This is a genomic window from Solibacillus sp. CAU 1738 (assembly GCF_039888725.1).
Lineage (GTDB): Bacteria > Bacillota > Bacilli > Bacillales_A > Planococcaceae > Metasolibacillus.
This window is the reverse complement of sequence record NZ_JBDQQN010000005.1, coordinates 1-115,343: the sequence shown is the minus strand read 5'-3', so window position 1 is coordinate 115,343 and position 115,343 is coordinate 1. Positions and strand designations below refer to the sequence as shown.

The 115,343-nt window shown below is 34.7% G+C and carries 116 protein-coding genes, 5 pseudogenes, 4 riboswitches and 1 other annotated feature (1 of these 126 running past the window's edge); of the genes and pseudogenes, 27 read left to right on the top strand and 94 right to left on the bottom strand.

All coding sequences use genetic code 11. The features are described from left to right. The 3 genes in view from AAFN87_RS15035 to AAFN87_RS15025 are tightly spaced (at most 52 nt apart) and all read right to left on the bottom strand, a layout consistent with a single transcriptional unit that may run on beyond the window. On the bottom strand, positions 1-274 hold the start of the coding sequence (locus AAFN87_RS15035; protein ID WP_347791883.1) for an ABC transporter permease. It extends 2,192 nt beyond the left edge of the window; only the first 274 of its 2,466 coding nucleotides appear in the window; its start codon is at positions 272-274; its stop codon lies off the left edge, out of view. After that, on the bottom strand, positions 274-999 hold the full coding sequence (locus tag AAFN87_RS15030) for an ABC transporter ATP-binding protein (protein ID WP_481886486.1): 726 nt from the start codon (positions 997-999) through the stop codon (positions 274-276). Before AAFN87_RS15030 ends, AAFN87_RS15035 begins: the two co-directional genes overlap by 1 nt. 52 nt (positions 1,000-1,051) lie before the next feature. Next, positions 1,052-1,591 carry a sigma-70 family RNA polymerase sigma factor gene (locus tag AAFN87_RS15025; protein ID WP_347792047.1) on the bottom strand — a complete coding sequence of 180 codons (540 nt, stop codon included), beginning with the start codon at positions 1,589-1,591 and terminating at the stop codon, positions 1,052-1,054. Positions 1,592-1,742: 151 nt separating this feature from the next. Between AAFN87_RS15025 and AAFN87_RS15020 the strand changes: the two genes are divergently transcribed. Beyond that, a complete protein-coding gene (locus tag AAFN87_RS15020) occupies positions 1,743-1,898 on the top strand; it encodes a hypothetical protein (protein WP_347791881.1) in 156 nt (51 codons plus the stop codon). A 269-nt stretch (positions 1,899-2,167) separates the two neighbouring features. Here the strand turns inward: AAFN87_RS15020 and AAFN87_RS15015 are convergent, their stop codons facing one another. From AAFN87_RS15015 to AAFN87_RS14940, 16 genes are all read right to left on the bottom strand, one after another. Then, positions 2,168-3,361 (bottom strand): hypothetical protein, encoded by a 1,194-nt coding sequence (locus AAFN87_RS15015; protein ID WP_347791880.1) that lies wholly within the window; start codon positions 3,359-3,361, stop codon positions 2,168-2,170. 272 nt (positions 3,362-3,633) lie between these two features. Continuing rightward, positions 3,634-4,617 carry a phosphotransferase enzyme family protein gene (locus AAFN87_RS15010; RefSeq protein ID WP_347791879.1) on the bottom strand — a complete coding sequence of 328 codons (984 nt, stop codon included), beginning with the start codon at positions 4,615-4,617 and terminating at the stop codon, positions 3,634-3,636. A 411-nt stretch (positions 4,618-5,028) separates the two neighbouring features. Next, the gene (locus AAFN87_RS15005; RefSeq protein ID WP_347791878.1) at positions 5,029-5,562 is read right to left on the bottom strand and encodes a DinB family protein; all 534 of its coding nucleotides are present in this window, start codon (positions 5,560-5,562) and stop codon (positions 5,029-5,031) included. A gap of 251 nt (positions 5,563-5,813) precedes the next feature. Further along, positions 5,814-6,479 (bottom strand): thiamine phosphate synthase, encoded by a 666-nt coding sequence (gene thiE / locus AAFN87_RS15000; RefSeq protein WP_481886482.1) that lies wholly within the window; start codon positions 6,477-6,479, stop codon positions 5,814-5,816. Then, positions 6,460-7,281 (bottom strand): bifunctional hydroxymethylpyrimidine kinase/phosphomethylpyrimidine kinase, encoded by an 822-nt coding sequence (thiD, locus tag AAFN87_RS14995; protein WP_347791877.1) that lies wholly within the window; start codon positions 7,279-7,281, stop codon positions 6,460-6,462. Before thiD ends, thiE begins: the two co-directional genes overlap by 20 nt. Beyond that, positions 7,278-8,030 (bottom strand): hydroxyethylthiazole kinase, encoded by a 753-nt coding sequence (gene thiM, locus AAFN87_RS14990; RefSeq protein ID WP_347791876.1) that lies wholly within the window; start codon positions 8,028-8,030, stop codon positions 7,278-7,280. Before thiM ends, thiD begins: the two co-directional genes overlap by 4 nt. A 170-nt stretch (positions 8,031-8,200) precedes the next feature. Beyond that, positions 8,201-8,300, bottom strand: a riboswitch (TPP riboswitch). A 70-nt stretch (positions 8,301-8,370) separates the two neighbouring features. Further along, positions 8,371-8,470, bottom strand: a riboswitch (TPP riboswitch). A gap of 501 nt (positions 8,471-8,971) precedes the next feature. Beyond that, positions 8,972-9,313 (bottom strand): GNAT family N-acetyltransferase, encoded by a 342-nt coding sequence (locus AAFN87_RS14985; RefSeq protein WP_347792045.1) that lies wholly within the window; start codon positions 9,311-9,313, stop codon positions 8,972-8,974. Between the two features lie 479 nt (positions 9,314-9,792). Continuing rightward, the gene (locus AAFN87_RS14980; protein WP_347791875.1) at positions 9,793-10,461 is read right to left on the bottom strand and encodes a DNA alkylation repair protein; all 669 of its coding nucleotides are present in this window, start codon (positions 10,459-10,461) and stop codon (positions 9,793-9,795) included. 222 nt (positions 10,462-10,683) lie between these two features. Beyond that, positions 10,684-11,301 carry an NUDIX hydrolase gene (locus tag AAFN87_RS14975; RefSeq protein ID WP_347791874.1) on the bottom strand — a complete coding sequence of 206 codons (618 nt, stop codon included), beginning with the start codon at positions 11,299-11,301 and terminating at the stop codon, positions 10,684-10,686. Next, positions 11,298-11,945, bottom strand: a complete 648-nt coding sequence (locus AAFN87_RS14970; RefSeq protein WP_347792044.1) for an HAD family hydrolase — start codon at positions 11,943-11,945, stop codon at positions 11,298-11,300. Before AAFN87_RS14970 ends, AAFN87_RS14975 begins: the two co-directional genes overlap by 4 nt. A 257-nt stretch (positions 11,946-12,202) precedes the next feature. Then, complete coding sequence (locus tag AAFN87_RS14965) at positions 12,203-13,063, bottom strand: hypothetical protein (RefSeq protein ID WP_347791873.1); 861 nt, start codon at positions 13,061-13,063, stop codon at positions 12,203-12,205. Between the two features lie 130 nt (positions 13,064-13,193). Continuing rightward, positions 13,194-13,715 carry a GNAT family N-acetyltransferase gene (locus tag AAFN87_RS14960; protein ID WP_347791872.1) on the bottom strand — a complete coding sequence of 174 codons (522 nt, stop codon included), beginning with the start codon at positions 13,713-13,715 and terminating at the stop codon, positions 13,194-13,196. 157 nt (positions 13,716-13,872) lie between these two features. Further along, complete coding sequence (locus AAFN87_RS14955; protein ID WP_347791871.1) at positions 13,873-14,685, bottom strand: alpha/beta hydrolase family protein; 813 nt, start codon at positions 14,683-14,685, stop codon at positions 13,873-13,875. 165 nt (positions 14,686-14,850) lie between these two features. Further along, positions 14,851-15,138, bottom strand: coding sequence for a hypothetical protein (locus tag AAFN87_RS14950; RefSeq protein WP_347791870.1), 288 nt, complete (start codon positions 15,136-15,138; stop codon positions 14,851-14,853). A 163-nt stretch (positions 15,139-15,301) separates the two neighbouring features. Beyond that, the gene (locus tag AAFN87_RS14945) at positions 15,302-15,574 is read right to left on the bottom strand and encodes a hypothetical protein (RefSeq protein WP_347791869.1); all 273 of its coding nucleotides are present in this window, start codon (positions 15,572-15,574) and stop codon (positions 15,302-15,304) included. 183 nt (positions 15,575-15,757) lie between these two features. Further along, the gene (locus AAFN87_RS14940) at positions 15,758-16,633 is read right to left on the bottom strand and encodes a CPBP family intramembrane glutamic endopeptidase (protein ID WP_347791868.1); all 876 of its coding nucleotides are present in this window, start codon (positions 16,631-16,633) and stop codon (positions 15,758-15,760) included. 156 nt (positions 16,634-16,789) lie between these two features. Between AAFN87_RS14940 and AAFN87_RS14935 the strand changes: the two are divergent. Beyond that, positions 16,790-17,279 (top strand): annotated as a pseudogene (locus tag AAFN87_RS14935) (tyrosine-type recombinase/integrase). A 148-nt stretch (positions 17,280-17,427) separates the two neighbouring features. Here the strand turns inward: AAFN87_RS14935 and AAFN87_RS14930 are convergent. The 3 genes from AAFN87_RS14930 to AAFN87_RS14920 all read right to left on the bottom strand — a co-directional run bounded on the left by AAFN87_RS14930 (position 17,428) and on the right by AAFN87_RS14920 (position 19,360). Then, positions 17,428-17,886, bottom strand: coding sequence for a DUF2262 domain-containing protein (locus tag AAFN87_RS14930; RefSeq protein WP_347791867.1), 459 nt, complete (start codon positions 17,884-17,886; stop codon positions 17,428-17,430). 112 nt (positions 17,887-17,998) lie between these two features. Continuing rightward, entirely contained in the window at positions 17,999-18,403 is a 405-nt protein-coding gene (locus tag AAFN87_RS14925) for an SMI1/KNR4 family protein (RefSeq protein WP_347791866.1), read from the bottom strand. 378 nt (positions 18,404-18,781) lie between these two features. Beyond that, positions 18,782-19,360: an NUDIX hydrolase gene (locus AAFN87_RS14920; protein WP_347792043.1), complete on the bottom strand. Its 579-nt coding sequence runs from the start codon at positions 19,358-19,360 to the stop codon at positions 18,782-18,784. Between the two features lie 299 nt (positions 19,361-19,659). Between AAFN87_RS14920 and AAFN87_RS14915 the strand changes: the two genes are divergently transcribed. Beyond that, on the top strand, positions 19,660-20,730 hold the full coding sequence (locus AAFN87_RS14915) for a nucleotide kinase (RefSeq protein ID WP_347791865.1): 1,071 nt from the start codon (positions 19,660-19,662) through the stop codon (positions 20,728-20,730). A gap of 152 nt (positions 20,731-20,882) precedes the next feature. After that, complete coding sequence (locus AAFN87_RS14910) at positions 20,883-21,455, top strand: YdcF family protein (protein ID WP_347791864.1); 573 nt, start codon at positions 20,883-20,885, stop codon at positions 21,453-21,455. Between the two features lie 33 nt (positions 21,456-21,488). Here AAFN87_RS14910 and AAFN87_RS14905 read toward each other — a convergent pair whose 3' ends face one another. The 9 genes from AAFN87_RS14905 to AAFN87_RS14865 all read right to left on the bottom strand — a co-directional run bounded on the left by AAFN87_RS14905 (position 21,489) and on the right by AAFN87_RS14865 (position 29,252). Continuing rightward, the gene (locus AAFN87_RS14905) at positions 21,489-22,025 is read right to left on the bottom strand and encodes an NADPH-dependent FMN reductase (protein ID WP_347791863.1); all 537 of its coding nucleotides are present in this window, start codon (positions 22,023-22,025) and stop codon (positions 21,489-21,491) included. A 311-nt stretch (positions 22,026-22,336) separates the two neighbouring features. Further along, positions 22,337-23,275, bottom strand: a complete 939-nt coding sequence (locus AAFN87_RS14900) for an ABC transporter permease subunit (RefSeq protein WP_347791862.1) — start codon at positions 23,273-23,275, stop codon at positions 22,337-22,339. Continuing rightward, positions 23,244-24,167, bottom strand: a complete 924-nt coding sequence (locus tag AAFN87_RS14895; RefSeq protein ID WP_347791861.1) for an ABC transporter ATP-binding protein — start codon at positions 24,165-24,167, stop codon at positions 23,244-23,246. Before AAFN87_RS14895 ends, AAFN87_RS14900 begins: the two co-directional genes overlap by 32 nt. Next, positions 24,168-24,869, bottom strand: a complete 702-nt coding sequence (locus AAFN87_RS14890; protein ID WP_347791860.1) for an ABC transporter ATP-binding protein — start codon at positions 24,867-24,869, stop codon at positions 24,168-24,170. A 5-nt stretch (positions 24,870-24,874) separates the two neighbouring features. Beyond that, positions 24,875-25,231, bottom strand: a complete 357-nt coding sequence (locus tag AAFN87_RS14885) for a GntR family transcriptional regulator (protein WP_347791859.1) — start codon at positions 25,229-25,231, stop codon at positions 24,875-24,877. Continuing rightward, on the bottom strand, positions 25,228-26,004 hold the full coding sequence (locus tag AAFN87_RS14880; RefSeq protein WP_347791858.1) for a hypothetical protein: 777 nt from the start codon (positions 26,002-26,004) through the stop codon (positions 25,228-25,230). The genes AAFN87_RS14885 and AAFN87_RS14880 overlap by 4 nt, the downstream gene beginning before the upstream one ends. A 483-nt stretch (positions 26,005-26,487) precedes the next feature. After that, positions 26,488-26,958, bottom strand: a complete 471-nt coding sequence (locus tag AAFN87_RS14875; RefSeq protein WP_347791857.1) for a dihydrofolate reductase — start codon at positions 26,956-26,958, stop codon at positions 26,488-26,490. Positions 26,959-27,094: 136 nt separating this feature from the next. Then, positions 27,095-27,598, bottom strand: a complete 504-nt coding sequence (locus AAFN87_RS14870) for a hypothetical protein (RefSeq protein ID WP_347791856.1) — start codon at positions 27,596-27,598, stop codon at positions 27,095-27,097. A 655-nt stretch (positions 27,599-28,253) separates the two neighbouring features. Then, entirely contained in the window at positions 28,254-29,252 is a 999-nt protein-coding gene (locus AAFN87_RS14865; protein WP_347791855.1) for a hypothetical protein, read from the bottom strand. 219 nt (positions 29,253-29,471) lie between these two features. Here AAFN87_RS14865 and AAFN87_RS14860 point away from each other — a divergent pair, with 219 nt between their 5' ends. Together AAFN87_RS14860 and AAFN87_RS14855 are read left to right on the top strand one after the other, a co-directional pair. Continuing rightward, on the top strand, positions 29,472-29,975 hold the full coding sequence (locus AAFN87_RS14860) for a sigma-70 family RNA polymerase sigma factor (RefSeq protein ID WP_347791854.1): 504 nt from the start codon (positions 29,472-29,474) through the stop codon (positions 29,973-29,975). Continuing rightward, the gene (locus AAFN87_RS14855; protein ID WP_347791853.1) at positions 29,962-30,861 is read left to right on the top strand and encodes a hypothetical protein; all 900 of its coding nucleotides are present in this window, start codon (positions 29,962-29,964) and stop codon (positions 30,859-30,861) included. Before AAFN87_RS14860 ends, AAFN87_RS14855 begins: the two co-directional genes overlap by 14 nt. Before the next feature lie 256 nt (positions 30,862-31,117). On the opposite strand, the gene AAFN87_RS14850 is transcribed toward AAFN87_RS14855, so the two are convergent. The 9 genes and pseudogenes from AAFN87_RS14850 to AAFN87_RS14810 form a co-directional block, all read right to left on the bottom strand. Further along, positions 31,118-32,110 carry an ABC transporter substrate-binding protein gene (locus AAFN87_RS14850; RefSeq protein WP_347791852.1) on the bottom strand — a complete coding sequence of 331 codons (993 nt, stop codon included), beginning with the start codon at positions 32,108-32,110 and terminating at the stop codon, positions 31,118-31,120. Between the two features lie 18 nt (positions 32,111-32,128). Further along, positions 32,129-32,893: an ABC transporter permease gene (locus tag AAFN87_RS14845; RefSeq protein WP_347791851.1), complete on the bottom strand. Its 765-nt coding sequence runs from the start codon at positions 32,891-32,893 to the stop codon at positions 32,129-32,131. Continuing rightward, entirely contained in the window at positions 32,880-33,611 is a 732-nt protein-coding gene (locus AAFN87_RS14840) for an ABC transporter ATP-binding protein (RefSeq protein ID WP_347791850.1), read from the bottom strand. Before AAFN87_RS14840 ends, AAFN87_RS14845 begins: the two co-directional genes overlap by 14 nt. Positions 33,612-33,633: 22 nt before the next feature. Further along, positions 33,634-34,308 carry a thiaminase II gene (gene tenA / locus AAFN87_RS14835; RefSeq protein ID WP_347791849.1) on the bottom strand — a complete coding sequence of 225 codons (675 nt, stop codon included), beginning with the start codon at positions 34,306-34,308 and terminating at the stop codon, positions 33,634-33,636. 317 nt (positions 34,309-34,625) lie between these two features. Then, positions 34,626-34,716: riboswitch (TPP riboswitch) on the bottom strand. Positions 34,717-34,846: 130 nt separating this feature from the next. Then, a riboswitch (TPP riboswitch) is annotated at positions 34,847-34,954 on the bottom strand. Between the two features lie 381 nt (positions 34,955-35,335). Then, on the bottom strand, positions 35,336-36,151 hold the full coding sequence (locus AAFN87_RS14830; RefSeq protein ID WP_347791848.1) for a lipid II flippase Amj family protein: 816 nt from the start codon (positions 36,149-36,151) through the stop codon (positions 35,336-35,338). 221 nt (positions 36,152-36,372) lie between these two features. Next, positions 36,373-37,314 carry a thymidylate synthase gene (locus AAFN87_RS14825; protein ID WP_347791847.1) on the bottom strand — a complete coding sequence of 314 codons (942 nt, stop codon included), beginning with the start codon at positions 37,312-37,314 and terminating at the stop codon, positions 36,373-36,375. Positions 37,315-37,456: 142 nt separating this feature from the next. Next, complete coding sequence (locus AAFN87_RS14820) at positions 37,457-38,629, bottom strand: GGDEF domain-containing protein (protein WP_347791846.1); 1,173 nt, start codon at positions 38,627-38,629, stop codon at positions 37,457-37,459. Between the two features lie 271 nt (positions 38,630-38,900). Continuing rightward, positions 38,901-39,224 (bottom strand): annotated as a pseudogene (locus tag AAFN87_RS14815) (STAS/SEC14 domain-containing protein); the annotation flags it as partial. A 182-nt stretch (positions 39,225-39,406) separates the two neighbouring features. Then, positions 39,407-39,790, bottom strand: a complete 384-nt coding sequence (locus AAFN87_RS14810) for a VOC family protein (RefSeq protein ID WP_347791845.1) — start codon at positions 39,788-39,790, stop codon at positions 39,407-39,409. A 354-nt stretch (positions 39,791-40,144) separates the two neighbouring features. Between AAFN87_RS14810 and AAFN87_RS14805 the strand changes: the two genes are divergently transcribed. Continuing rightward, positions 40,145-40,534: a spore coat protein gene (locus AAFN87_RS14805; protein ID WP_347791844.1), complete on the top strand. Its 390-nt coding sequence runs from the start codon at positions 40,145-40,147 to the stop codon at positions 40,532-40,534. A 430-nt stretch (positions 40,535-40,964) separates the two neighbouring features. On the opposite strand, the gene AAFN87_RS14800 is transcribed toward AAFN87_RS14805, so the two are convergent. Next, positions 40,965-41,258, bottom strand: coding sequence for a hypothetical protein (locus tag AAFN87_RS14800; RefSeq protein ID WP_347791843.1), 294 nt, complete (start codon positions 41,256-41,258; stop codon positions 40,965-40,967). A gap of 840 nt (positions 41,259-42,098) precedes the next feature. On the opposite strand from AAFN87_RS14800, the gene AAFN87_RS14795 reads away from it, so the two are divergent. The 3 genes from AAFN87_RS14795 to AAFN87_RS14785 all read left to right on the top strand — a co-directional run bounded on the left by AAFN87_RS14795 (position 42,099) and on the right by AAFN87_RS14785 (position 43,930). After that, positions 42,099-42,362: a Parvovirus coat protein VP1-like protein gene (locus AAFN87_RS14795; protein ID WP_347791842.1), complete on the top strand. Its 264-nt coding sequence runs from the start codon at positions 42,099-42,101 to the stop codon at positions 42,360-42,362. Between the two features lie 331 nt (positions 42,363-42,693). After that, positions 42,694-42,828 carry a hypothetical protein gene (locus tag AAFN87_RS14790; RefSeq protein WP_347791841.1) on the top strand — a complete coding sequence of 45 codons (135 nt, stop codon included), beginning with the start codon at positions 42,694-42,696 and terminating at the stop codon, positions 42,826-42,828. Positions 42,829-43,684: 856 nt separating this feature from the next. Continuing rightward, a complete protein-coding gene (locus AAFN87_RS14785; RefSeq protein WP_347791840.1) occupies positions 43,685-43,930 on the top strand; it encodes a hypothetical protein in 246 nt (81 codons plus the stop codon). A gap of 219 nt (positions 43,931-44,149) precedes the next feature. Here the strand turns inward: AAFN87_RS14785 and AAFN87_RS14780 are convergent, their stop codons facing one another. The 3 genes from AAFN87_RS14780 to AAFN87_RS14770 all read right to left on the bottom strand — a co-directional run bounded on the left by AAFN87_RS14780 (position 44,150) and on the right by AAFN87_RS14770 (position 46,608). Then, positions 44,150-44,737, bottom strand: coding sequence for a YpjP family protein (locus tag AAFN87_RS14780; protein ID WP_347791839.1), 588 nt, complete (start codon positions 44,735-44,737; stop codon positions 44,150-44,152). 666 nt (positions 44,738-45,403) lie between these two features. Further along, a complete protein-coding gene (locus AAFN87_RS14775) occupies positions 45,404-46,189 on the bottom strand; it encodes a class I SAM-dependent methyltransferase (RefSeq protein WP_347791838.1) in 786 nt (261 codons plus the stop codon). Next, a complete protein-coding gene (locus tag AAFN87_RS14770) occupies positions 46,177-46,608 on the bottom strand; it encodes a BrxA/BrxB family bacilliredoxin (RefSeq protein ID WP_347791837.1) in 432 nt (143 codons plus the stop codon). Before AAFN87_RS14770 ends, AAFN87_RS14775 begins: the two co-directional genes overlap by 13 nt. A gap of 408 nt (positions 46,609-47,016) precedes the next feature. Here AAFN87_RS14770 and AAFN87_RS14765 point away from each other — a divergent pair, with 408 nt between their 5' ends. The 4 genes from AAFN87_RS14765 to AAFN87_RS14750 all read left to right on the top strand — a co-directional run bounded on the left by AAFN87_RS14765 (position 47,017) and on the right by AAFN87_RS14750 (position 50,485). Next, entirely contained in the window at positions 47,017-47,478 is a 462-nt protein-coding gene (locus AAFN87_RS14765; protein WP_347791836.1) for a putative iron-sulfur cluster-binding metallochaperone, read from the top strand. 233 nt (positions 47,479-47,711) lie between these two features. After that, positions 47,712-48,512 carry a cupredoxin domain-containing protein gene (locus tag AAFN87_RS14760; protein ID WP_347791835.1) on the top strand — a complete coding sequence of 267 codons (801 nt, stop codon included), beginning with the start codon at positions 47,712-47,714 and terminating at the stop codon, positions 48,510-48,512. Positions 48,513-48,526: 14 nt separating this feature from the next. Beyond that, on the top strand, positions 48,527-50,014 hold the full coding sequence (locus AAFN87_RS14755) for a hypothetical protein (protein ID WP_347791834.1): 1,488 nt from the start codon (positions 48,527-48,529) through the stop codon (positions 50,012-50,014). 336 nt (positions 50,015-50,350) lie between these two features. Beyond that, positions 50,351-50,485: a YjcZ family sporulation protein gene (locus AAFN87_RS14750; protein WP_347791833.1), complete on the top strand. Its 135-nt coding sequence runs from the start codon at positions 50,351-50,353 to the stop codon at positions 50,483-50,485. Between the two features lie 101 nt (positions 50,486-50,586). On the opposite strand, the gene AAFN87_RS14745 is transcribed toward AAFN87_RS14750, so the two are convergent. Further along, complete coding sequence (locus AAFN87_RS14745) at positions 50,587-51,309, bottom strand: polysaccharide deacetylase family protein (protein WP_347791832.1); 723 nt, start codon at positions 51,307-51,309, stop codon at positions 50,587-50,589. 256 nt (positions 51,310-51,565) lie between these two features. Here AAFN87_RS14745 and AAFN87_RS14740 point away from each other — a divergent pair, with 256 nt between their 5' ends. Further along, complete coding sequence (locus tag AAFN87_RS14740) at positions 51,566-51,808, top strand: hypothetical protein (RefSeq protein ID WP_347791831.1); 243 nt, start codon at positions 51,566-51,568, stop codon at positions 51,806-51,808. Positions 51,809-51,904: 96 nt separating this feature from the next. On the opposite strand, the gene AAFN87_RS14735 is transcribed toward AAFN87_RS14740, so the two are convergent. The 4 genes from AAFN87_RS14735 to rpoB form a co-directional block, all read right to left on the bottom strand. Further along, the gene (locus tag AAFN87_RS14735) at positions 51,905-52,642 is read right to left on the bottom strand and encodes a hypothetical protein (protein WP_347791830.1); all 738 of its coding nucleotides are present in this window, start codon (positions 52,640-52,642) and stop codon (positions 51,905-51,907) included. Between the two features lie 429 nt (positions 52,643-53,071). Further along, positions 53,072-54,631, bottom strand: coding sequence for a DUF4179 domain-containing protein (locus tag AAFN87_RS14730; RefSeq protein WP_347791829.1), 1,560 nt, complete (start codon positions 54,629-54,631; stop codon positions 53,072-53,074). Beyond that, positions 54,609-55,175: an RNA polymerase sigma factor gene (locus tag AAFN87_RS14725; RefSeq protein ID WP_347791828.1), complete on the bottom strand. Its 567-nt coding sequence runs from the start codon at positions 55,173-55,175 to the stop codon at positions 54,609-54,611. The genes AAFN87_RS14730 and AAFN87_RS14725 overlap by 23 nt, the downstream gene beginning before the upstream one ends. Positions 55,176-55,310: 135 nt before the next feature. Then, positions 55,311-59,780: a DNA-directed RNA polymerase subunit beta gene (gene rpoB, locus AAFN87_RS14720; RefSeq protein ID WP_481886481.1), complete on the bottom strand. Its 4,470-nt coding sequence runs from the start codon at positions 59,778-59,780 to the stop codon at positions 55,311-55,313. Positions 59,781-59,965: 185 nt separating this feature from the next. Between rpoB and AAFN87_RS14715 the strand changes: the two genes are divergently transcribed. Both AAFN87_RS14715 and AAFN87_RS14710 read left to right on the top strand, forming a co-directional pair. Continuing rightward, complete coding sequence (locus AAFN87_RS14715) at positions 59,966-60,139, top strand: hypothetical protein (RefSeq protein WP_347791827.1); 174 nt, start codon at positions 59,966-59,968, stop codon at positions 60,137-60,139. Positions 60,140-60,209: 70 nt separating this feature from the next. Next, positions 60,210-61,379 carry an endonuclease Q family protein gene (locus AAFN87_RS14710; protein ID WP_347791826.1) on the top strand — a complete coding sequence of 390 codons (1,170 nt, stop codon included), beginning with the start codon at positions 60,210-60,212 and terminating at the stop codon, positions 61,377-61,379. Between the two features lie 24 nt (positions 61,380-61,403). Here AAFN87_RS14710 and AAFN87_RS14705 read toward each other — a convergent pair whose 3' ends face one another. From AAFN87_RS14705 to AAFN87_RS14695, 3 genes are all read right to left on the bottom strand, one after another. Continuing rightward, entirely contained in the window at positions 61,404-61,952 is a 549-nt protein-coding gene (locus AAFN87_RS14705) for a GNAT family N-acetyltransferase (RefSeq protein ID WP_347791825.1), read from the bottom strand. Positions 61,953-62,070: 118 nt separating this feature from the next. Next, positions 62,071-62,640 (bottom strand): histidine phosphatase family protein, encoded by a 570-nt coding sequence (locus tag AAFN87_RS14700; protein WP_347791824.1) that lies wholly within the window; start codon positions 62,638-62,640, stop codon positions 62,071-62,073. A 189-nt stretch (positions 62,641-62,829) separates the two neighbouring features. Continuing rightward, positions 62,830-63,318 carry an NUDIX hydrolase gene (locus tag AAFN87_RS14695; RefSeq protein WP_347791823.1) on the bottom strand — a complete coding sequence of 163 codons (489 nt, stop codon included), beginning with the start codon at positions 63,316-63,318 and terminating at the stop codon, positions 62,830-62,832. A gap of 265 nt (positions 63,319-63,583) precedes the next feature. Here AAFN87_RS14695 and AAFN87_RS14690 point away from each other — a divergent pair, with 265 nt between their 5' ends. Then, positions 63,584-63,778: a hypothetical protein gene (locus tag AAFN87_RS14690; RefSeq protein WP_347791822.1), complete on the top strand. Its 195-nt coding sequence runs from the start codon at positions 63,584-63,586 to the stop codon at positions 63,776-63,778. Positions 63,779-64,500: 722 nt separating this feature from the next. Here AAFN87_RS14690 and AAFN87_RS14685 read toward each other — a convergent pair. The 5 genes and pseudogenes from AAFN87_RS14685 to AAFN87_RS14665 form a co-directional block, all read right to left on the bottom strand. Further along, the gene (locus AAFN87_RS14685) at positions 64,501-65,034 is read right to left on the bottom strand and encodes a GNAT family N-acetyltransferase (RefSeq protein ID WP_347791821.1); all 534 of its coding nucleotides are present in this window, start codon (positions 65,032-65,034) and stop codon (positions 64,501-64,503) included. A gap of 21 nt (positions 65,035-65,055) precedes the next feature. Beyond that, positions 65,056-65,931 carry a hypothetical protein gene (locus AAFN87_RS14680; protein WP_347791820.1) on the bottom strand — a complete coding sequence of 292 codons (876 nt, stop codon included), beginning with the start codon at positions 65,929-65,931 and terminating at the stop codon, positions 65,056-65,058. Between the two features lie 636 nt (positions 65,932-66,567). Continuing rightward, a complete protein-coding gene (locus tag AAFN87_RS14675) occupies positions 66,568-66,678 on the bottom strand; it encodes a putative holin-like toxin (protein ID WP_347791819.1) in 111 nt (36 codons plus the stop codon). Between the two features lie 238 nt (positions 66,679-66,916). Continuing rightward, positions 66,917-67,615, bottom strand: coding sequence for a class I SAM-dependent methyltransferase (locus AAFN87_RS14670; protein ID WP_347791818.1), 699 nt, complete (start codon positions 67,613-67,615; stop codon positions 66,917-66,919). A 13-nt stretch (positions 67,616-67,628) separates the two neighbouring features. Then, a pseudogene (locus tag AAFN87_RS14665) lies at positions 67,629-67,979 on the bottom strand (N-acetyltransferase family protein); the annotation flags it as partial. 262 nt (positions 67,980-68,241) lie between these two features. Further along, positions 68,242-68,444, bottom strand: a binding site (T-box leader). A gap of 142 nt (positions 68,445-68,586) precedes the next feature. Between AAFN87_RS14665 and AAFN87_RS14660 the strand changes: the two are divergent. Beyond that, the gene (locus AAFN87_RS14660) at positions 68,587-68,784 is read left to right on the top strand and encodes a hypothetical protein (RefSeq protein WP_347791817.1); all 198 of its coding nucleotides are present in this window, start codon (positions 68,587-68,589) and stop codon (positions 68,782-68,784) included. A 128-nt stretch (positions 68,785-68,912) separates the two neighbouring features. Here AAFN87_RS14660 and AAFN87_RS14655 read toward each other — a convergent pair whose 3' ends face one another. Then, positions 68,913-69,083, bottom strand: a complete 171-nt coding sequence (locus AAFN87_RS14655) for a DUF2197 domain-containing protein (RefSeq protein ID WP_347791816.1) — start codon at positions 69,081-69,083, stop codon at positions 68,913-68,915. A gap of 11 nt (positions 69,084-69,094) precedes the next feature. Next, a complete protein-coding gene (locus AAFN87_RS14650; RefSeq protein WP_347791815.1) occupies positions 69,095-70,297 on the bottom strand; it encodes an MFS transporter in 1,203 nt (400 codons plus the stop codon). Positions 70,298-70,569: 272 nt separating this feature from the next. Between AAFN87_RS14650 and AAFN87_RS14645 the strand changes: the two are divergent. Further along, positions 70,570-71,403, top strand: a pseudogene (locus AAFN87_RS14645) (alpha/beta fold hydrolase). A gap of 49 nt (positions 71,404-71,452) precedes the next feature. Here the strand turns inward: AAFN87_RS14645 and AAFN87_RS14640 are convergent. Then, on the bottom strand, positions 71,453-72,334 hold the full coding sequence (locus AAFN87_RS14640; RefSeq protein WP_347791814.1) for a LysR family transcriptional regulator: 882 nt from the start codon (positions 72,332-72,334) through the stop codon (positions 71,453-71,455). A 121-nt stretch (positions 72,335-72,455) separates the two neighbouring features. On the opposite strand from AAFN87_RS14640, the gene AAFN87_RS14635 reads away from it, so the two are divergent. Further along, on the top strand, positions 72,456-73,472 hold the full coding sequence (locus AAFN87_RS14635) for a DUF2332 domain-containing protein (RefSeq protein WP_347791813.1): 1,017 nt from the start codon (positions 72,456-72,458) through the stop codon (positions 73,470-73,472). Positions 73,473-74,060: 588 nt separating this feature from the next. On the opposite strand, the gene AAFN87_RS14630 is transcribed toward AAFN87_RS14635, so the two are convergent. The 11 genes from AAFN87_RS14630 to AAFN87_RS14585 all read right to left on the bottom strand — a co-directional run bounded on the left by AAFN87_RS14630 (position 74,061) and on the right by AAFN87_RS14585 (position 82,885). After that, a complete protein-coding gene (locus AAFN87_RS14630) occupies positions 74,061-74,627 on the bottom strand; it encodes an NADPH-dependent FMN reductase (protein WP_347791812.1) in 567 nt (188 codons plus the stop codon). Between the two features lie 12 nt (positions 74,628-74,639). Continuing rightward, entirely contained in the window at positions 74,640-75,695 is a 1,056-nt protein-coding gene (locus tag AAFN87_RS14625) for an LLM class flavin-dependent oxidoreductase (protein WP_347791811.1), read from the bottom strand. A 14-nt stretch (positions 75,696-75,709) separates the two neighbouring features. Then, complete coding sequence (locus tag AAFN87_RS14620; RefSeq protein WP_347791810.1) at positions 75,710-76,651, bottom strand: ring-cleaving dioxygenase; 942 nt, start codon at positions 76,649-76,651, stop codon at positions 75,710-75,712. 51 nt (positions 76,652-76,702) lie between these two features. Continuing rightward, positions 76,703-77,146, bottom strand: a complete 444-nt coding sequence (locus AAFN87_RS14615; RefSeq protein WP_347791809.1) for a MarR family winged helix-turn-helix transcriptional regulator — start codon at positions 77,144-77,146, stop codon at positions 76,703-76,705. Between the two features lie 136 nt (positions 77,147-77,282). Next, entirely contained in the window at positions 77,283-77,819 is a 537-nt protein-coding gene (locus AAFN87_RS14610) for an NADPH-dependent FMN reductase (RefSeq protein ID WP_347791808.1), read from the bottom strand. Between the two features lie 108 nt (positions 77,820-77,927). Then, complete coding sequence (locus tag AAFN87_RS14605; protein WP_347791807.1) at positions 77,928-78,758, bottom strand: methyl-accepting chemotaxis protein; 831 nt, start codon at positions 78,756-78,758, stop codon at positions 77,928-77,930. 109 nt (positions 78,759-78,867) lie between these two features. Further along, positions 78,868-79,896: a VanW family protein gene (locus AAFN87_RS14600; protein ID WP_347791806.1), complete on the bottom strand. Its 1,029-nt coding sequence runs from the start codon at positions 79,894-79,896 to the stop codon at positions 78,868-78,870. A gap of 188 nt (positions 79,897-80,084) precedes the next feature. Further along, complete coding sequence (locus AAFN87_RS20065) at positions 80,085-80,186, bottom strand: SEC-C metal-binding domain-containing protein (protein WP_481886485.1); 102 nt, start codon at positions 80,184-80,186, stop codon at positions 80,085-80,087. Continuing rightward, entirely contained in the window at positions 80,143-81,444 is a 1,302-nt protein-coding gene (locus AAFN87_RS14595) for a plasmid pRiA4b ORF-3 family protein (protein WP_347791805.1), read from the bottom strand. Before AAFN87_RS14595 ends, AAFN87_RS20065 begins: the two co-directional genes overlap by 44 nt. Then, positions 81,441-82,109: a ribonuclease H family protein gene (locus AAFN87_RS14590; protein ID WP_347791804.1), complete on the bottom strand. Its 669-nt coding sequence runs from the start codon at positions 82,107-82,109 to the stop codon at positions 81,441-81,443. Before AAFN87_RS14590 ends, AAFN87_RS14595 begins: the two co-directional genes overlap by 4 nt. 95 nt (positions 82,110-82,204) lie before the next feature. Continuing rightward, positions 82,205-82,885, bottom strand: a complete 681-nt coding sequence (locus AAFN87_RS14585) for a polysaccharide deacetylase family protein (RefSeq protein ID WP_347792042.1) — start codon at positions 82,883-82,885, stop codon at positions 82,205-82,207. A 376-nt stretch (positions 82,886-83,261) separates the two neighbouring features. Here AAFN87_RS14585 and AAFN87_RS14580 point away from each other — a divergent pair, with 376 nt between their 5' ends. Both AAFN87_RS14580 and AAFN87_RS14575 read left to right on the top strand, forming a co-directional pair. Further along, positions 83,262-83,456 carry a YwbE family protein gene (locus tag AAFN87_RS14580; RefSeq protein WP_347791803.1) on the top strand — a complete coding sequence of 65 codons (195 nt, stop codon included), beginning with the start codon at positions 83,262-83,264 and terminating at the stop codon, positions 83,454-83,456. Positions 83,457-83,869: 413 nt separating this feature from the next. Continuing rightward, the gene (locus AAFN87_RS14575) at positions 83,870-84,205 is read left to right on the top strand and encodes a type II toxin-antitoxin system HicB family antitoxin (RefSeq protein WP_347791802.1); all 336 of its coding nucleotides are present in this window, start codon (positions 83,870-83,872) and stop codon (positions 84,203-84,205) included. Positions 84,206-84,463: 258 nt separating this feature from the next. Here the strand turns inward: AAFN87_RS14575 and AAFN87_RS14570 are convergent, their stop codons facing one another. The 3 genes from AAFN87_RS14570 to AAFN87_RS14560 all read right to left on the bottom strand — a co-directional run bounded on the left by AAFN87_RS14570 (position 84,464) and on the right by AAFN87_RS14560 (position 89,333). Next, positions 84,464-85,420, bottom strand: coding sequence for a GGDEF domain-containing protein (locus tag AAFN87_RS14570; RefSeq protein ID WP_347791801.1), 957 nt, complete (start codon positions 85,418-85,420; stop codon positions 84,464-84,466). A 413-nt stretch (positions 85,421-85,833) separates the two neighbouring features. Then, positions 85,834-88,023, bottom strand: a complete 2,190-nt coding sequence (gene helD, locus AAFN87_RS14565; protein ID WP_347791800.1) for an RNA polymerase recycling motor HelD — start codon at positions 88,021-88,023, stop codon at positions 85,834-85,836. A gap of 338 nt (positions 88,024-88,361) precedes the next feature. Further along, positions 88,362-89,333 carry a c-type cytochrome gene (locus tag AAFN87_RS14560; RefSeq protein ID WP_347791799.1) on the bottom strand — a complete coding sequence of 324 codons (972 nt, stop codon included), beginning with the start codon at positions 89,331-89,333 and terminating at the stop codon, positions 88,362-88,364. 247 nt (positions 89,334-89,580) lie between these two features. Here AAFN87_RS14560 and AAFN87_RS14555 point away from each other — a divergent pair, with 247 nt between their 5' ends. After that, the gene (locus tag AAFN87_RS14555) at positions 89,581-90,258 is read left to right on the top strand and encodes a response regulator transcription factor (RefSeq protein ID WP_347791798.1); all 678 of its coding nucleotides are present in this window, start codon (positions 89,581-89,583) and stop codon (positions 90,256-90,258) included. Between the two features lie 37 nt (positions 90,259-90,295). On the opposite strand, the gene AAFN87_RS14550 is transcribed toward AAFN87_RS14555, so the two are convergent. Together AAFN87_RS14550 and AAFN87_RS14545 are read right to left on the bottom strand one after the other, a co-directional pair. Next, the gene (locus tag AAFN87_RS14550; RefSeq protein ID WP_347791797.1) at positions 90,296-90,928 is read right to left on the bottom strand and encodes a LysE family translocator; all 633 of its coding nucleotides are present in this window, start codon (positions 90,926-90,928) and stop codon (positions 90,296-90,298) included. Between the two features lie 151 nt (positions 90,929-91,079). Next, positions 91,080-92,651: a Na/Pi cotransporter family protein gene (locus tag AAFN87_RS14545; RefSeq protein WP_347791796.1), complete on the bottom strand. Its 1,572-nt coding sequence runs from the start codon at positions 92,649-92,651 to the stop codon at positions 91,080-91,082. 360 nt (positions 92,652-93,011) lie between these two features. Here AAFN87_RS14545 and AAFN87_RS14540 point away from each other — a divergent pair, with 360 nt between their 5' ends. After that, complete coding sequence (locus AAFN87_RS14540) at positions 93,012-93,959, top strand: C40 family peptidase (RefSeq protein WP_347791795.1); 948 nt, start codon at positions 93,012-93,014, stop codon at positions 93,957-93,959. Between the two features lie 248 nt (positions 93,960-94,207). Here the strand turns inward: AAFN87_RS14540 and AAFN87_RS14535 are convergent, their stop codons facing one another. The 4 genes from AAFN87_RS14535 to AAFN87_RS14520 form a co-directional block, all read right to left on the bottom strand. Beyond that, complete coding sequence (locus AAFN87_RS14535) at positions 94,208-95,599, bottom strand: UDP-N-acetylmuramoyl-tripeptide--D-alanyl-D-alanine ligase (RefSeq protein WP_347791794.1); 1,392 nt, start codon at positions 95,597-95,599, stop codon at positions 94,208-94,210. A gap of 76 nt (positions 95,600-95,675) precedes the next feature. Continuing rightward, positions 95,676-96,962 carry a YheC/YheD family protein gene (locus AAFN87_RS14530; protein WP_347791793.1) on the bottom strand — a complete coding sequence of 429 codons (1,287 nt, stop codon included), beginning with the start codon at positions 96,960-96,962 and terminating at the stop codon, positions 95,676-95,678. Positions 96,963-97,033: 71 nt separating this feature from the next. Continuing rightward, positions 97,034-97,474 carry a hypothetical protein gene (locus AAFN87_RS14525; protein ID WP_347791792.1) on the bottom strand — a complete coding sequence of 147 codons (441 nt, stop codon included), beginning with the start codon at positions 97,472-97,474 and terminating at the stop codon, positions 97,034-97,036. Positions 97,475-97,606: 132 nt separating this feature from the next. Further along, a complete protein-coding gene (locus AAFN87_RS14520) occupies positions 97,607-98,989 on the bottom strand; it encodes a UDP-N-acetylmuramoyl-tripeptide--D-alanyl-D-alanine ligase (protein WP_347791791.1) in 1,383 nt (460 codons plus the stop codon). Between the two features lie 162 nt (positions 98,990-99,151). On the opposite strand from AAFN87_RS14520, the gene AAFN87_RS14515 reads away from it, so the two are divergent. After that, the gene (locus AAFN87_RS14515) at positions 99,152-100,360 is read left to right on the top strand and encodes an ATP-grasp domain-containing protein (protein ID WP_481886480.1); all 1,209 of its coding nucleotides are present in this window, start codon (positions 99,152-99,154) and stop codon (positions 100,358-100,360) included. Positions 100,361-100,888: 528 nt separating this feature from the next. On the opposite strand, the gene AAFN87_RS14510 is transcribed toward AAFN87_RS14515, so the two are convergent. From AAFN87_RS14510 to AAFN87_RS14480, 7 genes are all read right to left on the bottom strand, one after another. After that, positions 100,889-103,060, bottom strand: coding sequence for a YheC/YheD family protein (locus tag AAFN87_RS14510; protein ID WP_347791789.1), 2,172 nt, complete (start codon positions 103,058-103,060; stop codon positions 100,889-100,891). 145 nt (positions 103,061-103,205) lie between these two features. Next, positions 103,206-103,622, bottom strand: a complete 417-nt coding sequence (locus AAFN87_RS14505) for a hypothetical protein (protein WP_347791788.1) — start codon at positions 103,620-103,622, stop codon at positions 103,206-103,208. 111 nt (positions 103,623-103,733) lie between these two features. After that, a complete protein-coding gene (locus tag AAFN87_RS14500; protein WP_347791787.1) occupies positions 103,734-103,934 on the bottom strand; it encodes a thymidylate synthase in 201 nt (66 codons plus the stop codon). 13 nt (positions 103,935-103,947) lie between these two features. Further along, the gene (locus AAFN87_RS14495; RefSeq protein WP_347791786.1) at positions 103,948-104,478 is read right to left on the bottom strand and encodes a tubby C-terminal domain-like protein; all 531 of its coding nucleotides are present in this window, start codon (positions 104,476-104,478) and stop codon (positions 103,948-103,950) included. Positions 104,479-104,673: 195 nt separating this feature from the next. Further along, entirely contained in the window at positions 104,674-106,032 is a 1,359-nt protein-coding gene (locus AAFN87_RS14490; RefSeq protein WP_347791785.1) for an aspartate kinase, read from the bottom strand. 462 nt (positions 106,033-106,494) lie between these two features. Continuing rightward, entirely contained in the window at positions 106,495-107,229 is a 735-nt protein-coding gene (locus tag AAFN87_RS14485; protein WP_347791784.1) for an N-acetyltransferase, read from the bottom strand. Positions 107,230-107,455: 226 nt separating this feature from the next. Beyond that, the gene (locus AAFN87_RS14480) at positions 107,456-108,316 is read right to left on the bottom strand and encodes an alpha/beta fold hydrolase (RefSeq protein ID WP_347791783.1); all 861 of its coding nucleotides are present in this window, start codon (positions 108,314-108,316) and stop codon (positions 107,456-107,458) included. 319 nt (positions 108,317-108,635) lie between these two features. Here AAFN87_RS14480 and AAFN87_RS14475 point away from each other — a divergent pair, with 319 nt between their 5' ends. Continuing rightward, positions 108,636-109,061 (top strand): stage III sporulation protein AH, encoded by a 426-nt coding sequence (locus AAFN87_RS14475; protein ID WP_347792041.1) that lies wholly within the window; start codon positions 108,636-108,638, stop codon positions 109,059-109,061. Positions 109,062-109,745: 684 nt separating this feature from the next. On the opposite strand, the gene AAFN87_RS14470 is transcribed toward AAFN87_RS14475, so the two are convergent. From AAFN87_RS14470 to AAFN87_RS14440, 7 genes and pseudogenes are all read right to left on the bottom strand, one after another. Next, entirely contained in the window at positions 109,746-110,855 is a 1,110-nt protein-coding gene (locus AAFN87_RS14470) for a hypothetical protein (RefSeq protein ID WP_347791782.1), read from the bottom strand. A 13-nt stretch (positions 110,856-110,868) separates the two neighbouring features. Further along, positions 110,869-111,681, bottom strand: a complete 813-nt coding sequence (locus AAFN87_RS14465; protein ID WP_347791781.1) for a hypothetical protein — start codon at positions 111,679-111,681, stop codon at positions 110,869-110,871. Further along, entirely contained in the window at positions 111,678-112,376 is a 699-nt protein-coding gene (locus AAFN87_RS14460; protein ID WP_347791780.1) for an ATP-binding cassette domain-containing protein, read from the bottom strand. Before AAFN87_RS14460 ends, AAFN87_RS14465 begins: the two co-directional genes overlap by 4 nt. 395 nt (positions 112,377-112,771) lie before the next feature. Beyond that, positions 112,772-113,055: pseudogene (locus tag AAFN87_RS14455) on the bottom strand (arsenate reductase/protein-tyrosine-phosphatase family protein); the annotation flags it as partial. 12 nt (positions 113,056-113,067) lie between these two features. After that, positions 113,068-114,123, bottom strand: coding sequence for an ACR3 family arsenite efflux transporter (gene arsB, locus AAFN87_RS14450; protein WP_347791779.1), 1,056 nt, complete (start codon positions 114,121-114,123; stop codon positions 113,068-113,070). A gap of 2 nt (positions 114,124-114,125) precedes the next feature. Beyond that, positions 114,126-114,431 carry an ArsR/SmtB family transcription factor gene (locus tag AAFN87_RS14445; protein WP_481886484.1) on the bottom strand — a complete coding sequence of 102 codons (306 nt, stop codon included), beginning with the start codon at positions 114,429-114,431 and terminating at the stop codon, positions 114,126-114,128. 283 nt (positions 114,432-114,714) lie between these two features. Beyond that, entirely contained in the window at positions 114,715-115,131 is a 417-nt protein-coding gene (locus AAFN87_RS14440) for a hypothetical protein (protein WP_347791777.1), read from the bottom strand. Positions 115,132-115,343: the final 212 nt, after the last annotated feature.

Here is a 115,343-nt window from a genome sequence, read left to right as displayed (position 1 = left end):
TCGGTGAAACTCCTGTTACACCATCCATCGATGCCATCGCAGTAACTTGGTCGGCTGTCACCCATTTTTTTTGCTCGGGATTATAGCCAACGAACATTTCTGCATCTCCCAATAACGCCTGAATTTCCTCTTCCATTTGCGCCTTGGCATTCCAAATATACATCGACATCGTCATAATTAAGCAAACCGAAACGGCAATGATACTAATGCTTGTGACGATTTGAGTTGTAGCAGCACGAAATAATTTAAAGGCAATTGCTTTTAAGTTAAACATTAGTGCTCACCCCTTGATACAACCTTAAATTTAGCAAGAATCGCATCTAAATCATCTTCTGATTGTTCGTTTTGATAAGAATCCACAATCGCACCATCATGGAAAAAGAGTACACGATTGGCATAGGTTGCAACGTATGGATCATGTGTCACAAGTAAAATCGTTTGTCCCGCGCTTTGTATATCAACAAGTAATTGCAAAATATCGTCGGTAGTATTCACATCTAGGGCACCTGTTGGCTCATCTGCCAGTAAAATAGGAGGCTTCGTAATAATTGCCCGCGCAATCGCCACTCGCTGCTTTTGCCCACCTGATAGTTCATGTGGGCGATGCTTGCGCCAGTTGAAGATGCCCAACTGCTGCATCGTTTCCTCTACTCGTACTTTAATTTCTTTGCTCGGAATATCATTTAGAATAAGCGGTAATGCGATATTATCCTCGACATTTAAATCTTTTAATAAATGAAACGATTGGAATATAAAACCGATATTTTCTTTTCGGAAGTTAGATGATTTCGGCTCTTTATAAATATTATTTGCTTCTTTTCCAAATAAAAATATAGTTCCTTCAGTCGGTTCATCGATTGCGCTGATCATATTGAGGAGCGTACTTTTACCAGACCCGCTAGTCCCCATTATTGCGACCATTTCGCCTTGATAAATGGTACAATGAACATTTTTTAACGCATTAACTTTATGCTCTTTTTGTTGAAATATTTTCGACATCCCTTCAATACGCAACACTTCTGTTAATCTTGTTTGTGGTACCGGAATTTTTTCAATGACTTCCTTCAACGGATTGAACCCATTCATCGATATATGCCCCCTTTAATAATTGTCGTAAACGTTGAAGCCCTCTGCGAATATTTGTTTTCACTGTCCCTTCTGGTAAATCTAAAATGTACGCAATTTCTCGTACGGAATAGTCTTGATAAAACCTAAGGAGCAACGCTGTTTTATATTTTTCTTCTAATTGAGCTAATGCCTGCCAAAGATCAATACCTTCCTCTACATTGGCAGCATGCTCGTTAGCTGCATATAAATCAAAATCTTGCGGCTCGGTTAATTGCGTATGCATTTGTTTACTTATGTATGTTTTACTGCAGTTGATGACAATTCTCGTAATCCACGTACTGAAATACTTTCGTTCCTTTAATTTTGGCAATGCTTCGTAAGCACGAATAACCGATTGTTGGAAAATGTCAACCGCATCATCTTCGTTTTGAACGTATACATAAGCAATGCGATAAAGTTGGTTTTGTAATGGCTCGATCAAATCATAAAACGCTTGTTCATCACCTTGTTGCGCTTTTTCAATGATACTTTCTTGTAACAGAACGATACGCCTCGCCCCCTTTCACCTATTAGACTCAGTATTTATTCATTTCGATTCAAATATTTTTATTTTTTAGTATTTATTATGTAATAATTATATTATTGCATAAGTAGTAGATAATGGAGGTGCTTATATGGACAATAGTTATTATATTGGCTGGGGGACTTTGGCATTGATTAATGCTGGATTAGCTCAGGGGAAAAATCGAAGTGGTTTAAACTGGTTGCTTTTATCGCTTCTTTTAGGACCAATCGCTACTTTTATTTTGGTAATTGCGGAAAAGAAATAGTTTTCTATAAATAAACGCCAAAATGTCATAGAGTATATTTAAAGTTATTTAAAAAGTATTATCAAAATAAAAATGTTTATATTAAAGGAGGGCAATATATTGAATATCCAATATGTTGCCCTCGATTTTAATTAAATTAATAATTCATTAACCTATCATACTCTTAAAATGCCTCGGAACCCTGTACTACCAATACTTTGGAGCTTTTTTGTCTTTCATTTGGCTACTCTTTATCATTTGTACCTTTATGTCTATACAAAAAATCAAATTTAAACAGCTATGTGAATTGAAGTAGGATTTTTTGAAATAATAGTACCTTCAAATTCTCCAATTCCTTTAATTATAAATTGATTTCCAATATTTATAGGTGGTTCATTTAAAAATAGCTCTACCGATTGTACGTCTCTGAAATTATTTTCAAACGTAGTAAAGACAGGTATATCAATAAAAAATTCATTGTTAATTATGCTTATGCTTACAAAATTGTGATGTAATGCTGTCATATCTAATTGTGTAACATTCATTGGATCGAAGCCTACTATTTTAATTGCTCCTGAAATAGTTAGCTTTATACCCTCTGTATTATTAAAGTGATTAAATGCTCTTAATTTCTTTTTTTGAGCAATATTCATTATTTCAAAAACTTCTTCTGAATTATCAGAAATAATTAACTCTATAGGATTATAGTCGGAGTATATTTCTCTAAAAAAATGATACAAGTCTAAATTTGATTTTGTAAAATCCAATTTCCAGTCGTCAGAAATCTCATCTAATAATAAGCAAATAAATAAACCAGAATTATAACAACTACTTCTAATATTTGTTTGCGATGAATTATTATCAAGCAGCTGTTCTATATATTTGTTAATTAAATTTTCCTTACTAAGGCTAACATCTTTCAATGCTTGATATTCGACATAAAATGCAGGTCCCTCAATCGTTTCAATTAAATTTTCATATTCAACATATTCTAAAAATAGTTCCATTCTTTTTTCCCTAAATGTGATAAACTCGTTAATTTTAAGGCACTTCTCAATTAAATCTGTTGCTTTATACGCCTCAAAAAGTTTCTGTCTTTCTAGAATACGAAGTTGAATGTTATTAAAATCAATTGGATAACTAAATCCTAAAATTTCATTTGGAAAACGTCCTTCTTCAAATAAATATTGGAACACATGAAATGATTCATGAACAAGCAAAGAATATATATCTTCAAATGAATCATAGAGTGACGTATCTACAATAGCTGTTGGAATTCCTTCAAATAGTATACAAGTACAAGCTAAAAATTCGTCAGTTTTAACTAATTTGGTGTATGGTTCTTCTTTACATTTAGGATGATTAAATAAAAAGACATTTTTATCATCAAAAATAGCAAAAGCAACGGGTTTAAATTTATCCCAATAATCCTCTAAATGTTGAAATGGTGAGTCATTTATAATTCGATCTAAATAATTTTGCATAAAATTCTCCTTTCGTTATTAATATTAGGTAAAAACTTGAAATATCCTTCAAAACAGGCTGGAGGAATCTATCTTTTATAAAGTAAAGTTCGCAAAGCGAGATTTAAGAGTTAGGATTCTAAGTTTTTCGTAGAGAGTAAAGTTGAGTATAAAAGCTTACCTAATGTTGTAGGTGGATATGAGTAATTCAAAAAAGCTGCCCAAAAAAATCGCTAAATATTTCTTTGAACAGATTCTTTTTATTTATTCCACCTGAATTTGGACTCTACTAGTTACATTTCCATTCCGAAACAAGAAGAATCATTTTTCATAGCGTTTATCAATTTCCCTCTCAAACTGACTAACCATTCGGGTTCATTTTCCCATTTTTCTTCTGAAGATCTTAGTATTCGAACATAACCGTATAAATTAGCAAATCGTCGACAAGCAGGTAATAAAGACATCATATCATCTGTCAGGTCATACTCGGTACGATACCCGTCTATAAAACATTGTTTCTTTTGTTGAAACAATTCAGTTGATATACAATCTTGCAAGCTATCTAGTGCTTGTTCAATATCCATAACATACCAGTGATACATAGCATCATCAAAATCAATTACATTACAAGATTGAGTCTTTTCATCATAAAATACATTATCAAATTCAAAATCATAATGAATGAGTCCGAAATTGAATTTTGTAATAGGAATAGAGTTAAAATAATCTTTTAGTAATTGTATTTCATTTAAAGCCGATGTTTCATTTGGAAATTCAACTAAATTAGTATACATCCAATCTAACACGTCACTGTATGACCAACGCTTGTTTTTATTAGGGATGTACTCACTAGATAGCTTATGAAGTTTTCCTAATGCTTTTCCATAATTAAATATGATGGAATCACTTAAATCGGTATTGTTAAGCTGTACCCCACTTACACGTTTAAAAACAGCAGCATAGTATTCACCCCATGGCGTATTTGCTTCTACAAGTTCCTCTCTATTTTTTGAAAGAACTGTTTCTAAGACGCCATACTGTTTAGATTTTAAATATGAAATAAATTCAAGCTCTGCTAAAATATTTTCACGCTTCTTCTCTGATTTTGGTGAAAACCTTAAAAGTTGTGTCTTGCCTTCAGCTTGAAAAGGATAAATAGCATTTGAAGAAATTCGATAATATTTAAATAACTCCATAGATTCTTTATCAAATTCCCAGTTTTCCAATAGCATCTCTGCTAAATCTTCATTATCAAAAAGATATTTTAATTTCAACATAAACAGCCAACTCCTTATTTTGTAGTTCAAATAACTTTAAAATTAAATTGTGATACTTTCCCCTTTCTATTTATTTAGAAAATATCCATTGGATTTAAATTTTTAAACAACAAAAAACCACAGAATTATATTAAATAACCCTGTGGCTTAAGAAGCTTAATTCATAACAAAAAAGCCTGTGCTTTTATTTGCCCAAGCTCTAATCAAAGGTCAAATCAAACAGCTTTTAACTAATTTAATCCGTATGAGTGAGAGAGCAATAAATTTAAATCCAAGGTTATCTTCATGAAATTTGTCATTACGATGCTCACTCCCTTCCTTAATATTAAGAATATTATACCAATTATGTTTTTAAATTACAATAGTTTTCCGCAATGAGATTATCACAAAAAATGACTACTTAAAACTGAATTATTTCGTTGAGATATCTATTATATTCTTAATTAATCTAATTTGACCTCGGTGATTCAATTCATCCTCAAATACATGGAACCATTTGAAATAGTTATTCGCAGGTTTTCCTCCCCAAAATGGAGTCTGTTCCAACAACCATGAGTCCTGCAATGTTTGGAATTTCTCAATTGTCTTTTTTCTTGTTTGTTCCAATTGTTCCAGGTAGAATTCAACCGGATTCCCTTTAATTTGTTCCTGCGCTGTCTTTCCGAGATCTAGTCCCGGATTCAACATTTGTATATCCTCTTCTGTAAAATCACGGTTTTCAAATGTTGCAATTTGGTATGCTTTTTCAACAGCCACCATATGAGCGAGCAACATGCCGATAGAATACGCCTTATCGTTAATTAAAAAATCCAATTGGTTAACTGATAAATTCTTTACTTCTGCTAACGTCGTCTCTCTAGTATAATTCATCATAGATATTAGCTTGCTGAATTCCAAACTTAAACCTTCTTTTTTATCAATTAAAAATAAACTTTGATTCCCCATTATGATTTCCTCCTAAAAATAACACGGTTTTGGTATTTTCCTCTCTTTAACAGAGATTAGTTCCAATTTTATAATTATTTATCATTTATTACCAGTGAATATTTTTTCAAATTTCAAATTTCTGCTGACCTCTTAAATTTTTCATAAAGAGGTTTTGAAGGAACCAAGGGAATCAAATATTTGTTTAGCATAGCCGTAAAAAAAAACAAAAAAACCACAGGGTAATATAAAATAACCCTGTGGCTTAAGTGTTAATTCAAAATAGAAATGCTTCTAACTAGTCGCACATCATGATGTAATAATTGATTGACGGTATCCTTAATGCTTGCACTTCCGCAAATAGCAGAAATGACAGCTACCCCATCTGAACCGGCAGCTAATACGGGCTGCGCATTTTTTTCAGAAATACCACCAATCGCTACAATAGGAAATGTTGGATAGGCTTTTCTTGCTTGCTCCAAAAAAGTGACTCCTGCTGGACGCTTGGCATCTAATTTAGAAGACGTTTCATAAATTGGACCGATCCCAACGTAATCTGCTCCGCCAGCAATAGCGGCTTCCATTTCTTCCATCGTATGCACTGAAACTCCAACTATTTTATGTGGAAATAATGTACGAACTTCTGAGAGCCTGCTGTCATCTTGCCCAACATGGACTCCATCCGCATCAATTTCACGCGCTAGCTCTACATGATCATTCACAATAAAGGGCACATTGTACTGTCGACATAAGCTTTGACAGTTTTTAGCGAACTGTATAAGTTCATCACCTACTAATGCCCCTTCTCCTTTTTCTCGTAGCTGGAAAATAGTAATGCCCGCTTCCAATGCTTCCTTTAATATAAGTAGCGGGTCGCGGTTACAGTTAGGAGTACCCATTATAAAATATACAGCTAATTCATCCCTTTTCAGCAACATGTACATCACCTTTCACAAACTTCTTATAAGCAAAATGATTCGTTGGACCGTGGCCATTGCCAATGTTTAATGGATGTTCAATTGCCGCTTGGATAAATCGTTTTGCTTCAATGATTGCCTCTTGAATAACATAACCTTGTCCTAAAAAAGCAGTAAGTGCTGCAGAAAATGTACAACCGGTTCCATGTGTATGCTTCGTATGAATACGTGTACTACTTACTTGGAATGATGAGCCATCTCGGAAATACACATGATCAACTGCTTCCATCCCTTGCAAATGACCACCTTTCATCACCACACACTGTACGCCCAATTGTAAAATTCGCTGAGCAGCAGCCTGTACATCATCCTTCGTTGTGATGCTCATACCTGTTAAAACTTCTGCTTCTGGTATATTTGGCGTTAACACTGTTGCTAAAGGTAATAGTTTCGTTTTTAAAGCCTCAACCGATTCCTGCTGTAATAGATTTGCTCCACCTTTTGCAATCATGACAGGATCAACAATAAGTTGTATATCTTTATCTTGTAATGCTTCGGCAACAGCGGTAATAATATCCGCAGAAAATAACATACCTGTTTTAACAGCCTTCACTTGAAAATCTTCAAAAACCGTTGAAATTTGAGCTTCTACAAAATCCGCCGTCGCTGGAAATATGCCCGAAACTCCTAATGTATTTTGAGCAGTTAATGCTGTAATTGCTGTTGTGCCAAAAACCCCTAACTCCTGAAAGGTTTTTAAATCTGCTTGAATACCTGCTCCTCCACCACTATCGGAGCCTGCAATTGTCATGACAATATTCATATTTGCCCACCTCTTGCATATTGTTCTAAACCGTCGATTACTTTCATTTGGAATGACCCCATATACGCAGCTTCACAAGCATCTATTGCAATTTGTTTATATTGCTGCAAAATTTCCTTTAATAGTTGAAGATTATTTCCTTCTACTGCAAGTGCGGCACTACAAATAGCACTTAATAAACAGCCAGAGCCTGTAATTTTCGTCATCCGTTCATCGCCACCTGTAATGAGCTCAACATTAGTGCCATTAGTTAAAATATCTGTTTCGCCAGTAACAACTACGATTGCTCCCCATTTTCGGGCAACTTCTTTCGCAACTGTAACCGTATCAAGCTCACCTTCTCCACTATCAACGCCCCTAGCTTGCCACTGAACTCCAGCAATAGCTGCAAGCTCACCTACATTACAGCGAATAGTTGTAAATTTCACTTGTTCGAGTAATTGCTGAACTGACGCTTTTCGGAATGAAGTAGCTCCTACTCCTACGGGATCAAGTACAACAGGGATATTTCGCTCATTCGCCTTTTTACCTACTACTAACATACTTTCTAGTGTACGAGTATTTAATGTACCAATATTAATTAATAAACTATCAGCAATGGACACCATCTCTTCCACTTCAGCGATTTCATCTGCCATAACTGGAGATGCACCAATTGCCAGCAATCCATTTGCAGTAAAATTAGCCACAACATAATTTGTTATACAATGTACAAGCGGCTGTCTAAGACGGATATTATTTAAAGTCATATTGTGCTACCTCATTCACCATGATTTCAATTGTCCAAGGTATATCCTTAAAACTGCTTTTCCTATATAAACTTATTTCTCTTCTTACCTCTTCACAAAATGTCATCTTTCTTCCTCCTTGTGTAGTAGGCATGAGAACAAAAAAAACACTTCATTTGCGTATGCAAAGAAGCGTCTTACAAATTGCTCCCTACGCCAGTATTAACTGAACAGGTTCTAAGGGTCAGGTTTTAACCTTCTCAACGCTATAGCGTCCCCCCGCAATTAAAATATTTCCGTGGAAATTAAAAAGCTCTCTAAATAAGGAGAGCTCATGTACAAAAAAATGCGAATTGTGTCACTCGCTATGTACTTTGCTCCCTCCGCCAGTGTTAACTGAACAGGTTCTAAGGGTCAGGTTTTACCTTCTCAACGCTTTTCGCGTCCCCCTGCAAATATTTTAATTACCCATATCCTAACATCATTTCTATTTGTTTTACAACAATAAATCATTAGTTTGCTAATTTGCATTTATTCACTTTACAAATTATTCTTCATTAAATTACAATCCATCACATAAAAGTCCCCAGATAATAAGAATTGGAGGGCATTAAATAAAAAATTCCCATCAGATCTTTAGGTTAAAAGATTTAGTGCGGTGAAAGAGCTTCTGTCGCTGAGTGATTTATCTTGCTCTTGTAGTTACGTATGATGCATGAGTTATCCACTGAACTGCTTTGTTAGTTTCTGTAATGCTTGAATTATAACCTTCTCAAAGCATTGGTGTTGGAACCTACTGATTATAAACAGCAAAAAACAAACACCCTATTAAATTGAATGAAGTGTTTTACTCCCTAACTTTCATTTGGGAATGTTATTTTGAATATCACTGAATAAAATATTAGTCTTTAGATTTATAGCCCCCATTAGTTCAACCAAAATAAGTAATATATGTGGCAAGATTATTTTCTATGCATTATAAATTGTGATTTGCTGTATCTAAAATTGTTTTTTTCATAAAAAGGTATTAAGTATTCCTCACAAAACAAACTTATAACATCAATATGCGAAAGCTCATCTAACAGCTTTGATACCAGTTTTGTTCCTATACCTTCTGCATGGTACGAACTATGTATAACAACGTCTTCTATATACGCTCTAAATTTCCCATCTGTAACAGCTCTTGCGAAACCAATAAGAGTATCACCTATCCACGCACCCACTGATAGTACGTCTCTTAACATATTTTCAATATCTTGTTCTTGTCTTTCCTCCCACCAACCAGCATCATTATATAGCTTCATAACATCAACAGCTTTGATTGTTCTATCAGTAAAACTTAATATTTCTATATTCAAGTTTTGTTCCTCCAAAAAAATTTACTTAATTTCACAATACAAAGATATCTATATCCACTAACCTGTGTTGTTAAATGAAGTCCAAAAGTGTCGTTTGGTAACATTTAACAAGAATCAATAATCTGGGCCTATTGTTGAAAAAGGCACAATTCATTTTCAAGAATTGCACCCGATTGTGGAAAATCTTTTTTCTATTGAATAGAATCGTTGTACTGTGCAGCTGGAAAGTTGTTCACTTTAATGATAATCGCACTACAAATCAAAAAGAGATAGTGAGTTAATCATTTACAACTTCCTTGCATAGTTTACTAACTAGCTGCCATAACGCGTTTTTTTTTATTTTTCCGGTCCAAGCCTATAACAATTTTCATATTGTGGCTTTGTTTATTTTATGCATTAAACCTTAATAAATTTTTCAAGGGTAACTAATTATTATGTCGTTTGTTAACTTCAATCGTAATGAACTCCGGTAAATAGCTGGGAGTACATCCTTTTGCTACTATTTCATCTTTGTAAAGACCCGTTTTCTCACCAAGTTTAATACAACGTGCACGATTCTTTTCATCATAAACGCCTATCCAGCCTGCGGTGAAATTCATAGCCCATTGAACTTCCGGTTCTTCCTGCGTAATATTAGCTTCTAATTTAGATAGTAAGTCTGCGGTGTTATCAGGCGGTGTTTGTCCAGTCCATCTCAATCGCCCTTGATAATACCAGAAAGCTCGCCTTTGAAGAGCAGAAGGGCTATTTTCCCATGACTCCATCAATGCAATTGTCTTCTTGTCTTTGGTGAGCTGATTAGCCATTAGCCAATCCATTAAGTTATTTCGCTCATCAAAAGTGTGAGTCTGTATATCCTTATCAAGCTTATTTAGCACATCTTGTGAAAGAAGTTTTTTATCCATAATTAAGATTGCTAATAGTCTGGGCAAAAACTCTTCGGTTGACCAAAGTTCCATTGCTAGTTCGTGATCTTTTTTAATGTCCTTCGCAATTTTTCGTAAGTCGCCTAGCTTAATTTTACTATTGATCTGAGGTAGAATGTTTTCTGCTTTTGAAGAGCGTTTTATTTCTGTACCTTTATTTTCATTCATTTTATACAACTCCTTTATTAAAGCTTTCTCCACCTATAATAGAAGAGCAACCATCTTTAGTATTACACCCACTCACGATTATAATTGCCAACAGTAAAAAAGATGAAAGTAGAAGTATTTGCTACACTGGTATCCCCACAAGAATAAATTATCTACTCAAAAAACTACCACAACACTTCAACAAAATGACCCGTTTATTGTATAACTTAATACATTGTAAATTTAATCAAATAGTGTTTCCTTTGCAGGAGTCCGCGAAAACTCAAAGAGTGTCTTAATTTGAGACTCGGTATTTCTATTAGTAGAAAGCTGTGGTAAATTGTGTTCTGAAAAAAATCGAATTTCATTCGTTTCAATACCTACAGTAGCTTCTCCTCCAATAATCTCACACAATATAAATATCTTATAGTAATGATATGGTTCTGGAGGATGTGGGTGTTTATTATTATCCAATAAAGCAAGTAATCTGATTGGGAGTACATCATAACCAGATTCTTCTTTAATTTCCTTTACTACATTCTCTGAAGGGGATAATCCGATATCACAAAACCCACCCGGTAATGCCCATTTATCATCAATATTTTCTTTTACCATTAAAATCTGTTGGTTTCTAAAAACCACACCACGAACATCAACTTTGGGAGTTTGGTAACCAGCTTCATTCGCAAACAAATTCTTAATTTTGTTCATTTCAAGTTCAGTGTATTCGGACATAATCTCTACACTAATCTTACGTAATTCCTCATAACGCTCGATATCATAGATGTCTTTAGAAAATGTTAATCCTGCCTGAGATAATGCTTGTATTCTTTTTGCCCACTCCAACCATTGATGACTCATAAACCACCTACTTTAAAGGAGCTCTTGAATTCCTTTATACTTTTTATGATTGAGTCAGGTTGTTCACTAAATTCAGACGTTTGGTATTCGGGTAACCACTGTACGCCGATTGTATAAACGTTAGCTTGTACACCAGCTACAATATCCGCATCACTATCTCCAATATAAATCGCCTCAGAATTCTCTACTTTTAAAAGAGACAAGGCTTTCAGTAAACCCTCTGGATCAGGTTTAGGTTTTTTAACATCATCACCAGTTATTATGACATCAAACAAACCTTCCATATCTAATGCTTTTAGAGAGATATCTAAACTTCTTTTTGCCTTTCCTGTAAAAATACCTATTTTTATTTCTGCTTCTTTCAACGACTTCAATAAGTCTAGGATTTCAGGATTGTCTACTACCAAACTTTTATGTAATTCTGAATATTTTTTGTAGAAATATTCAATTGCATCTTCCTTATTAGGATTTGAAAGATTATTTATAATAATACCTGTTTCAGAAGGACCAAACATTTCTTTAATTTCATTTGTAGTAAGTTCCCTTTTATCAAATTCTTTAAATACAGTTTGAAAAGCATAAAAACAAATTGGTAAAGTATTCGCCAATGTTCCATCAAAATCAAACACTACAGCTTTCATAATTAACTCCTTTGGTTTAGCATAAGGACCGCAATCTTCACGCATACATTAATAGTCTAAACAATTATCTTTTCTGTTTCCTAAACAATTCTACATTTTCCGATAAAACCCTCCTTCTTTAAGTAAATGCTGTGTTAGTTGAACAAAAAAAGCTACCAAATGCGAAGAGTCAAGATAGTTGCACTGCTGTTTTTCAGCAATGCAATAAATCGTCTCTTTTACTGAGCGATACTAAATCTTTATTCATTACCATTCAATCGTCACGCACCGGATTTGGCTTCATACATATACAGCTCATCTCCGTCCAAAAACAGCAACTTGCTCTCACGGTTATTCACTAATTGCGGTTCGACAGGCTTACCATCCGGCTTCATCAGCTCGATTTTACGGACAGTCTTATATTCATTACCTTCACGTTGTAACTCAAATAGTGTACGTTCTCCTCTGCCTCGGTGTGCAACTATCGTCTCCCCGTTCACCGCAAACGCCCGAAAATAAATATCTTCGGGTGAATAATACAATGTGAGCCCCTCTCTCCGTACTCCAATCTTCGAATCAATGCTGAAGAAAAACCAAATTCCTCCATCAGCTATACCATTCAGCGCCAAACACTCAAAAATAAAATATTCCTTATCCTCTTCAAGCGAATCCTTCTTACCACCCGACGCGTCCCAGCCAACTAGCCCGCTGCGGCCAACCGGCTCCTTCCAGCCGTAATTGCCGAAAACGCCTTCATCAAAGTACCCTGTCCAAATCTCTTGATTCTTTGTTACGTACACATGCTCAATACCATCTCCTAAACAAAATGATCGGATGAAACACCCATTTTCATCATAGACACGTGCGTTTTCTTCAATATTTTGTGCATCATGGTAATACGACCGTGCACATACAAGTAGAATATGTCCGTCATCAATCGGCTGTATGTAATGATAATTCCATGTCTCTTCCGGCAAATCCAGCACTTTCTTCTGTCCATCTTTCAGATGAATGACTTGATATCTATAGCTTTTTTCCGTAACGCTTGCAGGGAAGCAACCATTGATTAGTGGAGCTTGCTCTTCCACAAGCAGGACGAATACATCGTTTTCATGTCCAAGTGCAATCGAAAGCGGCGTCATGTGTTTCAGCTCTTCGTGCAGGTTGGCTATTGGGTTCATGGGTATTTTGAGTATTGATTTCATTTTCTTTCAGCAACCTTTCCTGTTTTGACATACCCGGTTTCAGCAAATCATGCGCCGGATTGTTTAACTAAGACGAGAATTTATTGGTCCATATATAATTTACAAACTTTAACTTTTGACCATTCATTTCAAATTCTTCATCATTAGATTCTGTTTGCACAAATCCGTTTATCTCTAATACTTTTTGAGATGCTATGTTATTAGTCGTTGTTTTCGCATTAATTTGTTTTATATCAAGAACTGTTATTGTTTCTAGTAATAATTTCAGTGCTTCTTTTGCAACACCTTTTCCAGTATGCTGTTGTCCTACTCTATACCCTAGATGACCTATTTTTTGAGACCCATCAATATCAACCAAATTCATTCTTCCGAGAATGGAACTATTTTCATCTTTAATTAAATAGTAATATGAACCTCCCTCGGCCTGTTCCTTTAGTAATGATTCATGCCTTCTTTTAAAAATCTCAGGCTTGTAATAATCGTCTCCACGGGTCGGTACCATTTGTTCAAAAAAAGTCCTGTTTTCAAGTTCAAACATATACAAGTCCATTGCATCTTTCGGAAGTAATTTTTCAATCAATATATCCATGTAACATCCTCCACTCAATTTTTTATGTTTACATAAAACCAACATACCCTTTTATTTGGATTCTTGCTTATACCAGGACCTATTGCTGAAAAAGGCACAATTCATCTTTAAGAATTGTGCCCGATTGTTGAAGATTGTTATTTTCTAAACCGCTGAATTATCCCAGATGTTTTTCAAACCAGTCGCACGCTTCTTGCTTCATCTCATAATTAAATTGATGATTAATGAAAGGCATGCTAAGTTTAAAGTTATCAGGTTGTTCAGAATACAGCGGTAATAAGTTCTTGTAGAGTTCTAATGAATAAAAGTAAGGTGAATCAATGTCCTGGTCGCCATTAATAATTAGCAATGGCTTAGGAAAGAAACCACTCATCTTTTCGAAAGGGTCTAGTAGTTGAAAGTACTCAGTTCGTTTTTCAACTTCTTTCTCCGCATCATGAATCTGTGTACTCCATTGTTCATAGGCAGCGGTTGAAGTAATGGAATCCAGCCAGGCTTTTGTAAATGAAGGTTTACCTGCTATAGGAATAGCAACCTTTATATCGGGGTTATTTGCCGCTATATAGAATGCCGCATAACCTCCCATAGAAAAACCAGATAATCCAATTTTATTTGCATCAATCCTCTCAATACCCTTAAAGTATTCAATTAAGTTATGTATATCGATTGCTGATTGTTCAATAACTTCGTGCATATGGACGTATGTATCTAAGCCGGTATCTCGTGGAAAAACTTGAGTGAATCTATTGCTCTCATTTTCAACTTTTCTTTCCCCATGCCCTTTACAATCCATACTTACGTAATAAAAGCCTTTCTTTGCAAGCATATATCCAAAATCGATAGCTTGTTCACGATCCGCACCATAACCGTGAATAAAAAATACCAAAGGACAATTATATATTTTCTCCTGATAAATACTTAAAATTGGTATATCATTTACTATATTTGTTTCTAAGATCATTTTTGTCATAAGTAACCTCCCATTATTATTTCAATAATCAGCCTTTTAACAGAAACATTGTTATAAAAGTATCTCCTCTATTACTTTAAATACATTCTTTTTCAAATCCCACTCACTTCTGTTCACTTCAACAACGTACTTCAATTATCCTGCCTAAATAGTTTAAGTATCCTTCTATATGGCCCTAACCTCCACTGAAAATTGCAAATCATCATCTTCTTTCAAAGTGCCATTCAGCTTGAAAAATTCAATTTGCTCCACACCTGTTTTACTAATGAGCAATCTTTCTTTTTCACTCATGTTGTATGACTCTATGGTTATTTTCGTATTAGATGGAGATTTTTCGTTTTCTACAGGTTTTTCTACACTTGCGCACCCTGTTAACAACAAGGTGAAAATAATAAACAAGCAGTAGCCTTTAAAGTGTCGCTTTTTGTATCTCCCAATTAATCCATGTTTCATTAAATTATTTTAAATTACCTCCATTTTAGCAATAAGCATTCCCCCGTCTAATAACCCTTTTCATGAAGAAAGACGCTTTCCTTATTTCATAAAAGCGCCCGATTGTTGAAGATCGTTATTGAACTAAAGCCCCCGTTAGTGAATAAGGATTTTCAGTCATTTTCTATTTCTCATTTTTCTCAATAAATTTCGCTTTAAATAATATATAAATAACTAAAAAAATAATAGAAAGTCCTAATGGAGCAAATGTCACGAAATTAACTAATTCATTATTCATCTCTAGCCATTTTTTAATAGGTTCTTCTTGTTCAAAAACAAAATTCGGATTTTCCAATATAAAAGCAATTCTATTTAATAAAACTAAAAAACAAAACATAAAAAAAGATAATACGCTACAAATTAACATAAAAAACTCTTTTAAATTCATTTTATTCATAAAAACATCCTTTTACTTTTGAATCAATAATATCACTTATTCACTAAGCTGCCCCGTTAGTTCAAGCAGAAAAGAATGCCTTTTGGGTAGCTTTTTCTGCTAAAGCCCACGATAGTTTAACAAGAAAAAGTTACCTTAGTAACCTTCCTTTTTAGAGTAATATTTACACTATCTCGAAGAATTTTAATTAAAGTCGTTTAGTTTTGATTTACTTAAGCTGTTCTTTTGTTTAACTGGAAATCTTTGATAACAAAAATAAGCAATTATTAGTAAAATTAAGAGACCAATAATTCCCGTTCCTCCATCAATGAAGTATCTATGTTCTTTCGTTACTGTAAAATAAAAAATAAAAGTCCCTGATATATTTAGCATACCGTGCATTAATGCAACCGAGTATATCGAATTGCTTTTTTCATAAATGTACTGAAGTATTATTCCAGCTAAAACACAAAAAATCGTCATGAAAATCAAGCCTAAATGATGGTTCTCCCCGAAATTTAGGTCGTAAAAGTAAATCATAGGGGCATGCCATACTCCCCATATTAAACCGCCAAAAATAAGTCCCTTTTTTCCATATATTGATATTAAATTCGGATACAAGAATCCCCGCCAACCGAGTTCTTCTCCTATAAAAATAAAGATATTCAGTAAAGGGGCTAATAGTAATTGCAAAAGTGCAGCTAAAAGAATATTCGTGAAAAGTGAAGAGTTTTCATTATATGTAACCGTATCCCGTATCATTATATAGGCTTGTTCAATTGAAAATAGGTCTGGATTAAGTAGAAATGAGACAGCGTACACAATGACTATAAACAGAAAGCTAAACAAAGGTGCCAGTAATAAAAATTTTTTTTTACCTAACTGAAAACCTAAACCCCCTGAACCAAAAATATACTGTTTTAACAATAATTTTTGAATAAAAACACTCGTGATTAGCGGAATCAACATAAGGAATGGAGATAACATATCCATCTCTAAAAAATGAAATAATGCTGCCAAACAGAACGTCAGTAAAACAGTAGAAATAATAAAAATGAGCACAGCCCGTTTAATATTCATGTCTAATCCCCTTCCTAACTATTATTGATATTCAATATGAATTTGAATAAACCCTTCTTACACTAAATGCTGCGTTAGTAAAAACATTCCATACGTCTATTATTCTATTAACTTGGTAATAATTCCATTAATATCACTTTATTAGGGGGAATAGAATTGTTACTGTCAAAAGCATGGACTTTGTTTGAAGCTGATAAACGAATAGAGATTTTTCTCCGCAAACACTGAAGGCATACCTGTTACAGTCTTTGCTACTAATTGGTTATTTTAAGGATGTAGAGATGGAATTGCTGGATACAAATCAATTGAAGGAATATCTAGCTATATCCGGAAAGCATTTAAAACCGTCTTGCACATCGTATTCGCTTTATGAAATCGTTTTTTCGTTGGTCTCATGAAGAAGGCTACCTGAGTAAGAATCCAACTTCTAAAATTAAAGAACCCAAGGTAGGGAAACGGATACCCAAGTGTTGCTCAAATGCGATACATCAACTTAGACACAGCTATGCAACTCACTTGTTGAATAATGGTGCTCCTATTGAAGTCATTCAAAGTCTTATGGGGCATGAGAAAAGTGAAACCACAAGGTAAATACGCTCAATTAAGCGGAAAACTACGAAAAGAGTATTATCAAAAGTACTTTTAAATGTAAAATGAGCATCGCCTTAAATGACGTTGCTCTACTTTACTAAAGCCCCCGTTAGTTTAATAAAGATACAGTATTTATTATATAATTGATTAGAAGTGAATTTACGCAATCTCGTATTATTCCCGCAATTTTTATCTAATTAAAACTACACATCTGCACTTAATAAATTATAATCATTATCGAAATAGGTATGTATTCTGTGTCCACCAAACAAGTCTCCATCATAATATTCGCAGTATATATCATTGGCCCTAATTTTAATGTCATAGAGAATAATTGCTTCTTCAAATTCTGCTTTAGTTACATTATATTCTCCTGCATCAACGGCATCCCAATTTAAATTTTCATCATTCTCATCATACTCAGGCCAAAAATCATTTTTGTAATCAATTAATTTCTCTGCTATAGCTACTTTAGCCTTTTTATCAAATTCTTCTATACATACAAAAAGTTTTTCTGCTCTTTTAATCATCTTATTAATATCTATATATTCGCCTCTAATATCTAATGACCAATGTATTTTCCCCTCATTTTGCTGATATTCTTTACAATCCTCACTAAAGGTAAACACGCCAATTAATTCACTTTTTATTGATTTTTCCATCTTCTAATTACCTTTCTATTAAATTAATCTTCCATTGATTACATCAACTTAATCAGCTTTTGATATGATTTTGATAAAGAAGTGAAGCACCCGTTCGTATTATAAGCAAAGTCTACATATCATTTAAAAAAACCTTTCTTACGAATTCGAAAAATGTTTCTTCTTCTCTTGTTACAATTGATAAATCCTCGTGCCAAATCTCAACAATTGACCAATTCTCAGTTGGTAAAAATCCAGTTGCATCACCAGAAAAGTTGTCTCCAAATAATAAAACCTTTTTTATTTCTGGGTTAACAACTGCATCGTATATTTCATCAGCTTCAATTAACCCCTCGTAAAACATAAAATATCCATCAGCTACAGATCCAAATCCTACTTCTATTAGAAAGTCTCTATAATCCTGTGGAATATCACCAAATATTAAGTCTTCATCTACTTTTGATTTTGACAATTTCTCAAATCTATTTTCGATAGACGCTTGAGCTATTTTTTCGAGAATTTCTTTATATGACCCCATAATTCACTTCCCACCCCATTTCAATAGTACCATAAATATCCAAACTAATATTTTCCATATTAGTAAGTATACTTCAATCACTTTATTTGTTTTTCTTATTAAACTAAACTGCCCGGTTAGTTTAAGTACATTTCTTCACAAACTCATTTAATTTTAACATAAATATCCATATTTTTAAAAAAGATATTGTTCAATTATATGGCCCGATTGTTGAACAAAGCTGAATACGATTATTAAACTAAACTGCGCCGTTAGCACAATAAAAAAAGAGCTCTCTAAGCAGCTCATTATTCTTCAAGTAAAGCTCTCTGATTGAGATACAATATTTCAAAAGTTATTTATAAATTAATTTCACCTATCACATCTGCGGTAGTTTTATTATGTATTAATAAAGCGCTCCATTAGCTTGGTTTCTTCATTTAGTAATCGTGAAAGAAATAATAATTGAGGAAATGGTTGTAAGTTTAAATTCATATCTATTTCTGTTTTTAATATAGAAACTCCATCCATCTTTTGATAATCACTTAAAGTTATTTTCTTTCGGCAGATAAGTTGTACATTCTCTGGGGTAAGCAATAATAATCCTTTTGATTCGGAAGATGGGGCTGGCAGAGTTAATGTATTAGATAGATACATTATTGAATAAGAAGATTCTTCATTGCCCTTTATTAGAATAGGTACAACGGGTTCATCTATATTAACTTTAATAGGTTCCTCGTTCCACTCACTTAGGTAAAATGTTGTATTGGGATTAAAGGGAACAATTTCTACTTGAGCTTCTTCAAAAACTTCACGTTTAGCTGTATCCAACGCTGTTTCATTACCTTCTCTATGCCCTCCTAATCTGACCACTCCAAGTTTGTCACCTTCTTTTGTTGGACCAACTTGAAATACAAATAATCCTTTATATAAAACATAAGCACCAGAAGTTCGTACATTATTAGGAATTAACATAATTAACCTCCTTGTCCCAATTTTATTCTTCGTCTAAACCTGCTTCATTAATTTAAGCACATTATCTCACAATATTTAAATAACATTAACATAAATATCCAACAAAAAATCATCTCACTTTAGAAATTTATAGAGGTTTTTTACAAAAGATCAATCATGTTTATAAAGCTACATTTATCTCACGGCTTTACAAGCAAATATGCATCCGTATCATTTGAATAGTTACATTTCCTAATGCATGGCACCTTTTCGAAGCTTTTATCATAAAAATAATGGTAATAAGCTTATGGAAGGATGACATTTTGAACAGTACTATCACACATTTCTTTGGGCAAGCAATGACTGGGCAAGGTATGAAAAATGTGTATAAAGACATAATGAACGAAGCAAAAGCTGTATATCTTCTTAAAGGTGCACATGGTTTTAAAGTTTCAGAACTTTTAAAAAAACTAGGTTCGTACTACTTTGACAAAGGAGCCGAAATCGAATTTTTCCATGATCCCCTATTTGAGAATACAATTGAAGGGATTTTTATTAAAGCTCCTCACGATATATTATTCCTTCAAGCAACAAACCCTTCAATCGAACCAGTTTTTCTAGATACACGAGATCATGTAATATCCCTTTATGATTGTGTTGATGAGGAAAAACTTTACTCTAATATTGAACTATTCTCGTTTACTGAAAAAAAACAAACATACTTCGAACATTGTTTCACAGCACTGTCAAATGCGATTCACATCCATGATGATTGGGAAGTTGAAACGAGAAAACAGATGAATTGGAAAGGTTTGGATAATCAATATGCAGAATTAGTAAAAAATATTATAGGAGAGAAAAAACTAAAGCAATCATCTAAATTAACACATCGTCTTCTTGGAACATTAACGCCTGCAGGAGCTCGTGATACACTCGAAAGCATCACTCAAAATCTAGAAAAAAGATTGTTTATTAAAGGGTATCCGGGTACAGGTAAGTCTTCCATGATGAAAAAACTTGCAGATGAGGCATTAAATCGTGGATTCGATGTGCAGTTAGTATGGTGTGGGTTAGATTCCAATTCAGTTGATATGGTCATTTTACCTGAATTGAATTTTTGTATTTTTGATAGTACCGAGCCACACGTCTACTCCCCTGATGAAAACCGTCCAGGTGATGTAATTTTCAACATGGCTCAACACTGCCAGCCGACAGAAGTAGAAGAAACAAATATTAAGAAAATAGTCTCACAATATAAAGCTGCAATGGCTGAAGCGACTCGTTGTGCAAATCTATATGCAGAGGAAGAACGAAAAGTGCGAGAATTGATAGATGATGCAATTATTATAGATGAATTTGACAAACAGACAGCGAAATTGTTTGAGTTAATATAATATTTCCCTTTATATTCAGATACATCTCCTATTCATATAAGCTATTTCGAATTTATTAGTGCATTAGCCATTCCCCCAAAGGCTACCAAATTTAACAATAAACACGCATCTTTTAATCGCTTGTTTCGTTATACTTTATATGAGGTGATGATATGGAAAAGTGGATAGGTGCGATTACAGCTTTCGTACTACTAGCAGGTGGTGGTTACTGGTGGCTTGGTACTGAAATTGACAAAGGAACAACACCGGTTGCCGATGGTACTAATGACTATATGATAATTCTCGGCGCAAAAGTAAAGCCGAATGGGGCCCCTTCTCTTTCCTTACAAAATCGCTTAGATGTCGCTGTAGATTATTTACAACAGTACGAACATGTTCAAGTTATTGTGTCAGGTGGGCAAGGAAGTGATGAGCCTGCAACTGAGGCATCTGTTATGGCTAAATATTTAATCGATCGAGGCATTAATGCATCCCGTATTTTACTTGAAGAAGAATCTACTTCTACATATGAAAACTTCCTTTATTCAAAAGCACTATTGCCTGAAGAAGTTACGACATTAACAGTTGTATCAAATGATTTCCATTTACGACGCGCTAAATATTTAGCCCAAGTTGTCGGTTATGAGGTTGATTTACTTGCTGCCCCTACACCGAAAGTAGTGGAAGCTAAATCAAGATTTCGAGAGAGGCTTGCATTATTAAAAACGTATGTAGTAGGAAAATAAAATGCTCTGAGCAAAATCGCCCAGAGCGTTTTTTTATTTTTGCATCCAGTTTATAAAGTTGTCGATAACTGTATCTAAAAATTTCACAGTACTTTCATCAGTTAAGTTGCCTGCTTCATCAAATTTCGTATGAGCTGCGCCAACATATACTTCATTCCCCTGTAAAACTGGTGAGCCTAACCCAGCGGCGAATAAAATGTCACGTAAATGCATTTGTGCCTTTACAGTACCTAAATTCCCCATTGAAGCACCCATAATGAATGACGGTTTACCAATCATTACTTTATCAACACGTGATAACCAATCAATCGCATTCCCTAATACACCTGGAATGGAAGCGTTGTATTCTGGCGTTACCCAAAGCACCGCATCTGCAGCTTTAACTTTTGCTTTAAAATCTTGAACTGAGTGTGGTGGATTATTTTCGTCATCTTGGTTATACATCGGAATTTCATTTAATCTTAAAATTTCAAGTTCAAATTTCTCCTCATAACGCTGTTGAACGAATTTTGCCAGCTTCATATTTAATGAGCCCTCGCGTAAACTACCTACAATTGCAACTACTTTCATACTAGTAAAGCCTCCATTTCTGAATCTCTAAATAAAATAATCCCTCAAAAAATTTCACTAAACATTAAAATCATTGGGGAAACTTACAAAATATACTGTACGCCTCGGATTTGAGAAATGCAACAATCTCGACTTCAAAGTAAATAAACATGAATATATATTAACGAAGAATAGCCGATTCAAGAAAATTACCGCAGAATTGTTCTCCAAAAATAAAAAAACGTAATAATGTTTTATTAAAAACATTTTTACGTTTTTGTTTCTAGAGCTGTTATTTCACAATATAGCTTTTATACATTTTTCGTCTATTATTACGCTGTTACATCACGTTTCATAAATGACCAGTAACTAATAATTAAGAAAATGATAGCGTACACAGCAAGGATCGCTAATGAAAACGGCATCGTTATTCCTTCAATCATAAAGTAACCTGTTTGGTACTGTATTAAATCGTGAGCGAGCCAAATGTATTTAGCAAACCAATATTTACTTAATAGCATAACTACTAATGACCCACTAAACGATAAGAACATTGTTAAACCAATGGCTAATGCACTCGAACGGAATACTGAACCAATTAAAAAGGCAAATAATATGGACATCGTAAAATTACCTAAAGATAAATAGGCTTTTTCAAATAGGTCACCCCATGTATCCACTTCTTTAATGATACCGTCAACCATTGTTAGCTGTACACCAGATTCTTGACCGAATAATACTAGCCCAACAATCGCTGTCATTGCTAGCGAAACGGCAATTAAGAAGAAACCATATAAAAAGGAAGTAAGTAGCTTTGATGTTAATATTTTCGCGCGTGATACGGGACGTGTTAGCAGCATTTTTATAGTACCGGTTGAATATTCGCTAGATACAATGCTAGCAGCAATAATGACCGTAAACAGCGTTACGAACATAAATAAATCCACACCGAAGGACATAAAGCTAGCAAAAGATTCTCCTTTCTGTGGCGCAATATTTTCTGCTAAACGGTATTCAGCAATCGCAATATTGTCCTGTAAATACGATGCATAATCTGCGTCAATGTCTTCTTGAGCTAGGCTTTCTTTATCCATTTTTAGCTCTTCCTCAACAACTGTACGCCAATCTCTATCATCTGTATTACTATAGTACTTATTCAATCCTCCAAAACCGATTATTACTACAATTAAAATAATGAGCATTACCCAAGTCGATTTTTGATGCCATAGTTTCATCCATTCATTTTGTATGAGCTTCAGCAATTTGCCCACCTCCAGTCATTTCTAAAAATTGATCTTCTAATGTTTTTTGATGTGGCTGTACCGCAAAAATCTCTACGCCCTCTGCAACAAGTGCAGCAACAAATCTTGGTACACTTTCTTTATTTACTTGAAGTTCTAACCCTTTATCCTGTGTTAAAAAATCAAATTTCATCGCACGTGCAATTTCCTCTACTTTTGCTAGTGGCGTTGCTTCAACGTAATACACAGTTTCAGCTTCACTATGCATCTCACGAATATCAATAAGTTTACCGTTTTGTATAACAGCAATACGATCACACATTAACTCGATTTCAGATAACATGTGGCTCGATACGAATACAGATACGCCGTCCTCAGCAGCAATCTTTCGTAGATACGTTCGGAATTCGCGAATACCAGCAGGGTCTAGCCCGTTTGTAGGTTCATCTAAAATTAAGAATTTAGGTCGGTGCAATAATGACTGTGCTAATCCTAATCGCTGGCGCATCCCTAATGAATATGTCGAAACTTTTTCATGAATGCGTTTTTCTAAGCCAACTTGACGAATAACTTCATCAATTCTTGTTTTATCAATATTGCCGTGCATTCTAGCAAAGTGTAGTAGATTTTTATAACCCGACATATATTTATACATTTCTGGATTTTCTACAATTACTCCAACTTTACTAATCGCCTCCTCATAATGCTTATCGAGCGATTGTCCTTCAATAATGACTTCACCATCAGTTGGGTGCATTAAACCCGTCATCATACGAATCGTTGTCGTTTTACCTGCTCCATTTGGTCCTAAAAATCCTGTAATTTGTCCTGGGTATAAATCTAAATTAAGATTATCAATTAATTTTTTGCCGCGAATAACTTTTGTTAAATTTCGCAACTGTACTATCGGTTTTTGCTCCATTTATTTCACCCTTTCATTGTAAATTGATTTCATCCATTGCACAGCATTTTGATTGTGCAAATCGCGAATGGATTCAACATCTTCCTGTGCATAAATACGGCCACTTTTTAATAGAAGAATTTGATCTAGAATTGGTTCTACTTCATGTACTTCATGCGTCGACAGTAAGATCGTTTGTGTCTCAACATCAGTAAATCGAATTAATCCTTTAATAAGCGATTCTCTAACCATAGGGTCAAGCCCAGAAAATGGTTCATCCATTAAATAGAACGGCACATCTCTACCAAGAGTTGCCGCCATTTTTACACGGCCTCGATTCCCTTTTGATAAATTTTTAAGCTTCACGTTTTTGTCTATGTCTAAATATTGCGCTATGATACAAGCTTTATCGTAAGAAAAGTCTCGAAATTGCGACTCGTAAAAGCGGAACACTTCCTCTGCCGTATAAAATTCATAAAATAAATCGGTATCCGGTAAATATGCAATTTGATCCGCACTTCTTCTAGTAACGGTCATCCCATTTACTGTAATTTCTCCATTAGTTGGTCGCAAAATACCTGCAATTAGTTTTAACAATGTTGATTTTCCACTACCATTTTCACCAACAAGTCCAATAATTTGTCCAATTGGTAGCTCAACAGAAAGGCTCTCTAGTAAAGGTTTGTTGTTATAACGAAATGAGACATCCGATAGTTGTAACACTTACTTCACCCCCTATTTTGCAGCACATGGACCATTTCCTCTTTCGAAAAACCGAGTGCTTCAATTGATGTTAAAAAATTATCTGCAAGTTGGTACATCATTTCTTCTCGCAATGCAATAATACGTTTTTCATCCGATGTAATAAATGTTCCTTGCCCGCGCCTAGTTTCTGTTAAATCCATCGCTTCAAGCTCCTTATATACACGTTGTACTGTATTGACATTGACACCACTCTCAATTGCATATTCACGCACAGACGGCAATTTATCCCCTAGCTGAACATTGCCCTTTATTAGATCACCACATATTCGATCAACTAGTTGGCTATAGATCGGTTTGTCGCGTGAAAAGTCCATTGTCATCGCGTCACCACCTTCTCTAGCCACTTATTACTTACGATGAACATTAAAATTAAAGAACTCCATGAAAAAATCTCTTCCACAATATATATGGAGCCAAACGTCATACCTGATCCTGGTGAATTTATTGTTAGAAGATTGGTTGCTAAAAATTCGAGCGACAGTTCGCTATTTTTTAGTAATAAAATATACAATGGATTTTCTACCAACTTCACTAAAAGGATAATACCTGCGATTATCGCTATAGCGGTTATAAATATTGAAAACTTACCTACGTAACGTTTTAGTTGTAAGTTGAACACAAAACAAAGATGAGCGATAACAATAAATGCACAATAGAAAAGCACTGCGATTAAAATCATTAGTACACAAGTATTTGCGTACTGCAAAAAGGTTCCTTTTAATATTTCTTGTGATAAATATAATCCGACTGCTGAGATGATTAATGTAAATACTAAATAGGTTATTATTGTATAAAGCATTTTTACACCAACTAATGTGTTCATCGATACTGTAGAATGTAACCAAATTTCCTTTCTTCGAATATCAGCGCGCAAGCTTGAAATAAGTTGCATAAGTGTAACCCAACCACCCATTGCTAATACAAAAAACATGAGTATGAATGAAAGCTCACCCTTTTCAACATTAATTTCCAACATCTCTGTGCAAACATATGGCAATCCAATTAATATAAGTGGTCCAGCTATCAATAATAGTAATAGCCAGCTTCTATACTGCACCCACTCTTTACGCAATAATCCTTCAAACGAGCCCATAATTCCCTCCTGCGCCATAGTGTACTAGTGACATATTACACCATAACTAAATGGAATGCAAATGGGTATTTATATAAATTTTGTAAATATATTTTTAGCTGTGCTTGGAAATACACTATTTATTACTAAAAAACGCCCAAGCTTCGATGCTTGGACGCGCTTTTCATTGTTCAATTTTAATTTCCTGTGCTTTTATTCATCTATCTGGTTTGCTACTGATTTTGTACATTTCATTTCTTTCGCCAAAACCGGGTAAGGCAATTACTAATTCATAACTTTATTTAATACCATAACCGATCATCTACTTATCAGAAAGAAAAAACGGGGTGTCCAGAAAGTAAAAGCTTTCTGGACACCCCCTTTAATCATTAATAATTATACATTTTCAAATATTACTTCTGCGGTGGTCGCATCAAAATGCCACCATCCTCGTCGCAAAGGGTCTGTCTCAAAATGTTTTTTCAGACGGACCCTTTCGAATTATTATTTTTCATAAATACAATACGTAAATGTATACCCATCCGGTGCGATTACCGGCTCGCTCTCGCTTACTAATTGCCAGCCTTCATACTGCGGAAAATACGTATCCCCTTTAAATTCGTGATTGATAATAGTAATGTAAAGGCGGTCAGCAATGTCCATTGCTTGAGAGAAAATTTGCTGCCCACCAATTATCATAACTTCCTCAACATCTTTCACTAAATTAAGAGCTTCCTCTAGGCTATTTACTACTTCTATTCCTTCAGCTGCATATTCTTTATTACGAGTAATGACGATATTTCGACGTCCTGGCAATGCTTTACCGATTGACTCGAAAGTATTACGCCCCATAATAATTGGTTTTCCCATCGTCATTTCTTTAAAATATTTCAATTCACCTGGCAAATGCCAAGGCATAGCATTTTCATACCCAATAACACGGTTTATATCATGTGCGACAATTAACGAAATCATAAAATCCTCCTACTACATGAGTTTTATTTCATACATATAGTATAACAATAACAGTTCTTTTCCAATCTTTTTCAGTAAATGATTTAGAGCATTTATAAGAAAGGTTGTCCAATGTTAAGTGAAGCGCTCTTATTCATTAAAATTTCGGCCATCTGTTAACTAGAATCTCCACCGCTTTTGAATCATCTTTCGTGAAATTTTTATACCATTTATAAGGCCTATGATCAAACTCATATAAATAGTCCATTAATATCCAATCAACAGTCTTTAAATAGTTATTATATATAACACGCTGCTCGAGTGATAATGAACCATTTTTTATTAAATCGTATTGTAATGCTGCAATTTTATCTAATAAATAACTAATTTTACTTACTTTATTTTCTATACTTGCAAATGCTCGCGATTTATTCGTTAATTGCATTGGCATTGTACTAAGCAAGTGTCGATTGTCTTCCCTTACATCCCAATTAGCTTCTATTGTATTTTGGATTAATAATCGTGTTTCTTTTACAAGTAATTCATGCTGAAATCCAATTTCTTTTTTCAAATCTCGCTTTTCTTTATATAAATTCAAACTTGTGAACATTATGACAACAACTACAATTATCATATTCCTCTTATTAAACAATTTGTCCACTTTTCGCCACCTTCTTTGATTCAATATATTAACCTTCTATTAATAAGTTAATATATGCGATTACATTTGAAAGTTTCCAAAAGTTTTTCAGATTATTTGTCTTAAACGAGGAATATATTAGTTAAATGAGATGTATTACATTAACTAAGGAGTGAAAACATTGTATAGACGTAACAATTCAGCAAAGTTTTCATATGCGTTGTTATTTTTTATTTTAAATATAGGCTTCATTTGGTTAGTCACTCAAATTTCAAGCATTGTCGTTTCCATACATAGAATGAACATGAACGAAAGAAAAGGCTATTTGATCACTCTTTCGAAAGAAATTAAACTATTTATTGCACATACTAGCATCATGTTTTTTATCCAATGCATTATCTTATTGTATATTTATAAGTTTTTCAAACAGATGCATTTTAATAAATCTGTTATACAGTTTAATTTAGCTGCTCATCTTTTGCTATTTTTGTGGTTTGTTTTCTCGGTATTTCAACTTACTATAAATGGTGATTAAATAGAAACATTCTCTAAATGAACTACCCCACAAAAGTTTGACACTCATCCAATTTTTACTGGCGTATTGCCATGAAAATTAGAACTAAAAAAATCTATTCAAATAGTAAAATCTTGAATAGATTTTTTAAAATTATCGAACTTAATCAACAGTTACTTCATATTCCATATCAATAGACCGTTCTAATATTTCAAATATCGTAATTAAATCTTGTGCTATCTCCATCTGCTCTGGATCATCACTTTCGTATGACTGTGCCGCATCCTGATAATGCTTTAAAGAAACACGAGTTAAATCTTCTTTTACAATATATTTTAAATCAAATAAAAAAGATCTATATGGTTCTTCTATTAAAATTAAATACGGATCTACGAAAATATATTCCCCTTGCTCGTTCGTAGTCACTTTTAAATATTCATTTTTTGAAAGGAATGGCAAGTTCGGCTGAGGTTCCATTGGTTCTAGTCGTTCGGGTATAGATTCCGCCAGTTCATTCAAATAATCTTCTGTAATTCCTACAAGTTGCTGATATTCTTTTTCCGCTTCACCACTTGGATACGCTCCTGTTTCATCCAATCCGATTCCTTTATTAAATATGTCTTGATGAAGTATTTCATACTCTCGATTTATTAATAAATAATTTTCAATATATTCTTCCTCAGTAATTTTTAATTGCTTGAACATGTTTTCATAGTATGCTTTTATATTTACATCCTCCATTCCATCCTCAAGTTCCATTTTTACAAGTTCTTTATAAAAATTACGTTTTTCTTCATCCCATTTGTAATCATGCTTCTCCAAATAATGGAAAAGCGCATATTTCTCAATCGTTTCAACCAAACTATGAAACTCAACAGCTTCTTTTGATTCCATTGCATACCCACGATAAAACATTTCGTATTTTGTAATATTTAGCGTAAGTTGATCGAAGTTACGAAATGTAACAGGTTCTGCTACTACTGGTTGTGATTGCAGCTCCTCTGTTTTTATTAATTTGGGTGATAAAATGATTGCCCCTATGATAATTAACATCATTACAGCAGCAATAAGTAGCATTATGTAAGGCTTTTTAGTTCTTTTTTGTTTGTTTGTATTTCCCTGATCTGTATCTTTTTTATTACTCGGCGTAGAATTCTCCATAAGTTGCACCTACCTAATTTTATATAATTTTACAATAAAGAATGTAACTCCTATTTTTAAAATAGTATACTACCCTTAATAAGTAATGACAAATAAGCTCTAGTATCTTTAAGGGATATTAGAGCTTTTTCAAATCTTCAGGAAAAAAATTTTCCCTTATTTTTGAAACAGATAATAAGATTGTTCCGTCTAACGTTTAATCATATAGGGAGGTGCTTTATGACACAGCTCGAAAAGTTTATTTATGAGCACGGTGAGGAATTACTTAGACTCGCTTATACATATGTCAAAAATAAGCAAGTCTCGGAAGACATAGTCCAGGACGTGCTACTGAAAGCTTTTGAAAAACAAGCTTCATTTCGTGGTGATGCCACATATCGCACATATTTATATCGCATGACAATTAATCGAAGTTACGATTATTTACGAAGCTGGCATTATAAAAATACGGTAATGGGTGAAAAAATACATCGTTTATTTAGGGGATCCAGTGAGTATAATGCCGTGACAACATTTGAATCTCAACAACTCGCACAAGCTGTATTAGACCTACCACTCAAATATCGTGAAGTGATTGTATTAACTTATTACTTAGATTATTCATCAGAGGATATTGGGAATTTATTTAATTGTTCACCTGCAACTGTTCGTACTAGACTAATGCGTGCTCGTGAAAAACTCAAATCTGTACTAAAGGAGGAAGACTTTGATGGAGCATTTTAAGAAGAGTATGAATGAAGTAATTGGTAAAGAACGCTGGATGACGCATGACCTAGCAAGAAAAATGTCTGAACCAATTAACAAACCTAAGCGAAAGACTACTCCCGTCTATGCATTGCTAGGCTGTGTTACTATTGCAGTTATGCTATTTATGATGACACTAGGACCGAACGATACAGGGATATTGCCTGCAACGACAACACAAAAGCTTGGTGAAAACGGTGAACTATTTAACCAGTATTTTGAAGCAATAAAAACTCAGGATAGGGAAACGCTTGACCTTATTGCATACAACTCTAATAGTCTTACTTTAGATTGGGTATATAATCTATATTTAGATGAGCTATATAGTCGATATGAATATACAGATTTTTCAAAAACAGAATTTATTACTGAACTCGACAACATCATATGGTTGAAATTTGTTATGTATAATAAGGATGGAAAAAAACGCAGTGAATTTGCAACCTACTTTCAAATAATAGATGGGAAAATATACGAACAATTTTCTGCTCATCCGTTTTTTGAATATGATCAATTTGATATTGAAATTGCACAGGCGCAAGCTATTTTTGGCTCTGGACCATATCAAAATAGGCATTCACAGCAGCTGTTCATAACAGAACAAGGGACATTGATTCTGTTTGGCCATCTTACATTTAATTTTTCATTATATAATAAAATTGGAACAGCTATTGATCAATACTTAAAAGGGATTGATCAAGATAATTTTACGGATCAAGAATTCCATCATCCTCGACTGATATATAGAAAGAACGGAGAGATGTTATTAAAAGCAGATGGGTTTGAAATCGTCTTTACGAGAAAAGGGGATCGTATATTAGTCGATAACTATGGCTTTGAATACTTTCAACAAGGGAGACGTTAAGTAATTTAACCCATAAATATTGTGTTAGTTATGGTTTATGACCCTACTCTAGCTTTGCTAAAAATGATTGCTTTTCCATCTGAAGGAGTCTGCCCTCAACTCCAATCACCTTTATCATCAATTCAAATATATAACAAATCTATTTATATAGCCGACCAAATAGTTTGAAAATCCCCAAAAACGGTAAACAAAGCAAAAGCTTTATTTACCGTTTTTTTATATTGCATTTTATAGCTATTTTTTTACTAACTCATTGTTATAAGTTCACAAATGCTTCAGATGCATCTAGCTTCACCTTAATAACACCCGTTTCATATAGCCAATCAGCTGTTTTCTCCCATGACTCTTGCTCCTGACGACCAAACTTTACGCCTCCATCATCCATTAATGGTAAAAGAATGTTCAAGCTTTCTTTTTCGACAGCCATATCTAATGGGAAACTATCATTTTCATGGTTGAATAGCACTTCCAGCCCTGCATCTGGATCACTTTTCACATCTTCATGTCCTTTTGTAACAGCTTGCCAAAATTTTGTGATTTGCTCTTTTTTCTTATCGAACGTTTTTTCTCCTGTTACAACTACTAACTCATAGCCGTCAGGAACACCGTAATCATCCAATTTTAGTAAATCGATTTTGTATCCTTCTTTTTCAAGGAGAACCATTTCATGAATAATATATGCCCCGACAACTGCCTCTACTTGATCAGTCGCTAATGATGGCATTAAGTCCCAACCAACGTCCGTCATTTTCACTTGTTGTACATCACCGCCATCATTAGCAACCATTGTAGCTACAACTGCTTCGCTAACTGTTGTGGATGGATAACCTACCCTTTTTCCTTCTAAATCTTTTGGCGACTGGATACCACTGTCCTCTTTGTACATAATGGCATCTAGTGAATGTCTTACTAGTGCTGCGACCGATACAACCGGTATGTCCTCAGCACGTGAAACTAATAGCTGTGATTGGTAACTAATTGCTAAATCTACTTTCCCTGTAGCCGCTAGCTTTAAAGGATCGTTTGTATCAGCTGGCATTATAATTTCCACATCTAAACCTGCATCTTCGAAATAGCCTTTTTCTTTTGCAACATATATAGCGGAATGAACGGCATTTGGGTACCAATCTAGCATAATACTAATCTCTTCTAAATCATTCGTTCCTTGTGCATCACCCTTATAAGAACAGCCTGCCAAGAACATTGCGAAACTTGCTAGCAATAATGTTAATACATAAAGTTTCTTCATATAGTAAAAATACTCCCTCTACTTGTTTTTCCATCGTAATACACGTGTTTCAATCATCGTAACAATCGTAAATAGCACGATTCCTAATACAGTTAAAATGGCGATAGCTGCAAATACACCTTCTGCATTCAAATTTCCTGACATTCTTCTACTATAATAGCCAAGTCCTTCACTCGCTCCGAGCCATTCCCCAATTGTAGCCCCTACTAAAGCGTAAACAATCGCTAGTTTTAATGCAGAAAAAAATGACGGCAGTGCCATTGGAATTTGTAATTTACAAAAAATATGCCAACGAGTAGCACCCATTGAACGAAATAAATCAATATACTCCCGATCCGTTGCCTTCAAGCCATCATAAGTGCCAACTACAATTGGAAAAAAGGAAATCAAAATAGTAACCGCAACCTTACTCCAAATTTCATAACCAAACCACAGTATAAAAATTGGCGATAATGCAATGATCGGAATCATTTGTGAAATGAGAACAGCGGGATAAAGCATTTTTTCTACCGTTTTGGAGTAAAACATACTGACCGCAAGTAAAACACCGCCAACTACTGCAACTACAAACCCTATCGAAAATTCTAATAATGTAACAGGAAGATGCTCTAAAAAAAGCGGCTGCCAATTATCAATGATGAGCATTAATACACCGGTAGGAGCTGGAATAATAAACGCCGGAATCATTTCAGCACGTACCGCCCACTCAACAGCTAGTAAAATTGTGCAGCTAAACAATAAAAATAAATAATACGTTTTAAACCAATTTTTAATAGTGTTCATGAGCAATCTTTCTCTCTACATTTTTTCTTAAAGTAATAAATTCCATCTCATATAGCATGTCCGGTTGACGTGGACGTTTTAAATGGACAGGAATCTCTTCCAGTGTTTTGTCTGCATGTAGCAGCAAAATCCGGTCACTTAAATAACAAGCCTCGTCTAAATCATGCGTAATAAATAGCACTGTTTTATTCAGCTCCTGCCAAATTGACAATAACCAAGCTTGCATATCCTTTTTCGTAAAAGCATCCAGCGCACCAAAAGGTTCATCTAGTAATAGTACGTCTGCACCTACTAACAGTGCCCTTAAAAAGGACACTCTTTGCCTCATCCCACCAGATAATTGCTGTGGAAGCGCATTTTCATATGCTAATAGCCCAGCACGCTCAAGCCATTTCCTAGCCTCTTCCTTCGAATAGCGTTGTTCTTTTTTCACTTCAGATGGCAGCATAATATTGTCTAAAACCGTTCGCCACGGTAGTAATAAATCACGCTGAGGCATATAGCCAACATCCCCTAGTCGAATCGGACGCCCATGGATGGTAATTTCTCCTTCATCTTGCTGTAACAGCCCCGTTATCAATTTCAAAATAGTACTCTTTCCCGTACCGCTCTTCCCTATTAATGAAACGAACTCGCCCGTTTTAATTTCTAAATCAAGGTTCGAAATCACTGCCTGTTCTTCATAGGAATATGATATATTTTTCAATTCGAGTGTCATATTTGTTCATCCATTCCGCAAATTAAATAGGCCAATCACGTTTGAAGTAGTTCATATCCCAAAATAGATACTCATACTTCGATGTAATTTGGAAATGCTTTTCAAGTACTGCTAGCTCGCGTTCTGGCTTCCCGTCAGCAAGCTCATCCATTAAATCAATTAACCATTTCGCTCCTTGGCCAAATTCCTCGGAGTCATACGTTTCAATCCACTTCGCATATTTGTTAGTTGCCAATTGATCACCATATTGTTTTCTTAATAGTTTCCCAATTTCCCAATAATCCCATGCACATGGAAGGAGGCTCGCTACAACCTCTGCTAAACTACCATTTTGCGCAACATTTAACATATAGTTTGTATACGCTAAATTGTCTGGCGTTGGCTTTGTTTCCTCAAGCTCTTCTCGTGTAATACCAAATTCAGCCGCAAATTGACGGTGAAGTTCCATTTCAAAATGTAATGTATCATGTAAAACACTAGAAAATTTGTTCATCATGTCTAGATTATGTGCTTTCGTCACACCTACTGCAAAGAGCTTCGCATAATCGATTAAATATACGTAGTCCTGCTTCATGTACTGAATGAATTTTTCCTCAGCTAATGTCCCTTGTCCTAGCTCCTGCACGAATGGATGCTGGTGATTTTTCTCCCAAATCGGTTGTACATTTTCATAAAGCCTTTTTGTGAATTTTGTCATTGTAATTCCTCCCAAAATTGTTATTAGAAATACACAGATAGATTAAGAAAAGTGCAAGCGCCTTGTTCAGCCCCTACAGCTGCTTGCAGACCCGTATTGAAAGCATCTTTTCAGCTTTCGATTAAGGGACTGAAGCGACCTCGAGGGGCTAGGCGCTGGAGCTAGACAATGCTTCAACTCCAAAAATTTATAATTTCTTATACAGCAAAATAAAACAAGATATCGGCACTTTTTTGTTGTAATCTATGAAACTCGTTATTACCTATACGCAAAAAAACCGCTTCCACATACGGAAAGCGGCTATAAAAAAGCATCTAGCTTTTTTATACCTACTTTCCTACGCTAGTTTTAACTAGATCAGGTTCAAAGGGTACAATCTCAGCCAATTCGGCGCCCCTAGTAGTGTTATTTGCTTTAAAATGGTTTTTGGCATTGGTGTATTTGCGAATTCTAAATCTTTCAAGTGATTTCGCAAAAATATTTGGTAAAAAATAAAACCCCACTCACAAGCGATGAGTGGGGAGAATAAGCCATTCTTATCCTACAACAACCACTTTCCTACGCCTAGTGTGAACTAGTCCAGGTTCAAAGGGTTTAGAACAATTGTTCAATCTCAGCCTTCGAAAAGACTCCCCTAGTGCGTTCTAATTATTACTATATATAACATTAACATGGATTTTTTAAAAGGCAAGTGAAGATTTATTATTCTCTTTTTCTTGCATCGAAAAAGTCGTACATAATTGCATATTCCCTACAGAATCTATCTTGCTTTTTTTAAAAACATTAAAACTAAATGCTAATTTGTCAAAAAGTCAAAATTGACATACAACATATTTAAAAACAAGTGCCAAACAAGCCTTTTTTCCTACTATTGCACTTATTTAAAAATAAGTCGTATATCGTTTTCGCAAAACGAACAATTTTGACTTTAGAAAACGTTACAAAAGCTTTTGCTGATGATTTTTTTCTAAGTAGATTCTGAGTTTTCATCAATTATTAATAAATATTTTCAATCGATTCACGAAACTTAAACAATGAATTGAGTTAACCATGCAATATATTTTGCTCCTGGGATGAATAAAATTTGTGCAAGAAGTGTTCCTATTAATCGAGAAGTAACCATCATAATGGATGCACTTTTTAAGTCTACATAACTCCCCTTTTGGTTAATAACCTCATCTGCAAGTACGGAAAGTTTCGGATCAACAAAGATAATTAATAATATCGTGGCAAATCCGTTCACTAAACCTGATGCCATGACAGCTGTTGTTTCTCTTTCAGGTGCTAACATTGAAGCATATAAGGCTGATAAAACACCAATTGTATAAACTGCTGTGATGACAACATTCAATAAAAATAATTTTACTGGTATATCTCTCCAGCTCATATTTTTTAAGTAGGACCATCTTGGCAAATGCAAATGTTTTTTTGCCCGTTTTATGTATTCCAAACTAAACCCCTTTTTAATAAGCTTTGGAACATTGCCTCTCTCATTTGATAAATGAACAATTGCTCTTGAAAAGATAGCAATAAATGTAGGAAGCAATAACAAGCCAATCAGTGTACCAATAGTTGCTGAGCCTATCAAAATACGGTACTGACTTTCTACAAACGCGAATGCATTTTCTTTCGGCGCATTATCTATTAAACTCCCTGTAAACGGCTGCTGCATCATATTGGCCAGCCGCGCAACCATGACCATTAAGTTAAATAACGATAATGCAGAGGCTAATAACCTTACACGGGCACCTGATAAGCGAACAGAGTAGGCTAACGTTTCAATTGAATGAATAATTAATATAAAAAAAGCGATGATGAGTAGTTGCCAAGTGAAAAATTCCAATTACACTACCTTCTTTACGTTTATAGTTGTTAAATAATAAACGCTACCAAATAATAGAAAGTTGCAAATGAGCCGTCTGAAAAGAATTTTTGAGACGGCTCATTTGCGACGAGGATGGTGGCATGTTAATGCGACCACCGCAGGAGCAAAGCTTTTTTAAAATAACTTTCAAAAAGAAAAAGGTATCCCGAAAGTCTTTACTTTCAGAATACCCCTTATGATTATACTGCTATTGGTGCTTTAATAGATGGATGTGGATCATAACCTTCGATCGTTAAATCATCCATTGTTAAATCAAAAATAGATTTATCTTCTGCAATATGAAGTGTTGGTAATGCACGAGGCTCGCGTGAAAGCTGCTCATTCACTTGGTCAATATGATTACTATAAATGTGTGCATCTCCAAGAGTGTGGACAAATTCTCCAACTTCTAGACCGCACTCCTTCGCTATTAAATGCGTTAATAAAGCATAGGAAGCAATATTAAATGGAACGCCAAGGAATACATCAGCACTTCTTTGATACAGCTGACAAGAAAGCTTGCCATCCGCTACGTAAAATTGGAAAAACGAATGACACGGTGGTAACGCCATATTATCTACTTCTGCAGGATTCCAAGCTGTGACAATTAAACGACGAGAATCCGGATTATTTTTAATTTGTTCAATTACATTGGCAATTTGGTCAATCGTTTCCCCGTTAGCTGCTGGCCAAGAACGCCACTGTTTACCGTATACAGGACCTAATTCACCATACTTTTCTGCAAAAGTATCATCCTGTAATATATGCTTATTAAAAATTTGCATTTGCTCATCTACTACTTTAGCAAACTCTTCATCTTGTGCAGCGCGTAATCCAAAGTTACTCATATTTGGTCCGTTATAATCCTCAGAACTTACCCATTTATCAAATGCCCACTCATTCCAAATATAATTTCGGTCTTTTATTAATGTACGAACGTTCGTATCACCTTTTAAAAACCATAATAACTCCGTTGCGATTAAACGGAAAAATGTACGTTTTGTAGTCATTAATGGAAAACCTTCTTGTAAATTAAAACGCATTTGATAACCAAAGACGCTAGTAGTTCCTGTTCCTGTACGGTCTCCTTTTTCAAAACCATTTTTTAAAATATGCTGACATAATTGTAAATACTGCTCCATTTTCTACTTCCTCTCTAGCGAATATCTATATCATTATATAAAAAAAAGCCCGTTATTACGACAGGCTAAAGTTCACATTATTTGATGCTCACATATCGAAAAACATTCTATATATTTTGATTTACGACAGACCATCTATTATTTACATTTGAGATTTAATTTTATAATGATTGCGTCCATTACTTTTCACTTCATATAGCATTGTATCCGCCATACTCATTGCAATATCAATATCTGTTTGATTATGCGCCCATTGTGTCCAAGCACCGATACTAATTGTTACTTGGTTACTAACGGGTGATTTTTCATGTGGAATATTAAGTGCTTGAACATTTCCCATTAAATTTTTACAAAATGTTTCAACTTGTTCATCCGTCTCGTTGACAAGCAACGCAACAAATTCTTCCCCACCCCATCGAGCTATAAACACATCAAACCCTTGCCCTACTTCACGCAAAATATTACCAAACTTTTTTAAAATTACATCACCTTTTATATGCCCATAATAATCATTAAACTGTTTAAAATTATCAATATCAATTATCATTGTCGTTAATCGTATTGGTGCTTGTTTTGTAAGATTCTCTAAACTACTAATATAGCGAGTATATGCTAGTCGATTCGGTATATTAGTTAATGGATCGACAATAGCTAATTGTTCTAGATGACTAATAGCTTGTTGCAGCTCTTGTGCTAACTGTCTTGAAAGCTCCATTTCTTTTTTCATTTCTATCTGAGTAATAATGCTCGCTCTAAACGAATTGTAATTAGCAGATGATATCGTTAATCCAATTGCTGATAATACTAGTAAAAATAATATATGCATCAAGTAAAATTTATCTAAATCACGAAAAATTAATGTTATCGCTATTAAAAATCCAGTATTCGTAAAAATAATAAGTTGCATCTCTTTACGTGGTAATACAATAAAAGATAGACAAATTAATAGGATAAAAGGATAGACCATTTGGTGAAAATAATGAATTTGATCATAAAATGTAATAATGGCACCAAAAAAAAGCATGAAAAAAATAATAAATTTAATCAGTATCGGTCCTATTTGACGACGTTTACCTTGTAATTTCTCAAGCGGTGTTTTACACAATATTGCCGCACTTAGAAAAATTATTATTAGAAAGACATATGGGAATACATATATCCATAAACCATTATTTAAGTCATTGTCCCATTTTGTATATGCATATATATTCGTACATAAAATAAAACCTAGCAAAGGTAACATAAAGTAACTAATTAATTTTACTTTGTTACGATTATGTTCGAATAGTATCATTCTCAACTCATATGGGTCCATTTTACTCACCTCTTTTTAGGTTCCAATATAATTCTATTGTATTTAACAAATAAACTCTACTACATTGTCTTTAAATAATAAAAAAGACTCTTTTACGCAAGGTAAAAGAGTTCATATAACATTTAAATTGCATAACATCACGTTCTTTCCTCCATAGATATTTGAGGAAGGCTTAAAATTTTATTGCATTTTTGATTTAGTCTGTTTGTTTCGGCTGCTTAATTTAAATAACAGCCAATTTTCGATTTAAAGAATCAAATACATCGGATAAGAGGAGTAAAATGTTAAAGAACTTATCTTTCCATTCTTTCTGAACAGAAAAATGGTCTGGCTTGTATCCTTTTCTATCTACTAACAATCTGTAATGTCGACCTTCAGAAATGAACTGTTGACACACCGTTTCAAAACCATTAAACCAACCATTAACGTCCTCGGTTTTTATCTTACCAATCAGATGGGTAACGATTAAATCCCCATAAACTTCTGTGTTGATATTTTTTTCAATCAACGTTGGATCATCTCCCTTATTTTCTATTATGCGTAAATACTCTTTTAAATCAATACTTACCGTCAACCTCGCCGCTAATGACTCAATTCCTGTTTAATCTAGCTTAAATAGAAAAGCCTGTTTCCCCATAAATTTCTTTAATATCAGTAAAGCGAGCAGTACGTATCTCAAACATGATATAAAATTAAAAGCCCCCACAATTCTGCGGAAGGCTATTTATTATGCAACTCACCACTGAGAGTGCTTAAAGTTTATTAAATTTTTTGTATTTAACTGAAACAAGTACACACCATTATTATATTGCCATCAGGGTCTTTAAAAGAGAACTCCGCCAAATCAGGATGAGTAATAATCTCAGTTAATATCTCAGCACCAATTTTAGTGATATGATCAAATGCTGCGTCAATATCGGAAGCACTAAGGTTAAAGAGTGGCTGATTTGATGGAATAAATTTATAATCTTCATCAAAATAATGATTATCAAGGGTTATCCCAGGGCGATCGTTTCCCATATATAAAGTATAGATAGGACCAGTATGTACCCCCTTTGTTACTTCCAATCCAAGCAAATCACTGTACCATTTTATTGATCGTTCTAAATCCGACACATGAACAAAAATCGTATCAATCCTATTTTCAATTGGTTTAAACAAGTGAGCACCTCCATTGATTTAATACCAATTAATTCTATATAGCTATTGAACAATCCTGCTCGTAACTCTTGCTAACGTATACCCTAATTAGAAAGCGAGGTTATAATTAAAGTCCATTCCTCTAGCATTCCATGTAACTTTATAATCACGATTTTCCATTTTGCATTCCCCCTTTACTAATCATTTTGTTTCTAACGTACATTATTGAAATCTTATAATGGACTATTAACCATTTTCTTATTTGTAAAACTAAATCATTATTTAATAGACATATAACCTATCGAAATTCTTTTTCTAATCATATGTTAATAAAGTAAGGCTGCCTTACTAAATAGAAAAGGAGGTGCATATACAATGGCATCATTTGAAATTGGAGCGAGAAGTCTTTTCAATTTTCGAAACGAACGCTTTTTCCTATTAGTTGAAGATGAAATTACAATTCCAGATAAAGGTGTGGAGATTGATCCAGTTAATATCTATGAGATTGACCAACAAACTTTCAATTTCATCAGAGATGAAGGAGATACACCTGTGATTGTTCCATTATTTAAACTTCCTACTGTACCAACTGGATTTAAATTAGAACGAAAATGTATTTTTACAGTTAATAATTCATATTTTGTAATCTATGATTTAGAAAATGGAACAGATAACAATGTTCTATTAAGGATCGGTGCAGCTTTATTTAACTCATTGAGAAATTCTGGTGTTCGTGAATGCGTTCCTCAAAATTTCATTAACTAAATGTTATCGCTCTTTAAATGTAAGGGTAGAGAAAACAAGCGACCAATTTTATTGGCTGCTTGTTTTTTATTTTGAAGGTAATTATGCATAGTTAACACATCAAAATTAAACAACTTTACTATTTATCGACAAATACAAAGAAACCTATAATGATTTTCACTTTCCTCAACAATTTGTAACTTATGATAAAAATTGTGTTTAAATTAACAATATAGGCATTTCAGATGTACTTCTTTTCTTGTAGAAATGTTCTAATTCTTTTTGAATCAAAGTGTTAATCTTACTATCTTTTTTAAATTTTTTTGCATTTTCGTCTGCATTTACCCTGATGCACTCTACCTTTTCACTAATCGCATAGTCTCGAAGTCTGGCAATATAATAACTGGCAATTCCTTTTTTCTTAATGATTCATCGTGAACGTATAGTAACTCTAGCTCACACAAGATTCAGAGAGCAATTGTTGCATTTTGGAACTTCTTTTGAAAAAATGCATTGAAAACAAAACCTTTCCTGATCCCTGATCATAGAGACAAAACTTCACATCTTCACCTTCGCATTTATAGCCTTTTTCACTTGTATCCGTTAGCCCTTCATCATCAAATTTAAAGATAATTTTACTTTTGTTTGATTTAAGGTATTTAGGTAACCCCCAACTAATAATCTGATTTTCCATAGCTTTATTTTTAACCATTATTTCTTCATCGGTCATTTTTTGCTCTTTCATCTTACAACCTCTCTTCTCTTCTCTTCTCTTCTCTTCTCTTCTCTTCTCTTCTCTTCTCTTCTCTTCTCTTCTCTTCTCTTCTCTTCTCTTCTCTTCTCTAGCTTATTATGAGTTATTCAACATTTTGTAACTATTATTTACCATTAATTTATTTTGCTAACCGTCGGGGATTTTGTTTTTTATCCTCTGTATCTATCAGCGTCATAACCAACGTAGAACTAATAATTAATATATTCATCACCAAATATTTCCCCTGATTTTTAATGTCATTCAGCAGGACGAAAAAAGCACCCATATTATGGGTGCTTTTCGAAAGACAAAGTTTTCAACTAAGCTGGAATTGGGCATGCCTTTCCAGGAATACATGTTGGAGGTTTTGGATTTACTACGCAGCCGCAACCAGGATCAACCTTAGCGCTTGCGCCCGCACCAAATGATAAAGTTACAACCAGAAGAGCTGCAGTAGCCACTGACCATATTGTTTTTTTCTTTTTCATTAATACATTCACCCCTTTGTCCAATTTTTACATTACAATTACCATATTAGATATTATTTGTAAAAACCCTTTTATTTTTTCAGATATTTTTTTCTGAATTATTAATAGACGAATCGTTCACTCCAGATATTTAATAATCAAGCTAATGATTTATTGCATAATAAAAGCACTCAACCCTTTTCGTTTAGGTTAATTGCTGTTTCATTAAATATATGGAGTCGTAAACTTTTTGTGCTTTATAATACCGCAGCGAGTACAAGGCGCTAAGTTTTTAATCCTACTTTCAAAAGTAAAAATCACATATTTTATAATATCTACAAAACTTTTGAAAAGGAGTGAAACTATGAATAGGCAAAGAAAACTGGGTTTTTGTTATCCTGGTTATAGATACTGCGGACCAGGGTGTACTGGACCTGGGAAACCAACTAATTCAGTAGATGCGTGTTGTAAGTTACATGACGAATGTTATTCCCTAAATGGGAGAACACAGTATTGTGATGAAATGTTTTACTCTTGTTTGTCTCCAAAAATTAACAATTACAGCAAAACCGGAAGAGATGCCGCAATGTTCACCAACATTATTAAACTACGGAATAAATTCTTTTAACCTTTTGAATTATAATATAATGAACACGTATAATTTTGCTGACCTGTGCGTGGATGCCAGGTCTTTTTTTGTTGCTCCGAATTATTCGAATCCCTCAGCCCTACTAACGCAGCGGGGAAAAGGTTTCAAAGAGCATTTCCAGCCCTGTTAACGCAACTGGGAAAGAGTATGCTCTTGTAGCTAAATCACATCCAAGTGAAGTTGTTTATCGTTTTCTTCAAGTAGCTCTTGTCGAATTAATACTACAAAACGATCATTTATAATAAATACATGTACAAATTCACAAATTAACTTTAAAATCAGAATAATAAAACAATAAGGTGGTGTGTTTATGAAAAAGAAACTATCAAAATTGTTACTAGTATCATTACTCACTATATCTGTTGCAGCTCCCGTATCCGCTAACAAAGGTGAAGTGTCTGCACATTGCGTTTTTGGTGGCAACCTTTGTAGTTTAATCAAGTAAGAATCTTTAAAGATAGGAGTGATATCTCCTATCTTTTTTTTCGTGTCTAATTAAGCTGATTTGTTCTTTAGCACTTCATCCATAGTCACCTGAACCTTAGCAAATTCCGCCTCTGCCATCTCCCTGTCATGCTTCTTCATATAAACAGGACCCATACCTACATCCTGCGACTTCGAGAGCGTAGCGGCCTATTACAGCGTTCGCATAGTTTCATAGTTTCAACGCCTCCATCGAGTAAGAGCCCTCGACGTAAAACGGCACATTACCCTGCAAGTGAATTTTAAGATTATGTTGCTCACTATCACATCGGTAAAGATGCACTAGCTTGTCCATTACGCGCTTGGAATCTTCAAAGGTATATTTGTCACCCTCGAATGTAATTTGTTTACTAGGAACCGAATAGTGCTCATATATTGCTTCTCAATTTTGATATTCATGTTCATCTGTTGCTGCATTCATTGATTAAGCCTCCTTGTAGAGCGCTTGTTCTTTTGTTAACATTTAGAAAATAATTGTTGTATCATCAATATTAAAGGTGGTGATCTGCTTGGCTACGTATAAGCAAATACTTTGCGGTTTAAAACCTAAAATGTCTTCAAGAAGACACTCTCCAAATTCAAGAGTCCATCCATGTCCAGAATCAAAACAAAATGATATTAGAGAAACTTTTAAACACTTCAACATGATTTAGTTACTCAATAGTCTTCTAATGTGCGTTAATCCTATTAATAGTGAAAGGAATTATTTTATGAATCAATTGATCCAGTTTATCAGCTCAATACCAAGCTTGTAGGGAGTGCTATGACATCCCTTGACCTCCCTACAAGCTTGGGTTTTCTCAAGGGAGCTGATTTACATGAAAAATCGTACAAAATCATTTATTCGCCACCAAAGAGAGCGAATTATTCAAAAGAAATGGGATATCCTAAAAAATACTTATTTAACAGAAGAAGAACACATGCCTGTACCTGGTACCTTAAGTAAAGGAAAAATCCATTGTTCTTGTATGTGGTGCCGTTATGAGCAATATTTCGGTATTCCCAAAGCAAAATATAGAGCAAAATTAAAAGCAATGAAGGAGGAAATAGGCGATTATGTCTAATTCCTCTTTTTTATTCATTTCTTTTGACGGAATGTTGAAGAATCTAAAAAAATCAAAAAATGATGATTTTGGGGTACTTTTTGGAGTACACGTATTTTTCATCCCTCTCCCCTTAGAATGATGTCATTATTCAATAACTTAATCACCTTCCACAAACATTGATATATCAAGCTTTACAAAGAAAAAACACTCGTGTTTTTTACGAGTGTTTCAAAATTTTTATGACAACCATTTCGGTGGTGTGTTTTTTGACCAGTAAATGTCGCCTAAATTGTAATGCTTCACGAACGAATCTTCAAATGTGTGATAATGGAAATTGTAGTAAAAACCTTCATTTGGTCGATTTTCCGTACGCACGTGGAAACGAATTAAATCTACATTGCTATCGCTATCTTTAATATTAAATATTTTTTCTGAGTAATTGCCACTTGGATTTTCAGTAATTGTTAAACTTTGAATTTTCTCATCATCTACGCGTGCTAATGTCATTTCAATCGCCTCTTCCATTTTAGGGAAAATGCGTGTATCGAATTCATTACTTATTTTAGGCGCAATGCGTGTCCCAAATTTTATGTAAGATTGTGCTCTTGCAGCATCCTTCAAAGAATCAGCAACAGAATCCTGTTCCTCATATAATAAACTATCTAACTGAATAGCAGAGGAAATATCATTTGCGCTCGGTTCATGTGAACGATTTGTATTATTATTATCTTCAAGGCTATTCCAAATTTCATGATTCGGTGTAATAACACCAAATGTCAGAAGCGCAACAGAAATTACTAAACATTTTTGCATCCATTTCTTCATTGTTATCACCCTCACTTTATGTATAAATTTCGAACTACTATACCAATATATACGAATGATCGATTAAAAGGTTTCATCTTTCTACTATTCATTGTACAATAATATTGTAAATATGTGGGGTTTTAAAGGAGGTACAGTTTCATGGGTTCAATCGCAATAGGTATCGGCTTACTACTTATGCTAGGCTATTTAACATCACTATGCTTCACGGACTAATTTTTTTTTAGAGCTGCGCGAATATTGCGTAGCTTTTATTTTTGGTCATAAATTAGACAAGGGGCACCTCCGTTAAGAAGGTACCCCTTTAGTATTTAATAGGTAAATTACAAATAAATAGAATGTCTCAACCCGATCATCCGGGGAATTTATATTTATTAGAAGCCGAAGCTTTCTGTTTTAACCGCGGTAAAATTCCACTAAACTTTCTAGCTTAAGCAACATAGTCCCTACCTGCTACTATGTCCTTGCAGCCCCAAAGCTTGCGCCAGTGTGAATAAGCATCTTCAAAAATCACTAGCAGAATGCCAATTTATTTATAATGCTACCTAAAATAACATAAGATTATTATAGCATAGGTTATGATAAAAGTAAAATTATTGCTTTCATTGAGCTTTACTAGTAAAAATAGCCAACCTAAAGTTACAACTTTAAATTGGCTATACTAATTTATTTTTCGATTACTCCATAGTGAAACTTCGCTGTTAAACGAATATCACGCTTAAAGCCGAAATTTTCAAATGCTGCAGATTTATAATGACCTTTATATACAACTCGTTTTTTCGCTACTCTAAGTGCCTCATTAACCCACTCGTCAGTCAGTGAAGTATGCTCACCCGCTAGTCTTAGCGCCTCAAAATTATTTGATTCCTCGATCACTTCTTCAAACATCGGATCCATGTAAACGACATCAAACGAATTGTCTCCCTGCTGCTGTAGATAAGTTACTGCATCAGCGTGCACAACTTCGATTTGGCGCATGCAAGACGTAAGTGGCAAGTCGGTAGTATCATATGTTTGCATACCACGTGCTACTATAAATGCGATATTTTCATTTAGCTCGATGCCAACAACATGGCCCATCTCCCCTACTGCAAACGCTGCAAGAATACTATCTGAACCGATGCCGAGTGTGCAATCTAGAAAGGAATTTCCTGCTTCAAGCTGGCATGCCTCAAGCATTGGGTCTACCTCACCGCGCGCAACTCGTTTCAAACGAAATGCCGCTGAGTTCGGATGAAAAAAGAAAGGCGCCTCTGCACCTTTCGCATAATATTCGTATCTGTTTTTCCCAGCTACAATAACGTTTGCATCTAGCTCTCTACTAATAGCAGCAACCGAGCGCTTATTACGAGGAACAAAGTCAATATGTAACGACTCACATGCTTTTTTAGCTAATGCCTCTGACAAAGCATCTGGCCTTCCTGCTGTTGTTACAATTGTTAGCTCTCGCATACTTGTTTTAAAACGTCAGCAATATGGTCACGAATTTGTTCTTTTGGAAACCCTTCGATGTTTTCACGAGGAATAAAGTACGCGAGCTGACCATCTTTTAAAATTGCCATTGATGGTGAACTTGGTGGCACTTCATCAAAAAATGCACGCATTGTTGCTGTTGCTTCTTGATCTTGCCCAGCAAAAACTGTTACTAATTGATCAGGCTTAACTTCTGTAATCGCCTCAATTGCTGCTGGACGTGCTAAACCTGCCGCACAGCCACAAACAGAATTAATAACAACAAGCGCTGTTCCTTTTTGCTCTGCCATAAATTCATTTACTGCATCGGCAGTCGTTAATTCCATAAAACCAGCGTCAACAAGCTCCTGACGCATCGGCATCGTCACTTGTCGCATATATTCTTCGTAAGCATTCATGTTTTCATCCTCTTTCATATATATTCACAAACGTTATTATAACAAGGTTTTTTGTGGTTGTACAAAGATTGGATTTTATATAATTTGCGATGTCAAGAGCACTCATATCCTTTCACGTTTGATTAATTCATCCACGCTAAATTTCCTTTCTGCATAAAAAAACTTTCCCCCTATTATTTGGGTACATAGTTTATAATTTATATGGGACGAAATAGTTGAGATATCATCTCCATTACAAAATTAGTGATTTAAAAAGAATCGAAAATATATTTTATATTTATTAAATTAAGAGAATACTGTTCTGACGAAAAATCTTTACATAAATGCCCTATCATCGAAACTATAATGGATGAAAAAAGGTAGTAGAATATTTATAGAATAGAATATAATAATAAAGGCGTGAGAATTATGGAAGATTGTTGTAATAGTAATCTTAAAGAAACAAAAGTTGAACATAGTGGCAATTGTCCATTTTGTAGAAATAAGGCTAAAATTGTAAAGTTGATTACACTAAAATCATTACTCAAACCTTCAGCATTAGAAACTTTAAATGCTGAAGCAACTCACTATTTTTGTTCATCTAAAGAGTGTGATGTAGTTTATTTTGATACAATTAATAAAAAGTATCTTATATCTGACATAAAGGTATCTGTTCATCAAAAAAATGACTCAACAACTACCCCTATTTGCTACTGCTTTGATTGGACAAAAGAGAAAATTGAGAACTATGTAAAACGAGAACTTGGCCCTAAACCTATTGAACAAATCCGAGAAAATATAAAAGAAAACAGATGTGGATGTGAAGTAAATAATCCACAAGGAAGTTGCTGTTTAGGGAATGTTACTAAGTTTATAAAAAGCCTTTCATAAATAAAAAACATCATTTTCCTACGAGAAAATGATGTTTTTTACGTTCAGAGAGCTAGTAATTCATTAGAAGGTAAAATCAGTGCAATCAATAATGTACTTGCAATTTTTACAATTCACAAAATTCGCAATAACTCCTAAAAACTAACAAAAAGACATTTTCCTCTTACAAAAAAGACAAAGAGGTGTATAATAGTAAACGTTTTACAAATAAAGAGAGAAGAAGGGGATTTTTTATGAAGAAAAAACTATTTTTATTAACAGCGTCTAGTATACTAGCACTAAGTTTGGCAGCTTGTTCAGAAGACGCGAAAGAACCTGAACAACCATCAAATGTCGCATCAGCAGAAACACTAATCGCACTTTCTGGTGATACTGTTTCAAAAAATAGCGGCTGTGTATTAGCAAGTCAATTTGCGCCTGGCGACGACATTATTTTCCGAATGAATGCTATTAACCCTGCTACTAAAGAGCAATTAAAAGATGCCGTGTTAAAAGTACACCTATCTACAGGTGAAGTATTAGATATGAAATATGCTCAACATATTGAAGACTTTTTCTGGACAATTAAGTACACAATTACAGATGAAACACCAAAAGGTCAATTGGATTATTATGTAACTGCAGAATATAAAGGCCAACATGCAGAATACCGTCCATTTAATGTGGCACCATCACTTATTACAATTGTAGATGGAAATGATGCTCCTGTTGAAAAAGAGACAGTAGAAGAAGATGTAGATTTATCAAAAATAACACCAACACAAAAATTTGAATTATTCGCTCGTAACTTCACATTTACAAATAGTAAAGGCGAAGATGTATTCTACGTTAAAGCTGGAGAAGAAGTAACGATTGATTATAAAAATGAAGAAGGTATGCACGGCTTTGATATTCAAGGTTTAGATGTTTCAGTAACTGAGCCAGGAATCGTGAAATTCACACCGAAAGAAGCAGGAGAATACCCAATCGTTTGTAACGTTTTCTGTGGCGCTGATCATGAGATTATGAAATCAAAACTTATTGTAATTCAGTAAAAGGTGGATAAAACATGCGAAAAAGTTTTAAAGGAATGGCACTTAGTTTGGCAGCCATCTTTCTATTAAGTGCTTGTTCCGAGGAAATTAGTGAATCAAAAAAAACAGACATTCCTGAAGCAAGTGCTACTACACAAGAAGAAAATATTATCGTAAAAGACAATATTGAGCTATCAAATATTCGAGGTGAAATTGGCGAAAAAGTAGATTTCACAGTTAAGGATTTAACACCCAACGAAGCAACAGAGCTTGTTTGGATTGCGGTTGATGGTAAATATTTAATCGAGGATTTATATGTTGTAAATGGTGCGGACTATACTGAAAGTGAGATTATTCTTGCAGAAGGTACTGCTGATGCAGATGGTAAGTTTACAGGTTCATTTGAAGTACCAGATGGCTTCGGTTGGGATCATACCGTACGAGTAAAACAAAAAAATCAAATAATTGGACAAACTAACTACACAGTTGTACCAGTATTTGAAATCTTCCCAAAATCTGGCCCAATCGGTACAGAAATTACAATCAAAGCAAAAGGCATTGGTTGGAGCACGTATATGCGTAACTGGCAAGTAACATATGACAATAAATATACGGGTATTATGTCTGCTGTTTCAACAAATGGTAGTGCAGAAGGTGTTATTCGCGCAGCAGGTACACCTGGTGACCATGTCATAAGTATTCGTACTGGTTACTTAGGTATGCCATATATTAATCAAACGCAATCACCGCGTAAAAACAAACCAACGCCGGACTTGGTCTTTACGATTACTGATGAAGCACCTGTTAACATTGAAAACCGCGTGGAAGAAATTCCTGTCGCAGCTGATGGTGGGGTCGAGATGCCAGAACTCACTTCAAAAGATAATGTTAAAGTTGGTTTAAACATCGAAGAAGGTGTCGTTGGCGAACCGGTAACATTAACAGCAACCGGCCTACCGAAAGATGCAGAAGTTGAGCTAATTTGGAACACAATGGTTGGTAGCCGTGTAAGCGGTCTTGGTTTTGAAGGGCAATTCGAAACGTTAGACACAGTTAAAACAGATGTAAACGGTCAGCTAAAATATGACTTTACTGTCCCAGATGATTTAGGTGGTATCCCGCACCGACTTGATGTAAAAGTAGGCGACGATATATATGGTCAAGCTTATTTACGCATCTTGCCATCAATCGTGGATTTCTCACCAAAATCAGGACCAGTTGGTACAAAAATCAAAGTTATAATTAAAGGCGGAGGTTGGACTGAGTTTGACAACGCCTACTACATGACATACGACAATGCTTATATTGGATATATGTGTTCGTTTAACAGCCAAGGAACTTTGGAGTATGAAATGGTTGCAACTGGTGAACCAGGTTTACATTTAATCGACTTATATCCTGGTATTTACCGCTGGGCACAAACTGATACCGATCCAACTTTGATTCCGCAACTTGCGTACAAAATGGATCACCCGGGCTCAGCAATGCCTGCCGTCCGTTTAGCATTTGAAATTACGAAATAAAGATGTTAGCCCGCTCTCCGTAAATTGAAGAGCGGGCTTTTATCTCGTTATATCGAAAAACAATTCCACAACGCCAGCTAAAATAGCAATTGAAATTAATAAAGCACTAAGAAATCACCCTACGGATTACCTTCAGTTAATAATACTACAAGTAATTACGAAAATAGTTCTGTTCAATTCATTAAATAATGAGTTATTGTAAAATTCAAACAGCATTTCATTTAGTGTTTAGTGTTGTTATTCCAACTTTTAAATAAAAATGTACTATTAATTGGATGAATACCCCCCCTATTTAATACACCAATACATATTATAGGTACAGAAAGGAGGGATTTTATGGGATACTCCGGAAATTATGATTACTGCGGTGGTGGCGGTGGCTATGGCGGTGGCTATGGTTCAACATTCGTTTTAATCGTTGTATTATTTATTCTTCTAATTATTGTAGGCGCCACTTTCATGAGATACTAACATTTTCTTTATGAAAAGGCTAAGGAAAATTTCCTTAGCCTTTTCACTTGGTTTATTTGTCACTTTTGCAAGAACAACCCTTTTTCGCATGGCAATACTCTTTATCTTTTTTGCATTTCAATGAGTTCTGAAATCGTTACAAATTTATAGCCTTGTTTTTGCAGCTCAGGTATGATTTCTTCCAGAGCCTTAACGGTTTGTGCACGATTGCCGCCTCCATCATGGAATAGAACTACATTTCCTGGCTTCGTCCCTTTTAACACTGTATTGACTATTTTTTTTACACCTGGATTTTTCCAATCTTGTGTATCTTGGTGCCAAGACCACATAACTACCTTTAACTTTTCTTTTACAATGGCATCAATCATCGCATCAGTGTATTGTCCTTCAACTGGTCGAAATAAAACCGGTGAGTAACCGGTAATGCTAAAAATCGTGTCATTTGTCTGTTTTAGTTCCTTTACTAACTGCGGTACAGTCACTTTAAAAGGATGTGTATACGTGTGATTTGCTAATTCATGTCCATCATCATACATTCGTAAAACGATTTCAGGATTTTTTTCTGCATTTTCACCGACAATAAAAAAAGTTGCCTTGACTTCAAATTGCGCTAATAAATCTAAAATTTCCGTTGTGTATTTTCGATGTGGACCGTCATCAAACGTTATGGCAATAATCTTTTCTTCTGTTTTAATATCCCATAATATATGTCCTGCTTCTTCATAGTACTTTCTCCCTTTATCCGCTGAAGGGCTGTCATTTACATAGAAAAAGGAAATCACTACAATGCACAACGACAATAAAAAAAGATGAATTTTTTTCAAGTTTTCACATCCTACATACGAAATATTTTGTACCTTATTATTTGTTGATCTAAATAAAAAATGCGTTCACATCACATAATAAATAATGGCATGAAAAGTGGTGTATAAAAATGAGGAAACAATTCGTGAATAAGTATTCATCTTCATTCCAATTCAAAAATTTACGCAATATAATATTGGGAAATAAAGAAAAACACAAGAAAATCAGTAATTGCATAAGATGGAATAAATTAATTTTTTTTTGGAGGATAAGCGGATGCACAATAACAAAGACTTAGGTCCGAGTCATCAATTCTCTAAATCTGAAAATCAAGGCGCCAAATTATCGGCTATCGCTGCTGCCATTTTGGCACTCGGTTATGCCCTAGAGACAGTTTCAGCAACACTTGAATTAGAAGAAGCGAAAAACAACCATGATAAACATGATATGAAAAATATGCAAAAACAAATTGATTATTTAAATAATGAATTGAGGCACCTTAAAAGAAAGATGAGATAAAGGATTTGGAGATTATTTTTTGCTCTTTAGATGATGACCTAAAAAATCAAAAAAGAGGATACGCTTTGAAGGCTGTATCCTCGCTATATTATTTTTTTATTCAATATGAGATATTGCTAAAGTTTGCGCTAATGTAGTACCACCATCAACATTTTCATAATTGTATGCACCTAAAGGTAATCCCCAAACATCAACAAAATCACCTTCTAATATATCAGTTGAAAAATATCCAATTGCATAAATCGCATTGAAATCCATATCTTCGATTAAAATGATAGAAATAGGTGTTCCGTCTTCTAGCGTGTCTTCTTCAATTTGTATCACATCACCAGCTAGGTTAACCATTTTGTCTAAATAAGGTGTAACGTTTTTATTTAAATGTTTAGATGTAACCTCATCATCAGCAAGTTTCATCACTTTGTCAATCGCAGCATCTGTCATTGCTGGGAATAACTCCGGATTTTCATTTATGTAGTTAAATGATACATCACTGACTGTCACTATTTCTTCTGTTAATAATGGAACTTGTTCTAAGTAATTTTGCGCATTATTATCTACATCTTCAGCAGCCGCTTTTTCTGCTGCCTCTTTTTCCGCTGCTGCTTTTTCTGCTGCTGCTTTTTCTGCTGCTTCTTTCTCGGCTTTTTCCTTTTCTGCTTTTTCAGCCGCTTCTTTTTCTGCAGCTTCTTTTTCTGCTTTTTCCTTCTCAGCAGCTGATTCGTCATTTTGCGCTGCTTGAGATTTGTTTACATCTCCGCTTCCCTCATCAGCCCCACAAGCTGCAGTCATAAGTGCTAATGAAGCAAAAATAGCCATTAAAAAACGTTTTCTCATTACTAATCCTCCTAAAATTTCCTTTAACAAACCTAATATACCAATATAAGTAAAATTATTATACCATAGATTTTTGACTTCCTTCAAATTATTCTAGTATTTACTAACTATTTTAATTATCTCCTAATTTTATTATATGTTAACTATTTAACAATACAATTTAATATAATACTAATTGTTATATTATTAGAATCCTCAGTATACTGTAAGGTATATAACCTTTAATCCTTTATAATGGAATAGTTTTTTATAAAAAATTGCTAAATAAAGAATAATATTTTCTCTTTATTAAGATAGAAAAAAATACCTATGAAGATACGACTTATGTAAGCAATTATACTAAGTGAAAATATCTGAAAATGAAAAAATGCAACTGATTGCATATTTCCAAACAGTTGCACTTGCTTTTCCCCTATTCTAGAACACTAATTAATTCAATGGCACTTCCCATTTCTCATCTATTTCTTCAAAACGTGTAACAGCTATTAAGTGTAATGTAAGTTCTTCTGGCAGTTTATTTATGTCATATGTTGTAAAACTCATTTCCGAAAGATAACGACCATTCTCATCCTGCTCATCAAATGTAGCACCGCTATAATTTACATCATGAACTTGCCCGTTTGAATCTACTACTACCCATTTCAGTAAATTCGCTGCTTGAGCTTCACGGCTCCCTTTCATATCAATTTGGATTGTATCCTTCTCCTTATTGGCAGCTGTGAACGTATAGTAATTCCCTTCATAATCAAAGGAAACAGGGTGCTTCTCCAATTGCTTTGGCTTGATTGTAATAGCAAAATCGGCTGGTACAGTTTTTATCAATCCGTCTAATACAAATGTTAAATCAGTTACCTGTTGTTGCGGGATAAAGGCATCAGTTTTTGCAATATGCCCAAGCTCTCCTATCGGTCGCCCAGTGCCTTCCAAAAAATTAGAAGATAGTACACTTCCTTGAAAGTAGTAGCTTTCATACAGTTTTTCTTGTCCGCTTTTTATATGATAAGCAAGATCTGCGCCATAAATTTTAAACATATCGAAAAATTCTTGACCGAATTTTTCCTCCAATAAACGAATTTCTCTTTCTATTTTTTGGCGTTCACCATCTGTATATAAAGTTTCATAATATAAATCGCTTGAAGAAGGTGCCAATTCCAATTTATTGAGTCGAATTTGAACACCTTGCACAGTTGTTTGTTCATTTAATGCAATCTTTGTCGTTAATGAATTATGGTCATTCGTATTTACAGGCACATCAAGCAGCCAATTCCCCTTAACACCATTTAGTTCCTTTATGTCAAAATGAATCGTTAAATTTTCATGTACGTCTAGTTTGCGCAACGAGAATTCGATTAACCCGTAATCATTACCATTTGTCCAACCCATATTCAAATCTTCCAATTCATTACCGTTTTCATTTATTACTTTTACAACATTTAAAATATCAGGTAGCGCTAAGTAAGTATCTTGCGCGATCCCTTTGTTATTAAGTACTTGATAAGACAGTGCAATACGTGATGAATCGACTACTATATCTTCTACTTTAAGAGTGAGTCCTTGGTCTGTTACTTGCAAATCTATTCGCTCTCCAATGCCCATCTCGTTCGCCATTTGCAAACCTTTATCTACGTCTTCTGTAGTAAATAGACCTCCTATAAACTGAGCAAAGCTTGGACTAATTGATGACGTTATACCAATTGCTAAAACTATGCCTGCCGCAAAAATTAGCACATGTTTTAGTTTCTTTGTTTGCTTCATTTTAACTACAGGTTGATATTCATCTAGCTGCGTTAACACATTATCAGCGAAATCATCTGGCAATGTAGGCGCCTGCAAAGTCTCTATAATAAATTGCTGTTCCCCTTGAAACAACTCAATGACTGCTTGACACGATGTACAAGTTTTAACATGTGCTGCAACATCTTTGTATTCCTTGTCTGTTAATACATCATCAACGAATTGTGATAGTTTATCTGCCTTCGGACAATACATTAAATTCGCCTCCTTGTTGTTCGATCGTTATTCGCATCTTTTTCTTAGCGCGATGCAGTTTATTGCGCACATCTGATAACGGTATATTTAACATGTCGCTAATTTCGTTATAACTCAGCTCATTTGCATACTTCAGTAAAATAATGATGCGTTCATCCTCTGGCAATTGCGAAATAAGCTTTTCTAACTGTCTACTTTTCTCTTTTTTTAAGAAAATAACTTCAGGATGACTTTCGTTAATCATTTTCTCTTCATTAATTTCAACTTGCTTCATTTGGTAACTCTTTGTGCGAAACACATCCATACAATGATTGATTGCCACTTTATATAGCCAACTCGAAAATGCCCCTTTTTGATCATATTTATCCAACTGCTTGTAAACTTTAATAAATGCTTCCTGTACTAAATCCTTTGCCGTTTCTGGATTTTTTGTCATTCGTAAAATCGTTGCATATAGTGGATTTTTATAATGATTAATAATCTGTGCATAAGCCTGCTTGTTCCCAGCTAACACTTGCTCGATTATCTTTTGCTCATCGTCCATATTGACCTCCTATCTAAACGTCCATGCGCATGTGCCGTTTTCTTCCTTCACTTATCATAACGGGTTTAGGTGGAAAATAATTTCAAAAAAAAGAAAAAAACATCTTACTTCAATGAAATAAGATGTTTGATAATATTATTCAATAGATTCGACTGAGTCTTTTTCTTTCTCTGGAGGAATTATATTTAATGCATCCGCCGGTTGAAAATCTTCTTCTTCGTCAAGATCACGAAGTTCTACTTCTTCATCGTTGATTGTCAGCATTTTTACATCCATACCTAAAGATTGAAGCTCTTTAATTAATACTTTGAATGATTCTGGAACACCTGGCTCTGGAACACTTTCACCTTTAACGATCGCTTCATATGTTTTCACACGACCGACAACATCATCTGATTTTACAGTTAAAATCTCTTGTAATGTGTACGCAGCACCGTATGCTTCAAGGGCCCATACTTCCATCTCACCGAAACGTTGTCCACCTAATTGTGCTTTACCTCCAAGTGGTTGTTGGGTAACAAGTGAATATGGCCCAGTTGAACGGGCGTGGAATTTATCGTCTACCATATGCGCTAGTTTACTCATATAAAGGATGCCAACTGTAATATTTTGATCAAATGGTTCTCCAGTACGGCCATCATATAATATCGTTTTACCATCTACACTTAATCCAGCTTCATCTAGGAAAAGGGATACATCTTTATTCGTCGCACCACTAAAAGAACTTGTGATTACAGGAGTATTTAATTTAGCAGCAGCATAGCCTAAATGTGTTTCATATAGCTGCCCAATTAACATCCGTGAAGTAATTCCAATCGGATTTAAAATTACATCAATAGGTGTCCCATCAGGCATAAACGGCATATCCTCTTGCGGCAATATAACGGAAACAACCCCTTTATTGCCATGTCGAGTCGTTAACTTATCGCCTACTTTTAATGGACGTTTTTTTATTATGTAGACACGTACTAATTGATTAACGCCAGGTGGTAATTCATCTCCGTCTTCACGGTTGAATAGTTTTACATCTAAAACAATACCACCAGCGTCGTGAGGTACACGTAATGAAGTATCACGTACTTCGCGTGCTTTCTCACCGAAAATAGCATGTAATAAGCGTTCTTCAGTCGTAGTTTCTGTAATCCCTTTAGGCGTTACTTTTCCAACTAAAACATCGCCTTCAAAAACTTCCGCACCAATACGGATAATTCCCCGGTCGTCTAAATTGCGAAGTGCTTGTTCTGGAACATCTGGAATGTTATTTGTAATTTCTTCAAGTCCAAGCTTAGTTTCGCGACATTCTAATACGTATTCTTCAATATGTGTAGTCGTAAAGATTTCTTCAGTTATTAGCCTTTCACTAATTATGACTGCATTTTCAAAATTAAAACCTTCCCAACTCATATAAGCAACCATAACATTTTTTCCAAGTGCTAATTGACCATTATACACCGAGCCTTCATTAACAAGAATATCTCCTGGTCGAACCCTATTCCCTATTTTGACTATCGGAATTTGGTATTTAGTCGTCCCTTGATTTGTTCTTTTATAGTTTTGTAAACGGTATTTTGTTAAATCACTTTTTACTTCTTTACCATCAATATTTTCAATGCGACGTACGTGGATTGAACGAGCTTCGATGTGCTCAACAATTCCATCATATTTGGCCACTACTGTATTACTATTTTTGGCTATTATTTGCTCTATCCCTGTTGCGACAAGAGGAGCTTCTGACTTTAGTAAGGGCAATGCTTGGCGCATCATATTAGCTCCCATTAACGCTCTTGTGCTATCCGTTGAATTCAAGAATGGTATAAGTGCACTACTTATAGATAGAATTTGATTTTCAGATAAATCCACATAATCAATGTGATGGCGACTTAACTCTTTGAATTGTCCTGCAATCCGGCATATCACCATATCTTTAGTTAACATACTGTCTGTATTTAATAAAGAGTTCGCTTGTGCAATTACGTAGTTATCTTCCTCATCTGCTGTTAAATAGTCGATATGATCTGTTACTTGACCCGTTTCAGGATTTACTCGACGATATGGTGTTTCGATAAAGCCGAATTTATTCACTTTCGCAAACGATGAAAGCGAGTTGATCAAACCGATGTTTGGTCCCTCAGGCGTTTCAATCGGACAAATACGACCGTAGTGAGAATAGTGAACATCTCTTACTTCCATTCCTGCACGTTCACTTGTTAACCCTCCTGGACCTAATGCAGTTAGACGTCGTTTGTGCGTTAACTCTGCAAGTGGGTTTGTTTGGTCCAGGAATTGCGATAATTGAGAGCTACCAAAGAACTCTTTAATTGATGCAATAACAGGACGGATATTAATTAATTGCTGTGGCACAATTGCCGCAGTATCATTTATTGCCATACGCTCACGTACTACACGCTCCATGCTAGATAAACCGAGACGGAATTGGTCTTGTAATAACTCACCAACTGAACGTAAACGACGATTACCTAAATGATCAATATCATCTGTATTACCAACGCCATATAGTAAGTTGAAGAAGTATGAGACAGAAGCAATTACATCAGCTGGTGTAATGGTCTTCACTTCTTCATCAATGTAGGCGTTTGAGATTACATTAATTTCTTTTTTTGCTTCATTATTTAGAGCATAAATCTTAATTGATTGTACAGTAATGTCTTCTTCTAATACACCACCAACTTGTGTTAACGTACGGAAACCGATGCCATTTTCTAAATAAGGAATAATCTTATCTAGATTACGACGATCAAGAACTGTACCTTTTTCAACTAAAATTCCGCCTGTTTCTGGGTCAGCAAGCGTTTCTGCAAGCGTTTGGTTGAATAAACGATTTTTAATATGAAGCTTTTTATTCATTTTATAACGACCAACATTCGCTAAATCGTAGCGTTTTGCATCGAAGAAACGAGAATACAATAAGCTTTTCGCACTTTCAACTGTTGGTGGCTCATCTGGGCGTAAACGCTCATAGATTTCAAGAAGCGCTTTTTCAGTGCTTTCTGTGTTATCTTTTTCAAGCGTATTGCGAAGGTATTCATTGTCTCCGATAATGTCGATGATTTCTTGATCTGAACCGAAACCTAAAGCACGTAATAAAACAGTTACAGGAAGTTTACGTGTGCGGTCGATACGAACATAGACAACATCCTTTGCATCTATTTCATACTCAAGCCACGCACCACGGTTTGGAATTATTGTAGCGCTAAAGCCTTTTTTACCGTTTTTGTCAGTTTTATCATGGAAGTAAACACTTGGTGAACGAACTAACTGTGAAACGATAACGCGTTCGATACCGCTAATAATAAATGTGCCCGTTTCCAACATTAATGGGAAATCACCCATGAAGACGTCTTGCTCTTTTACTTCATCTGTTTCTTTGTTGTGAAGACGTACTTTTACGCGTAATGGCGCAGCATAAGTTACGTCACGTTCTTTACATTCATCAACATCATACTTAGGTTCTCCCAAAAAATAATCGACGAACTCAAGTGAAAGATTGCCTGCAAAATCTTCAATTGAAGAAATGTCGTGGAACATCTCGCGCAATCCTTCTGTAAGGAACCACTCATAAGAAGCTGTTTGAATCTCGTTTAAGCTTGGCAATTCTACTTCTGGTGTGCCAAACTGTCTTCTATGTGGATTGTTTAAAGCTATATTACAATTTATAATACTAGGCTTTTCGCATGCAGTATGACCAAGTTCCTTTAGTTTTTCACGACGGTTTTTATGTATAGCATAAGCAAATATTTGCCGTTCGATATCCTCATTTCGTTGTGAAAGAGAATCTGACTCATTTGCAAAATCATCTAACTCAATATTCATTGTTCTAGCCAATACATTATTCTGACCTTCTATCTTAGATTGAATGTCAAAGTCTTCAGGCTGATTTATGCCTGTTGCTAAAATAACGTTTGAATCGTTTTGTTGGAAAGTGCCAGTTTCAAATATTGTTGCTGCAAATTGTTGTTGTGATTCTTCTATATCTGAGTACCCTTGTACAAATTCAATTGTATTCACAATACTTGGAGTTTCTTCAATATCTAGCTGTTGATTTAGAGCAGATAATTGCTCGTAAAGCTCTTCAATATGTTGAGTTGCTTGTTCTTTTTCAGAAACTAACTTTATGTGATTTTTTTCCACTTGGTCAAATTTGAATGCTAGTTCTTGATTTTCTTTTTTTACTTCTTCAAAAATACTCATCAATTCCTGATTTTTTTGTTGTAAAGCGACATTTTGCTGTAATAATTCATTTGAATGATACTTTTCATTTTGTAGTTCTTCCTTGGCAACTTCTAATTTTTCGTTGCTCTGTTTTAAATCTTCATTTGTTTGAACTAGCTTTTCACGTATAGAGAATAAATCTTCGGAAATTACAGTATTGCTCGCACCCAACTCCTGTAACTCAATATTCTGCTCTTTTAATGTTTGCACCTGCTCATATAATGCTTTAGAAGTATACGCAAGTTTCGTATTTGTTGATTGTAAAGAAGTATAATTAACTTCTAATTTCGTATGCTGATTTTCTAATTCAGTAAATTGTTTTTGCAATAATTTTAGTTGGATCTCAAATGTTTGATCTTCTGAAAAATTCCCCATTTTTTCAAGTCACACCCTCTATGCTGTATGACTATTAGCATAGCTTATTTTCCAAAAACGTACAATTGATTATTGATAAAGGGATAATATTATTACACTACAAATTATTAGTAATTTACGGACTAATTTCTATGTATAACATATAGCAAACTGCACATTATTACATAAGAAAGGATGTGTCTTAAATGGTGGTAACAAATTTTGCAGAGCTTGACGCAGAGCAACTGGAGAAAATTAATTCGCTAGCAGATGAAATGGGTATTATTCTTGTAGCCTATAATAAAACAATGGCAACTGCTTCATCAGATGAGGGCGGTAGTAATGAGGCGAATAAACAGAAAAACGACCACTTTCAGTAGCCAATAAACAATGCCTTGCAGCAATGCGAGGTTTTTATTTTGAAATTCTTATTACTGAGGAGGAGTTTTTTTGTTAAAGGACTTTTATGCAGATTTACATATTCATATTGGTCGTACTTGGAGGGGGCGAGCAGTAAAAATTACAGGTAGTAAAACACTAACTTTGGCGAATATTTTACAAACAGCAAGCTCGAAAAAGGGGCTCGATTTAGTTGGTATTATAGACTGTCATTCACCTGAAGTAATTGAGGAAATGGAGCAATTAATTGAAGAGGAAATACTTGTACCACTTGCTAATGGCGGACTTCTCTATGAAGATACAACACTTATTTTAGGCTCTGAAATTGAAATATATGATACGAATTGTCATGGACCGATTCATGTATTAGCTTACTTCCCAACACTTATGGTCATGAAGGAATTTTCAGCTTGGATGAGTGGACATGTAAAAAATGTGCATCTTAGTTCACAGCGTATTTATTGTGATGGAATATCATTGCAGCAAAAAGTAGTTGGACTAGGTGGTTTATTCATCCCCGCGCATGTATTTACACCATTTAAAAGCTTATATGGTAAAGGTGTTGTACAAAGTTTAGCGGAAGTATTTGATCCAAATTTAGTTGATGCGATTGAGCTTGGTCTTAGTTCTGATACTGAGATGGCAAGTGGGATAAAGGAACTTGAACACTATACATTTGTCACAAATTCAGACGCTCACTCTCTTGGAAAAATGGCGCGAGAATATCAAAAATTACGTTTAGCGGATGCTAATTTCGTAGAGCTGCAAAAGGCATTACATAATAAGGAAAATCGCTCTGTACACACTAATTACGGTTTACATCCTTTACTCGGAAAATATTATCAAACTGTTTGTGCTAAATGCGGGGTGCATGTGAAGGACAAGGCAATTATTTGTCCTGTATGCGGTAGTAAACAAATTATTAAAGGTGTGTCTACTCGTATTCAGGAGCTGTCCTCGCCTCATACGACTGAACGAATTAGACCGCCATACATCCATCAAGTACCATTAGATTTCATACCAGGTATTGGACCAAAAATAATGGAAAAATTACTCGACGCATTCGGTACGGAAATGGACATTTTACATCGCACAACATTTGAACAATTAGCTACAGTTGTACCGCAAAAGATTGCAGAAAGAATTGACTTAGCAAGAACAGGTCAACTACATTTCTCGATTGGTGGTGGCGGGGTTTATGGGAAGGTTCAATTTGAATGACAAGTTAGACCTTCCCTAATTTGCTTATATATTAGATTCATCCCTACTATTATTTAAGATTGCATACATATAAGTATCATGTGCTTTACCGTTTTGATACATATACTGTTGCAAGATGCCTTCCTTCTGAAAACCAATTTTACTTAGTAATTTATTGGATGCATCATTTTCAGTAAATACTATAGCGCCAATTCGGGATAACTCCATTTCATTAAAACCATATGATAGAACTTTCTTAACCGCTTCTGAAGCATATCCTTTTTTCCAATGATCAGGATGTATTTCATAACCGATTTCTGCTCTTTTATGTTTAGATGTCCAATTATTAAAGCCAATAGTTCCGATTATGCCTGTCGTTCCTTTACGTTCAATTCCCCAACGTACCCCTCTTTTTTGTGTGAAGCTTTTTGAGAAAAAATCAACGAACGCCTCGGCTTGTTCTATATTTAGCAAAGATTCCTGTCCATAATACCGCGTAACCTCATCGTTCGAAAAACAAGCGAAAATATCCACGACATCATCTTTCGTAATTTCTCTTAGTACTAGTCTTTCGGTTTCTAATAATGGAAACATTTATAGCACCTCACTTTTCTATGCAATACTTAATTAAATATCGCTTCTTTCATCTATACGTGTACTTACTAATTTTGTCAATTCTTTTTCTACCTGATAAATCCATAAATTTTCATATTTATTGTAAATGAGCATCTTCATTTACCGAAATAATATCCCAACTATTATTTTTATAACCTATACAACTTATACACGCATTTTTCAATCTCGTAATGCCTGAACCTATTTCACCTTTAGATAAAATATATAAAATTGCATTAATAACTGCTCCGTGAGCTACAACCAATATTTTTTGATTTTCGAATTCGTTCACTATTTGATTCATGCCTTTTATAACTCGATTTTGCAAGTCTTCTCTAGATTCCAAATTAGGAATAATGCCTGAACCAAACTTTGCTGTTCGCTCATCAATTGTTAAACCTTCAGCATCACCGTAACATCTTTCAGCAAATTCCTGCATTTCAATTAACTGAATGCCTAACTGTGCATTAATGATTTCGGCTGTGCGCCGCGCTCGTAATAGAGGGCTACATAAGATAACATCAATTGCTTTATTTTCAAAATACATGCTACTTTTCTGCGCTTGCTGCTCTCCGTTAATATTTAATGGAATATCCGTTAATCCTTGAACTTTCCCCGCAGTATTCCAATCTGTTTCTCCATGCCTTATTAAATAAATTGTCGTCACTCATGCCACCCCCCGGAATATATTATTCTAAACTTTGTTGCTGATTTACCTATAAAAATGGAGTTAACATTTACTAACTTCATTTCACGCATTCACAACATTGCCGTTTGAATTGGCGTTTGAATTGTAATTGCAACTTGAATAAATCCACTTTTTTTTACATTAAAATATCTAACAACATACTCATTTTCATATTTCGATATCTAATTTTACGTTAAACTCTGGCCTTGTCACATATTCGGTATAGTTAATAGTTCCATTGAAGTCTAAGTACTTTTGATACCTTGCACGAATGGCTGGAGCGCTAATGTAATCGAGTACCTTTTCCTTGGTTACCCAACTGCTTGCTGTCGTTTCCTCTGATGTACATAGGTCACCTCTTTTATACTTACAAACAAAATCAAGCATTAGTTTAGTAGGAACATCGGTAATACCATCATGCCATTTATGCGTTCCTGTATTGGAAATGACACTAAGCAAATGTATCACTTCGATATCGATCCCACTTTCCTCCTTCACCTCACGAACTAATGCCTCAATTAAGTTCTCACCGATTTCAACTTGTCCACCTGGGAACACCCAACCACCATGTATTGTTTTTACTAACAAAATCTCACCCTGCTCATTTTCTACAATTCCTCCTACTGCCACAATATGTGTCGGCATTACTCTTTCCATCCACTCAATCCCCTCGGTTTCTAAATTACCATTATTATATAAATAATATATTTAATTGTAATAAAACAAAAGATGGAAACTAAAACAATATATTAGGCATTATTGATGTACCTTCCAATAAAATTAACTGCAATAACAATATAAAATAGGAGAAACGGATACTATACTAATGATCCATAATTACGAAAGTTTTAAATATGAATACAAATAAAAGAAAATAGAGTATACTGTACTAACTATCGTATTCAAAAAGGAGGAATTTACTATGACCGAGAATAATCAAAACGAAGCACCAAAACAGAAAATGAGCCTGCAAGAGGCAATGAAGCAACAGCTTGAATTAAAAAAGAACCAGTCATCAACTAAAATAGGAACAAAGAATGCCGACCTTTCAACAAAAAAAATGAAAAGCCAGCAAACTAAAAAAGCAAGTAATACCCGTAGAAAAATGGGCGTTTAATGAACTGACAATAGCGGAAAAGCGTATTACTCCGTACGACTGAAAATATCGGGGTAATTACGCGATAGCTTACCAGAGGCATTACTTAAGTATTTCTTACCACCTCGCGCATCCATACCCACGCTATTAAAATCTGTCTAACAGATTCGACATGAACTAAAAATAATAATAGCGAAAAGTATTCAAGGGACAATACATTCCTTGGATGCTTTTTTTATTTTTTTCTTTATTTTTCAATTTATAATTTGTTTAACTAAAAACATTCGGACAATAAGTTCAGATTATTGTACCACGTTGACCAGAATAACTATCCAAAATGCAAGAATTTGTAAGGAAGTAGTCGACCAATAAATCAGTTAAATCCATTTCTTTTTTTGCTATGAACTAAAACATATAGCATGACATAATATAGATATGAAATAATTTTTATTAAGGATGATGTATAAAATGTCATTGATGATATTGTGAGTATTGCGGCAGCAAGAACTCTTCCCCTACCAAGTGACGGAGAAATAACTGAAGACTGGTACGGTGATGGATGGGACATTGATCGTTGGGAGAATGATGGCGGTAGAAGTACTAGTAAAAGACATGGCAGTCGTACTTACTGAAAAAGTTATGGCAGATTATGATATGAGTACTATAGAATTTTTGAATTTAGAGGGAGGCGGACTGTCTCCCTTTAAATTATTGTGGAAAAACTACACTAAGTTGGCCAGATACTAAAAAGGTAGCTCGTTTAACTTAATAGGTGTTACAATTCCTTTTTCCCAATCACTTCTTATTACTGCATAGCATAATGAATCAGACAAAGTGCCATCATCGTTTTCCCATGCTTGACGTAAATACCCTTCTTTTACGAAACCAGTTTTCGCAAAAGTTTTGCGCATGCCGATATTATCGCTTCTTGTATAAGCCTCTATTCGAATTTTTTTGTCTGGTAAATTGAAAATATAATCTTTTAGCCAAACAAGTGATTTCGTGCCAATCCCTTTTCCCCGCACGCTTTCACATAAGCGAAGGTCAAACAGTGGAATAGAATCCTCAATATCATGAATGATTAAAAGACCAACTTTTTGCTGCTCTAGCTCTATCCAAAATGTTTCACGCCCATTACCATACCAGCCTTTATCAAATGCATTCGTTACTTGTTCTTTCGTTGAAACACCTGAGTGATACGGCCATTCATTGCTTGTCATGAAATGTATTAAATCCCCTAGTTCATCCGTTAATTTGTTAAATTCTAGAGTATTCATATAGCTCTACCACCTGTCCTTTTATTCATACGCGTATGTCAACCAAGTAGGATAAGTTTTGCTTTCTATTTCTAGAAATTTAAATAACTTCATCGCATACGAATCCGTTGTGTCGATTTCTGCTTCGATATGTGAAACACCATTTTCGTGTAATCGGAGTAGCTGGTTCAGTAAAATCGACTTTAAAATATAATCATCTTGCCCACCTATCCAGCCGATTTCATAAACTTCTTCATGATGTAATAATATATATGCCGTAACTATTTGCTCCCCATTTCTCGTTTGTACATGAACGAGACTTTCATCAAGTAATGGTTCTTGATCATTTAGGCTACTTTCCCACTCAACTATTGACTGGTTGGCAGTCGGATTTACTAAATGAGTTTCTTCGTATGTTGTTTTTAGCAGCTGAAGAAAACTATTCTTGAGTGAAGGAGTATTTAAAATTTCTTGTAATGTAAGGATTTGATCCATTTGTAGTGTAACTATATTTTCCAATTTAGTAACTAGCTCTCCTACCTCAAGCTTTGGCAAAAAAGTTTTTCTAAGCAATGAGAGCTTGTAATGATTACTAAAAGCTTGCATTCTAGTATTTGTGTTCCAAAACGAAAAAATAATGCGCTGATACTTGCCCTTTGACTGTCTCATTTTTTCAAATAGCGCATCTTCAATACATGTCGTATTTTCACTTTCTTCGCAACCAATAGCGGCATATTTAGCAAATGGATGAAAACTATTTAGCCAAATAATTCCAACGCCAACAATTTGTTCTTTTTCATATGCTAAAAATAAAGTGTCATACCGCTTCTTTTGGATTCGAAGCATCATTTCCTCATCTATTAAATGCTGAACTGCTATTACATTAATTTCTTCAACTTGCATAATTTCCAGCTGCAATACTGTTCACCTCAAACTAAGAATTTTTATTAGTAGTGATTTTATTATACATTACCAGCATAAAAAGATGTAAATTTTTGTAAATTCCCGTATTTTATTAAGGAGGACTTATAGTTGCAAAGTTTGATCAACTTCGATTTCATTAAGGCTAGATTGATTTATAAGTTCTCTTGCAAATGTTGGGGTTTACAATTTCGAAGAATTAAAATTTATTGCATCCTTTTTGAATGGGGGCGTTGATTTCCATTCTTGGGCGGTCGCTTTCCTGGGGGCACGGCTTCAACTAAATTGTTTCGGATGGGCCGAAACAATTGGATTTTCCGCACGTGCCTATCCCCATGGAGTCACCGCCCCTCCATTCCAATCAACGCTTCCTTTACCAAGCTGAACGCCTATTTCTTTATATTCACGATTGAGTAAAACCTTTGCTTTAAAATGTTTATATGCTTTTTGATTACTGCCAATATGTAGAAGTTTAATAATATGTTTAAAGATGCTATACTGAACATACAATAAAAAAAGACCGAGTGCTTACTACACCCGGTAAAGCGTAGCCAACATTCCACGTTTGTGGTTGGCCAATAATACAAGTGTTTCAAAATTACCACCTTACTACTTGCCGGTAGCGGAAGGTGGTTATTTCTTTTGGTTAAAATATAAAGCAATGACTGCACAAATAGCCATCGCTACTGTCGCTAAAAACATTCCAAATTGGAACATCAAATCCACTGCTTCATATGTCACCATTTATTAACACCCCCTTTCTTGAAGGGAATGCCAACCACTTTACCGCTATATGTTTGGCTACTGTAAATATTTTACCATAATCCAAACTAATCTAGCATCCTATATCTTTCCAATTGAAATGCTCTACTATATACATGTCCGTAACGCTGAAAAAACTAAAAAAAAGCAGTAACGTTTGTCTTACAGCTGTTCTTTTCTTTACCCTATATTAAGCAGCATTAATTGTCCCGTCAAACCTTTATTTTACGCCCCCCAAAACAGCTAACTCCATCCATTTGAAATAGCAATCCGCATGCTGAAAGCCAATATCTCTTAGCCAATTGACCTGAATATCGACCCGCTCCAATATATTATCTGCTTTATCAGGCCGATTATAATATTCAGCTGCTATTTGTTCTCGATTACCTTTGTTATAAGCAGTTAAATGGTCGATAAAAAGCTCATCATGTAGCTTTTCAATTGACGGTGTCGCTGAAGCTGTATGTTCAATATTAATGAAAATACCACCACGTTTTAATAGCTTATAAATATCCTTGTAAAGTGTTTTTTTCTCTTCATGTGGCAAATGGTGAATGGCATAACCTGATACAATACAATCAACGGAATCAGACTTAGCAAAACTGAGTATCGAGTGACTAAAATCTTCTACATAAAGCGCGCACCGGTCCGCATATGCTGTTAAATTTTCTTTTGCTTGATCAATCATGGGCTCTGAGTGGTCAATACAAATTGCCTTTGCTTCCTTATAAGTGCGTAATAAAATCTCAGCTAAAAAGCCATTTCCGCATCCTAAATCTATAATTAGTTCAGGGCTTTTCACAAAATGATTTACTACTTGTAGCATAATTTGTGCCTGTTCAGCGCCAAACGGAATCCCGCCTCGTACTTGCTCTAAATAATGCTTCGTAACATCCTCTCTCTGCCATGATGTTTGCATAGTATTACCTCCTCTATATTTCATCCCATCCATAAGTTAATAGTGTTAATTCATCCCCAGCAATTTTTATTGTTGTTTCATCAATCAAAGTTGCACCTAGCTTTTCATAAAAATAACGGCTTTTATTATCTTCCAGTACTTTTACAATAGCCGAATTGTAGCCCTTTAATTTAAATTCATAAAGTAGAGCATCCATTAATAACTTACCAAAGCCTCGCCCTTGAAACTCCTCATAAAAATAAATCGAAGTTACATCTCCGTCAAAAGCCGGGTATTCCTCTTGATTTGCAGCTGCTCCCGAACTAAAGCCAATCAATCGACCATCTAGTTCTGCAACAAGGACCGTATTGTCAGTAAGTGATAAATTGTGTTCCCATAAAGATGTACGTTGTGCTACTGATAGGTTCCTTAAATACTTTTAATTTATAATTCCTGTGTATGTAGTTTGCCAACTAGCAACGTGGATTGCTGCAATTGCTGGTGCATCTTCCAGAGTAGCTTTTCGAATTATGATTGTTATTGTCATTTGTTTTCTCCTCCTTAAAATTTGAAAGATAAATCTCAACTTAAATGCACCTGCATGTATATCTATATTTTTTCCATTCAACAAAAAAACCTCGCCTCAACAAAGAGACGAAGTTATATTCGCGGTACCACTCTAATTGGCAACAAATGCCCACTTAAGCTGTAACGGTAGCTGCCGTTTATGCTTACTAGCTTTCAGCATAAATACTCCTGGACGAGTTGGGGGCATTATTCGCTGCTTCTCACCAACCAGCAGCTCTCTTTGCAATAATGGATCCTTAATACTTCCAATCAAAGTCATTTGTTATGTAAATTTTAACAATCATAGATGAATAAACATTATTTGTCAAATGTACTTTGCACAATGTTACATATAGCCCTCCTCAAGTCGCATATACTGCTAAATACTAAACACTTGTCCTGTTTTACTAGAAGGAGGAAAAGTTTTGATTAATTTACTGGATAACATAAATGATGCTGGGATTATATTATTGGTGCTATGTGGATATGCCACTGCAAGACATCTAAAGAAAACGAAGTGGCAAAGAAAGTTATCTAAAGGTGAAATGACATTGTATTTTTTCACTGTACTCGGGATTTTTCTTTATGCAGGAAGTACGCTACTTCTTATGATTGGTACATAAATAGTAATGGGGCACTGGCATTTTGATGCGACCACCACAGGAGCAAAATTTCTTGATTGGTAACTATCAAGGAGCGAAAAGGGTGTTCAGAAAGTTTTTCCTTTCTGGACACCCCCCTTTTATTAAAATTACAATTTTGAAATCAAATTTTTACGTGCTTCTAAATAGATTTTATGATCACACGCTTCACAGGAAAATTTACCGTTCATATTTTGCTTATATAACTGATATTTTCTTGACCCTTCCATCATTTTAAACAATTTTTTACAGCAATAACAAGTACATTCATAATAAAACATCGTGCATCCCCCTAATCTTTTACAATATGCAATGCCTGTTTTGAAAAAATGCTAACAAACAATAAACTTGCTAATAAAATGCTTATGATACCGAAGCTAATTGCTGTTACTTGTAAAGAAAATACATCAGCAAATACACCGAGAAGCAGTGTGAAAATCACTTGTAATACACTTTGAAAAATCGACGTGACACTACCAAATCGTCCCATCATTTCTGGAGGGACATTATTTTGATAAAAGGTTTCGTAGCCTGTATTACTAAATGCCATGAAAAAGCCGAGTGCAATAAATGAGACAATGGCAATCCAAATATTCCATGATGCATAAAATGCTGTATAAAACAGCATCGTAAATAACATACCGAAGCCTAAATAACTTTTAAGGGATATTTTTTTCGTAAGTGCTGCTGCGACGATTCCTCCAACAATTGCTCCTAATCCAGCAATACTAACAATTAAGCCGTACAAGCTATCCGATGCTGCTAAATCTTGCTTAATAAATGTAACTTCCTGAGAGTCAAGTGCAAAGGCGATCATTAACGTACATTGGAAAAGTAAAAAGATTTTAATAAACATGCGATTCGTCCGAGCGAATGCTGTGACAACTTTGAAATCAGCTTTTAGTACTTGCCATGTAATACTCTGTCTTTTTTCCTCTACTTGTTCATCTACATTCGGCAAGTAATAAATTGCGAGAGCACAAACGAAAAATGTAAAGCTATTTACCCATATCGTAATCATTGTATTAAAGCTCATAATGAGAACACCTGCAATGGCGGGACCAATAAGAAATGAGCCTGAATTAAATGTGCCTAATATTGCGTTAAATCGTTTTCGGTCATGTTGTGCAACAAATTTTGTTTTATAGTATGTACTGCTCGGACCAAAGAAACTACTTGCTATATTCGCACAAAAAAGTAACGCATAAATGAGCCATATTGAATCCATAAACGGTAGACAAAATACAATAATGCCTCGCACAATATCGGCTGCTATCATTAATTTCCGCTTATTGGAACGGTCAATAATTGAACCTGCTACGAAATTCGTCAAAATTCTAGCGATTGGCCCAACGATGTAAATACCCGCAACCGCGGCCGCTGAACCAGTTAAATGTAAAACAAATAAATTCAACGCTACAACATAAATCCAGTTTCCAAGGTGAGAAAATCCTAATCCTCCAAGTAACAGCCCGTATTTTTTCCATAAAACCATACTGTGTCCCTTCTAAGCTGCTATATTGTAGCTTACTCACACTAATAAAGCGCTTACATTAATGACTATATATTAACAAAAATTAACTGTGATTTTTCTCACATTTCTTAATATTTTGTGACATTTGGAAATTATTAGAATAGAGCGGAATTGATTAGAATCCAAATGATAATATACCTTTCAATAAAAATTATCACAAAATTCCATCTCTTTCACTGAGGAGAAATGCTACAATACTAATGTAATAAATACATATCAAAGGGGTCCTTACTATGTGGGAAAAGAGAATGCTAAATACAACACGGGGTATTTTTGAATTATTTGAGAAGGGACAAGGTGAGCCGTTAGCCATCACTCATTTGTATAGTGCTTATGATGAGCGTGGGAATTCTTTTGCGTATCCTTTTACAGCGAACTACCACGTCTACTTGATCAACTTACGAGGAGCAGGTAATTCAGTAATAGCAACTGAACAAGCAGAATATAGTATGGAAGAAACAGTGAAGGATTTAGAGGCTATTCGAGCTGCCTTAGAGCTTGATGCATGGGGCTTTGCTGGACACTCAACTGGTGGGATGCTTGCTTTAAAATATGCTATATTAGCCCCCTCCTCTTTAACTAAAATTATTGCGGGTGGTGCAGCAGCAAGCGTGGAATATAGTGCCGATCCTGAAAGTATTTATTGCCATCAAAATCCAAATTTCCAACGCATAATAGACATTATGGAACAATTGAATGATCCAGCTACTCCTATCGAAACACGCCAAAAGATTGGCTATGAATGGTCATTAATGTCTTATTATTCAGAAGATAAACTGAAGGAAGCACTTAAAAAGCCTAATAGTGGGAAAACTGTTGGCGAACGATTAGATTATTTTAGAAAAGTATAATGTAAAACATATGATCTGCGTGAGCAACTCAAGAATATCAATATACCGAGCTTTATTTACACTGGCAAATACGATGCACAATGTCCGCATAAAATCGGAGTAGAAATTGCAGAATTAATACCAAACGCTAATTTTACAACATTCGAAAAAAGCAATCACAATCCTTATTCTGAGGAAGAAGAGTTATTTCAGTCATTTGTTACATCAACTTTATAATAAATTCATCCTGGGGTTAGTTTTTCCCCAGGATTTTTCATTGAATATTTCACACATAATATCTTGTTTTTATGAGCTTCATTAATTCAGCATCATGAAAACGTGCATCTTTATACATTAAATAAACAGGCACTGGCGGCAATACAAACGGATCAAAAGGGACAATATTAAAACGCCCTTCCATTTGCTCTTTATGTACGATTACTTTTGGTAAAAAAGACATGCCTAAGCCATCTTTAATCAATCGCTTGACAACATAAGATTGCGATATTTGTATTTGTTTCGAAAAAGGATAATGCTGTTTGATTTTGCTAGAAAGCTGCCCCCAAATCGTTGGATGATGATGCGTGAAAAATGCATACTTTGAAAACAACACATCAAAATCAATATGTTCCCCTGTTTCATCATCATATGAATCAAGTGGAATGACGAACTCTAGCTTACTTTCAAACAAAAGCTCTTGATGTATTTCTCTTGTGGAGGCTGGTAATAGTGAAACCCCCACATGCGCTTTTCCTTCAGCAATTAGCTGTTCAATTATTTTAGAATCTTCCACTAAAATTGAAACATCAATCAACGGGTTATCATTAATAAATTGGTAAATCACATGCGGTAATATTGTTTCTACCATTAATGGTGTCATTGCTATTATGCACTTTTCCTTAAAGCCTTTATGAGCGAGGCGAAAACGCTCCAAGCTATTATTCCACTGGCTTGCAATCGCCTCTGCCTCTGTTAAAAATATCTTCCCAGCATCCGTTAATTGCACACGATTTTTCTCTCGTTTAAATAACTCGATTTGCAAAAATTGTTCTAACTGATGGATATGGACCGTTATACTCGGCTGTGATAAATGAAGTTCCTCGGCCGCCTTTCTAAAATTGCATGTTTTAGCGGCTGTAATAAATGACTGAATCCATCTATAATCCATAATGCACCTCTCACTGATTAATTTTCTTAATCATATTGTTTAAATACATTTAATTTACTAAATTATAAATCAATTTTACACTTATTAGTAGTTAGACAATAACTTTGGGAGAGTGATCGTTATGAATCGAAATGAAAGTCAACAGTTCCAAATCTTCGCCAAGCAAGAATGTGAAAACTCAAGCCCGCTTTATGAATATTTGTCGTATAAAATTGCAGAAGACAATGAATTACTTGCACTAGCCACTACAATTCCATTAGGTCAACCAGTACCAAATTTATTTTTTGCAAGCGTACATTTCTTATTAATGGATGCTGCACATGAATTGAAAGATTATTATGCTTCATTTACGAATAGCCCAAAACCTGTAGACCAAGCATTTGCTCCATTTAAGCAATTTACGTTATCAAATGCGGATGCTTTAGTAACCTTATTTCAATCCAAGCTCGTCCAAACAAATGAAGTTCGTCGCTGTGCTTATTTATACCCGATGATTTCAGAAATTTACGAAAAGCATAAACAGCCTCTTGCGTTAATCGAAATAGGTGCGAGTGCGGGTTTACAACTAGCAATGGATCAATTTAACTACTTTTATAACGAGGAGCAATATGTTGAAAACACAAATTATGGAGTTCTAATTAAATCTAATAACTTAGGTGAACCACTACCTACTGCCATCTACACAAAACCGATTATTCAAAGCCGCATTGGTCTCGATTTAAATCCAATCGATGTAAAAAAAGCTGAAGATTTAAAATGGCTACAAGCATTAATATGGCCAGAGCATGCGGACAGAAGAAAACTCCTACTAAACGCAGCTGAAGTCTTGACCAATATAAATGTACAGCTTATACAAGGTGATGCAGTCGCAAAAATTGAAGAAGTATGCAATACAGTAGATCCTGACGCTTTCATTGTTATTTATCATACACATGTCGCCAATCAAATACCTAAGCCTGTTCGGATACACTTAATGGAAACATTAAAAAACATTAGTATACATCGCCCTCTCTATCACTGCTATAATAATTTATTTGATGCTGAATTACATCAAGATTTAATACAGGATGGCAACATTACTTCAATCCGTTTAATGGAAAAACCAGATGGTCACGCGCGAACATTTAAATGGAGCTAAGTTCTCATGGGCGAAAAGCTGTTCCCCAGTAAAACGCGGGCTCCCTCGTGAAAAAAACGGTACCGCGGTGCAATTGATGTCCCATGGGCGATATGCATGTTCCCACGAGCGAAAAGTGGCTTCCCACGGGCGAAAAGCGGGTTGCCATGGGCGGAAATTAACCTCCCACGGGCGAATCATTACTTTTGCCAGGGGGTATAGTAAGTATTTGCTCGGGAGTTTCATAGGTTTTTTATCGAATTAATAGGTAGTTATTTCATTACCTGATTGGTAAAAAGCGTTTGTGTGACTCTGCCATATGTCTTTGCAGCTTGCCATGCCCATTAGCGATATTTCGTCGTCATAGTTATCATCACATCAAGTATTTTTGTAAGATAGGAACACAATATCTTTTATTACCCTATATAAGTTGATTGGAGTGAAAGGCGCGACCCTCCTGCGACGAGTAAGCGCAGGAGCAGCGCGTGCGGAAAATCCATTTTTGCGGTGGGTCGCCGCAAAAATTAGTTGGAGCCGTGCCTGCGGAAATGGAGCGCCTGAAACAGAAATCAACGGTTTACGACTACTTATTGTAAAATGAAAAATTCACTAAAAATCGTATTCCTCATCTTTTTTAGCACGAATAGTTGCAAATGCATCAGCTACCATAACTGTATCCTCTACTAAGCGTGATAAACGGAATAATACATCATCATTGATAATTTCTTTTCGTAGGAAATCCTTTTCTTCAATAAAGACATACGTTGGCACAATATGCGCCTTCATATAGGCTAAAATTGGTTTTAATTGTTGCTCAACCATTAAATAATGTTTTGAAGTACCAGCAGTTACGACTGTACTAATGACTTTATCGCGGAAAGCATTCACTGGTAGTAAATCGAAAATATTTTTTAATGTCGCTGGAATGGATGCTTGGAAAGTCGGTGTACCAATAACAATTGCATCTGCTGCCATAATTATTTCTGCAACATATTTTGTATCACCCTCGTATTCAAAATAGTTTCGCCCATCACTAAATTCCATTTTATACTCTGCTAAATCAAGTAAAGTGATTTCATGCTCTGGATATTTTTGCTCAAATATATCCACTACTTTTAACATCGCTGTTTTTGTTTTTGAGCCGACGATAGAGCCAGCAAGTGCCACGATTTTCATTTCAAACACCTCTTACTTTGCTGTATATTTTTTTATTGCTGGGATAATATCATTACCGATAATTTCAATATTTTTCATAATTTTATCGAAGGGTACACCACCAAAGTCAATTTGAGCCATAAAACGTTGCATACCATATAGCTCATGTTGATAAAGCATTTTTTCGATAATTTCATCCTTACTACCAACCATTAAGGCATCCCGAGTATCAGGTGCTTGTGCAAATTGCTGTTTTGGATACCCTGCACCACGAATAGCTTGGAAGCCGCCATTGATATGAGGATACATACCTTGTAATGCTTCTTTCGTAGTATCAGCGACGTAAAATAAACTTGTCGTCGCAATCGGTAAAGTCGCTGGATCGAAACCACTACGCTCAGCTGCTTCACGATAAAAATCAACAGAAGCCTTAAAATTAATAGCTGGTCCACCTAAAGTTGTTAACATCATTGGAATTCCCATATAACCAGCTTTGATCGCACTTGCTGGTGGTCCACCAACAGCACGCCAAATTGGTAATGAACCGTTTTTAGGCTGTGGTAAAATTTGCGCTTTGTTAAGTGGTGCACGATATTGCCCTTCCCATGTTATATATTCCTCGTCATTAATTTTTTTGAGAAGCTCTAATTTTTCCTCAAAAATTTCCTCGTAATCTTGTAAATCGACACCTAGTAAATGATAAGCGCCAACACGTGAACCGCGCCCTGCTACAATTTCGGCACGTCCATCTGAAATTAAATCGATTGTAGCAAAGTCCTCATAAACCCGAACTGGGTCAGAAACACTAAGTACAGTGGCAGAACTAGAAATTTTAATTTTCTCTGTTGCTTGTGCAATTGCACCTAACACAACGGTATGTGCTTGTGTAGTAAAGTAAGATTGGTGACTTTCGCCGACCCCAAATACATCAATACCTGCTTGCTCTGCTAATTTACTTGCTTCAATAAGTTCATTAATTCGTTGTTGCTGCGAAATGCGTTCTCCTGTTAATGGGTTGGCAATATGATCCCCTAATGAATATAAACCAAATTCCATCCCTTTCGATGTGTCAATTCTATATTTTTCCATAATGTATCTCCCCTTTAATCTAATGGCTCTAATATCGCTTCAATTTCTGCTCTTTTTTCTTCTAAAAATGGTGGTAAATCAAGTTCTTTCCCTAAATCTTCAATAGCTGAATCAACCGTAAAGCCAGGCCCATCGGTTGCCATTTCAAATAAAATGCCGTTGCGATCTCTAAAATATAAGCTTTGGAAATAATAACGATCAACAATTCCTGAACTATCTAAACCGCGCTCTTTAATTAATGAATCCCATTTTTGTAGCTCTTCTATTGTTTCTACACGAAGTGCTAAATGATGAATACTACCTCGTCCAGGCTTTTCACTTGGTCCCTCTAGCTCAATAACAATTATCTCGCCAAGCGTCTCTCCCTCAATTGATTGAAGGCGTACTTCCTTATTATTCTCAGTGACTACTGTATAGTCGAAAAGTTCTTTCAATAGGTTAACAGTTCGATTAATATTGCGTACTGTTATTTCTACAGTTCCCATTCCTAAAATACGATGTTCATCTAACACATTTGAATCTGTCCAAGCTTGCCAGTGTTTTGGTATTTCTTGACCTTCATGATTTAGTAGTACCATTCGTAATCCTTCGTGATCTTCAAAAAATAGCGCATCTTTTCCACCATACTTCGTGATTTCACTATGCTCTACTTCTAATAACTCAAAACGATTTTTCCAGTATACGAGGCTTTCAAACTTCGGTACTAATAGCCCAATGCGGGTAATTGCATTTGTCCCGCGCACTGTCCTGCCTGCAACCGGCATTTCAAAAAATGATAGCTCTGTGCCTGCCCCACCAGTTAAATCACCGTAAAATAAATGATACATTGAAGGTGCATCCTGATTTACCGTTTTCTTCACACGACGTAGGCCTAATATTTTTGTATAAAAATCATTATTTTGTTTTCCGTTTTTAGTAAGCATCGAAATATGATGGTGTCCACTTAATTTATTCATTCTAATTCCCCCTATTTTCAATTGACTATGCAAGTGATAGTTTAAAAAAAATCACGCCGGTGGTAATTTTTTCTTCTGACTATGTTTCTCTATTTTCGACATTAGTGTATATAAAGTTTTTAATTCATTTTCTGTTAAAACTTCTTCAAAGAATGAGGATTGAAAGTTAAGCTGATGTGGTGTAGCAGTATCAATCATCTGCTCACCCTTATGCGTTAGTGAAATCGTTTTTGTTTTCCAGTTTTGCTTGCGCTCAATTAAGCCTTCTTTTTCAAGCCTTGCAAGCATTCTAGATATTCCACCTTGTGTGACTGTTACTTTTTCAGCTAACTCCGATTGCGTTAATGGTGCATACGTTTTAATTTGAATTAATACATCAAATTGAGCGGTCGTTAACTCGAAGCGCTTTAAAAACTCATTCGATAAATGATTACTTTGGTTTGTAAAGCGCATCATACGTAGCCAAGTGAGCGATCCTAGTGTGTGGTTTCTCAACTAATTGTCCTCCTCTCTTCTTCCTATAACATCACTTTACCACGCAAGTGATATGAATACAAGTAAAATATCTCGAATTCGAGATATTTATATAATAAAAAGCCGCGCAATGTTTGCAACGACTTTAGATTTTTTATTACCGAATTGTTTTTAATGCTGTAGACCAAGGTATTAATTGATCAAGCATTTGATTCACTGAAACTACCTGTACATCCTTTGGTTTAAAAATATTACCATTTTCAAAATCAGTGAAAAACGATAATGCTGGGTGGACACGTACGTCCGCGACTAATAACTCACCAAGTATACCGCGTAAATGCTCAGCCGCACGAGCCCCACCTACTGAACCGTAAGAAACGATACCGGCAGCTTTATTATTCCATTCCTCACGTAAGTAATCTAAGGCGTTTTTTAATGCACCTGTTATGGAGTGGTTATATTCTGGCGTGATAAATACGAAACCGTCACAAGCCGCAATTTTATTAGACCAAGTAGCTGCACCCGATGCGTCTCCCCCGGGTTCACCTAATAACGGCAATTTGAATTCAGCAATATCTATGATTTCATAGTCGGCATCGCTACGCCCATCTGCAATATTTTTAACCCAAGTACCAACTTGTGGGCTGACACGTCTTTCTCGTGTTGACCCTAAAATAATCCCAATTTTAACCATATCGATCTTCTCCTTGTAATTTCAAAATATAGTTTCAAGTCTCGTAAAGATAATGCACGTTATTATAATATCCACAACGATTGCTAATAAAACAATAGTTTCTATGATTTAACTTTTAATTTCACTAATATTCAATAAATTTTCTGCAGTTCGGTTTACTCCTAAGTATGCATCGTTTAGCTCATGCATGCTTGCAGAAAATTGTTCGGTGAAGGCCGCAATTTGATTTGTGGAAATATTTACATTATCAATTGAAGCTTTGATTTTCTCTAGCTGTGCTGCAATGTTATTGGCACTTTCTGTACTTGTTTGCGCCATTTTTTGAATTTCAGAAGCTACTACCGCAAACCCTCGACCATGCTCCCCTGAACGAGCAGCTTCTATAGATGCATTTAAACCAAGTATTTTTGATTTTGTTGCTATATCTTTCACTAAGCTAACAATCACATTAATTTGATGAATATCATTAGTCATCATTTCGGAAAACTCAGATAATCCTTCCAAACGATTCGAAACATCTATACTTGCTTTAGTTAATTCTTCATTTGTCGCAGTCATTTCTTCAACAGAACTTGATAACTCCGTTGCCAACATGCGCATATTATCCATCATTGCATTTGATATAGTCGCAGTTATTACACCAATTACTTTACCGTTGTCGAAAATAGGCTGTGCTGTTGAAATGTAAGCAAAACCAAATTTTTCTGGTCCACGCTCATCTCTCAAAAATTTCCCTAATGTCAATGCTTGCTCAGTTATACTACCACGATATTTTTCTAACTCATCACCAACAGTTATTTTTAAATCTATATTTTCCCCTCGCTTATATGCAAGAATTCTTTCTGTATCAGCTATTACAACACATGCATCTTCAGGATATGTAGTATGGTAAAAATCAATTGCATTAATTGCTGCCTGTATTTTTGGATTCAACGTCATTTTCCCTTCTAAGCAAAATATCTATTAATTTTTCCCTTTTTAGTATAATATAACAAAATTAAAAAAGACACTATTGTTAGAAGTATCTCTACAAATAGTATCTTTTTTATTATACAGTTTTTTTCAGCATTTCCACATAGTCAGGAGAAGTCCTCACTTCTACAGTCAGAATACCATTACCATAGCTTGATTTTATTATAAAAGGAACCCCGCTTATATTTTGAAATCTATAATCCAATATACCGTATGACACAGTTGCATCTCTTCCCTTTGGCACGTAGCCAACATCTAATGAATGATGATGCCTTTCAACAGATGCAATAAGCACTTGATCAACTGCGTTAAAAAGTGTGGAAGAAGTCTGACAAATACCTCCGCCAATGCCCATTACAAGCTTTGCGTTAATTATTTCTGGTGCCGGTTGATAGCCGTTTGCCTCATTCCTAGGTCCAACAATCGTATTAAAAGAAAAAACATCTCCACTACCGACAATTACATTATTAATAGCATTTGCTGAAAGTTCTATATTTTTATTTCTTCCAGCGTCAGCAGGACTAAAATAAGTTGTATAAGAAGCGACAACTACATCATCCAAGCTTTCAATATCTGCAGCATTATAATTGCTTTCAGTCGTATATAAAGGTAATTCAACGGTTGCACCACTATCTGATGCCGCTAAAATCCTTTCCACTAATTCACTTTCTTTTAAAATGACCATAGGACTGCCCTTAATAATCTCGCCATTATCACCTATTTTATCAAGCATCATTTTCTTATCATAGCCTGCTACAGTTTCTGAACCTCTCGCTAAATCTTTTGCTATTTGTTCAATTTCATTTACGTATGCTGAGAAATCTGTTTCGTAGCCGAGCTCTTTTGGTACAATCGTTTTGATCACAGTGAACGTCTTTGGATCGACTAATTTAATAGCAACATGCTGTTCGACTTCAGTTTCTTCTATATCACTTTCTGCTACAACAACATTTTCATTGTTTGTTACTTGTCGCTGTAACTCCAAAACCTTTTGTTCTAATTCAATAACTTTATTACTAAGATTTTCTTTTTCTAAGTTCCCAAAACATCCCGTCAATACGACAGTGCACATAATAATAAGTAGTATAAGGACATTTTTTATCATGATCTACCCCTAGCTTATAGTAATCATACTATGGATATTTGAATTCACTTTGACATTTTATGCAGGAGCATATAAAAGCGTGTCTGTTTTTTTCTTATGATTATTATGAGCTATATTGACTTATTTTACTTCATAAAAAAAACCATAAGCTCGTATTATCAGCTCATGGTTGATTTTTTATTGTAGTGTTATGATTTGCCACAGCATTTTTCAAATTTTTTACCACTACCACAGCTGCACGAATCATTACGTCCTGCTTTGTTCGTAGGAATGTTGCCGAAAAGATGCAAGCTCGGATGGTGTATGACCACGGTTTCCCCAAATACGCGTAGTATTGGCCACCTCAACAAGCAACGCAATGTACGTATCTATACTCGCCTTACTATCGAACTCAAAATGATTTAAAAACTCTTCAACTGTATTATTAAACGGTGTATCTATTTGAATACTCCCCACTACTTCATAAATAATATCGAGTAAATCCTCTTCATTTATATCATAGTTTTGAGTAATTTGTTTTTCAAGCTTACGAATTGCAGGTGTTCTTTCAATATATAAACCATCCATATATTTTATTAATTGTTCCTTTGATGGCATATAAAATGGCTTACCTTCAGCTGCTTGCTTGTATTTCTTATAGTCTACGAAATGTCCGATTGTTTCATAAATAAATTCGGATCCTTTTATGCGCACAAAATTTTCTTGAAGTCTATTTTTGAAATCCTTATCCCCACATAAAAATACAAGCTCCTTCAACGAGATTGGCTTTTTATGATGTGCATTATATACATCAATGACAATACGCTGCGGGACTATACCATAAAGGGCCGTACACGCTACAATATAATTAAATATTTCTTCATGATTTTCAATTTCATCGATTGAAAAATAGTTGCGTTGTCTGTATTTATCTGACTGTATTATATAATTTATATGATTGATATTTGACCATTCTGTTTTCTTATAATCTATAGTTTTAAGCATATAGTTCGTCCAATAGGGATCAAACCGTCTAAAATGCTGCTTCTCCGCCCAAGCGTATGTTTGTAGAAATTCCGGATGTGCAGGATTATTATACGCCTGCAAAAATGCTGCAAAGCCAGGTGGTCCCCCTACATCTTCGGGTGGAGCATCACCTGCAAAATCTAACAATGTTGGGTATCCGAAATAATAATCGTCTACAATTTCATCTAGCTTTATTGTAATGCGCCAATCATCTCCCGCATCATAGCAATATACTAATTCACCGTATTTTTCAATATATGCGTCTATTTTATTGTGTGCAGGTTGTTTAATGGCATTACCATGAAAAGCGTTCTTATCTGCTTTAAAAGCCTCAATTGTATACGGATTATTTGTGATGATAAGTTTCTCCTGAGTAATCGGAAACTCAAAATAATGATACGGCTCCATATAGCTTTGGAAATTTGTTGTATGTTGAATTACTTCATGTACCCGATTAAATGTAACCCCGGCAGGCATAATAACCTTTCTCCATACAGTAGGTAAAATATCTTCAAATGTAAATGTTACTATATACGCTTTCATTCCTTCACCCCATTTACTTCAATCAATCCCGTAATTTCTATACCGTTAAGAGCTTGAGTTGCAAGACGATCTGCTTCTGCATTTTCTTTGCGAGAAACATGTTCATACTCGGGGGTAATGCCTAGCTTTTTTAACTTTTTTTCAATTCGATCTGCCCATGTAGACAATTCCTTCTCGTAGGCTGGCCACTCACCATTCATCTGATTAATCACTACTTGCGAATCTCCAATGAAACGTACAGGCAAATGATGCACATTTAATGATTCCAGTTCGACTATGCTTAAATTTAAAGCTGCATATTCTGCTTCATTATTAGATACGAGCCCTGTAGTAAAAGCATTTCTTCGTAATCTATACGATTTTCCATTTTGTACATAATAAATTACACAGCCTAAACCCGATTGATTCGTCGCACGGTCAAATCCACCATCGAAATATACGACCACATCATGCGGCTCCGTTTCGATTTCCTTTAAATATTTCTTCAGCTCTTTTATCATCCATGTACTGTCATACTCATCTGTTAGTGTCATACTTTTTACTCTACCAGTACGTTCCAAATCCTCAGCTATCATTAGCGCCTGTGCTGCAGACATTTCATCCGAGCGAAATATGGCTTGTGCTCCTTTTGGCGTTTTATACGCCCACTCTATTACAATTTTCAACGTGAAATCCCCCAATGTAATGTAAATAAAGTATACTACAAATTGTTAATATAGAAAAAAAAGCTAAACATACAATTTATGCTTAGCGATGCTTTCTAGTTTTTATCTCCCATCAATTCAGAAATCGTCACAAATTTATATCCTTGTTTTTGCAATTCAGGGAGTATTTCTTTTAACGCCTTTACTGTTTGTTCACGATTTCCTCCCCCGTCATGGAATAAAATCACGTCACCAGGTTTGGTGCCATTTAACACTTTTTGGACTATTTTTTTCACACCAGGGTTTTTCCAATCTTGAGTGTCTTGATGCCATGACCACATGACAACTTTATAGCCATTTTCTACAGCTGCATTTATCATATTATCCGTATATTGACCACCTACTGGGCGAAAAAGGGTTGGAAGAAAACCAGTAATTCTAAAAATAGCTTCGTTTGTTTTTTGTAGCTCATCCATTAATTCCTGCATAGTAGTGAGTTTATATGGATGGGTGTAGGTATGATTTGCTAGCTCATGCCCTTCTTTATATTGGCGAACAAGAACTTCCGGATTTTTCACCGCATTATCACCTACAATAAAAAATGTCGCTTTTGCCTCATACTGTTTTAATAAATCTAATATTTCCATCGTATGCTTCGGGTGAGGGCCGTCATCAAATGTTAGGGCGATAATTTTATCTTTTGTTTGGACATCCCAAAGGACAAGGCCTTTTTCTTCATAATATTGCCTCCCTTTATCAGCAGACTCCACAACACTCACATAAAAAAGGGAACTCATGATGACACAAATAATAGCTGTAACAATTATATTCCGTTTCAAAACATCACCATCCAGTTTCGGTTGTTTACAAAATCACTTGATGCATATACTATTTGCTAAACAGAAAAGAATATACTTTCGAAATGAGGTTTATAAGCTGACGAAAATTTTCAAAATGCCACTTTTTTGTAGGACTGTAACGCACTCTAATATGCTAATTTTTCATTGGCAAATTTTTTTCAAATGACCTGAAATCAGAGTTTCCATCCGATGAACAAAGCAGACTTTATTTACGTAGCTGTTGAACCAAATGATGGTGGACAAGTAAATCTAACCGTATAGAGCTTCTTTTTATGCTATAATAAACCTCAGCAAATAATTTTGAGGTATTAATATGAACGGTCAAAATCGAAAAGACGTCTATCCGGGACGAACAGTTAATATTGTCTTAAAAAAAGACCAACGTACTGGTAACAAAACACGTGGTGTTGTAAAAGATATATTAACTAATTCTGCATCTCATCCGCACGGTATTAAAGTTCGACTAACAGACGGACAGATTGGGCGCGTATGTGACATATTAGAATAATTTACAGGTAGTGGCCATAAGCTGCTACCTGTTTTCTAGTTTTACGGCTATTAATAATCGTATTTTAGGAGATTTTTTTATTATGAGGCATAGATTGGTTCCACTGTTCCTTTCACAATTAAAATAAATAATTCGAAATTCCAACAAATATATTAATATTTACAACAATAATATAAGTATGTATAATAATGCAGAGTATTATATAAATATTGAAAGGATTTAGTTACTGCAATTACAAAGGGTGGTTGGTACATAGACCAGTTAGAGGCAGTCATCACCAATACAAACATCCAACAAAAAGGACTGGATACAATACCACATCCTAAGATAAACTTACCTCTAAAAACTACAAAATCAATTTTTATACAAGCAGGGCTTAACTAATAGCCCACCTATTCGGAGGTTAGTCATATATGAAACAAAATCACTATATTTACCCAGCAATTTTTAGTTATAGCACAGACGGAATTTCTGTAGCATTCCCAGACATACTTGGTTGTTTTACTTCTGGTAAAACACAGGAAGAAGCATTAAAAATGGCGAAAGAAGCTATGGCATTACATTTGATCGGATTAGAACAAGAAAACTTTGATATTCCTGCAGCATCTTCACTAAAAAATTTAAAGACTAAAGCAAACGAAGCAACTGTTTTAGTTGATGTTTGGATGCCAACTTTCCGACAAGAAATGAATAGTCTATCTGTAAATGAAACACTTTCGATCCCTCGTTGGCTTATAAGCCCGAAATAATAAAATAGGCGTATCTTTTCGTAAGCAAAAACGAATAGCCATCTATCCTGTTTTTTGGATAGATAGCTATTTTACACATGTAACTTGAATATTTTTCGAACAAGGCATGTAAATAAATAAAGTTTTTGGCTACTGGTGGATATGTAAATTTGATAGACCCCTCACTAAAAAGAATCTTTCCTTTTTTTCTTATGTAGTTTACGGACAACTGTAAAATTTAACAGACATTTTACATAAACAAATATCAGTTTTTATTAATTAATTAATTAACGCTGTATGACCATTAACAATATAGCAACTGCCAGGAATTTTTTTACAATCACTTTTCACCGTTGCCAAAGTATCTGATAAAGCATTTACTGATTCATATTTGTTAAATCGATTATTTACGATAGCAATAGATAAAGTGCTAACTAAAAATCTCTCTATTTGTTCTGTACGACCATTCATAAATAATACATCATTTACTAAATGCTGTTCGTCGTAGTAATAGATTATTTGTTGGTCAAAATCTGCTATAATTCGTGCACACATTTCCTCGACATTATACGTAGGATAAATTGCTATAAAATCATCTCCACCTATATGTCCTAGAAAACCAATATCTTCGGGAATGTATTGTTTCAATAATTCTGTCATAAACAACAACACCTCATCCCCCTTTTTAAAGCCGTATAAATCATTGTACATTTTAAAATGATCAATATCGAAATAAATAACGCTATACATTTCATCAGCTAATATTTCATGCAATTTTTCTTCTATTAGGTGACTACTCGGCAAATAACTTAGTGGGTTTAGTAAACTCGCAAATTCTACTTGAATATCCACAAGTTTTAATAATAATGATCGTACACTTACAACTCCTACATAATATCCATCTCTTGTGACGATAATATCATCATATAAATCTTCTGGAAATCGATCCATAGCAAGCTTACTAACATCCACTATAGGTCTATAGTAGTCTACAATTAATGGTGTTGGCTTAGCGATTAGGTTACTTTTTCTACCCATAAATAAATTATAATCGTATAGTGTACCTACTTTTTCATAAAAATGCAGTCTTGAAATATATGAAATAGGAACTCCCTGTTTAGTAACGACTAACCCTCGTAATTGCGGATTGTTATTAAAATGCTGATCAATTATCTTATTTTTGATTGTTGGTTCGACATTTATGGCCCATTCAACGATCTCTCCTATATATATCATTTATACCTACCTCTCTCTTCAGCATAATTGCTATATGTATATCTTGTTTAGGCATTCCTATTGCACCAGATTCATCGGCATATACTACTGTTTGTAAATTCATATTTAGTTAAATAAAGGTATTTAGTCTTCCTCTGATCTTTGTTCATGAATAAAGCCTTCTATAAAACAATACATTTTTCCTGAATTCACCTGAATAATTTTTAATATATGAAAAAATATATGTTGTTGGTAACGCTTTCGACGAATGAATATCCCAGTTAAGAATTCACCCATGTAGTTGAATAACACAAAAAAACCGGTGAAGCATATGCCTCACCGATTCGACCGTCCCCTTCTACATGCACTTCATATTAGTAAGAAGTAACCAAGGAAAATTAATATCATTATTCAATAAAGAAATCAATCGAACATCAAAGATTATCGATTACGTTGTATAGTTGCTCATCAATTTGCTGTATACAATGTGGCAGTTCACCAGTCGTGACAAATGCTAATTGTCTTGTAGCACGTGAAGCAATTGTATAAAGTAAATAAGCATCCATTGCTTCAGAATAGACAGTCGCATCTGCATCAGCGAGCACGACTGTGGTAAATTCAAAGCCTTTTGCCATATAGCCCGGCATAATGAGTAAACCTTTCATATATACCTTTTGCTTTTCAGTAATGAGTGTTAAATCTGGCACTTCTTCTTTTAGCTGCTCATATAAAGTTTCGCAGCTCTCTCGATTTTTGCAAAGGATTACAAAGCTGTCTCCATCATTATAAAATTTCTGAATCAAAAATTGTAATGCTGAGTAGCGATTGTCCGTCTTCAATATTTTCGGTTTATCTCCAGATACACCAAGTGATAGCGTTGTCGTATTATTAATAATAGCACTCATAAAGTTCGTTATTTCATTTGTAGAACGATATGATTTATTGAGCTCTACAGTAGTAAATTGATTTACTAATGGATTGTCAATCGCATCCTTTTTACTCGGATGAACGAGTTGATTCCGGTCACCGAGCAACGTAAAATGCGCTTTCGGATGAATTTGTGTAATCGCCAGTAACTGTAAATAAGAATAATCTTGCACTTCATCAATGACGATATGCTTAATACTATTGTCGGTATATAGGCCTTTAATGACTAAATATAAATACAAAATAGGTGCCGTATCTTCATAATAAAGCGTATGTTTCTTTAAACGCTGCGCTGTAATTGCCTGGATGTCTCGCGTAAATAAATCATCTTGCTCTGTTACAAGTGAATTCAAATACATTTTATGAATGTTTGCAAAGCCAAGCTGATCAATAGTAGACGCAAGTTTTCCAAAGCGCTGATTCACTTCATTATTTGCCTGCTGCTCAAGCGCATAATCATCCCCGATAAATGTATTGACCGCTTTTAATTGTTTTAAACGCTTCGTAAAAGCTTTTTTCTTTTCTTTTTCTAATAGTTCAATTAAATTAGTACGGATTTTTTTTAAACGGAAATCGATATCGAGTCCTGCAAATTTGCCATAAAAAAGCTGTGTTAATTGTTTTGCAGAAATAAACAATTCCTCGCCCATTTTTAAATTATAAAATGGGAATCCCTTCGTTTTTAGCTGCTCAATATATGCTAATAGTCGATTTGCATATAAATGAGAGTTTTTATACGCATAATTTTCGCGAGCAAATGTATCGGCTTTTTGTAGGCGCTCTATATTTTCGTAATTCGTTTCTATATTATATTTGGGCAATCGCAATTCCTTAAACAAGCGGTAATACGTCGTATGCTGTACATTTTCTTCACCAAGCTCTGGCAATACATTCGAAATATAATCATTAAATAAATCTGACGGAGAAATAAGTAATATACTTCGGGCATTCATCGTTTGACGATACTCATATAAGAGATATGCGATTCGCTGCATTGCAACAGATGTTTTTCCGCTTCCAGGTGGTCCAAGTACGATTATATTACTACGATTTGAACTACGGATTACTGCGTTTTGGTCACTTTGAATTGTTGCAACAATCGACTTCATTTTTTCTTTAGCCGTATCTGCTAGAAGATTTTGTAATACTTCATCACCAATATAAATATCTGCATCAAAAAGCTGCAGTAACTGATCATAAGATGTTTTATATTGGCGGCGCCCTTTTACATCTACAGTTAGTTTCTCACCATCAGGCACCTGAAACTGACATTGTCCAACTCTATTTTCATAAAAAAGGCTTGAAATCGGTGCTCGCCAATCATAAATAAGTACATCACCTTGATTATCACGAAATGTTGAAAGTCCAATATACAAATTTTCAAGGTCTCCAGCCTCATTATCCATCGTTATACGACCGAAATACGGACTTTTATAAAGAATTTCCATTTTGACTAGCAGCTCGCTTAAATTTAAAAATTCTCGCTCTTTTAGCTGCATACCTGGAAGTAACTGTGAAAATTCAATTGCGCGTTCACCAGAAATATCATTAAAACTATCAGACATACTCGTCCGTTCATCGATAATATTACCTTTTTTCTTTTGTTGCTTTATTTTTAACTCTTCTATATATTGTTTCAGTAGTGTGCTTATCTCTTTTAAATGTTGCTGTTCTTGCTGCCAAATCGTTTGTTCCATTATTTCTCTCCCCTTTTAAAGAGCACTATATGCCATTATTCCCGATTTTTCTAGTTAATAATAGACTTATATTAGGCGGGATTATGTGCTATACTAAATATAGGAAAAGTTGTCCATTATACGGGCGATTATTTCTTTTTTTTATACACAGTGATTTTTAATATTTATAATTGTAATATGTACTTTATGGCATTATTACACAACAGCAAAAACTCCAAACAGTTATAATATTAAATTATTTGAACATTAATTTAAATGATGAAAGCCAATGATTTTAATGTAAGTTATAAATAATAAAAACTCGGGTGTGAAATATTTTACACCCGAGTTTTTTCTAATTATTTAAAATCTGCTAAAATTTCATCCCAATTGACAGTACCATCTTGAATTTGCTTACGTGTTTCTTTTGTAATAATATCTGACGGTTTTCCGCCATTTGGCCAGTCCGTATCGTGCTTTTTCCATTCCGGACGATCTTGCGATAAAATGTAGGCTGCTAAATCTGCTGCATCTTGATCAGATAAAGTCCCAGGTGAGCCCACCGGCATATAGGCTTGAATATAGCCGGCCATTTTTGATACACGCGCTATCCCTGCACCATCATTAAACGAATTTCCGCCCCATAATGCCGGTCCTATATTAGCACCATTTCCAGAGCCATCTGCCGCATGACACGCGATACAAGATTGTTGGTAAAGCTCTTCCCCACTATTTACATTCGGTGTCGGCACAACCTTCATATCTGCTGATTTTGCCCAAGGACGCTCTTCTCCAATTGTGACGCCTTCTGAGATATACTTAAAGTAAGCAACCATTGCTTCTAGTTCATCACTACCTGTTTCAAATTTTTTACCGTTCATGCTACGAACCATACAGCCGTTAATGCGTTCTTCAATTGTTACTATATCGCCTGAACGTGCAATATATTTTGGATAGTCTGCCATAACCCCTACAAGGGATGCTACTTCAGTTAATCCAGCACCTGCATGACAGCTAGTACATGATAAATTATTTCCGACATATTCCTCAGCGTAAACATGTGTTTCATTCACTAAGTTATAACCAAATAATATGTCTTCTTTCATTTTACCTTCAGGAACTTCCTCCATATTGGGCGGAGAAAACACACCTGCTGATGCAATCTGCGTTTCTTGTTTTTGTTGTGGCTGTTCACCTGTTTGTGTTACTGTTTGTTCAATGCTCTTTTCGGCTCCTTTTACGGACACTAGCGAATCATTAATAAAGATACTAAGCAAAATTGTCAATGTAATACCTACTATAGAAAAAATAATGGGAAGTGGTCTCATCATATCCCTCTCCTTTCTTACCTTTATTGTAATATACTTATATTGTCACACACAATAAATCATTTGAATAAAAATACAGAATTATTATTAGTTGTAACAAACTTTTCACAGCGAGTGACAAACTTATAGACGGAAACAATATGTATAAATCAATATTTAACAGGGGTGTTCTTTCTTAATCAAATCTTAACAATCATTTAGTATAATTATTTTTTATTCATTTTTTATGCAAAAACATGAGGTGAATGATATGAAACAAAAAGTTTTAATCGTGGAAGATGATGCACTATTTAGAACGTATCTATGTGAAGCTTTGCAAGAACGCTACGATGTCGTCACTGCAGCCGATGCGGAAAGTGCACAACAACTTTATTTATTGGAGTATCCATGTTTAATTTTATTAGATCTCGTTTTACCCAAAATGAGTGGTGAAGAATTTTGTAAGTGGATACGCGCACAAGGCAGACAAGAAATAGGGATCATTATGATTTCCTCTAAAACGAGTACTGCAGATAAGGTTAGAGGGTTAAAAATCGGGGCAGATAGTTATTTGACAAAACCAATTAATAGTGAAGAATTACTAGCACATATAGAGGCAGTGTTACGGAGAACCGGATTGTTTTGCCAGAAAATTGTTCATAATGGGCTTTGTATTAAACCTCGTAAAGGCGAGATAATATTAAACGACGAGCATTTGCATTTAACGAAGCATGAATTTTTACTGTTGTACCATTTAATCGATCACCCGAATATTGTGTTTAGTCGTGCGGAATTGGTCGCACATATATATCCTTTTCATGAGAAAGATATTTTAGACCGCACGATTGATGTACATGTAAAAAACTTGCGTGATAAAATTGAAATAGATCCCACTAATCCACAACGTATTTTGACAGTTAGAGGGATTGGATATAAATATGTTTTATAGTACATAAAAAACTGCGACGATATCCGTCGCAGTTTTCTTATAAATAGGAAGATACTCCATCAATAAAGTTATAAATAAAATACATAGCAAAGCCAATTAATACAACCCCTGCCACAATCGAGAACCACTTGATCATTGTTCGGTTCATTGCTTTTCGGGTAATCGATACAATCGACAGTAAACCGATATCATGTAGTAAAATACCTGTTAATATCCCTGCTCCAACAATCAAAAATGAAGCTTTCTCGTTAGCATCATATGAATCTGCTAGTACTGCACCGAATACCGATATCCAAAAAACTAAATTTCCCGGTGATAAGGCTACGACTATTCCATTTCGATAAGTTGAAAAAAATGTTGCATCTGATTTTTCTCCGTCTAATATAATGCCTTGATCGGCGTTTTTTATAGAATCATAGCCAATTAAGAATAAAAATCCTGCACCAACAAGCCACATTGGTAATTGAATGTACGGAATAGACAGCACAGATGCTAACCCCATATAAAGAGCAAATATAAGTATTACATCGATTGTCATGCCACCTAATCCTACTGCCCAACCTTGCATAAATCCTTTTTTCAAACCTTGCTTCGTCATCTCTACTGTAATAGCACCAACTGGCATTGCAATGGACAGTCCTGCTAATACATACGTTAAAAATAAACTCAAATAAACACTTCTTCCGTTATGTAATAACCTTTCATCCGTTTATATATACATTATACTACATAACTATTCATAATTCCTAAAAATATTATGTTCATGTATTTAAAGGAAAAAGAAAACCTACTCCGAGTAATGACTCTAAGTAGGTTTGAAATTATTCTTCATTAATAGCCTGACATTCTGACATTCGCGCTACAGCACGCCAGTAATGATATACAAGTCGGTCAATCCATAATAATGCATCCACTTTTGATACGGCTACATCGATATCTGTTTCATTTGATACTGACCGCTCGAAATATTCGTTTCTCTTATCGCGTCGTGCTTGTGCTATATGCTGTGATGATTGCTCTAACACGAGAGAAATATCAAGCAAACGCTCGTCATCTCGTAAACTTTCTTGAATGGACATTAAAATCTCATTCCAATCTGTCATTAGCTTCTCTTGTAAACTAAGTACCTCTATTTTTTGTTGCTCACGTAATACTTTAATTAAGCGTGTTAAATGGTCCAACGTGTGCAAAATTGCGATATGTCTATGACGCTCTTTCGATGATGTGGATAAAATCGAATCAAGGAATTTACGCGTAATTTCAATTGCTTCCTCCACTTCACGTATTTTCTTCTCGTATTCTACCGTTACTTTTTTTGTCTCCATTAAAAGAAGCTGTGCATTAGTTAATTCCACCATCATTTCTCGCAATGTTTTAAATGCCACATCAAGAGCAATCGATGGGACAGCTACTAACCCTGAGTCCAAATTTCGTGTTAATGCATTTTCACGCTCTGGTACAATTTTCATTAATAAATTTGAAAATGGTTTAATAAATGGGACAAATATAAGTGCACCGAATAAACTAAACATCGTATGGAAAATTGCTAGACCAACTGTTTCATCAAATGTTCCAGCAATCGCAACCGTACTTATTTTTACTAACTGTAAAAAGTACGGGAATGCTATCGTCACTATGATTGCAGTTATTACGTTGAACAATAAATGCGTCATCGCAGTTCGCTTTGCAGAAACTGAGGCACCAATTGCTGCGAAGAGTGCTGTCGCTGTCGTCCCTACGTTTTGCCCAATAACTAAATAAGCTGCTTGTTCAAAATCAATCGCACCTGCAAACAATGCTGTTAAAGTTGCTGCCATTGCTGCACTCGATGCTTGCATAATAATTGTCATTACGATTCCAATTAGGATAAGTAGAAAGATAGAAACTACTGAATTAGCCGGAATCGACTCAAATGCGATAAAGTCTTGTGCATTGGACATCCCTTGCTGAAGCATATCGATGCCTAAAAATAATAAGCCGAATCCTGCTAATACACTGCCGAATTTCTTCAAATTACTAGGTGCTACGAGCGACATAAAAACCCCAACACCGATAATTGGTAACGCCATCGTCTGCAAGCTAATTTTGAATCCAATTAAAGAAATAATCCAACCGGTTGATGTACTTCCGATATTCGCCCCTATTATGACACCAATTGATTGGACAAACGTTAACAACCCTGCACTAACAAATCCAATTGTTAGTAAAGTTGTTGCTGTAGAAGACTGTACAGCAATCGTCATAAGCGCCCCTGAAAGAACTGAAGTAAACGTTCCCTTCGTAAATGTATTCAACCAGCGTTTTAGCGCATCACCTGCGAGCTCTTTTAAGCCATTCGTTAGCATCGTCATGCCAAGAAGGAATAAACCAATCCCTCCAAAAATAGTTAGCATTCACTCACCACCAATATGTATTTAACTCCTATCAAACTCCTATATTACCATTTTATTGTACATATTTTAATAATATTTTTACAAAATATTTACAATAAATAGCCAACTAACTTTTCAAGAACAGCATACTACGGTAAGAGTAAAATAGGGATTTATAGACCATACAGGAAGATACTACTAGTGTTTTCCGCTAATTTCGCCTCTGTAACATTTGTTACATAACTGTAAATAGCTCTCTTAAGCCCAATAACAGCACCTGTTTCATTTTGTAACAATAGATGTTGGATAAAGTTACCTCTGAAGTGCCCTGTTTTTACATGCTAAAATCATTCTCGAATAACAAACTTGGAGGTAAACAACATGAAAAAACAACTATTTACAACAACTTTAGCACTTGCCATTGGCTGCAGTTCGTTTAGTATGATACCAGCAGCTGTTCAACCAATTGAGGTTTCTGCGGCAACAACAAACGTTTATAATAACCAACAAGCTGTTAATCAAATGGCAGATAAAATTATCGCAACTGGTAAAAGCTTAATTGGCAAAGCAACTTATAGTAATACAGAATATAAGCCTACAGCACCTTATAAATTTTCTTGTGCTTCATTTCTAATGTATATATTCGAAAAGAATGGTGTCGATCTTGGTACGTACAATGAAAACTATATGATGGAACAAGGTACAGCTGTATCAAGAAATAATTTACAAAAAGGCGATTTAGTATTTTTCAAAAGTAAAAAAACAGGCACTGACCCAGATCATGTAGGGATTTATATTGGGAACAATAAACTTCTACACATGGCAGACCCTAAGCAAAATATTGTTATTTCAGATATGAAAAGCAAGCCATATTATACAGAAAATTATTATGGCGCACGCCGCGTTTTACCATCATTATTGTCTGCAAATCCAGCGACTAAAGGCGATAAAATTGTGGAAAATGCTTTGAAATATAAAAACAAAGCTAAAATTGGTTCAGTAAATAATCCTTCGCAAATGCGCTTTACTGCGGGTGGATATGTTGACTATGTATATAAAGCGAGTGGCGTTAAATTAAATGCAGCTAATACGAATTTAAGCTCATTAATGAAACTTGGTACAACTGTATCTAAGGCGAACTTAAAGAAAGGTGATTTAGTATTCTTTAATAGCAAAATAGGATCTAAAACTCCATCACTTGTCGGAATATATGCTGGAGATCACCGTGTTATTATTCCGAATAATAGTGGTGTTATGACACGTGTATTATTAGTAGATTACTATAAAGATCATTATATTACTGCAAAGCGTGTGACTACAGGAAAATAAAGCAGCATTGTTTTCAAGGACAAGCATGCTAGCCGCAAATAAAGAAAAGTTGAATCGATTTCACGATATATCTTAAAATTTCACGATAAGTTGAGTGGATTTCACGATATATTCTAATATTTAACGATAAGTCGAATGAATTTCACGATAAGTCGAAATAATCTGATGGTCGCAAAACAAACCGTGTGAGCTTGTGTATAAGCTCACACGGTTTCTTTATGTGCATAGGGTAACTGGATATAAATAATTTATTTATTTCCTTCTTTTAATTGACGGGCGAACTCTATCATAGATTTACTAGACATAGGTCCTTTAATTAATACAATGGATTGCTTATCTAATTTTGGTTTTAGTATTTCCATTACACCGTGTACATCTTTAAACATATGCACTTCTGCCTTGATTCCTTCACGTAACGCCTGTTTGCCAATTTCTTCTGCTTTTGTGCCAATTGTAATAAGCATTGCGATCTTTTGTTTGGCGACAAGAGAGCCAATTTCACGATGGTATTTTTGTTCGTATTTCCCTAAGCGTTTAATATCGCCAAGTATAACGATTTGTTTTTTCTCTTTACTTACTGCACTTAACACTTTTAGCGCTGCTTCGATTGAAGTAGGATTATTTGTCCAAGTGTCATCGATTAATGTACATCCTCCTATACCATCAAAAAATTGTAAATGACGTTCCATATTTTCATATGTTTTTAGCCGCGCAATAGCCTTTGGAATGCTAATACCCATTTCATTTACTGCCGCAATGGCCGCTAGCGCATTATATACTTGATGTTCTCCGTAACCAGGAACATATACTTTATAACGTGCATTTTTATTATGGATAGTAAAAGTCATGCCATTATGTGCATATTGTATATTGCTCGCTTTAAAATCTACCCCGTCATTTATCCCGAATTTAATAAGTTTCCCCTTAAGTTTATGGAGCGGAACCTTTTTACTATTTTCATCATCAGCATTAATAATTAATGTGCCACCTTCTCGAATTCCTTCTACAATTTCTGATTTTGCTTTAATATAACCATCTAAGCTTTTACAGCCATCTAAATGATGGACACCGATATTCGTAATAATGCCGATAGTCGGCTGATAAACCATGCATTGATGACTAATATTTCCCGAATTCCCTAAACCAAGCTCAAAAATCGCTGCACGTGTATTGCTTTCAATTCCCGTTAAATAGGGCAAGGATTGACGCGGCTCATTAATACTACTAATGGTTGTTTGAATAGGCCAATCTTGTATTAATATATGACGAATCATTTCTTTTGTCGTCGTTTTTCCACAAGTACCTGTTAACGCAACAACGGGTATCTCAAATAGCTCTCTGTAATATTTGACGAATTGCCAAAATGCTAGCATCACATTTTTTACTTTTAGCACAGTCGTCGAACTAAGCGCGCCCTGTAGCTCCTCCTCTTGTTTATCAGATATAATAGCAATAGGTCCTTTAGCATTTAACTCTTGCCAGTCAATTTCATCACCTTTACTAATAAAGACTAGTGTATTACGTTTCGTTAAATCATGAGTTTTATAATAAATTGCATGTCTTACATAAAATGTAGTCGGTCCACTTAAACATTCAGCTCCAAGCAACTTTTGTAACTCCTTTATAAGTAACGGTCGCAAGTGAATTCCTCCCTCCCATCTATCATATGCAGTACACATTATTGTTTTTGGGATTTAAAATAATTGGCTGAATTCTCTACTTTTCTTTATGTCTAAGCTCAAGTATTCTTTTGTACATCGTTTTGTCTTGCAAATGATTGAACATTGAAATGTCTGGCATATAATTCCCTTCAAAAATAAATATATGCCCATTATTTGTTATCCCTATATCAAATCCAATAATATTTAGATCAGGTAGATGACGATTTAATTGCCGTGAAGCTAATATACATAGACAATTAACTTTATTTAAAAGAACATTACTACTGCGCATTTCTATTGATGATGTTAGCAAAGCTTCTTCAAGCGTACATAATTTTTGTATTGCATTTGTTATAAAAAAGCCTTCCCCTGCAACTTTCACGATTTGCCCTGTAACAATCCATTCGCTATCTTTTTTTTGTGTAATAACCCGTACATCAATCGGGCATTTCATTATAGTTGCTATATGGATTTTTTGCTGCACAATATATTGGTTTTTAGAAAAATAGCATTTTGTTAAATAACTATATAGTTCATCGATATGTCGTTTTGTTTGAACAGTATTTAGCGCATGTATTTCATAGTGATCAGCTGCTATTTTCCGTACTTTGACAATGCCCCTCCCTTGCTGACCATTGCAAGGTTTCAAAATTATTTCTTGAAAATGATTCATAAAATTACTAAATGTTGCATATGTTAATAAGTTAGTTTTTGGAATAAAACGTTTTAATCTCTTGTTTAATTTTAATACATTATATTGACTCCACTTACTAACTGAATAATGGAGCGTTGTTTCAACAATCTTTATTTTTCCTTGCGGTGAAATGGTAATTAAAATGTCAACCGTTTTACTTGATGGGTAAGCTTCCGATAGACGCTTAGTAATGATCTTGGCTAAACGAAGAATTTTATAATAATAAAAAGAAAAAACGATATTTTGTAAAAACCGATTCTCTACATTTATTTTCGATGAGAACCGCCATTTTTTCGATTGCTGATCTTTATTCATTGTCACAATATAAGAAAATAATTTAGTATTTTGTTGGGGCTGAATCAGATAATATTTCGACTTCATTAATTTTTTTATTTCTTCAAATAGGTTATCTTCGTTTACTACAGCTATAGCTTCATAATGTTGTTCAATATGAAATAAGGTTCCTTGTTTTCTAACGTGTATCTCCTCTGGTCTAAAAACTGGCTTTAATACAACAGTTTCATACATTTCGAGTGAGGCTTGTAACGATTTTTCAGTAAATACGACTGTGGGGACAAGGTGCTGTTGCAATCTTTCATCATCAAATAATACTTTATATTGCCCAAATCTCCCCCGGTTCAACTTCATTTATTGTCCCTCCAATAATATGTAAACAAAGCCAGCTCACCGACTTCGTTTACACAATATATATTGCAAAACTATAATTCTTGACAGCCTAAATCTATGATTGAGCCTTGTGGTACTGGTACTGCACCTGTTTGGTCAAAGAACCCTGCAATTTTAAATTTTTGAACAATATCATTTGCGGCTGAAGCAACTTGATCTCTAAATATCGCTTCAAATGGATAATTTCTTCCGTTTACTGTTCCCTTTCCTTTTACTGTCACGATGCAGTTCATTCCTTCTTGCTTACAAGTAACTGAAGTGAAGCTCGTAGCAGTAAATAGGAAGCTATGTCGACATGACGGATTTGTATCAGTAAATTGTAGTGATAAAGTTGATGTAGAAAGTGTAGCTACACAAACGTCCGCAACATAATGTAAATTCCCTTTAACATCACCCATTATCCATCTGAATTTCACATTAACTCCATTTGCTATTGCATTTACTTTGACTCCACACGGACAAGTTATTCCCATTTAGTCACCCTCCGTTCTATTAAATTCATACACTATATTAATACTTCTCTTAAATTGGCACAGGAATTGCCCTAACAAATAGAACTTTCACCATCATTGTCCTATGAAAAAATCACTAAATAAATTAATTATCTATTTAGATGGTGGTCTCATTATCAATTTATCTGCTAAATCATGCACCGTTTCACTATACATATCACCTTTAATTAAAATGACGGTATTAGAGTCGACCATTTTTTGTAGTAAAAAGAAAGGTAATGTATTATTTTTGTAACTATATATTTTTGCTTGCAAACCTAATTCCCGCGCTTTGTCAGCCATAATTTTTGCGTGCTTTCCAATAGTAATTAAAACATCAACCCCATGCTTATAAATTAATTCGCCAGCCCGCTCATGAATAATATAGCCCCAAGATCCTAAGTCAGTGATTGTACCGATTATTGCAATCCTTTTTTTATTTTTCCCTAATTCATTTAATACTTTTAAAGCAGCTTCTAATGAAGTGGTCGTTATACTCCATGTGTCATCTATTAATACCGAATTGTGAATACCTTTCATTACTTGCATCTGTTTATTGAATTGCCGGTAAGTTGCTAATTTAGCGATTGCGTCTTGCATGGGTATACCGATTTCATGCACTGTCACTAACGCAGCAACTGCATTATATACTTGGTGTTCACCGAAGCCAGGTACAATTACTGAGTATTGATTGGTAGCATGATGAAGAGTAAAGTGCATTCCACGTTCACCATATTTAATATCACTAATTTGGTATTGACAATTCTGTTTACCATAGCGAATTACTTTTCCCGGGAAATAATTCATATCTATTTTCTGAATATTTTGATCATCGTCATTTATAATTAGTGTACCTTTATCAAGTATTTGTAGCATTTCAGCCTTTGCCTTTATATAACCTTCTTGGGTTTTACAATAATTAAGATGATGTGATCCAATATTTGTTATTACACCAATTGTAGGTTTAAAATACCGTCCCGCGGTCAATACATCTCCAGGTGAACCGACTGCTGTTTCAAAAACGCCAACATCTGTAGCATCATCTATTCGCAATAGATTATACAGTGATCCCGTTCTTGAATTATTACTAAGTGTAGTTGCGACTACTTGCTTATCCGTAGACAAAATGTGTTTAATCATTTCCTTCGTCGACGTTTTTCCAGAGGTTCCTGTGATCGCTACAATTGGCATTTCAAATTGACCACGATAGTGTTCCACAAAGCGCCAATACGCATCATCTAAATTTGCTACTTTTACTAGTACTACATCGCTTGGTAGTTCACTTATTCTATAGCCCCATTCCGACACGATGATTAGCGGAAAATACGCCTCAAGATTTTGCCAGTTCAATATTCTTGTATTATTAAAAAGAATCGTATGTTTATTTTTCACTTGCTTTAATCTATATGCCCCATAGTTTATTACTATATTTCCATCACCTTTCACTAGCTCACCACCAATAATTCCCGTTACTCGTGAAACTGTAGTAGGTTTCATACTATGTCCCACCTCCCTCACTTTCTATCGTATGTAAACATTAAAAAGTTGCTTGGATGAATGTTTAGTCAGTACGTGATACTTAACCAATTCAAAGGTTTTACAGTTCATACATATAGAAAGATATCTATAATACGACAGAGATGATTAGGAGTGGGAAATTTGAAAACGATTATCTTTATAGGTGCTAATAAAACAGGCTCTAGCCGTGATGCTATAAGAGCTGCTGAAAAATTAGGCTATTTCACTGTTCTTTTTACAAATAATGAAAAACAATTCCGACAAAGAGAAGCATATTCTGATGTTCATAAAATGATATTTGTTGATATTACAAATATCACCACCATGGAACGTGCGATTAACCAATTAAAAACGAATAGCTTTGACATTGTCATCATTGTAAGTTTTGTTGACCCTTATGTTCATACTGCGTCACTTCTTTGTGATAAATTTTGCAAAAACTACACGAATTCAAAAGCAATCCAAATGATGGAGGATAAAGAAGAAACTAGAAATTATTTAAAGGACTACGCATTTACCCCAAAATTTTTAGTATTACGCCCAAAAGATCCTATTACAAATGGAAAATTAGGCTATCCCGTCATTATTAAATCCCCAAAATCAACTGGCTCGAAAGACGTATTACTAGCTGTGAATAAAAAGCAAGTAGAAAAACATGTACTTAGTTTGCAAGAAAAGTATCCGAAAGATACGGTCATGCTTGAAGAATACCTAGATGGTCCACAGTATTTAGTGGAAACGATTATTTACAATAAGCAACCACATATTATTGGGGTGATGGAACAAGAAATTACACAAGGTAAACGGTTTATTATTACAGGCTATAGCGTACTTGCAAATATACCTAGTAAAATGCAAGTAAATTTAGAGGAGATTGTTAGCTCCATTGTAGATGCCTTTGAAATTGAAAATGGCGCTATGCACTTAGAGCTTCGTTTAACTAAATCCGGTTGGAAGCTAATTGAAATTAACCCACGCATATCTGGTGGAGCGATGAATAAAATGATCCAAGCAGCTTTCGGTTTCAGTTTAGTTGAAGAGACACTGAAGCTTTTTTTAGGTAAAAAACCTGATGTCACGCCGAAATATCGAAATTATGTGCATACAAAATACATTGTTGTTGGTAGAAAAGGTATCCTCGAAAAAGTAACAGGAAAAAATAGAGCGAATAATTCTAGCGGAGTCGTCGATGTGTATATTAAACCAAGAAGAGGTACTTTATTAGTTCCGCCACTATCGATGGGGCATCGTTATGCATATGTCATTGCCACAGGTGCAACAAAGCATGAAGCAAAACGTAATGCCACAATGGGGGCGAAAGAAATTCAATTTCATATGAAAGTAGAATGAAGAAATAGCGGTCTGAAAAGTCATTTTGAGACCGCTATTTTTTTCAATGTTAGGACAAGCGTTCGAAAATAACTTTCGTATTTGCTCAGGTCCCCCCCTACCTTTATACAGACTGATAGCTTAAGTCTCAGGATTGATTTTGCGCCTGTAGTGAGGCCTTCGCCGTAGATGAGAATTTGCTCTTGAGATTAGATATAAGCATCGATATTTATCTAATCTGCTTATAAATCGACCTTAACCACAAAGTTATTTATCTTCGGATATTTCTAGCGAATAGAATTGCTTTTAATGAAGAATTTTGGAATTCAGTATACTAAAAGAAGCGCATTTACGGCCTCTTCCTACACCGTTTTTTGCATTTTCATAGGTTATGTAGCGAATAAACGCTTCGCTTGAATTTTTATATAAAATAAAAAAATGTCCCAAATAACTCACTTTTGGGACATTTCTATAACAATATTAACTTTAAGATTTTTTCAGTGCCTCTCAAAGTATACAAATTTACTTCGAGGAATACCTTGTTAGAAATCATTTTCCATCATATAAATCGGTTAAAAACTTTACTGTATCGAACATATTCGTTTTACTTGCGCCTTTGACAAGTATTGTATCACCTTGCTTAATAACTTTCTCAAGTAGTTCGTGGAGCTTTTCCTTATTCGTAAAATGGTACATATTTTTTTCATTAAACCCTTTGTTCTTTGCCGCTTCATTCATTTCTTCTGTTCTAAATCCATACGTAATAAATAGATCAATATTTTGCTCAGTAACATATTCCCCTACTTTTTTATATTCAGCTTCCCGTAAATCACCAAGCTCCCTCATCTGTCCTATTATCGCCACTTTGCGTCTTTTACTGATTGAAGATAACACATCTAGTGCCGCTTTCACACCTTGAGGATGAGAATGGACTGTATCATCTATAACTGTAATATTTCGCTTACATCGATAAATCGTTAATCTTCGAGGTGGCTTTTTAAAAATTAACCCCGCTTTAATATCAAGTGCGCTAAAGCCTAAATAGTCTGCGATAGCAACTGCATTTAACGCGTTATATACATGATGTTCACCTAAAATCGGGATGAAAAATTCAGATTCATTACCTTGTAGCTTTATTTTGAATGACATGCCATCATCATTATATTTGACGTCATATGCTTTGTAATCTGCATTTGATTGGATACCCACCGTTAATATTTTCCCGTTAAATTTGCCTTTGTCTAAATAACTTGAGTTTTTATCATCTTTATTTAACACGAGCACACCTTGCTGATCCATACCGTGTATTAACTCCGATTTTGCTAGAGCAACCTGTTTTACATCGCTGTCAAAATTCCCAACATGAGCGAGCCCAATATTTGTCACGATACTCATATTCGGCTTAATAATATTACAATGCTCTGTAATAACCCCTTTATAGGCCATACCATATTCAAGTACAACTGCCTCATGCGATTCATCTATTTCTGCAGCGTGTTTTTTCGTATGCTCAGTTGTATTCCAGTAATCCTTTGATTCAAATACATTCCATTTTGTTCTTAAAATCGAAGATAAAAATGCTTTTGTTGTTGTTTTCCCCGCACTGCCTGTAATCGCAATAGTTGGGACTACCTTTTTCTCTTTCAGTTGTTTGTTTTGTACCTCTTTTATTTTGTTCGCCACCTTTTGCTTATTTTCCGCTAAATATTTTGCATAGCGAATTGTATGTGTCACCACATCTAGCTCTAAATAGAAAGCAGGCGGACAACCTGGGCGCCAGTTCACTTCATAAATCCATATTTTATTATTTTGATCTAAGCCAACATCAATGCCTATTTCGTCTATTAATTCTCCAAACTCAAGCATTTGAATTTCATCTAAATGATTGGCTAGTGCTAATGTAAAATGCTCTAGCATGCGTTTCATGTTAAATGCTTCTTCCTTAAACTCTTGCTGTAAAAATGGCTCTAAATAATTTGTATAGCCGCCATTATTAATATTTGGGATTAGTGAACCAAATGGCGCTATACGTGGATAAACAGTTGTGACAATCCATTTACCTTCACCATTTTTTTGAGCATGTAATCGAAAGTCATAAACTTGCCCAGATTTAGTCATAGATTGAATATAAGGCTGAACAATAAATGTTCCTTGCCCCAACTGCTCTTGTAAAAATGTATCCAATTGGAGCTTTGTATAGCGAATCGTTTCTGTATCTATTCTCACTTCGAAATGCGTATCCTGCTTAGAAATAAAATAAATACCTTTCCCTTTTCTTCCATCAATTGGTTTGAATACAACCTTTTGAAATGATGTCATGTATTTATGAAATACGTCAACATCTTTAACAATTTCCGTTGGGATTAAATAATTTGAAAACTCCTTGTACGTTTTTAAGCGCTCCGCTAAGTTCCATTTATTACCTATAGAATTTGTAGTAAATGGTATTTCAGCTCGTAATTTTTTTATTGCACTCCTTGCAATCGCTAACTTTTCTGGACTCCCTGCATTATAAATTACATCTGGAAAGGGCTTGATTTTTTCTAGCCATTTCCCATTTTCATACACTTGGGCTTTAATTGTGCGAGTAGCAAAATTTACACTTCTAGGCGTAAAATAAAAGAAATCAACTCCTTCTGCTTTTGCGACCGCTGCAAATGCATATGACTTGATTACTGTTGTTGGATTTTTACGATGGTGCAGCATGCCTATCGTTGTCAATATTAACCTCTCCTTTCTCAGTCTATATCTATTAAATTCAATCGTCGCAACGTGTATATGGACAGAAGCGTAAGATGCTTCTGTCCAAACAAAAAAGAGTTATTCTACCGCACATTTTGTACGTATAGCATAACTCTTGCCTATTTTACCATTTCGGTTCAATGATCATTTTGTTAGTTAATAGCCCTGTCTTAGAAAGCTGGACACCTGATATCATCTTAATATTCAATGTATTTACAGTCTTTGTTTTCTCTAGACTGACTACATCCGGCATGGAAGTAGTCGTCTCTCCATATATATCTAAAGGACGAAGGAGTGTAACTGTTACTATATTTTTCACTTCGTCAATTGCCTCCACTCGAAAATAGCGAGTTTCAAAGCCAGTCTCAGTGTCAACTAGTATTAAAGGATTGCCACGGTCCGTCATTAAAAGTACTGGAATCGTATCACTCCCTACAATCTTCAATAGTAAATGACCATAATATTTCGCAGAGGAGTTTTCGAGTAAATCTTGAAAATACTTAATTTCCAATAACACATCACATAAAAAACGGGAATTCACATGCTTTCCAACCAATTTACTCTTCAGCTCCCCTCATTGATCCCAGCTCTTGTGTACTTACAATATGTCAGGAACTGAAATGATGACAACGCGCATTGCCCAATATGCGAATTATTTCAAATAAATAACCAGCTCTTGGCGGTACACCCCATCTTCTAAATAATGATCTAAATTATGAAAATCATAACTGTAGCTACCAAACGGGAATGTGACGCTTTCTCCTTGCACGGCGGCAAGTAAGCCTGCTACATCCGTTGAGACCATTTCTAATACTTCTTCACCTGTTGTAGTTAATACAAAAATTACGTTCATACCTATTCTCCTATCATGTTCCAATAAATAAAGTTGCTTGGCTAATGCCTATAAAAAAATCTGGTGTTTGTATCGGGCTCTGTTCCTCAATTTGCAGCGTCATATAAAATAAATCTTGCGCCTCGTCATAGACTGCTTGCCAGCGGGCTATTATTTTTCCATCTACGGAATATTCCGACCAGCCCTCCATCGCCTTGTCAATTTTCATTTTAAAATTGTTACTGTGAATATAAAGCTCCGGTATGCCAATGCGCCAGTTTTCATAGGAAATCGTATATTTTTCATGTGATATATGATCTTCCGCTTCGAACCATACTTTACCACGTCGGAATATTTTTTTTATGAAAAATGTCGTGTCACCTTTACTATTTTTCACAACATATTTTAAAAAGTATCGGTAATCAAAATAGCCATCTAGTAGCTTTTTCAAGCGATTATCATATACTCTGCTTACAATAGCGACTACTACATTATTTTGATCTAATACCGCAATATCTTCTGTCGAACGAATATTACTAGACTGTTTATACGTAAATGTTTTCATGAATTGCCCCTTAATTTAATATCTTTCATTGGTAAATGTATATTATAAAACTTTTCCTTTGTTAATAGTTGGTTTTAATATTAGCAGTATATCTAAATGGTTCATAATAATACTATCAACCTCACATACATTATCCATTGTACAAAAAAAACGAATGCCCGACTAGGACATTCGTTTCTATTAGTATTTTAGTAATTAAACAGTTATTGTAGAGAAAAATTCATTATATAACGCTTTTAGTATTTGGGTTTCGAACTGGCTTCGTACACCGAATACTAAACTTACTTCTGAAGAACCTTGATTAATCATTTCAATATTAGCCCCTGTTTGAGAAATAGCCGTCGCCGCACGTGCAGCTAGCCCTGTATTATTGCGCATCCCCTCTCCAACTATTACAATCATCGAGAAGTCATGACGGAAATATACATTTTCTGCAGACAATTCTTCTTTTACACGTTTTACTATACGATCTTCAATTTCAGATGTTAGTTGATTTGAACGCATAATAACAGATATATCATCTAAACCAGATGGCGTATGTTCATAAGAAATGTTTTCATCTTCAATAATTTGAAGAAGACGTCTACCAAAACCTACTTCACGGTTCATTAAATATTTCGATACGTATAAAATCGAAAATCCACTATCTGTAGAGATACCTGTTACAGGACGCCCTGTTGCTGTGCGCTCTGGTACAATACGTGTCCCCGGAGCGGAAGGGTTATTCGTATTTTTAATGTTTACAGGAATGCCTTGTTTATATACAGGCATTAACGCTTCGTCATGGAACACAGAAAAACCTGCGTAAGATAGTTCACGCATCTCACGGTAAGTAATTTCTTTAATTTCCACTGGGCAATTCACCACTTTCGGATTTGCTGAAAATACACAGTCGACGTCAGTAAAGTTTTCATACAAATCTGCATTAACTGCAGATGCTAATATTGAACCTGTAATATCAGATCCACCTCGGTCAAACGTGCGCAAAATTCCCGCTTTAGTATAACCGAAGAAACCAGGGAATACAATAATTTCTTCAACTTCCGATAATTTCCTTAAATTTTCATAAGCTTCAGGGAGTGCGAATGTGCGTTCAGGTAAATCATTCACAATTAAGCCATCTTTTGGACTCATATATTTAGCTGGCATGCCCGCTGCATTGAAATAAGCAGCAATTAGCTTCGCATTATTATCTTCGCCACTTGCTTTTATATTATCAATAAATAATTCTCTATTTGACAGATTACTAGAAACGCGTTCACGTAAATCATTTGCAATTATGTTTGACATCGTTTTGTCTAAGCCTAATTCTTCAGTAATAGCCTCATAGCGTTTTACAACAGTCTCAATTTTTGTCTCAACATCGCCACCGCTTAGTGCAGTATTTGCAAGGTCGATTAATAAATCTGTTACTTTAATATCATCGCTTGAGCGTTTTCCTGGGGCTGATACAGCAATAATTTTCCGTTCAGGATTAGCTTTCACAATGCTTGCTACTTTTTTGATTTGTTCTGCACTTGCAACGGAAGTCCCGCCAAATTTACATACTATCATTTCACCAGATCCTTATTTTTAATGTTGTACTTCTAGAAAAAACATTTGATTTTACACAGTGTACAAATTCTATGCATGCTCGTCAATAGAATTCTCAAAATTCGATTTCTTTTTTATTTAAAGATGAACAATTTTCGAACTTGTTCGTCTATTATATGTATTTCACAAAAAAAAAGTTACTATTTTACACTTTCGAAAAGAATTTCTACTTTTTCGAGTAAATCTCTACGAAATCAATACTATTTTACGAATGCTAGAAGAAAATCACAATATATTTAATATTTTTAGAAAATTCCGCATGGACAAAAAAATACAACTTCTGACACTTACTAGTTGATTAGAGAGGATAAGTTGCTTCTTCCTTATCAATCATTTAGGTAATTTTTATTTACAACCATTTATTATATGAGCAGCTATAATAATTTTTGTGTATACTGATTTTGCCTACTTTAACGAAACAATTTAGGTCAGTGGAGAATACTCTAAAGAAATTAATGTATGTTTATTTTGAATACATCCGTTCGAAATCATTATTTTTTTCATAGCATGATTATTAATTTGTGTAATTCCAACATAAGATTTCGCGTTAAAATCAATTTTTAATCTATATAGCCCAACCAAGTGTAGCGCCTTACCCATTCTTTTCCCTATAAAATAAGGGTGGATGCCTATCCAAAACATACGACCTTCTCTATCTGTATGGGGTTCTATATGTGGGAAAACAACACCAACTGGTTCATTATTAACTTTATAAACTGTATACATTTTTTCTGCTTGTAATGGAAGTTCTTCATTCATTTGTATTAAAAAATTTTCCGTATCAATATAACTTTTCCGCATTACTTCAGATAAAAATGAGATCGAGTTATTTTCAGAAATTGGCCATACATCATAATCAGGAACGGATAAATCTACTGGCATTGTCAATGTATTCGTATATATAATTCTTTCACCTATAATTTTCATGTTCAACTTAGTGTTAGTTAAACTATCTAATACAAGCTTAGGGCACTCAAGCTTTATGTTTTTTACATGGCTATTTCGTTGTTGAGTTATTAGCTCATTTATAAGCAAATCTATTTCGGCCGCTTTATTATATTTATCTTCTAAAATTTCTAATATAATTGCACTTTCACTTTTTATATAATGTACGCCAACTTTTTGTAGTTGTTTTAATAGTGTATCTATTGTTTTCACCTCGATTTTTATGTAATTTAATAGGTACTATTGTTTTGTTATTTTTACGAATTATTAATCATCATTAAGAAAATTGAAACTTTTTCAAAAAGCTACAGTCTCAACATAGGTATATGTATTTACAACGTTAAGAACAAAGGAAATAGATAAATATTGTATAGAAATACGTTTTATAAAAGCCAGCAAACATTCAAAGTTTGCTGGCTTATCTTTTGTAACGAAAATTTCATTTGAGGACGTTATTAGTTACAGTATTAAATATCATCTCAACAAATTGCTCAAATTCTTGTTCTTCTTCTATACATGGGTGATGGTTACTTTCACTGAAAGTAGTTAGAGAAGAATTAGGTAACAAATCTGCTGCTTCTACAGCGTATTCATAGGGACATTGAGCATCATAAAGACCACCATAAATAAATGCTTTTGTATCAACATTTTGTAGCTGTGGTCTTAAATCATAATGTGGAAGCTCTTCATAAGAGAAATAATCTAATCTCTTCGACACAGTTTTACCACTATTCGGGCGACTAATCATATTTTCAAAGCTTTCTTCTTTATGTAATGACATAAGAGACCATTCTTTAGAACCGGCTCTTCGTTCTTCTAATGGAGAGTCAGGATTTCGAAGCATGGCAATAATTTCACCGATGCGCTTATTATTTGGATTTTCCTTGCAATAAATACTATTTCCATTACGCATATAGTCCGACGAAGCACATAAACCACCAGCAATAATAAATTCCAAGCTTGATGGTGCTTCAATCGCATACTTTAAAGCAAGCATTCCTCCAGTTGAATGACCTGCAAATCCCCATCTTTTAATTTCTAACGCTGAACGAATCGCCTCTAAATCTAAAACACTATCTTTCATACTATAATTGTACTCAGTTATATCGTCTGTTGAATTACCACATCCACGGAGGTTTACTAAATATACTTTGCGATAAGGTACAAACATATTGGCATAGCGATTTCCATTGCTATTGAATTCACTATATAAATGTGTCACACATATCGGATCTCCATCGCCTGCAGTAAAAACTTCAAATATACCATTCGTTGTCTCAATTAATTGTTGTTCCCACATACTTGATCCACCACCCGTTTGTTTTGTTATAATATCCCAACAATTTTATCATCCATTCCACTAAATTACAATTCGAATCAACCTTTTTATATCGTCGTTTGTGGACACTTATGACTTAACCGTAACTTTATAAAAAAGTTTGATAAATCGTATCACTGCTATTTTTGTTTGATATTTATGTTAATATTACTATTAAGATTGTGAAGAAATGACACTTCAACTAAACAGTGCAAATGCAATAATATTGGCTATTACCAAAAAAAGAGTATTATGATACCCTATTAGCGTGCATTAGAAATAGGAGGATTTTAAATTGATAATGGTTACAGAAAATATACAAGGACAACGCTATCAACAGCTTATTGAGTTACTAGAAAGACGCTGTAATCGTTTTGCCTTTGTTGAGAACAGACAATTAATGGATGATGAAGAAATGCGCCTAGCAATTGTCGATGAATTAATAGTAGATATTAAGGACCAGCTTATCGAAAGAAAAATTCAACGAGAGTGGGAAACGACAACTCTTGGAGAAGCTAATACAGCATATGTTTATTATTTCCTATTAAGTAAAGTTACTGCACAATTCCTTAAGCAACAAAGCAACTCGCTTTTTGGATGGCTTACCCCAGAATTACCAGAATATTTAATGTTTTATCAAGATGATCAATGTTTATTAGCAGCGTGTTCGCACGAAGGTTTTTTTATGGTTGATGAAAAAGTATGGGACAGTTTCTTATTGGGCTAACGGCGTAGGATAGTAAAAGTGTACATACATAATTTATTGTCTTACTAGAAAGCAAATAGTGAATACTTTATTTTATTGGACCATTAATAGCAGTTTTATTTGTTAGTACGAAATCGTCTGAAATACATAAGATCGTAGAAAAAGGCAAAGCAGCATGAAAAATAAGTATCTGATAGATGAAGACTCGTCATATTTGTGCGGATTTAGAACGTAGCCAATACAAGTTGATTGGAGTGGAAGGCGCGACACTCCTGCAAATATTATTTGCGACGAGTAAGCGCAGGAGCAGGAACAGCAATGTTTTCTGCGGCGAAAGCAGAGCGACAGTCGCACGGGCGGAAAATCCATTTTTTGCGGCGACCCACCGCAAAAATTAGTTGAAGCCGTGCCTGCGGAAAGGGAGCGCCTGGAACGGAAATCAACGGTTTCTTACTATTATTCTAAAAAGAAAAAAGACCGTAGGCAAACTTAATTTCTATGAGTTTGCCTACAGTCTGAAGCTATCCTCAAAGAGATAGCTTTTCTTCAACTAAATCAATTGTTTTTTTTTCTCCTTGTTTAACTAAAGCATCCGTTCATATTGTAAGGTCAGCCAGAGAAATCGGGTTGACTATTTTTTATTCAATTTATAGATTGGTAGTAGCCGGAGTAGAACGGAAGCCTCGCAAACCACCTTGCATACTTTTAGTTATTTACATTTACGAATTTATATCCTGATACACCACGATTTTCTGTGCTAGGAAGTTTTCCCTCATATAAAATATCACCTGTTGTAGCATGATATGCTACAACATACTTATCACTATTATAATTTTTATATCCTTCATAAATTACATACACAGTTTCATGACTCTCTGTTTGATCTACAACTGAAATATAATCATATTTGGAAATAAAACTCGGCTTCATGACTTTTTGATTAACTTGTTTGTACGTATTCTTATCGATGACAAACATAGAATTATCAACATTCAAATAAAAATGATTTTCATCTACCCTAAACATTTGAATATACGAATCATCCATTGATAACTCTGGTAAAGTGTGTGTAACATATTTGTTTGTATCTAAGTTTATTTCCATGAGTTTCTTTTCTTGTTGACTCGATAAAATGATAAATAATTTATCTCCATCCGTCACCAATCTACTTACATCTGTATAATCCCCCGGTAATGATAAATCAACATTCATGACTTCTTTTAGTTGTAAATTACTCTGAATTTGATAAATTTTTAAAGTTGGACCCACCGAACTAGACATACTTTGTACAACCATACTGTAATAGATTGAATCATTATGTTCGACTAAATTTTCTTCCATAATATACTGATTAGTCGTAATTCCAGGTAATGATATCTTTTCTTTTTGAAGTTGATTTGTTTTTTTATCTTTTTTTGCAATTGTTACATATGCTTCATTTGAGCCATATGGAAAATGAGTATTAAAAGCAGCAATCATCGTAAACTTACTATTTTCATACTCTGATGCATTATTCATGCCTCGATACATATCTTTATTGTTTAATACTTTTTCGCCAACACCATGAGATATATCATATTTTGTATCTTTAAATTGAACATCATCTTTTGTTAAAATGACTTTTTCGAACTTATTAGTATCTACTTTAATGACATTTTCAAAAGCGACCGATTGCAAAGCATCACGATTTCCTTTTTCATCTTCTATCTCAAAATTACGATCGACTGGTACTTTATTTACTTCTGCTATGCCAATTAACGTTCCAATTGATAATGCGCTTATAAGTGATAATGTGATAATTCTAGTAAATTTCATAATTTCTCTCCTATTATATTGAAACTTTCTTTTTTAATAAATAATAACTAAAAGCTGTGCTTATTGTTAAAACACAGAGCGTAAATGCCCAATTAACTATTGATATTTCGGAAGTGTATAGATCTAGAGTATTTAAATAGAAAAATACAACAACTGTGCTCCCCATATAAATAAAGCCACCAATCATTCCCCATATTCTCTTTGAACGATCCCATAATACAAACACTGAAAGAATGGAAAACATCATTATTAGAAATGCTAGGTTAAATAACAAGCTTCCACCACTAACTGGTATTACAAACGGTAAAAACTGCGAATGTAGAATATAATTCTGAACAAGATCACTTGCAATAATTTGTTCTGGCAGAATGAACTTCACTAAAAAACTACTTATAAATAAATTTAGTAGAACAATTCCATAGTACGTTACAAATATAAGTAAGAACACTACTAATTTACTTGTGAAAATACGGAATCGACTTCCTTTAATGCTCAACAGTGTGTAAATGCGCTTAGATGCACCAAACCACTCCTTATACCATAAATAAAATCCTAATAAAATTAATCCAAGTCCTACAAAAATCTGTACAACTAGTGGTAGTATATTTGAATCAATAATTGAAGCTAAGCTTATTTTATCTATCGTTTTTAAATATTCTTCTAGTGTTGTTCCACTTTCTGCTGCACCTTGAACAATTTGTCCATTTAAATTGGACGCTAGCTTTACAAAAAACCCTTGAAATCCTGCTATTGCTATTGCATACATCCCTAATAAAAATGGGAATATTTTACGTAAATCTATTTCAACAAATGTTAAGAATTTCATACTCTTGCTCCTCCGTAAATTTCTCTCATTTTATCAACTATGGTTAACCCTTCTGCTAAAGCTTCTTGCTTGCTAAATGTACATAATACTTTTCCCTCTTCAAGTAGAATTACATCGTCTGCAATACCTTCTATTTCTTCAATTTCGTGTGTAGTAATAATGATTGTTTGACCTTCAATCATAAAATCAGATTTAAGTGCCGCAATGAATGCTTCTCTTGAAAATAAATCTAAACCACTAAATGGCTCATCCATTAATACATACGGTGCATTTTGACTAAGTCCCATAATAATTGTAAAACGTGCTAAATTTCCTTTAGATAATTCTTTCAGCTTTTTTTCTTTAGGTAGTTTAAAGAACTCAACCATACGATCTGCTTTTTCAGAATCGAACGTATCAAAATAAATATCTGCAAATTGTAAGTTTTCTTCTACTGTCCTATTCATTTCGTATGTTGGAATATCCGCTAGAAAAGCAATCTTATCAATATTTTTTTCACTAACCTGCTCGCCATCAATTAATATTTCACCTTTGCTAATCGGCACTAGACCCATAATTGATTTCATCGTCGTACTTTTTCCTACCCCATTTAATCCTAGTAAACAACTAATATTACCTTTTTTAAAGGTAATACTTACATCGTCTAATATTATTTTCTTTCCGTATTTTTTTGTCACATTGCGTAATTCGATCATTTGTTTCGCTCCAATCTTTTTCTCTTTCGCCTTATTAGATTAAAGAATGAATCTTAATATAAGCCTACTCAAATACTAAAGATATTCTTAAGATATTCTTAAAATAGGCCTTCTTAAATTCTTAAGAAATTCTCAATTGAGGATAAAGTATTTATGTAAATGAATTAAACGATAAAAAAAAAGACTTTTTCTTAGTAGAATAAAGTCTTTTTTATTAATCGTATTCACGAACGCTACACGTGGAATATGGAGAATTAACAAGAAAAAAGCGGTTTGTACGAATACAAACCGCCTAGATTACTTTTATTTATTTGTATTAAAATCAAACTCAATTTTACCTTCTACTAAACGTAGGGCAGTACTGAACTGTTTCCTACTTGGATCAATTATGGTGCAACATGCGGTGGCGTCATCAGACACTTATCAGCTGCATCTCCACAAAGTGTAACAACAAGTGTCGCATTGTTTAAAGTATCAAAATCAATTAAGTCAGATGTATGGTCAGAAATATTGATCCCTACTTCAGCCATTGCTTTAATTGCATTTGGATTTACTCCATGTATTTCAATGCCCGCACTTTTTACTGTCCAATCAGAAGGTAACAATTTTTTGCCCAACCTTCAGCCATTTGACTACGACATGAATTCCCTGTACATAGGAAATAAAGTGTATTTGTCATAAATATTGCTCCCTATAATTTAATTGTTTTAAAATATTTCTTCTGCCAACGCAAGGCAACCCATACAAGCCCAATGAGTACAGGTACTTCAACAAGTGGCCCAATAACAGCAGCAAAAGCCACCCCACTATGAAGACCAAAAACGCCTACAGCTACAGCAATCGCTAACTCAAAATTGTTACTAGCAGCTGTGAATGAAAGAGCTGCAGTGACAGGATAAGATGCACCTACTTTGCGAGAAGAAAAGAATGAAATAGCAAACATCACAACAAAGTAAATAAATAATGGAACAGCAATTCGAAGTACATCAAGTGGTAATTCAACTAATTGCTCACCTTTTAATGCAAACATCATCACAATTGTGAAAAGTAGTGCAATTAAAGTTAATGGTGAAATTTTCGGCAAGAATTTTTCTTCATACCACTGCTTTCCTTTTGTTTTGATACATATCCATCGTGTTAAGAATCCGGCAGCAAATGGTATACCTAAGTATATAAGTACGCTTTTTGTGATCTCCCACATTGAAATAGACACATTAAAATTTTCTAAACCAAACCAACCAGGTAATACATTTAAGAAAAAGTAAGCAAAAATTGAATACGTAGCTATTTGAAAAATCGAGTTAAATGCAACAAGCCCTGCAACATACTCACGGTCTCCCCTTGCTAAATCATTCCAAACGATGACCATTGCAATACAGCGTGCCAAACCAATCATAATTAGCCCAGCCATATATTCGGGATAATCATGCAAAAAGATAATCGCTAAAAAGAACATTAAGAATGGTCCAAGTAACCAGTTTTGCAGTAACGATAACAAAAGTACCTTCCAATCCTTAAATACTCGCCACATTTCCTCATATTTCACTTTTGCAAGAGGTGGATACATCATGATAATTAAACCTATAGCTATGGGGATAGATGTTGTTCCTACTGACATTGACTCCAGCGCTTCACCTATATTTGGCATCGTAATACTAAGTACGACGCCAATACCCATCGCAACAAAAATCCAAACAGTTAAATAACGATCTAAAATTGAAAGCTGTTTTGTAAGTGACTTCTCCATGTTCAATCAACTCCTTCTTCTGAAGAACATCCTGGCCCACAATGCTGATATGAAATAGGCTCTAATTCATCAAGCACCGCTTGTATATATGTAGTTTGTTCTTCATTCAATCGGTAATGTTTCCAAGTCCCTTTCTTTCTTTCCAAAATAATTCCCGCATCTTTCAACTTGCGTAATTGTTGACTAACTGCTGGTTGTGAAACTTGTAAAACATCGACAAAATCGCATACACAAACTTCTCCCTGCTTTAAGCAAGCTAAAATCTTTAAACGATTGATGTCGCTAACAGCCTTTAATTGATTTTCCATTTTAATTACTGAGTCCAAATTATCACTCCCTTTAATATAATCGTTTACTTATATAAGAATACTCTTATCTTTGATTTTATGCAAAAAGGTTAAATTTTGTTACTCAGAATTGCAAATTAATACTACCGGCTAATCAATAGACAACTCATTTTATAAAGTAATTCCAGCTAAGGGCAGCAAAAAAACAGAGTTATACTACAAATGGGTAGAAATTAACTCTGTTCTATTATATTTCGCAAACCGAATATTCAACTAATGCACTCCGTTATTTGAAAAAGGGTGTTTAAACTCTATCCCTAAACACTTTTAGTAAAAAGACGTTAAAAAACCAAAATACAATTGCATAAAGAGTTCCTGTTCCAAGCATCAATCCAAGCCAAATTAAAACGTATGCCGTACTTAGTTCTTTTGATTCTACTAATTGAAGTATTGAAACTAAGACTGTTATTATCAATCCTCCAGACACAAAAAAAAGTAAATTCTTTGTAAATAATCCCTTCTTCTGTTCAATTAACTGCATTAGGAAACCTTTCAAATAAACATATTGAATAGTGTCTAAAATGAAAATAAATAATACAATCCAAAGAAATCCTATTGGTGGTGGGTGGTCTGCGCCTATAAGAAAAAACATTGTCCAACCCACAAAAAATAATATAGTGTTTATCCATAAAATTTTTGAGATTTCAGCTACCTTTTTCACCTATTTATCCTCCTGGAACAAATACACTATTGTCAATCTATTTGTAGTCTAATCCATTCTTGTTAAACTAAACTGCGCCGTTAGTTCAGAAAAAACATACTAAGATTAGTAGTGCAGACCAAGGCATTGGTTCGTACTACTATTTTTTTATATAGTAGAGGTGAAGAAAAGGTCGGGCAGCTCTTTGGATCTTGAATCCGTAAAAAAAACTG

Coding starts and splice junctions, on each gene's coding strand:
- AAFN87_RS14625 (WP_347791811.1), bottom strand. CDS start 75,695: ATGGAAAAATATAGAATTGACACATCGAAAGGGATGGAATTTGGTTTA.
- AAFN87_RS14715 (WP_347791827.1), top strand. CDS start 59,966: ATGGTGGTAACAAATTTTGCAGAGCTTGACGCAGAGCAACTGGAGAAA.
- AAFN87_RS14650 (WP_347791815.1), bottom strand. CDS start 70,297: ATGGTTTTATGGAAAAAATACGGGCTGTTACTTGGAGGATTAGGATTT.
- AAFN87_RS14750 (WP_347791833.1), top strand. CDS start 50,351: ATGGGATACTCCGGAAATTATGATTACTGCGGTGGTGGCGGTGGCTAT.
- AAFN87_RS14850 (WP_347791852.1), bottom strand. CDS start 32,110: ATGAAGAAACTTTATGTATTAACATTATTGCTAGCAAGTTTCGCAATG.
- AAFN87_RS14875 (WP_347791857.1), bottom strand. CDS start 26,958: ATGATTTCGTTAATTGTCGCACATGATATAAACCGTGTTATTGGGTAT.
- AAFN87_RS14630 (WP_347791812.1), bottom strand. CDS start 74,627: ATGAAAATCGTGGCACTTGCTGGCTCTATCGTCGGCTCAAAAACAAAA.
- AAFN87_RS14525 (WP_347791792.1), bottom strand. CDS start 97,474: ATGGGAATAACTTGTCCGTGTGGAGTCAAAGTAAATGCAATAGCAAAT.
- AAFN87_RS14585 (WP_347792042.1), bottom strand. CDS start 82,885: ATGAGTTCCCTTTTTTATGTGAGTGTTGTGGAGTCTGCTGATAAAGGG.
- AAFN87_RS14800 (WP_347791843.1), bottom strand. CDS start 41,258: ATGAAAGAGCAAAAAATGACCGATGAAGAAATAATGGTTAAAAATAAA.
- AAFN87_RS14465 (WP_347791781.1), bottom strand. CDS start 111,681: ATGAAATTCTTAACATTTGTTGAAATAGATTTACGTAAAATATTCCCA.
- AAFN87_RS14940 (WP_347791868.1), bottom strand. CDS start 16,633: ATGAATATTAAACGGGCTGTGCTCATTTTTATTATTTCTACTGTTTTA.
- thiM (WP_347791876.1), bottom strand. CDS start 8,030: ATGACTTTAAATAATATCCGTCTTAGACAGCCGCTTGTACATTGTATA.
- AAFN87_RS14530 (WP_347791793.1), bottom strand. CDS start 96,962: ATGAAGTTGAACCGGGGGAGATTTGGGCAATATAAAGTATTATTTGAT.
- AAFN87_RS14475 (WP_347792041.1), top strand. CDS start 108,636: ATGGTTACAGAAAATATACAAGGACAACGCTATCAACAGCTTATTGAG.
- AAFN87_RS14655 (WP_347791816.1), bottom strand. CDS start 69,083: ATGTTTTATTATGAATGTACTTGTTATTGCTGTAAAAAATTGTTTAAA.
- AAFN87_RS14445 (WP_481886484.1), bottom strand. CDS start 114,431: ATGGAAAATCAATTAAAGGCTGTTAGCGACATCAATCGTTTAAAGATT.
- AAFN87_RS14725 (WP_347791828.1), bottom strand. CDS start 55,175: ATGGACGATGAGCAAAAGATAATCGAGCAAGTGTTAGCTGGGAACAAG.
- AAFN87_RS14575 (WP_347791802.1), top strand. CDS start 83,870: ATGAAACAAAATCACTATATTTACCCAGCAATTTTTAGTTATAGCACA.
- AAFN87_RS15030 (WP_481886486.1), bottom strand. CDS start 999: ATGTCGAAAATATTTCAACAAAAAGAGCATAAAGTTAATGCGTTAAAA.
- AAFN87_RS14895 (WP_347791861.1), bottom strand. CDS start 24,167: ATGGAGCAAAAACCGATAGTACAGTTGCGAAATTTAACAAAAGTTATT.
- AAFN87_RS14825 (WP_347791847.1), bottom strand. CDS start 37,314: ATGGAGCAGTATTTACAATTATGTCAGCATATTTTAAAAAATGGTTTT.
- AAFN87_RS14820 (WP_347791846.1), bottom strand. CDS start 38,629: ATGGACCCATATGAGTTGAGAATGATACTATTCGAACATAATCGTAAC.
- AAFN87_RS14560 (WP_347791799.1), bottom strand. CDS start 89,333: ATGATGAGACCACTTCCCATTATTTTTTCTATAGTAGGTATTACATTG.
- AAFN87_RS14495 (WP_347791786.1), bottom strand. CDS start 104,478: ATGAAAACATTTACGTATAAACAGTCTAGTAATATTCGTTCGACAGAA.
- AAFN87_RS14885 (WP_347791859.1), bottom strand. CDS start 25,231: ATGACAATGGACTTTTCACGCGACAAACCGATCTATAGCCAACTAGTT.
- AAFN87_RS14840 (WP_347791850.1), bottom strand. CDS start 33,611: ATGACACTCGAATTGAAAAATATATCATATTCCTATGAAGAACAGGCA.
- AAFN87_RS14865 (WP_347791855.1), bottom strand. CDS start 29,252: ATGGAGAATTCTACGCCGAGTAATAAAAAAGATACAGATCAGGGAAAT.
- AAFN87_RS14675 (WP_347791819.1), bottom strand. CDS start 66,678: ATGGTGACATATGAAGCAGTGGATTTGATGTTCCAATTTGGAATGTTT.
- AAFN87_RS14965 (WP_347791873.1), bottom strand. CDS start 13,063: ATGACGCCGCTTTCGATTGCACTTGGACATGAAAACGATGTATTCGTC.
- AAFN87_RS14595 (WP_347791805.1), bottom strand. CDS start 81,444: ATGAAAGCGTATATAGTAACATTTACATTTGAAGATATTTTACCTACT.
- AAFN87_RS14880 (WP_347791858.1), bottom strand. CDS start 26,004: ATGGGCTCGTTTGAAGGATTATTGCGTAAAGAGTGGGTGCAGTATAGA.
- AAFN87_RS14520 (WP_347791791.1), bottom strand. CDS start 98,989: ATGAAACCTACTACAGTTTCACGAGTAACGGGAATTATTGGTGGTGAG.
- AAFN87_RS14755 (WP_347791834.1), top strand. CDS start 48,527: ATGCGAAAAAGTTTTAAAGGAATGGCACTTAGTTTGGCAGCCATCTTT.
- AAFN87_RS14855 (WP_347791853.1), top strand. CDS start 29,962: ATGGAGCATTTTAAGAAGAGTATGAATGAAGTAATTGGTAAAGAACGC.
- AAFN87_RS14605 (WP_347791807.1), bottom strand. CDS start 78,758: ATGACGTTGAATCCAAAAATACAGGCAGCAATTAATGCAATTGATTTT.
- AAFN87_RS14580 (WP_347791803.1), top strand. CDS start 83,262: ATGAACGGTCAAAATCGAAAAGACGTCTATCCGGGACGAACAGTTAAT.
- AAFN87_RS15020 (WP_347791881.1), top strand. CDS start 1,743: ATGGACAATAGTTATTATATTGGCTGGGGGACTTTGGCATTGATTAAT.
- AAFN87_RS14570 (WP_347791801.1), bottom strand. CDS start 85,420: ATGATATATATAGGAGAGATCGTTGAATGGGCCATAAATGTCGAACCA.
- AAFN87_RS14765 (WP_347791836.1), top strand. CDS start 47,017: ATGGAAGATTGTTGTAATAGTAATCTTAAAGAAACAAAAGTTGAACAT.
- AAFN87_RS14600 (WP_347791806.1), bottom strand. CDS start 79,896: ATGATAAAAAATGTCCTTATACTACTTATTATTATGTGCACTGTCGTA.
- AAFN87_RS14610 (WP_347791808.1), bottom strand. CDS start 77,819: ATGGTTAAAATTGGGATTATTTTAGGGTCAACACGAGAAAGACGTGTC.
- AAFN87_RS14670 (WP_347791818.1), bottom strand. CDS start 67,615: ATGCAAACATCATGGCAGAGAGAGGATGTTACGAAGCATTATTTAGAG.
- AAFN87_RS14470 (WP_347791782.1), bottom strand. CDS start 110,855: ATGAAATTTACTAGAATTATCACATTATCACTTATAAGCGCATTATCA.
- AAFN87_RS15005 (WP_347791878.1), bottom strand. CDS start 5,562: ATGGGGAATCAAAGTTTATTTTTAATTGATAAAAAAGAAGGTTTAAGT.
- AAFN87_RS14740 (WP_347791831.1), top strand. CDS start 51,566: ATGCACAATAACAAAGACTTAGGTCCGAGTCATCAATTCTCTAAATCT.
- arsB (WP_347791779.1), bottom strand. CDS start 114,123: ATGGAGAAGTCACTTACAAAACAGCTTTCAATTTTAGATCGTTATTTA.
- AAFN87_RS15015 (WP_347791880.1), bottom strand. CDS start 3,361: ATGCAAAATTATTTAGATCGAATTATAAATGACTCACCATTTCAACAT.
- AAFN87_RS14785 (WP_347791840.1), top strand. CDS start 43,685: ATGAAAAATCGTACAAAATCATTTATTCGCCACCAAAGAGAGCGAATT.
- AAFN87_RS14480 (WP_347791783.1), bottom strand. CDS start 108,316: ATGTGGGAACAACAATTAATTGAGACAACGAATGGTATATTTGAAGTT.
- AAFN87_RS14555 (WP_347791798.1), top strand. CDS start 89,581: ATGAAACAAAAAGTTTTAATCGTGGAAGATGATGCACTATTTAGAACG.
- AAFN87_RS14985 (WP_347792045.1), bottom strand. CDS start 9,313: ATGAAGCTATATAATGATGCTGGTTGGTGGGAGGAAAGACAAGAACAA.
- thiE (WP_481886482.1), bottom strand. CDS start 6,479: ATGTTGCTGAAAAGGGATGAATTAGCTGTATATTTTATAATGGGTACT.
- thiD (WP_347791877.1), bottom strand. CDS start 7,281: ATGAATATTGTCATGACAATTGCAGGCTCCGATAGTGGTGGAGGAGCA.
- AAFN87_RS14685 (WP_347791821.1), bottom strand. CDS start 65,034: ATGAATACTCTAGAATTTAACAAATTAACGGATGAACTAGGGGATTTA.
- AAFN87_RS14490 (WP_347791785.1), bottom strand. CDS start 106,032: ATGATAGTATGTAAATTTGGCGGGACTTCCGTTGCAAGTGCAGAACAA.
- AAFN87_RS14545 (WP_347791796.1), bottom strand. CDS start 92,651: ATGCTAACTATTTTTGGAGGGATTGGTTTATTCCTTCTTGGCATGACG.
- AAFN87_RS14775 (WP_347791838.1), bottom strand. CDS start 46,189: ATGCGAGAGCTAACAATTGTAACAACAGCAGGAAGGCCAGATGCTTTG.
- AAFN87_RS14805 (WP_347791844.1), top strand. CDS start 40,145: ATGGCATCATTTGAAATTGGAGCGAGAAGTCTTTTCAATTTTCGAAAC.
- AAFN87_RS14905 (WP_347791863.1), bottom strand. CDS start 22,025: ATGAAAGTAGTTGCAATTGTAGGTAGTTTACGCGAGGGCTCATTAAAT.
- AAFN87_RS14930 (WP_347791867.1), bottom strand. CDS start 17,886: ATGGAAAAATCAATAAAAAGTGAATTAATTGGCGTGTTTACCTTTAGT.
- AAFN87_RS14955 (WP_347791871.1), bottom strand. CDS start 14,685: ATGACAAAAATGATCTTAGAAACAAATATAGTAAATGATATACCAATT.
- AAFN87_RS14950 (WP_347791870.1), bottom strand. CDS start 15,138: ATGAAACATGGATTAATTGGGAGATACAAAAAGCGACACTTTAAAGGC.
- AAFN87_RS14540 (WP_347791795.1), top strand. CDS start 93,012: ATGAAAAAACAACTATTTACAACAACTTTAGCACTTGCCATTGGCTGC.
- AAFN87_RS14845 (WP_347791851.1), bottom strand. CDS start 32,893: ATGAACACTATTAAAAATTGGTTTAAAACGTATTATTTATTTTTATTG.
- AAFN87_RS14695 (WP_347791823.1), bottom strand. CDS start 63,318: ATGGAAAGAGTAATGCCGACACATATTGTGGCAGTAGGAGGAATTGTA.
- AAFN87_RS14690 (WP_347791822.1), top strand. CDS start 63,584: ATGACCGAGAATAATCAAAACGAAGCACCAAAACAGAAAATGAGCCTG.
- helD (WP_347791800.1), bottom strand. CDS start 88,023: ATGGAACAAACGATTTGGCAGCAAGAACAGCAACATTTAAAAGAGATA.
- AAFN87_RS14460 (WP_347791780.1), bottom strand. CDS start 112,376: ATGATCGAATTACGCAATGTGACAAAAAAATACGGAAAGAAAATAATA.
- AAFN87_RS14620 (WP_347791810.1), bottom strand. CDS start 76,651: ATGAATAAATTAAGTGGACACCATCATATTTCGATGCTTACTAAAAAC.
- AAFN87_RS15010 (WP_347791879.1), bottom strand. CDS start 4,617: ATGTTGAAATTAAAATATCTTTTTGATAATGAAGATTTAGCAGAGATG.
- AAFN87_RS14500 (WP_347791787.1), bottom strand. CDS start 103,934: ATGAACGTAATTTTTGTATTAACTACAACAGGTGAAGAAGTATTAGAA.
- AAFN87_RS14945 (WP_347791869.1), bottom strand. CDS start 15,574: ATGAATAAAATGAATTTAAAAGAGTTTTTTATGTTAATTTGTAGCGTA.
- AAFN87_RS14960 (WP_347791872.1), bottom strand. CDS start 13,715: ATGGATATATTGATTGAAAAATTACTTCCGAAAGATGCAATGGACTTG.
- AAFN87_RS14760 (WP_347791835.1), top strand. CDS start 47,712: ATGAAGAAAAAACTATTTTTATTAACAGCGTCTAGTATACTAGCACTA.
- AAFN87_RS14910 (WP_347791864.1), top strand. CDS start 20,883: ATGGAAAAGTGGATAGGTGCGATTACAGCTTTCGTACTACTAGCAGGT.
- AAFN87_RS14790 (WP_347791841.1), top strand. CDS start 42,694: ATGAAAAAGAAACTATCAAAATTGTTACTAGTATCATTACTCACTATA.
- AAFN87_RS14975 (WP_347791874.1), bottom strand. CDS start 11,301: ATGAGTCATCAATGGTTGGAGTGGGCAAAAAGAATACAAGCATTATCT.
- AAFN87_RS14980 (WP_347791875.1), bottom strand. CDS start 10,461: ATGAATGAAAATAAAGGTACAGAAATAAAACGCTCTTCAAAAGCAGAA.
- tenA (WP_347791849.1), bottom strand. CDS start 34,308: ATGACAAAATTCACAAAAAGGCTTTATGAAAATGTACAACCGATTTGG.
- AAFN87_RS14795 (WP_347791842.1), top strand. CDS start 42,099: ATGAATAGGCAAAGAAAACTGGGTTTTTGTTATCCTGGTTATAGATAC.
- AAFN87_RS14925 (WP_347791866.1), bottom strand. CDS start 18,403: ATGGGGTCATATAAAGAAATTCTCGAAAAAATAGCTCAAGCGTCTATC.
- AAFN87_RS14770 (WP_347791837.1), bottom strand. CDS start 46,608: ATGAATGCTTACGAAGAATATATGCGACAAGTGACGATGCCGATGCGT.
- AAFN87_RS14635 (WP_347791813.1), top strand. CDS start 72,456: ATGAATCGAAATGAAAGTCAACAGTTCCAAATCTTCGCCAAGCAAGAA.
- AAFN87_RS14860 (WP_347791854.1), top strand. CDS start 29,472: ATGACACAGCTCGAAAAGTTTATTTATGAGCACGGTGAGGAATTACTT.
- AAFN87_RS14730 (WP_347791829.1), bottom strand. CDS start 54,631: ATGTATTGTCCGAAGGCAGATAAACTATCACAATTCGTTGATGATGTA.
- rpoB (WP_481886481.1), bottom strand. CDS start 59,780: ATGGGGAATTTTTCAGAAGATCAAACATTTGAGATCCAACTAAAATTA.
- AAFN87_RS14780 (WP_347791839.1), bottom strand. CDS start 44,737: ATGAAGAAATGGATGCAAAAATGTTTAGTAATTTCTGTTGCGCTTCTG.
- AAFN87_RS14705 (WP_347791825.1), bottom strand. CDS start 61,952: ATGTTTCCATTATTAGAAACCGAAAGACTAGTACTAAGAGAAATTACG.
- AAFN87_RS14735 (WP_347791830.1), bottom strand. CDS start 52,642: ATGAGAAAACGTTTTTTAATGGCTATTTTTGCTTCATTAGCACTTATG.
- AAFN87_RS14640 (WP_347791814.1), bottom strand. CDS start 72,334: ATGGATTATAGATGGATTCAGTCATTTATTACAGCCGCTAAAACATGC.